Source organism: Hydrogenophaga sp. OTU3427, from assembly GCF_038440225.1.
In the GTDB taxonomy this organism is placed as follows: Bacteria; Pseudomonadota; Gammaproteobacteria; order Burkholderiales; family Burkholderiaceae_C; genus Hydrogenophaga.
In genome coordinates, this window is record NZ_JASATI010000011.1 from 1 (window position 1) to 111,147 (window position 111,147).

Annotated in this window: 110 protein-coding genes (1 of these 110 only partly in view); 60 read left to right on the forward strand and 50 right to left on the reverse strand. The window is 67.3% G+C overall.

All coding sequences use genetic code 11. The features are described from left to right. Positions 1-9 precede the first annotated feature (9 nt). Positions 10-1,083, reverse strand: a complete 1,074-nt coding sequence (locus AAHB17_RS08715; protein ID WP_342130147.1) for a LysR family transcriptional regulator — start codon at positions 1,081-1,083, stop codon at positions 10-12. Between the two features lie 101 nt (positions 1,084-1,184). On the opposite strand from AAHB17_RS08715, the gene AAHB17_RS08720 reads away from it, so the two are divergent. Then, a complete protein-coding gene (locus tag AAHB17_RS08720) occupies positions 1,185-1,829 on the forward strand; it encodes an NAD(P)-dependent oxidoreductase (RefSeq protein ID WP_342130148.1) in 645 nt (214 codons plus the stop codon). On the opposite strand, the gene AAHB17_RS08725 is transcribed toward AAHB17_RS08720, so the two are convergent. Beyond that, on the reverse strand, positions 1,830-3,842 hold the full coding sequence (locus AAHB17_RS08725) for an acetoacetate--CoA ligase (RefSeq protein WP_342130149.1): 2,013 nt from the start codon (positions 3,840-3,842) through the stop codon (positions 1,830-1,832). A 148-nt stretch (positions 3,843-3,990) separates the two neighbouring features. On the opposite strand from AAHB17_RS08725, the gene AAHB17_RS08730 reads away from it, so the two are divergent. From AAHB17_RS08730 to AAHB17_RS08750, 5 genes are all read left to right on the forward strand, one after another. Further along, a complete protein-coding gene (locus AAHB17_RS08730) occupies positions 3,991-4,593 on the forward strand; it encodes a TetR/AcrR family transcriptional regulator (RefSeq protein WP_342130150.1) in 603 nt (200 codons plus the stop codon). A 55-nt stretch (positions 4,594-4,648) separates the two neighbouring features. Then, a complete protein-coding gene (locus tag AAHB17_RS08735) occupies positions 4,649-5,533 on the forward strand; it encodes an alpha/beta hydrolase (RefSeq protein ID WP_342130151.1) in 885 nt (294 codons plus the stop codon). A gap of 48 nt (positions 5,534-5,581) precedes the next feature. After that, positions 5,582-6,868 (forward strand): solute carrier family 23 protein, encoded by a 1,287-nt coding sequence (locus AAHB17_RS08740; RefSeq protein ID WP_342130152.1) that lies wholly within the window; start codon positions 5,582-5,584, stop codon positions 6,866-6,868. A gap of 65 nt (positions 6,869-6,933) precedes the next feature. After that, positions 6,934-7,215: a type II toxin-antitoxin system RelE/ParE family toxin gene (locus tag AAHB17_RS08745; protein ID WP_342130153.1), complete on the forward strand. Its 282-nt coding sequence runs from the start codon at positions 6,934-6,936 to the stop codon at positions 7,213-7,215. Positions 7,216-7,221: 6 nt separating this feature from the next. Beyond that, positions 7,222-7,533 carry a HigA family addiction module antitoxin gene (locus tag AAHB17_RS08750; protein WP_342130154.1) on the forward strand — a complete coding sequence of 104 codons (312 nt, stop codon included), beginning with the start codon at positions 7,222-7,224 and terminating at the stop codon, positions 7,531-7,533. Positions 7,534-7,542: 9 nt separating this feature from the next. On the opposite strand, the gene AAHB17_RS08755 is transcribed toward AAHB17_RS08750, so the two are convergent. Next, a complete protein-coding gene (locus AAHB17_RS08755) occupies positions 7,543-8,553 on the reverse strand; it encodes an integron integrase (protein ID WP_342130155.1) in 1,011 nt (336 codons plus the stop codon). 157 nt (positions 8,554-8,710) lie between these two features. On the opposite strand from AAHB17_RS08755, the gene AAHB17_RS08760 reads away from it, so the two are divergent. Both AAHB17_RS08760 and AAHB17_RS08765 read left to right on the forward strand, forming a co-directional pair. After that, positions 8,711-9,097: a hypothetical protein gene (locus tag AAHB17_RS08760; protein ID WP_342130156.1), complete on the forward strand. Its 387-nt coding sequence runs from the start codon at positions 8,711-8,713 to the stop codon at positions 9,095-9,097. Between the two features lie 100 nt (positions 9,098-9,197). Next, on the forward strand, positions 9,198-9,491 hold the full coding sequence (locus tag AAHB17_RS08765; RefSeq protein ID WP_342130157.1) for a YciI family protein: 294 nt from the start codon (positions 9,198-9,200) through the stop codon (positions 9,489-9,491). A gap of 426 nt (positions 9,492-9,917) precedes the next feature. Here the strand turns inward: AAHB17_RS08765 and AAHB17_RS08770 are convergent, their stop codons facing one another. Continuing rightward, a complete protein-coding gene (locus tag AAHB17_RS08770; RefSeq protein WP_342130159.1) occupies positions 9,918-12,299 on the reverse strand; it encodes an EAL domain-containing protein in 2,382 nt (793 codons plus the stop codon). Between the two features lie 211 nt (positions 12,300-12,510). Here AAHB17_RS08770 and AAHB17_RS08775 point away from each other — a divergent pair, with 211 nt between their 5' ends. From AAHB17_RS08775 to AAHB17_RS08795, 5 genes are all read left to right on the forward strand, one after another. Next, on the forward strand, positions 12,511-13,434 hold the full coding sequence (locus AAHB17_RS08775; protein ID WP_342130160.1) for a LysR family transcriptional regulator: 924 nt from the start codon (positions 12,511-12,513) through the stop codon (positions 13,432-13,434). A gap of 10 nt (positions 13,435-13,444) precedes the next feature. Then, positions 13,445-14,443: an EAL and HDOD domain-containing protein gene (locus AAHB17_RS08780; protein ID WP_342130161.1), complete on the forward strand. Its 999-nt coding sequence runs from the start codon at positions 13,445-13,447 to the stop codon at positions 14,441-14,443. 4 nt (positions 14,444-14,447) lie between these two features. Then, positions 14,448-16,589, forward strand: coding sequence for a putative bifunctional diguanylate cyclase/phosphodiesterase (locus AAHB17_RS08785; protein WP_342130162.1), 2,142 nt, complete (start codon positions 14,448-14,450; stop codon positions 16,587-16,589). Positions 16,590-16,775: 186 nt separating this feature from the next. Further along, on the forward strand, positions 16,776-18,077 hold the full coding sequence (locus AAHB17_RS08790; protein WP_342130163.1) for a M12 family metallopeptidase: 1,302 nt from the start codon (positions 16,776-16,778) through the stop codon (positions 18,075-18,077). A 26-nt stretch (positions 18,078-18,103) separates the two neighbouring features. Further along, complete coding sequence (locus AAHB17_RS08795; RefSeq protein ID WP_342130164.1) at positions 18,104-18,943, forward strand: hypothetical protein; 840 nt, start codon at positions 18,104-18,106, stop codon at positions 18,941-18,943. Here the strand turns inward: AAHB17_RS08795 and AAHB17_RS08800 are convergent. The 3 genes from AAHB17_RS08800 to AAHB17_RS08810 are packed head-to-tail and all read right to left on the reverse strand — an operon-like array spanning position 18,907 to position 22,050. Beyond that, the gene (locus AAHB17_RS08800) at positions 18,907-19,737 is read right to left on the reverse strand and encodes a carbon-nitrogen hydrolase family protein (RefSeq protein ID WP_342130165.1); all 831 of its coding nucleotides are present in this window, start codon (positions 19,735-19,737) and stop codon (positions 18,907-18,909) included. The genes AAHB17_RS08795 and AAHB17_RS08800 overlap by 37 nt on opposite strands. Further along, on the reverse strand, positions 19,734-21,395 hold the full coding sequence (locus AAHB17_RS08805; RefSeq protein ID WP_342130166.1) for a flavin monoamine oxidase family protein: 1,662 nt from the start codon (positions 21,393-21,395) through the stop codon (positions 19,734-19,736). The genes AAHB17_RS08800 and AAHB17_RS08805 overlap by 4 nt, the downstream gene beginning before the upstream one ends. Positions 21,396-21,405: 10 nt before the next feature. Continuing rightward, positions 21,406-22,050 carry a LysE/ArgO family amino acid transporter gene (locus AAHB17_RS08810; protein ID WP_342130167.1) on the reverse strand — a complete coding sequence of 215 codons (645 nt, stop codon included), beginning with the start codon at positions 22,048-22,050 and terminating at the stop codon, positions 21,406-21,408. Between the two features lie 115 nt (positions 22,051-22,165). Here AAHB17_RS08810 and argP point away from each other — a divergent pair, with 115 nt between their 5' ends. The 4 genes from argP to AAHB17_RS08830 all read left to right on the forward strand — a co-directional run bounded on the left by argP (position 22,166) and on the right by AAHB17_RS08830 (position 24,427). Beyond that, positions 22,166-23,059: an HTH-type transcriptional regulator ArgP gene (argP, locus tag AAHB17_RS08815; RefSeq protein WP_342130168.1), complete on the forward strand. Its 894-nt coding sequence runs from the start codon at positions 22,166-22,168 to the stop codon at positions 23,057-23,059. Positions 23,060-23,127: 68 nt separating this feature from the next. After that, entirely contained in the window at positions 23,128-23,478 is a 351-nt protein-coding gene (locus AAHB17_RS08820) for a GFA family protein (RefSeq protein ID WP_342130169.1), read from the forward strand. 7 nt (positions 23,479-23,485) lie between these two features. Beyond that, a complete protein-coding gene (locus tag AAHB17_RS08825) occupies positions 23,486-23,761 on the forward strand; it encodes a DUF2164 domain-containing protein (protein WP_342130170.1) in 276 nt (91 codons plus the stop codon). A gap of 24 nt (positions 23,762-23,785) precedes the next feature. Beyond that, entirely contained in the window at positions 23,786-24,427 is a 642-nt protein-coding gene (locus AAHB17_RS08830; protein ID WP_342130171.1) for a glutathione S-transferase family protein, read from the forward strand. 7 nt (positions 24,428-24,434) lie between these two features. Here the strand turns inward: AAHB17_RS08830 and AAHB17_RS08835 are convergent, their stop codons facing one another. After that, positions 24,435-24,824, reverse strand: a complete 390-nt coding sequence (locus AAHB17_RS08835) for a PsiF family protein (RefSeq protein WP_342130172.1) — start codon at positions 24,822-24,824, stop codon at positions 24,435-24,437. Between the two features lie 145 nt (positions 24,825-24,969). Between AAHB17_RS08835 and argS the strand changes: the two genes are divergently transcribed. The 8 genes from argS to AAHB17_RS08875 all read left to right on the forward strand — a co-directional run bounded on the left by argS (position 24,970) and on the right by AAHB17_RS08875 (position 32,968). Next, the gene (gene argS, locus AAHB17_RS08840; RefSeq protein WP_342130173.1) at positions 24,970-26,643 is read left to right on the forward strand and encodes an arginine--tRNA ligase; all 1,674 of its coding nucleotides are present in this window, start codon (positions 24,970-24,972) and stop codon (positions 26,641-26,643) included. Positions 26,644-26,648: 5 nt separating this feature from the next. Then, the gene (locus AAHB17_RS08845; RefSeq protein WP_342130174.1) at positions 26,649-27,311 is read left to right on the forward strand and encodes an SPOR domain-containing protein; all 663 of its coding nucleotides are present in this window, start codon (positions 26,649-26,651) and stop codon (positions 27,309-27,311) included. Positions 27,312-27,409: 98 nt separating this feature from the next. Beyond that, positions 27,410-28,063 (forward strand): thiol:disulfide interchange protein DsbA/DsbL, encoded by a 654-nt coding sequence (locus tag AAHB17_RS08850; RefSeq protein WP_342130175.1) that lies wholly within the window; start codon positions 27,410-27,412, stop codon positions 28,061-28,063. A gap of 108 nt (positions 28,064-28,171) precedes the next feature. Then, entirely contained in the window at positions 28,172-28,822 is a 651-nt protein-coding gene (gene lptA / locus AAHB17_RS08855; protein ID WP_342130176.1) for a lipopolysaccharide transport periplasmic protein LptA, read from the forward strand. Then, positions 28,819-29,610 carry an LPS export ABC transporter ATP-binding protein gene (lptB, locus tag AAHB17_RS08860; RefSeq protein WP_446719575.1) on the forward strand — a complete coding sequence of 264 codons (792 nt, stop codon included), beginning with the start codon at positions 28,819-28,821 and terminating at the stop codon, positions 29,608-29,610. The genes lptA and lptB overlap by 4 nt, the downstream gene beginning before the upstream one ends. Before the next feature lie 5 nt (positions 29,611-29,615). Beyond that, a complete protein-coding gene (locus AAHB17_RS08865) occupies positions 29,616-31,154 on the forward strand; it encodes an RNA polymerase factor sigma-54 (protein ID WP_342130177.1) in 1,539 nt (512 codons plus the stop codon). Positions 31,155-31,209: 55 nt separating this feature from the next. After that, positions 31,210-32,514: a THUMP domain-containing class I SAM-dependent RNA methyltransferase gene (locus AAHB17_RS08870; protein WP_342130178.1), complete on the forward strand. Its 1,305-nt coding sequence runs from the start codon at positions 31,210-31,212 to the stop codon at positions 32,512-32,514. Next, positions 32,504-32,968 (forward strand): putative toxin-antitoxin system toxin component, PIN family, encoded by a 465-nt coding sequence (locus AAHB17_RS08875; RefSeq protein WP_342130179.1) that lies wholly within the window; start codon positions 32,504-32,506, stop codon positions 32,966-32,968. The genes AAHB17_RS08870 and AAHB17_RS08875 overlap by 11 nt, the downstream gene beginning before the upstream one ends. Before the next feature lie 143 nt (positions 32,969-33,111). On the opposite strand, the gene AAHB17_RS08880 is transcribed toward AAHB17_RS08875, so the two are convergent. The 7 genes from AAHB17_RS08880 to AAHB17_RS08910 all read right to left on the reverse strand — a co-directional run bounded on the left by AAHB17_RS08880 (position 33,112) and on the right by AAHB17_RS08910 (position 40,593). Further along, entirely contained in the window at positions 33,112-33,672 is a 561-nt protein-coding gene (locus AAHB17_RS08880; protein WP_342130180.1) for a cob(I)yrinic acid a,c-diamide adenosyltransferase, read from the reverse strand. 103 nt (positions 33,673-33,775) lie between these two features. Next, positions 33,776-34,930, reverse strand: coding sequence for a mandelate racemase family protein (locus AAHB17_RS08885; RefSeq protein WP_342130181.1), 1,155 nt, complete (start codon positions 34,928-34,930; stop codon positions 33,776-33,778). A gap of 34 nt (positions 34,931-34,964) precedes the next feature. Next, positions 34,965-36,293 (reverse strand): pectate lyase family protein, encoded by a 1,329-nt coding sequence (locus AAHB17_RS08890; protein ID WP_342130182.1) that lies wholly within the window; start codon positions 36,291-36,293, stop codon positions 34,965-34,967. A gap of 13 nt (positions 36,294-36,306) precedes the next feature. Then, on the reverse strand, positions 36,307-37,599 hold the full coding sequence (locus tag AAHB17_RS08895; RefSeq protein WP_342130183.1) for an ABC transporter substrate-binding protein: 1,293 nt from the start codon (positions 37,597-37,599) through the stop codon (positions 36,307-36,309). Between the two features lie 41 nt (positions 37,600-37,640). After that, positions 37,641-38,771, reverse strand: coding sequence for an ABC transporter ATP-binding protein (locus tag AAHB17_RS08900; protein WP_342130184.1), 1,131 nt, complete (start codon positions 38,769-38,771; stop codon positions 37,641-37,643). A gap of 32 nt (positions 38,772-38,803) precedes the next feature. Further along, a complete protein-coding gene (locus tag AAHB17_RS08905) occupies positions 38,804-39,709 on the reverse strand; it encodes a carbohydrate ABC transporter permease (RefSeq protein WP_342130185.1) in 906 nt (301 codons plus the stop codon). Further along, positions 39,706-40,593 carry a carbohydrate ABC transporter permease gene (locus tag AAHB17_RS08910; protein WP_342130186.1) on the reverse strand — a complete coding sequence of 296 codons (888 nt, stop codon included), beginning with the start codon at positions 40,591-40,593 and terminating at the stop codon, positions 39,706-39,708. The genes AAHB17_RS08905 and AAHB17_RS08910 overlap by 4 nt, the downstream gene beginning before the upstream one ends. 115 nt (positions 40,594-40,708) lie before the next feature. Between AAHB17_RS08910 and AAHB17_RS08915 the strand changes: the two genes are divergently transcribed. Continuing rightward, complete coding sequence (locus AAHB17_RS08915; RefSeq protein WP_342130187.1) at positions 40,709-41,476, forward strand: FadR/GntR family transcriptional regulator; 768 nt, start codon at positions 40,709-40,711, stop codon at positions 41,474-41,476. A 53-nt stretch (positions 41,477-41,529) separates the two neighbouring features. Here AAHB17_RS08915 and AAHB17_RS08920 read toward each other — a convergent pair whose 3' ends face one another. After that, positions 41,530-42,567, reverse strand: coding sequence for a porin (locus AAHB17_RS08920; RefSeq protein WP_342130188.1), 1,038 nt, complete (start codon positions 42,565-42,567; stop codon positions 41,530-41,532). Between the two features lie 429 nt (positions 42,568-42,996). Between AAHB17_RS08920 and AAHB17_RS08925 the strand changes: the two genes are divergently transcribed. Together AAHB17_RS08925 and AAHB17_RS08930 are read left to right on the forward strand one after the other, a co-directional pair. Further along, positions 42,997-44,421: an FAD-binding oxidoreductase gene (locus AAHB17_RS08925; protein ID WP_342130189.1), complete on the forward strand. Its 1,425-nt coding sequence runs from the start codon at positions 42,997-42,999 to the stop codon at positions 44,419-44,421. Positions 44,422-44,458: 37 nt separating this feature from the next. Then, positions 44,459-47,791 (forward strand): bifunctional diguanylate cyclase/phosphodiesterase, encoded by a 3,333-nt coding sequence (locus AAHB17_RS08930; protein ID WP_342130190.1) that lies wholly within the window; start codon positions 44,459-44,461, stop codon positions 47,789-47,791. Here the strand turns inward: AAHB17_RS08930 and AAHB17_RS08935 are convergent. From AAHB17_RS08935 to mnmG, 8 genes are all read right to left on the reverse strand, one after another. Further along, positions 47,782-48,546 carry a class I SAM-dependent methyltransferase gene (locus AAHB17_RS08935; protein WP_342130191.1) on the reverse strand — a complete coding sequence of 255 codons (765 nt, stop codon included), beginning with the start codon at positions 48,544-48,546 and terminating at the stop codon, positions 47,782-47,784. The two genes, AAHB17_RS08930 and AAHB17_RS08935, sit on opposite strands and share 10 nt — an antisense overlap. A 29-nt stretch (positions 48,547-48,575) precedes the next feature. Beyond that, complete coding sequence (locus AAHB17_RS08940) at positions 48,576-49,418, reverse strand: CsgG/HfaB family protein (RefSeq protein ID WP_342130192.1); 843 nt, start codon at positions 49,416-49,418, stop codon at positions 48,576-48,578. Between the two features lie 90 nt (positions 49,419-49,508). Continuing rightward, positions 49,509-50,492, reverse strand: coding sequence for a ParB/RepB/Spo0J family partition protein (locus AAHB17_RS08945; protein WP_342130193.1), 984 nt, complete (start codon positions 50,490-50,492; stop codon positions 49,509-49,511). A gap of 5 nt (positions 50,493-50,497) precedes the next feature. Further along, a complete protein-coding gene (locus tag AAHB17_RS08950) occupies positions 50,498-51,034 on the reverse strand; it encodes an RBBP9/YdeN family alpha/beta hydrolase (RefSeq protein ID WP_342130194.1) in 537 nt (178 codons plus the stop codon). Continuing rightward, positions 51,031-51,807: a ParA family protein gene (locus tag AAHB17_RS08955; protein ID WP_342130195.1), complete on the reverse strand. Its 777-nt coding sequence runs from the start codon at positions 51,805-51,807 to the stop codon at positions 51,031-51,033. The genes AAHB17_RS08950 and AAHB17_RS08955 overlap by 4 nt, the downstream gene beginning before the upstream one ends. A gap of 7 nt (positions 51,808-51,814) precedes the next feature. Then, the gene (locus AAHB17_RS08960) at positions 51,815-52,429 is read right to left on the reverse strand and encodes a LysE family transporter (RefSeq protein WP_342130196.1); all 615 of its coding nucleotides are present in this window, start codon (positions 52,427-52,429) and stop codon (positions 51,815-51,817) included. Between the two features lie 487 nt (positions 52,430-52,916). Further along, positions 52,917-53,567: a 16S rRNA (guanine(527)-N(7))-methyltransferase RsmG gene (gene rsmG, locus AAHB17_RS08965; RefSeq protein ID WP_342130197.1), complete on the reverse strand. Its 651-nt coding sequence runs from the start codon at positions 53,565-53,567 to the stop codon at positions 52,917-52,919. Further along, positions 53,564-55,546, reverse strand: a complete 1,983-nt coding sequence (gene mnmG / locus AAHB17_RS08970) for a tRNA uridine-5-carboxymethylaminomethyl(34) synthesis enzyme MnmG (protein WP_342130198.1) — start codon at positions 55,544-55,546, stop codon at positions 53,564-53,566. Before mnmG ends, rsmG begins: the two co-directional genes overlap by 4 nt. Before the next feature lie 105 nt (positions 55,547-55,651). Here mnmG and AAHB17_RS08975 point away from each other — a divergent pair, with 105 nt between their 5' ends. Both AAHB17_RS08975 and AAHB17_RS08980 read left to right on the forward strand, forming a co-directional pair. Then, on the forward strand, positions 55,652-55,927 hold the full coding sequence (locus AAHB17_RS08975; protein ID WP_342130199.1) for a YkgJ family cysteine cluster protein: 276 nt from the start codon (positions 55,652-55,654) through the stop codon (positions 55,925-55,927). Then, positions 55,924-56,502: an NADPH-dependent FMN reductase gene (locus tag AAHB17_RS08980; RefSeq protein ID WP_342130200.1), complete on the forward strand. Its 579-nt coding sequence runs from the start codon at positions 55,924-55,926 to the stop codon at positions 56,500-56,502. The genes AAHB17_RS08975 and AAHB17_RS08980 overlap by 4 nt, the downstream gene beginning before the upstream one ends. A 14-nt stretch (positions 56,503-56,516) precedes the next feature. Here AAHB17_RS08980 and AAHB17_RS08985 read toward each other — a convergent pair whose 3' ends face one another. From AAHB17_RS08985 to AAHB17_RS08995, 3 genes are read right to left on the reverse strand one after another with little or no spacing between them, the layout of a single operon-like run. Then, positions 56,517-57,098 carry a YceI family protein gene (locus tag AAHB17_RS08985; RefSeq protein ID WP_342130201.1) on the reverse strand — a complete coding sequence of 194 codons (582 nt, stop codon included), beginning with the start codon at positions 57,096-57,098 and terminating at the stop codon, positions 56,517-56,519. Between the two features lie 37 nt (positions 57,099-57,135). After that, positions 57,136-57,717, reverse strand: coding sequence for a YceI family protein (locus AAHB17_RS08990; protein WP_446719576.1), 582 nt, complete (start codon positions 57,715-57,717; stop codon positions 57,136-57,138). A 17-nt stretch (positions 57,718-57,734) separates the two neighbouring features. Further along, complete coding sequence (locus AAHB17_RS08995) at positions 57,735-58,295, reverse strand: cytochrome b (protein ID WP_342130203.1); 561 nt, start codon at positions 58,293-58,295, stop codon at positions 57,735-57,737. Between the two features lie 252 nt (positions 58,296-58,547). Here AAHB17_RS08995 and AAHB17_RS09000 point away from each other — a divergent pair, with 252 nt between their 5' ends. Both AAHB17_RS09000 and AAHB17_RS09005 read left to right on the forward strand, forming a co-directional pair. Further along, positions 58,548-58,745, forward strand: coding sequence for a YgaP family membrane protein (locus tag AAHB17_RS09000; protein WP_342130204.1), 198 nt, complete (start codon positions 58,548-58,550; stop codon positions 58,743-58,745). Positions 58,746-58,825: 80 nt separating this feature from the next. Beyond that, on the forward strand, positions 58,826-59,596 hold the full coding sequence (locus AAHB17_RS09005; protein WP_342130205.1) for a class II aldolase/adducin family protein: 771 nt from the start codon (positions 58,826-58,828) through the stop codon (positions 59,594-59,596). Positions 59,597-59,849: 253 nt separating this feature from the next. Here AAHB17_RS09005 and AAHB17_RS09010 read toward each other — a convergent pair whose 3' ends face one another. The 4 genes from AAHB17_RS09010 to trxA all read right to left on the reverse strand — a co-directional run bounded on the left by AAHB17_RS09010 (position 59,850) and on the right by trxA (position 65,026). Continuing rightward, positions 59,850-61,487: a tannase/feruloyl esterase family alpha/beta hydrolase gene (locus AAHB17_RS09010; protein ID WP_342130206.1), complete on the reverse strand. Its 1,638-nt coding sequence runs from the start codon at positions 61,485-61,487 to the stop codon at positions 59,850-59,852. A gap of 196 nt (positions 61,488-61,683) precedes the next feature. Then, on the reverse strand, positions 61,684-62,658 hold the full coding sequence (locus AAHB17_RS09015) for a helix-turn-helix transcriptional regulator (protein WP_342130207.1): 975 nt from the start codon (positions 62,656-62,658) through the stop codon (positions 61,684-61,686). 80 nt (positions 62,659-62,738) lie between these two features. Continuing rightward, entirely contained in the window at positions 62,739-63,875 is a 1,137-nt protein-coding gene (locus AAHB17_RS09020) for an MFS transporter (protein ID WP_342130208.1), read from the reverse strand. Between the two features lie 245 nt (positions 63,876-64,120). Further along, the gene (trxA, locus tag AAHB17_RS09025) at positions 64,121-65,026 is read right to left on the reverse strand and encodes a thioredoxin (RefSeq protein WP_342130209.1); all 906 of its coding nucleotides are present in this window, start codon (positions 65,024-65,026) and stop codon (positions 64,121-64,123) included. Between the two features lie 76 nt (positions 65,027-65,102). Here trxA and purE point away from each other — a divergent pair, with 76 nt between their 5' ends. The 4 genes from purE (at position 65,103) to AAHB17_RS09045 (ending at position 69,048) form a co-directional block, all read left to right on the forward strand. After that, entirely contained in the window at positions 65,103-65,597 is a 495-nt protein-coding gene (gene purE, locus AAHB17_RS09030; protein WP_342130210.1) for a 5-(carboxyamino)imidazole ribonucleotide mutase, read from the forward strand. 5 nt (positions 65,598-65,602) lie between these two features. Then, entirely contained in the window at positions 65,603-66,823 is a 1,221-nt protein-coding gene (locus AAHB17_RS09035) for a 5-(carboxyamino)imidazole ribonucleotide synthase (RefSeq protein ID WP_342130211.1), read from the forward strand. A gap of 2 nt (positions 66,824-66,825) precedes the next feature. Then, a complete protein-coding gene (locus AAHB17_RS09040) occupies positions 66,826-67,836 on the forward strand; it encodes an L-threonylcarbamoyladenylate synthase (RefSeq protein ID WP_342130269.1) in 1,011 nt (336 codons plus the stop codon). A gap of 78 nt (positions 67,837-67,914) precedes the next feature. Then, the gene (locus AAHB17_RS09045) at positions 67,915-69,048 is read left to right on the forward strand and encodes an MBL fold metallo-hydrolase (RefSeq protein ID WP_342130212.1); all 1,134 of its coding nucleotides are present in this window, start codon (positions 67,915-67,917) and stop codon (positions 69,046-69,048) included. A 45-nt stretch (positions 69,049-69,093) separates the two neighbouring features. On the opposite strand, the gene AAHB17_RS09050 is transcribed toward AAHB17_RS09045, so the two are convergent. From AAHB17_RS09050 to AAHB17_RS09085, 8 genes are all read right to left on the reverse strand, one after another. Further along, positions 69,094-69,924: an inositol monophosphatase family protein gene (locus tag AAHB17_RS09050; RefSeq protein ID WP_342130213.1), complete on the reverse strand. Its 831-nt coding sequence runs from the start codon at positions 69,922-69,924 to the stop codon at positions 69,094-69,096. Between the two features lie 38 nt (positions 69,925-69,962). Further along, positions 69,963-70,775: a class I SAM-dependent methyltransferase gene (locus AAHB17_RS09055; protein WP_342130214.1), complete on the reverse strand. Its 813-nt coding sequence runs from the start codon at positions 70,773-70,775 to the stop codon at positions 69,963-69,965. A 181-nt stretch (positions 70,776-70,956) separates the two neighbouring features. Further along, positions 70,957-71,217, reverse strand: a complete 261-nt coding sequence (minE, locus tag AAHB17_RS09060; RefSeq protein WP_342130215.1) for a cell division topological specificity factor MinE — start codon at positions 71,215-71,217, stop codon at positions 70,957-70,959. Positions 71,218-71,222: 5 nt separating this feature from the next. Further along, the gene (gene minD / locus AAHB17_RS09065; protein ID WP_342130216.1) at positions 71,223-72,038 is read right to left on the reverse strand and encodes a septum site-determining protein MinD; all 816 of its coding nucleotides are present in this window, start codon (positions 72,036-72,038) and stop codon (positions 71,223-71,225) included. Positions 72,039-72,067: 29 nt separating this feature from the next. Beyond that, positions 72,068-72,850 (reverse strand): septum site-determining protein MinC, encoded by a 783-nt coding sequence (minC, locus tag AAHB17_RS09070; protein WP_342130217.1) that lies wholly within the window; start codon positions 72,848-72,850, stop codon positions 72,068-72,070. 407 nt (positions 72,851-73,257) lie between these two features. Next, complete coding sequence (locus AAHB17_RS09075; RefSeq protein ID WP_342130218.1) at positions 73,258-73,758, reverse strand: Spy/CpxP family protein refolding chaperone; 501 nt, start codon at positions 73,756-73,758, stop codon at positions 73,258-73,260. A gap of 114 nt (positions 73,759-73,872) precedes the next feature. Continuing rightward, positions 73,873-74,301, reverse strand: a complete 429-nt coding sequence (gene cueR / locus AAHB17_RS09080) for a Cu(I)-responsive transcriptional regulator (RefSeq protein ID WP_342130219.1) — start codon at positions 74,299-74,301, stop codon at positions 73,873-73,875. Next, positions 74,298-74,495, reverse strand: coding sequence for a heavy-metal-associated domain-containing protein (locus AAHB17_RS09085; RefSeq protein ID WP_342130220.1), 198 nt, complete (start codon positions 74,493-74,495; stop codon positions 74,298-74,300). Before AAHB17_RS09085 ends, cueR begins: the two co-directional genes overlap by 4 nt. A 161-nt stretch (positions 74,496-74,656) precedes the next feature. On the opposite strand from AAHB17_RS09085, the gene AAHB17_RS09090 reads away from it, so the two are divergent. The 5 genes from AAHB17_RS09090 to AAHB17_RS09110 all read left to right on the forward strand — a co-directional run bounded on the left by AAHB17_RS09090 (position 74,657) and on the right by AAHB17_RS09110 (position 82,063). Then, entirely contained in the window at positions 74,657-76,951 is a 2,295-nt protein-coding gene (locus AAHB17_RS09090) for a heavy metal translocating P-type ATPase (RefSeq protein ID WP_342130221.1), read from the forward strand. Positions 76,952-77,031: 80 nt separating this feature from the next. Continuing rightward, the gene (locus AAHB17_RS09095) at positions 77,032-77,634 is read left to right on the forward strand and encodes a hemerythrin domain-containing protein (protein WP_342130222.1); all 603 of its coding nucleotides are present in this window, start codon (positions 77,032-77,034) and stop codon (positions 77,632-77,634) included. A gap of 251 nt (positions 77,635-77,885) precedes the next feature. Then, complete coding sequence (locus tag AAHB17_RS09100) at positions 77,886-78,215, forward strand: hypothetical protein (protein ID WP_342130223.1); 330 nt, start codon at positions 77,886-77,888, stop codon at positions 78,213-78,215. 361 nt (positions 78,216-78,576) lie between these two features. Beyond that, positions 78,577-80,994: a bifunctional diguanylate cyclase/phosphodiesterase gene (locus AAHB17_RS09105; RefSeq protein ID WP_342130224.1), complete on the forward strand. Its 2,418-nt coding sequence runs from the start codon at positions 78,577-78,579 to the stop codon at positions 80,992-80,994. 262 nt (positions 80,995-81,256) lie between these two features. Next, on the forward strand, positions 81,257-82,063 hold the full coding sequence (locus tag AAHB17_RS09110; RefSeq protein WP_342130225.1) for a substrate-binding periplasmic protein: 807 nt from the start codon (positions 81,257-81,259) through the stop codon (positions 82,061-82,063). A gap of 45 nt (positions 82,064-82,108) precedes the next feature. On the opposite strand, the gene AAHB17_RS09115 is transcribed toward AAHB17_RS09110, so the two are convergent. Both AAHB17_RS09115 and AAHB17_RS09120 read right to left on the reverse strand, forming a co-directional pair. Beyond that, the gene (locus AAHB17_RS09115) at positions 82,109-83,491 is read right to left on the reverse strand and encodes an aspartate aminotransferase family protein (protein ID WP_342130226.1); all 1,383 of its coding nucleotides are present in this window, start codon (positions 83,489-83,491) and stop codon (positions 82,109-82,111) included. Between the two features lie 67 nt (positions 83,492-83,558). After that, a complete protein-coding gene (locus AAHB17_RS09120) occupies positions 83,559-84,473 on the reverse strand; it encodes a LysR substrate-binding domain-containing protein (RefSeq protein ID WP_342130270.1) in 915 nt (304 codons plus the stop codon). Positions 84,474-84,610: 137 nt separating this feature from the next. Between AAHB17_RS09120 and AAHB17_RS09125 the strand changes: the two genes are divergently transcribed. The 7 genes from AAHB17_RS09125 to AAHB17_RS09155 all read left to right on the forward strand — a co-directional run bounded on the left by AAHB17_RS09125 (position 84,611) and on the right by AAHB17_RS09155 (position 91,456). Then, entirely contained in the window at positions 84,611-85,759 is a 1,149-nt protein-coding gene (locus AAHB17_RS09125; protein WP_342130227.1) for a CaiB/BaiF CoA transferase family protein, read from the forward strand. A gap of 28 nt (positions 85,760-85,787) precedes the next feature. Continuing rightward, complete coding sequence (locus AAHB17_RS09130; RefSeq protein WP_342130228.1) at positions 85,788-86,687, forward strand: dioxygenase family protein; 900 nt, start codon at positions 85,788-85,790, stop codon at positions 86,685-86,687. An 11-nt stretch (positions 86,688-86,698) separates the two neighbouring features. After that, positions 86,699-87,505: a citryl-CoA lyase gene (locus AAHB17_RS09135; RefSeq protein ID WP_342130229.1), complete on the forward strand. Its 807-nt coding sequence runs from the start codon at positions 86,699-86,701 to the stop codon at positions 87,503-87,505. Next, positions 87,502-88,449, forward strand: coding sequence for a Bug family tripartite tricarboxylate transporter substrate binding protein (locus AAHB17_RS09140; RefSeq protein ID WP_342130230.1), 948 nt, complete (start codon positions 87,502-87,504; stop codon positions 88,447-88,449). The genes AAHB17_RS09135 and AAHB17_RS09140 overlap by 4 nt, the downstream gene beginning before the upstream one ends. 7 nt (positions 88,450-88,456) lie before the next feature. Further along, the gene (locus AAHB17_RS09145; protein WP_342130231.1) at positions 88,457-89,080 is read left to right on the forward strand and encodes a malonic semialdehyde reductase; all 624 of its coding nucleotides are present in this window, start codon (positions 88,457-88,459) and stop codon (positions 89,078-89,080) included. Positions 89,081-89,139: 59 nt separating this feature from the next. Then, positions 89,140-90,105, forward strand: coding sequence for a Bug family tripartite tricarboxylate transporter substrate binding protein (locus tag AAHB17_RS09150; protein ID WP_342130232.1), 966 nt, complete (start codon positions 89,140-89,142; stop codon positions 90,103-90,105). Between the two features lie 142 nt (positions 90,106-90,247). Next, complete coding sequence (locus AAHB17_RS09155) at positions 90,248-91,456, forward strand: YbfB/YjiJ family MFS transporter (RefSeq protein WP_342130233.1); 1,209 nt, start codon at positions 90,248-90,250, stop codon at positions 91,454-91,456. Here AAHB17_RS09155 and AAHB17_RS09160 read toward each other — a convergent pair. The 4 genes from AAHB17_RS09160 to AAHB17_RS09175 form a co-directional block, all read right to left on the reverse strand. Beyond that, on the reverse strand, positions 91,450-91,605 hold the full coding sequence (locus tag AAHB17_RS09160; protein WP_342130234.1) for a hypothetical protein: 156 nt from the start codon (positions 91,603-91,605) through the stop codon (positions 91,450-91,452). The genes AAHB17_RS09155 and AAHB17_RS09160 overlap by 7 nt on opposite strands. A gap of 166 nt (positions 91,606-91,771) precedes the next feature. Next, complete coding sequence (locus AAHB17_RS09165) at positions 91,772-92,860, reverse strand: alpha/beta fold hydrolase (RefSeq protein WP_342130235.1); 1,089 nt, start codon at positions 92,858-92,860, stop codon at positions 91,772-91,774. A gap of 38 nt (positions 92,861-92,898) precedes the next feature. After that, positions 92,899-93,555: an FMN-binding negative transcriptional regulator gene (locus AAHB17_RS09170; protein ID WP_342130236.1), complete on the reverse strand. Its 657-nt coding sequence runs from the start codon at positions 93,553-93,555 to the stop codon at positions 92,899-92,901. 9 nt (positions 93,556-93,564) lie between these two features. Continuing rightward, positions 93,565-94,215, reverse strand: a complete 651-nt coding sequence (locus tag AAHB17_RS09175; RefSeq protein WP_342130237.1) for a LysE/ArgO family amino acid transporter — start codon at positions 94,213-94,215, stop codon at positions 93,565-93,567. 73 nt (positions 94,216-94,288) lie between these two features. On the opposite strand from AAHB17_RS09175, the gene AAHB17_RS09180 reads away from it, so the two are divergent. Beyond that, on the forward strand, positions 94,289-95,230 hold the full coding sequence (locus AAHB17_RS09180) for a LysR family transcriptional regulator ArgP (RefSeq protein ID WP_342130238.1): 942 nt from the start codon (positions 94,289-94,291) through the stop codon (positions 95,228-95,230). Here the strand turns inward: AAHB17_RS09180 and AAHB17_RS09185 are convergent. After that, the gene (locus AAHB17_RS09185; protein ID WP_342130239.1) at positions 95,203-96,099 is read right to left on the reverse strand and encodes an AraC family transcriptional regulator; all 897 of its coding nucleotides are present in this window, start codon (positions 96,097-96,099) and stop codon (positions 95,203-95,205) included. The genes AAHB17_RS09180 and AAHB17_RS09185 overlap by 28 nt on opposite strands. A 272-nt stretch (positions 96,100-96,371) precedes the next feature. Between AAHB17_RS09185 and AAHB17_RS09190 the strand changes: the two genes are divergently transcribed. From AAHB17_RS09190 to AAHB17_RS09210, 5 genes are all read left to right on the forward strand, one after another. Continuing rightward, on the forward strand, positions 96,372-96,845 hold the full coding sequence (locus tag AAHB17_RS09190; protein WP_342130240.1) for a (2Fe-2S)-binding protein: 474 nt from the start codon (positions 96,372-96,374) through the stop codon (positions 96,843-96,845). Positions 96,846-96,859: 14 nt separating this feature from the next. Further along, complete coding sequence (locus AAHB17_RS09195; RefSeq protein WP_342130241.1) at positions 96,860-99,094, forward strand: xanthine dehydrogenase family protein molybdopterin-binding subunit; 2,235 nt, start codon at positions 96,860-96,862, stop codon at positions 99,092-99,094. A 175-nt stretch (positions 99,095-99,269) separates the two neighbouring features. Beyond that, on the forward strand, positions 99,270-100,202 hold the full coding sequence (gene speB / locus AAHB17_RS09200; protein WP_342130242.1) for an agmatinase: 933 nt from the start codon (positions 99,270-99,272) through the stop codon (positions 100,200-100,202). A gap of 2 nt (positions 100,203-100,204) precedes the next feature. Next, positions 100,205-101,524, forward strand: coding sequence for an NAD(P)/FAD-dependent oxidoreductase (locus AAHB17_RS09205; RefSeq protein ID WP_342130243.1), 1,320 nt, complete (start codon positions 100,205-100,207; stop codon positions 101,522-101,524). Positions 101,525-101,670: 146 nt separating this feature from the next. After that, positions 101,671-103,062, forward strand: coding sequence for an NAD(P)-binding protein (locus AAHB17_RS09210; protein ID WP_342130244.1), 1,392 nt, complete (start codon positions 101,671-101,673; stop codon positions 103,060-103,062). A gap of 51 nt (positions 103,063-103,113) precedes the next feature. Here AAHB17_RS09210 and AAHB17_RS09215 read toward each other — a convergent pair whose 3' ends face one another. After that, entirely contained in the window at positions 103,114-103,467 is a 354-nt protein-coding gene (locus tag AAHB17_RS09215; RefSeq protein ID WP_342130245.1) for a bleomycin resistance protein, read from the reverse strand. Between the two features lie 84 nt (positions 103,468-103,551). Between AAHB17_RS09215 and AAHB17_RS09220 the strand changes: the two genes are divergently transcribed. Both AAHB17_RS09220 and AAHB17_RS09225 read left to right on the forward strand, forming a co-directional pair. Next, positions 103,552-104,079: a hypothetical protein gene (locus AAHB17_RS09220; protein WP_342130246.1), complete on the forward strand. Its 528-nt coding sequence runs from the start codon at positions 103,552-103,554 to the stop codon at positions 104,077-104,079. An 18-nt stretch (positions 104,080-104,097) separates the two neighbouring features. Further along, the gene (locus AAHB17_RS09225) at positions 104,098-104,493 is read left to right on the forward strand and encodes an excalibur calcium-binding domain-containing protein (RefSeq protein ID WP_342130247.1); all 396 of its coding nucleotides are present in this window, start codon (positions 104,098-104,100) and stop codon (positions 104,491-104,493) included. 30 nt (positions 104,494-104,523) lie between these two features. Here the strand turns inward: AAHB17_RS09225 and AAHB17_RS09230 are convergent, their stop codons facing one another. The 3 genes from AAHB17_RS09230 to pdxR form a co-directional block, all read right to left on the reverse strand. Beyond that, the gene (locus AAHB17_RS09230) at positions 104,524-104,937 is read right to left on the reverse strand and encodes a VOC family protein (protein WP_342130248.1); all 414 of its coding nucleotides are present in this window, start codon (positions 104,935-104,937) and stop codon (positions 104,524-104,526) included. Positions 104,938-104,939: 2 nt separating this feature from the next. Next, positions 104,940-105,227: a KTSC domain-containing protein gene (locus tag AAHB17_RS09235; protein WP_342130249.1), complete on the reverse strand. Its 288-nt coding sequence runs from the start codon at positions 105,225-105,227 to the stop codon at positions 104,940-104,942. Positions 105,228-105,295: 68 nt separating this feature from the next. Beyond that, a complete protein-coding gene (gene pdxR, locus AAHB17_RS09240; protein ID WP_342130250.1) occupies positions 105,296-106,771 on the reverse strand; it encodes a MocR-like pyridoxine biosynthesis transcription factor PdxR in 1,476 nt (491 codons plus the stop codon). Between the two features lie 134 nt (positions 106,772-106,905). Here pdxR and AAHB17_RS09245 point away from each other — a divergent pair, with 134 nt between their 5' ends. The 4 genes from AAHB17_RS09245 to AAHB17_RS09260 form a co-directional block, all read left to right on the forward strand. Then, a complete protein-coding gene (locus AAHB17_RS09245; RefSeq protein ID WP_342130251.1) occupies positions 106,906-107,691 on the forward strand; it encodes a gamma-glutamyl-gamma-aminobutyrate hydrolase family protein in 786 nt (261 codons plus the stop codon). Between the two features lie 27 nt (positions 107,692-107,718). Continuing rightward, entirely contained in the window at positions 107,719-109,089 is a 1,371-nt protein-coding gene (locus AAHB17_RS09250; protein ID WP_342130252.1) for a glutamine synthetase family protein, read from the forward strand. Between the two features lie 25 nt (positions 109,090-109,114). After that, a complete protein-coding gene (locus tag AAHB17_RS09255; RefSeq protein ID WP_342130253.1) occupies positions 109,115-110,527 on the forward strand; it encodes an aspartate aminotransferase family protein in 1,413 nt (470 codons plus the stop codon). A 123-nt stretch (positions 110,528-110,650) separates the two neighbouring features. Next, positions 110,651-111,147, forward strand: the 5' end (the start) of a protein-coding gene (locus tag AAHB17_RS09260) for a polyamine ABC transporter substrate-binding protein (protein WP_446719577.1). It continues 625 nt past the right edge of the window; 497 of the gene's 1,122 nt are visible here — the first part of the coding sequence; it begins with the start codon at positions 110,651-110,653; its stop codon lies beyond the right edge, outside the window.

The window sequence follows — 111,147 nt, forward strand, 5'->3', positions numbered from 1 at the left end:
GTCGTGATTTCACCCAAGCTGTGCTGATGGCCGGCACCGCCACCACGGGCCTGGGGGGGGCCCCCCCGCCCCCCGCCCCCCCCCCCCCCCCCGCCCCCCCGCCCCCCCCCCCCCCCCCCCCCCCCCCCCCCCCCCCCCGCCCCCCCCCCCCCCCCCCCCCCCCCCCCCCCCCCCCCCGGGCACCACCTGGAAATGCGCCTGCAGCGCGGCCAGCGCATGGCGGACCTTGGCGGGCAGCTCGTCACGCCGCGGCGTGATGGCCCACACCGGCACCGGTTCGAGCGACCAGCCGGGCAGCACCGGCACCAGCCGCCCGTCGGCCAGCGCGCGGCGGGCGTCGTCGGCCACGGCCACGAACAGGCCCCAGCCGGCCTCGGCCAGGGCCTGCAAGGCCGTGACCTGGGTGGACAGCACCCGCGCCTCCAGCCGCAGGCTTTCGCGCGTGCCCTGCGGACCGGCGAAATGCAGCACCTCGGCGCTGCCGCTGCGGGGTGGCAGGCCCAGCCAGTCGTGGGCGGCCAGATCGCGCGGGTGCGCGGGCCAGCCATGTTGGTCCAGGTAGGCCGGGGCGGCGCACAGGCGGCGCGGCAGCTCACCCAGCGGGCGCGCGATCAGGCTGGAGTCGGTCAGCGGCCCGGCGCGCAGCGCCAGATCGACCCGCGCGGCCAGCAGGTCGATCGGGGTGTCGTCCAGCAGCAGGTGCAGGCGCAAGCGGGGGTGGCGGCGCAACGGCTCCAAGGCCCGAGCCAGCAACGGGCCAAAGCCGATGGGCGCGGCCAGGCGCAGCTCGCCCTCGGGTTCGTCGCGCAGCCGCTCCAGCGCCTGATGCGCGTCGCGCGCCTGCGCCACCATGGCCGCGCAGGCGGGGTAGTAGCGTTCGCCCGCCTCGGTCAGGGTCAGCGCGCGGGTGGACCGGTGCAGCAGCGACAGCCCCAGCGCCTGCTCCAGCAGGCGCAGCTGCTGGCTCAGGGCCGAGGGCGTGCTGCCCAGCCGCCGCGCGGCGGCGCTGATGGAACCCGCCTCGACGATCTCGGCAAACCAGGCCATGCGCTTGAGCTGCTCACTCCAGTGGCTTTGATTCATTAGTTTTTCTACAAACAGAAGGCGTTTTCTGCCATCTACCGCGTTATTCATTAAAAAATCAAACTATCCCCCATCTTCAACCTTCACACAAGGAGCTTTTCATGAACGTGGCATTGATCGGGGGAACGGGTTTTGTGGGCAGCGCGCTGCTGGACGAACTGCTGGCGCGCGGCCACGCCGTGACCGCCCTGGCGCGGCAACCCGCCAAGTACCCGGCGCGGCCGGGGCTGCGCGTGGTGGCGGCCGACGTGTCGGACGCCGCCCAGGTGGCGAACGCCGTGGCCGGCCAGGACGTGGTGCTCAGCGCCTACAACCCGGGCTGGGGCGAGGCCGACATCTACCGCCTGTTCACCGCTGGCTACGAGGCCATCATCGCCGGCCTGCGCACGGCGGGCGCGCCGCGCCTGCTGGCCGTGGGCGGTGCCGGCAGCCTGGAGGTGGCGCCGGGCGTGCAACTGGTGGACAGCCCCGAATTTCCGGCCGAGTGGAAACAGGGCGCGCTGGCGGCGCGCGACCTGCTGACCCGGCTGCGCGGCGAACAGGGCCTGGACTGGACCCTGATCTCGCCGCCCATCGCCCTGGCGCCCGGCGAGCGCAGCGGCCAGTACCGCACGGGCGGCGACCAGCTGCTGCCCGGCCATGGCGAGGCCCCGGCCGGCATCTCGGTGGCCGACCTGGCGGTGGCCATCGTCGACGAGATCGAGCGCCCGGCCCACCGGAGCCGGCGCTTCACCGTCGCGAACTGATCAGGCCTGGCGCGTGGCGGCAAAGGCCACGTACCAGTCCAGGCAGGCCGCGTTGGCCATGGCGTCGCGGTTGACCACCTTGTCGATGGGCTGGCCCAGCAGGAGCTTCTTGATCGGCAGCTCCTGCTTCTTGCCCGAGAGGGTGCGCGGGATCTCGGGCACCTGGTGGATGCTGTTGGGCACGAAGCGCGGCGACAACGCGGTCTTGATGGCGTCGTTGATGCGCGCCTTCAACGTATCGTCCAGCGCCACACCCGGACGCAGCACCACGAACAGCGGCATGTCGCTGTCGCGGCCGAGGTACTCCAGGTCCACCACCATGCTGTCCAGCACCTCGGGCAGGGCCTCGACCGCGTTGTAGATTTCGCTCGTGCCCATGCGCAGGCCGTGGCGGTTGATGGTGGCGTCGCTGCGGCCGTAGATCACGCAGCCGCCGTCGGTGCCGATCCTGAGCCAGTCGCCGTGACGCCAGACGCCGGGGTACATGTCGAAGTAGCTCGACAGATAACGCTGGTTGCCCTCGTCGCCCCAGAAGTACAGCGGCATCGAAGGAATCGGCTGGGTGCAGACAAGTTCACCGACCTCGCCGACGACGGGCTGGCCTTGCTCGTTCCAGGCTTCGACGGCACAACCCAGCAGGCGGCACTGCATCTGGCCGGGGACCTGGGGCAGTTCACGGTTCCCACCGATGAAAGCGCCGCAAAAGTCGGTCCCGCCGGAGATGTTGCACCACCAGATGTCAGGCGTGTCGATGGCTTCAAATTGTCCGGTGCCCCAGCGCTGCACCTCCTCGGGCAGGGGCGAGCCGGTGCAGCCCAGCGCGCGGATGCGCGACAGGTCATGCCCCGCCGCGTGCAGGGCCGGCAGGTCCAGCCCGGCTTTCATGTTGTTGGTGAAAAAGGCGGCGCCGGCACCGAAAAAGGTGACCCGGTGGCGGGCGGCGAAGCGCCACAACGCGGTCCAGTCCGGCGCGTCCTTGGCGCCGCCGGGGCTGCCGTCGAACAGGCAGATGGTGGTGCCGCCGGCCAGGCCGCCGAGCTGGGCGTTCCACATCACCCAGCCGGTGGAGCTGTACCAGTGGAAGCGCTCGCCCCAGCTGTTGGGCATGTAGCTGGGACCGACATCGTTGTGCAGGCACTTGAGGGCCAGCAGCGTCATGAGGATGCCGCCGTGCCCGTGCACGATGGGCTTGGGCAGGCCGGTGGTGCCGCTGGAATAGACCACCCACAGCGGGTGGTCGAAGGGCAGCCACTCGGGCTCGAAGGCGGCCACCGCGGCGTTGTCGCGCGCGGTCAGGGTGTCGAAATCGTGCGCGCGCGGCACCCGCTCGGCTGCGTGTGGGCTGCGCAGCACCACCACCTGCTCCAGGCTGGTCAGGGCGGTGCGCAGCGCTTGCACCACGGCACCGCGGTCCATGGCCTTGCCAGCGTAGTACACGCCATCGGTGGCGATCAGGGCCTTGGGGGCGATCTGCTGGAAACGGTCGAGCACGGCGGCGGTGCCCATGTCGGGCGCGCAGACGCTCCAGATGGCCCCGATGCTGGCGCAGGCCAGGAAAGCCACCATGGTCTCCGGCACGTTGGGCAGGTAGGCGGCCACGCGGTCGCCGCGCCCAACGCCCAGTTCGCGCAGGCAAAGGGCCAGCGAGGCCACCTGGCGGCGCAGCTCGGGCCAGGCCAGCTCGCGCACGCGGCCCTGCTCGTCCTCGCTGATGATGGCCGGCATGCCGGCGGCGTGGGCGGCGTCCACGTGGCGCAGCACCTGGCGCGCGTAGTTCACCTGGGCGCCCGGGAACCATTGCACGTGGGGCATGGGCCCTCCGGTCAGCACGGCGCCGTGGGGTGTGGGCGAGTGCATCTCGAAGTAATCCCAGATGCTCTGCCAAAAACCCGGCAGGTCGGTGGTCGACCAGCGCCAGAGCGCATCAAAGCTGTCGAAGTGCTGGCCACGGTGTTCGGCCAGCCACTGCCGGTACAGCCGCAGGCGTGGAATGAAGGGGGGTGTCACGGACATGGGCGATAGCGTAGTGCCACCACAAGCGCTTGCGCGTCACCTGCGTCACAGGGTTTCCCCCAGGCGTCGCTGGCGCGTCCTCGGGCATCGAATCCCCATGAACCAGGGGTTCTGGACAATTTCGCACAATCGTGCTAAATTGCAAACCATGGACGCCCGTACCCAGAAAAGCGAACTCACCCGCGCCGCCATCGTCGGCGCGGCGCTGGACCTCGCCGCCGCCGAAGGCCTGGAGGCCATCACGCTGCAGGCGGTGGCCGACCGCATCGGCCTGTCCAAGAGCGGCGTGTTCTCGCGGGTGGGCTCGCGCGAGGCCTTGCAGAAGGCGGTGATCGAGGAATACGGCCGGCGCTTCATTGCCGAGGTGTTCGTGCCCGCCATGTTGGCGCCCAAGGGCCTGCCCCGGCTCAATGAGATCGTGCGGCGCTGGTTCGTCCGCATGCGCGAGGTGGAGGCACATACCGGCTGCCTGTACACCGCCGGCGCCTTCGAATTGGACGACCGCGAGGGCGAGTTGCGCGACCACCTGCTGGGCGAGGTCACGCGCTGGCGCGCGGCCTTGCGGCGCACCGTCCTGCAGGCCGTGGACGCCGGCCACCTCCAAGCCGACACCGACCCGGAACAACTGGTCGGGGAACTCAGCAGCCTGGCCATCGGGCTGATCCACGACACCCGCTTCCTGCGCGATGCCCGCGCGGCCGACCGGGCGCAAGCCAGCTGGGAGCGGCTGATCCGCAGCTACCAAGCCTGATCTCTTTTTTTGCCCTTGTTTCGCACGATTGTGCGAAATTAACCTGGAGAACACCATGACACCCATCGCCCTGGAAACCGCCGCCAGCTACTACAAGGCCAGCCCCGGCACACGCTGGTTCCGCTGGCTGCTCGGCACCACCGAACGCCTGTCGCCCGCCCTGGCCGCGCGCGCCGCCACCCGCCTGTTCCTCACCCCGCTGCCGCCCAAGTGGCTGCAGCGCCGCCACCCCTGGGCGGCGCAGTGGCAGGTGGAGACCTGGGGTTTCGAAGACGCCAGCCTCACGCTCTACAGCCGGCCGGCCGCACCCCACGGCCCGGTGGTGCTGCTGGTGCACGGCTGGGGCGGGCACGCCGGCCAGCTGCGCGAGCTGGCGGCGGCGGTGTCGGCCCGTGGCCTGCGCCCGGTGCTGCTGGAGCTGCCCGCGCACGGCCGCAGCCAGGGCGCCACCAGCAACCTGCCCCAGTTCGCCCGCGCCATCGACTACGTGGCGGCCCGCCTGCGCCAGCAGGGGCACGAATTGCGGGCGGTGGTGGCCCACTCGCTGGCCGCCAACGCGCTGGCCTACGCCGCCGGCCGCGGACTGGACGTGCCCCGCCTGGTGCTGCTGGCGCCGCCCGCCTCGCCCTACGAATACACCCAGCTGTTCGCCCATGTGTTCGGGCTGGGCGAATCCACCCGCGCGGCGCTGCAGCACCGGGTGGAGGCCCGCGAGGGCATCCTGATGCGCCAGTTTGAACCCGCGTCCAGCGGCGCGCGCGTGCGCGTGCCCACGCTGGTGGTGCACGACCGCGAGGACCGCATCAACCCCTTTGCCGACGGCCTGGCGTTTTCGCAGGCCATCCCGGGCGCGCGGCTGCTGGAAACCAGCGGCCTGGGCCATGTGCGGGTGCTCAGAGCGCCGCAGGTGCTGGACGCCGTGGTGGCACACGTCAAGTAACAATTTCAATTAGCATCCCGCCACCTTCAACAACCCGAGGATGGCGCGATGGGCATGTTCAGCTGGAAAGAAAAATCAGACGCCTCGCTGCAGGCTGGCGGGGTCATCGGCCCCGACGAACGCCTGCCCTGGCCACAGACCGCGGTGATGGGTGTTCAGCACCTGATCGCCATGTTCGGCGCCACCGTGCTGGCGCCCATCCTGATGGGCTTCGACCCCAACGTGGCGGTGCTCATGAGCGGCATCGGCACGCTGATCTTCTTTTTCATGACCGGCGGCAAAGTGCCCAGCTACCTGGGCTCGAGTTTTGCCTTCATTGGCGTGGTGATCGCGGCCAGCGGCTACGCCGGCCCCGGCCCCAACGCCAACCTGGGCGTGGCCCTGGGCGGCATCATCGCCTGTGGCGCGCTGTACTTCCTGATCGGCCTGGTCGTGCAGGCGGTGGGCACGGGCTGGATCGAACGCTTCATGCCGCCGGTCGTGACCGGTTCGGTGGTGGCGGTGATCGGCCTGAACCTGGCCGGCATCCCGATCAAGAACATGGCGCCGACCAACTTCGACGCCTGGATGCAGGCCGTGACCTTCGTCAGCGTGGCCCTGGTGGCCGTGTTCACCAAGGGCATGGTGCAGCGCCTGCTGATCCTCATGGGCCTGATCCTGGCCAGCGTGGCCTACGCCGTGCTCACCAACGGCCTGGGCCTGGGCAAGCCCATGGACCTGTCCGGCATCGCCAACGCCGCCTGGATCGGCCTGCCCCACTTCAGCGCGCCGGTGTTCCAGGGCAACGCCATGCTGCTGATCGCGCCGGTGGCCATCATCCTGGTGGCCGAGAACCTGGGCCACATCAAGGCCGTGACCGCCATGACCGGCAAGAACCTGGACCAGTACATGGGCCGCGCCTTCATGGGCGACGGCGTGGCCACCATGGTGGCCGGCAGCGCCGGTGGCACGGGCGTGACCACCTACGCCGAGAACATCGGCGTGATGGCCGCCACCAAGATCTACTCCACCGCCGTCTTCCTGGTGGCCGCGCTGATGGCCGTGCTGCTGGGCTTCAGCCCCAAGTTCGGCGCCGTCATCCAGGCCATCCCGCTGCCGGTCATGGGCGGCGTGTCCATCGTGGTGTTCGGCCTGATCGCGATCGCCGGCGCCAAGATCTGGGTCGAGAACAAGGTCGACTTTTCCGACAACAAGAACCTCATCGTCGCCGCCATCACCCTGGTCCTGGGCACCGGCGACTTCACGCTGAAATTCGGCGCCTTCGCGCTGGGCGGCATCGGGACGGCCACGTTTGGCGCGATCCTGTTGTATGCGCTGTTGAACCGCAAGGCGTGAGCCATTTCAACCAAAACTTCATGCTAGCGGTTGACAATACTAACGCTTTGCGTTAGTATCTTGGCGTGACGATCAAGACGTTCAAGTGCGCCGATACCGCGTCGATGTTCAAGGGCGAACGCGTCGCACGGTTCGTCAACATCGAATCCGTGGCCATGCGCAAGCTGGCCATGCTCAACCGGTCGAGCACATTGAACGATCTGCGGATCCCGCCAGCCAACCGGCTGGAAGCACTGTCAGGTGATCGCACAGGCCAACACAGCATCCGTATCAACGACCAGTTCCGCGTTTGCTTCCGATGGTCCGGCACGGACGCTGAGGACGTCGAGATCGTGGACTACCACTGAAGGAGCATGACCGTGCGCGAAGTCTCTTACCCACACCCTGGCGAAATTCTGTTGGAGGAATTTCTCAAGCCGATGGGCATCACCCAATACCGACTGGCCAAAGAAATTGGCGTGCCGCAGCGCCGCATTGGCGAAATTGTGGCCGGCACGCGAGGTGTATCGGTGGATACCGGGCTGCGCCTGGCACGGTTCTTCGGCGTGTCCGAAGATTTCTGGATCGGCCTGCAGTCGGACCACGACCGCGAGATGGCCAAACAAGCCTTGTCGTCCACCTTGGCCGCCATCACACCGTGGGCCACCGAGGCGGAGCACGCCTGAAGCGCCACACTACAAAGCATCCAGCGGGCTGAGCACCCCGCGTCCCCCCTTGTTCAACACATGGGTGTAGATCATGGTGGTGCTCACATCCGCATGGCCCAGCAGTTCCTGCACGGTGCGGATGTCGTAACCCGCCTGCAGCATGTGGGTGGCAAACGAATGGCGCAGCACGTGCGGCGTGACCGGCTTGGCGATGGTGGCCCGCCGCGCCGCCTCGCGCACCGCGCGCTGCACCGACTCCGGGAACACGTGGTGCCGCCGCTCCATGGGTTCCCCTGTGCGCGCATCGGGCCGAGGATCCAGCGCCCGCACGGGTGACGGAAACACCCACTGCCAGCCCCAGGTCCGGTCGGCCTGCGGGTACTTCACCGCCAGTGCGTACGGCAAATACACCCGGCCCAGGCCGGCCTGCACATCTTTCTCATGCAAGGCCCGCGCGTGGTCCAGTTGGGCCTGCAGTGGGCGAATCAGGTTTTCAGGCAACACCGTCACGCGGTCCTTGTTGCCTTTGCCTTCGCGCACAACAATCTCGCGCCGGGCAAACTCCACATCCTTCACGCGCAGCCGCAGCACCTCCATCACACGCATGCCCGTGCCGTAAAGCAATTGCGCAATCAGGCCCGTGGTGCCCTGCATGTGCAACAGCAACTCGCGCACCTCGTGGGGCGTGAGCACCACCGGCAAACGGCGCGGCGTCTTGGCCTGCACCACTTCGTCCAGCCAGGGCAAATCGATCTGCAGCACCGATTTGTACAAATACAAAATGGCGGACTTGGCCTGATTCTGCGTCGACGCCGACACCTGCCTATCCACCGCCAAATGCGTGAGAAATGCCGCCACCTCCGCCGCACCCATTTCCACCGGGTGGCGCTTGTGGTGGAACAACACAAAACGGCGCACCCAATCCACATACGCCTGCTCGGTGCGAATGCTGTAGTGCCGCGTGCGCAAATCGGCCCGCAACCGGTCCAGCAGCTTGGGCGCCGCTGGCGGTGGGCTCGGTGGACTGGCCTCAGCCATCGTCAGACCTGTCATCCGGAAAATTTTAGGTTTGCCTAAAAGGTGAGGTACAAGCCCAACCCCGTGTTTAACAATAAATGAGGGTTGATGTTGCCGTTTTATCCGACCATAAACACTAGGATGACTGGTCGTCTATTTCTAGTTAGGCCGCTCTGTCATGGCATCACCAGAATCAATCTATCGCCTTCTTCGAGTAGCTTCGAAGTTATTGGATCAAGCTGCCTCTGAAATACGAGATGGAAAGCTTGAGCCCGTTCGTGGAAACATCGAACACATCGGCCGTGCTCTCTCGGAAATCTTCGACATCAGACAAAAGATCTACGAGGTACGTCCAGACCTCAAGCGTGAGTACCTTAGCGAGCCATCGCCGAATCCCGAGGCAAATAGGTTGCTCACTCGGTTTATGTTTGAGGCCTCTGAGCTTGAAGATGGAGGCCGAACCGCTGAAGCTATCGAGAAGTACAAGGAATTCTTGGCCATCGAAACGTCGGAGCTTCATCGAGAAATAGCGGAGAGTGAAATCATGAGGCTATCGGGTGAGTAGCGGCCTAACATCTACTTCCAGCGGACTTGCTACGCAAGCCGCTGAAGTCAGGCGTTAGACGCCACAGTTGCAATCGTGCGAACTGCGTGAGGAAACATCAATGCGCTTTGTCGTCATCTTCGAGGAGGGGTCCGAAATGGTCCCCGTGCGCGAGGCACATGAGCCCGCTCACCTTGCGTATCTCGAGCAGCACCGCGCGGAAATCCGCATGGCCGGTGGTTTGCGCAATCACCACGGAGGCCCCTACGTTGGCGGTCTCTGGGTGTTCGAGGTGGAGTCACGCGAACGCGCCGTAACGCTAATCGAGCAAGACCCATACTACCGAGCAATACCTCGGAAATACCGACTCCTCGCCTGGGGTAAGGCGCTGCCACAGCACGATGTGCTCATGTAATCCTAGAGCGTGCATGGTTGCGCCTAACCCTTCGTATATGGACTCCCCCTCAACGGCAAGGGACTGATCGATTGGGGCCCAGTGGATAGAGCACCTGCAGCCGTATATCCGGCATCTGTGGTGGGATCGTCAATGTCCCGTGCCGACATGGAATCTGCGTCACCGCGTCGCCACACGCTGCAAGCGGCTGTGTTCAAGCCGGAAGAGTTATCGGCGTGGTGCGGTGTGGGAGGAACCCGATTGGCCATGAGGGTCGATCAAACCCGTCGCAAGGATGAGATGGTGGGGAGAGAAGTAGGCATGGCCTCGAGGCCTATGTTGTAAGGGCCCGGGCTGGGCGGCATCGGGACGGCCACGTTTGGCGCGATCCTGTTGTGTGCGTTGCTGAACCGCAAGGGTTGATGGCCCGCACCGTCCGCGGCCACATCAATCGCCGTGGCCAATGCGGCGCAGCTCAGGGGGCGGCTGCCAGTTCCTGACCCATGGGATCAAGTCCTGCAAGGGCATCGGCCTGGCGATGCCATAACCTTGCAGGGTGTCGCATCCCATGCCGCGCAGCGCTTCTGCGTGCGCCATGGTCTCCACACCTTCCGCGATCACCTGCCGCTCGAAGGCTCGGGCCAGGCTGACGATGCCGCGCACCAGGGTGCGGTCGCGCTCGTTGACCAGCATGTCCCGCACGAACGACTGATCGATCTTCACAATTTGTGCGGGCAGCCGCTGCAGATAGGTCAGCGAGGAGTAGCCGGTGCCGAAGTCGTCGATCGCGCATTGAATGCCCAGCGCATCCAGCCCCTGGATGACGTAGGCCACCGCCGACAGGTCATTGAAGGTTTCGGTCTCCAGCAGCTCGACCTCCAGGAACTGGGCCGGCAAGGCGGGGTGTTGCTCCAGCAGTTGGGCCACCTTGAGCTGGAAGCGGCTGTCGATCAGCGTGGAGACGGTCAGGTTGATGCTCAAGGACAAGGGCAGGCCCTGGGAAACCAAGGTCTGCCCGGCCTGGAATGCCGCACCCAACACCCAATAGTCCAGCAGGTTGGCCACGGGGGTACCCGCGATGTCCTCCAGAAACGCGCCCGGCGCCAGCAGTCCCCGTTCGGGGTGGCGCCACCGGATCAAGGACTCGGCACCGATGACCTGTCCGTCCGCGATCCTGATCTTGGGCTGGAAAAACAGCTCCATCTCACCGCGTTGCAGCGCTTCTTCCACCAGTTTGGCGGATTGTCTGCGCGCCTGTCGGCGTTGCCCTTGCTGGATGTCGAACACGACGGTGCGGTCTTTGCCCTGTTCCTTGGCGGCGTAGAGTGCCAGGTCGGCGTGCCTGAGCAGGCCGTCCGCGTCGGCGGGGTCGTCGGGGTAGAAAGTGACCCCCGCACTGCATGTCAGGCGCACTTCATTGGCGTCCAGGGTCACGGTCTGGGCCAGCGCCTGACGCATGTTCTCCAGCCGTTGCAAGGCAGTGTCGGCGTTGGGGCAATGGGGGAGCACGACGGCAAATTCATCGCCGCCAATGCGACCGATGAGGTGGTCGGCGCCGGTCTCTTTTTTGAGACGTTGGGCAAAAACCCGGAGAAACCTGTCCGCGATGAGCGGACCCCACCTGTCGTTGAGGCCTTTGAACTGGTCGATGTCCAGGACACACAGGGCCAGCATGGTGTTGGCCTCCCCACTGTCCCGCAAGGTGGCGTTGAGTTCTTTGGTGAACAGGCGCCGGCTTGGCAACCCCGTCAAGGCGTCGTAATTGCCGAACTGCTGCAGGGCCAGCTCCAGGCGCCGTTGTTCCGTCACATCTTTGCCGACCGAAACCCAGCTGCGCACCGTGCCATCGGGGTCCAGGACCCCTTCTATGGTGACTTCGGACACAAACGCCTCGCCATTCTTGCGGCGCCGAACCAGTTCGCCATGCCACCGCCCATCGCGTTCGAGGGCTTGTGCCACCCGCCGCAGAAAGGTCGTCTCTCCCCCCTCGTCGACGCGCAACACGGCCGACGACTTTCCAATCAGCTCTTCCCGGGTGTAGCCGAGAACGGCGCAGTACGTCGGGTTGACATCCAGCACAGTGCCGTCTGGTTGCAGGATGGCAATGGTGTCTTTGCTGTTGAAAAACACGCTGGCGGCTTGCCGGGCTTCGGCGAGCAGGGTCTTGAGCTGCTCGGCCGTGCGCTCCAGCGATTCCTCCCGCTGGCGCAGCTGGTGCACGTTGTCCAGCAGGTAGCCGAGCAGGATGGCCCCGACGGGGTAGATCAGTGACACCGCCAGCCAGGTCCGCTCGGTCACCATGCGGGCAATCCCCGACGGCAGGGTTTGTATCGCCAGCATGCCCCCTGCGGCCAGGCTGAGACCCAGCCCCGCCAGCCACAACCCGTCGCCCAGGGCCTTGTTGTGGTGGGCGGCAAACAGCGGCCGGTATCGCTGCCACAGCCAGCCGATCCCCGTGCTCAGCACAATGCCCACCATGGCGGGGCCACTGCCGATACCACCCAGGCCCAGCCGGTAGCCCGCCAACACCATCGCACAAAGCAAAGCGCCGAGGGGGGTGAGGTAGGCCCCGGCCAGACCGGCCACCACCAGCCGGGCATCAACGATCACGCCCTCGCTGAGGCGCAGCGGTGCAAGCATGGTGAGGATGCCCGTGACACCGAACATCAATCCCGCCACCCAGGGCAGCAGGGCTTGCCGTCTCTGTGTAACGGAGCGGTCCGGGTGGCGTGTGCTGCTGTGGGCAATACCGTAGAGCGCTGCCAGGAAGGACAGCAGTCCGGCATTCATTCCCATGTCCCGAACCAACGACGTGGCGTCGATATTCATGGTGTATTTTGGGGATATCGTTGAACATCATACGAACACAGGCTCGTGGCGCAATGCGGCTGGTGGATGCCGCACTTCACCTTGACGGTGCTTCGCGCATCGCGCATGGTTCGGGCGCAAAAAGCACCCGCTGTGGGTCAAATGCATCGAAAGAGGCGCCGAAACGGCGGCCTTGGCGCCTGTTTTTTTACATTCATCCACATAATGGCGGATGGACAAGCTCAAGCAGCTCGAAACCCTGGTGTCGGTGGCCACGCGGGGCAGCCTGACCGCTGCGGCCCGGGCCGAGGGTGTGGCGCCGGCCATCATCGGGCGCCGGCTGGATGCGCTGGAAGAGCGCCTGGGCGTCAAGCTGCTGGTGCGCACCACGCGCCGCATCAGCCTCACGCACGAAGGCAGCGCGTTCCTGGAAGACTGCCAGCGCCTGCTGGCGGACCTGGCCAGCGCCGAGGCCAGCGTGAGCGCGGGCGGCGTCAAGGCCAGTGGGCACCTGCGCATCACGGCACCGGCCGGCTTCGGGCGGCGGCACGTGGCGGCGCTGGTGCCACGTTTTCGCGCCCAGCACCCCGAAGTGACGCTGTCCCTGAACCTCAGCGACCGCGTGGTGGACATCGCCGCCGAGGGCTACGACTGCGCGGTGCGCGTGGGCGACCTGCCGGATTCGGCCCTGGTCAGCGTGCGCCTGGCCGACAACCGCCGCCTGTGTGTGGCCACGCCCGCCTACCTGTTGCGCCACGGCGTGCCACAGCACCCGTCGGAGCTGGTGCGCTTCGATTGCCTGACCTTGTCGTCCGACGCCTCGCAGACGCGCGGCTGGGCCTTTTCCGTGCCCCGCGAGGGCAACGGCCAGGAACTGGTGCACCTGCGCCCCGGCGGCCCGCTGGACTGCTCCGACGGCCAGGTGCTGCACGAGTGGTGCCTGGCGGGCCACGGCATCGCCTGGCGCAGCACCTGGGAGGTGGAGGCCGACATCGCTGCCGGCCGGCTGCAAGCGGTGCTGGAGGATTTCGCCGCGCCGCCCAACGGCATCTACGCCGTGTTTCCCCAGCGCAAACACCTGGCGCTGCGGGTGCGGCTGTGGATCGACTTTCTCAAGCACCATTACGGTCAGCCCGATTTCTGGCGCTCCGCCTGAGGCCCACACCATGCACGCCACGCCCACCCCTCCCCCCCTCCAGCTGGAATGGCTGGCCAACGCGTCGGCCCGGCCAGCCGGCCTGCGGCTGCACGCCACGGGCAGCGTCGACCCCGCCACCTGGGCCGCCCTGGCCGCCGTGCCAGAACTCGCTTCCCTGAGCGGGCAGCCCGGCCTGTGGCTGGACGCCAGCACCGCCGTGGCGCTGGCGCCCGAGACCCTGACCGCGTTCACCGCAGCCGGCGTGGCGGTGTTGCCCGAAGGCCAGCCGCAGCAGGCCGACACCCGCTGGCCCACCGGCGTGGCCCCGGGCGCCCTGGTGACGGGCACCTGGTACCAGCAGCCGCCGGCCAGCGCGGGCGCCTCGCAGGCCGCATCGCGGGCGCGGGCACTCAAGCTGATGCAGCTGGTCAACGCCGACGCCGACACGCGCGACATCGAGGCCGAGCTGCGCCTGGACGCCACCCTGTCCTACCACCTGCTGCGCCTGGTCAATGGCGTGGCGCTGCGCGGGCAACGTGAGATCGGCAGCTTCGCGCAGGCCATCCTGCTGCTGGGGCGCCAGCAGTTGCGCCGCTGGTTGCACCTGATGCTGTTTTCGGCGCGAGACGACGATCCTCGCGCCGCGATGCTGACCGCGCGCGTGATGCTGCGCGCCCGCACGCTGGAGCTGGCCTCGGAAGCGCTGGGACACGACAAGGCCGCCCAGGAGCGCGCCTTCATGGCCGGGCTGTTTTCGCTGCTGGGCGTGCTGTTTGGCCAGCCTCTGCCCGACGTGCTGCGCCCGCTGGGCCTGAGCGACGAACTGCTCGCGGCCCTGCTTCGCGGTGAAGGCGCGCTGGGCGCGCTGCTGGCGCGGGTGTCGCAAGCCGAGGCCCCGCTGGCCGCCGCCCTGCCCCTGCCCGTCCACGACACCCACACCACCGACCTGGACCCGACGCAGCTGACGCGCCTGCAGCTGCAGGCCGTGTTGTGGATGGGTGAAACCCAGGGATCGGGAGGGCACTGAGGCCATGCCCCGACACGCCGACCTCGAACACTGGCGGGCCCTGGTGCGTCAGGCCCGCAACGACCCGGGCGCGCTCGATCTGCTGGAATCCGCGCTCGACCAGGCCCAGGCCACGCCCGAGCCCGCCACGCCCGAGGTGGCGCTGGACAGCGCGGGCTACATCACCGGTTGGAACCCGGCGGCCGAAACCCTGTTCGGCTACCGCGCCGACGAGGCGGTGGGCCAGCACATGCTGTTCCTGTACGCCGACGACGACCTGAGCGCCGAGGCCTCGCTGGCCGAGCAGGCGCTGCTGGGCGAACACGCGCTGATGGAGGTGCGCCGGCGCAAGAAATCGGGTGAGGTCTTCCGCGCCACCCTGCAGCTGAGCCTGCGCCAGGATGGCGAGGGCCGGACCGTGGGCATGCTGGCCCGCTTCGAACCCCTGGGCGAATCGCTCAGCAACGACGAGAAGCTGCGCCTGTACCTGCGCATCATCGAAGACAGCAACCACGGCGTGCTCATCACCGACGCCAACGAGCGCATCGTGGTGGTCAACACCGCCTTCACCCGCATCACCGGTTACAGCGCGTCCGAGGCCATCGGCCGCACGCCCGACCTGCTGCGCTCGGGCAAACACGACGTCGCCTTCCGCGAACAGGTGCAGCGCGCCATGCGCGGCGAACACCCGTGGAACGGCGAGATCCTGGGCCGGCGCAAGAACGGCGAGGTGTTCCCGCAATCGGTCTCGATCAGCGCGGTGCACGACGGGCAAGGCCACATCACCCACGCCTTCTCCATCTTCTCGGACATCAGCGCCCACAAGGAAACCGAGGCCCGCCTGCACCGCCTGGCCAACTTCGACAGCGTCACCGGCCTGCCCAACCGCTCGCTGCTGCAACAGCTGGTGGGCCAGGCCCTGACCGGCGTGCAGCGCAACCGCAACCACGGCGCGCTGCTGGTGGTGCAGCTGCAGCGCATCGAGTTCCTCTACGACACACTCGGTCACGACGCCTGCGATGCGCTGCTGGTGGAGGTGAGCCAGGGTTTTCGCCATGTGTTGCGCGACCAGGACGTGCTGGCGCGCGGAGGCAACGACAAGTTCGTGGTCGGCCTGCTCAGCATCCAGAAACGCGAGCACGCGGCCATCGTGGCGCAAAAGCTGCTGGAGACGCTGGACCACAATTTCCATGTCGACGGCAACCAGCTGCGGCTGAACGCCACCATCGGCATCGCGGTGTTCCCCGAGGACGGGCTGGAGACCGCCGCCCTGCTGCGTTGCGCCGAGCTGGCCGCCGCGCGCGCGCGCAGCCAGGACGGCGAAGGAACGCCCAGCCTGTTCTACAGCACCGAAATGAACCAGCGCGCCAGCGAGCACTTCCGCATCGAAAGCGAGCTGCGCCAGGCCATCGCCGAGAACCAGCTGCGCCTGTACTACCAGCCCAAGGTCAGCCTGCGCAACGGCCGCATCGCCGGCGCCGAGGCGCTGATCCGCTGGCAGCACCCGCAGCACGGGCTGATGCCGCCGGGCCAGTTCGTGCCGGTGGCAGAGGAGACGCGCCTGATCCAGGAACTGGGCGACTGGGTGCTGGAGGAAGCCTGCCGCCAGCTGCGCGCCTGGGCCGACGCCGGCGTGGCGGTGCCGCCGATCGCGGTCAACCTGTCGGCGCGGCAGGTCGATGCGAAGCTGCCCGAGCGCATCGAACACGTGCTCAACCGCCACCGCGTCCACCCCTCGCAGCTCAAGCTGGAAATCACCGAAAGCCTGGTCATGCGCGGCGCCGACCAGGTGCTGCCCATCCTCAATGCGCTGGTGGCCATGGGCCTGGCCATCGCCCTCGACGACTTCGGCACCGGCTACTCCAGCCTGGCCTACCTCAAGCGTTTTCCCATCAGCACCCTCAAGATCGACCGCTCCTTCGTCGTCGGCGTGCCCACCGAGCCCAACGACTGCGCCATCGCCCAGGCCATCGTCACCATGGGCAAGCAATTGCGCCAGGAGATCGTGGCCGAAGGTGTCGAAACCCGCGAACAGATGGCCTTCCTGCGCGACCTCGGCTGCGACCAGCTGCAGGGCTACCTGTTCAGCCAACCGCTGTCGGCCGAGGATTTCGTGCGCCTGGTGCTGCAGGACGCGCGGCTGGATGTGGGAGCTGCCACGAACTGACGCATTTATGCAGATGCCCGTTCGTCAAATCCGATTCACTCTTGCTGCATTAATACCAACGCCCTGACGAGCAGGTTATCACTTTAAACACATAACTTTTGTTAACCTGACAGATGTTAACCGTTGAGAGCTTGCATAACAATTCAGACGCACAATAAGATGCCTCTTTTTCAAAGGGGGCATCGAATGAAATCAAGACTAATATCCCTGTTGTTGACTGTCTTAGCAACCGTCTTCAGCCCAGCATTTGCTAACAACTCTGCTCATGGCTCTCACCATGACAAACTGGATGTAGATCTAGAAAATCTCTATGTCGAGCCCGGCATGGGAAGTGAGATATCGCCTTTTGCATACATCAGCAGTAACGCTATCTGGCCCACACTCACTATCAATGTCTGCTGGATAAATCCCGGCAGCACCAACATCAACGAGCGCAGTTGGGTTAAAGAAAGTGTGGAGCGGACGTGGGGTCGGAACTCAAGACTCATATTTGCAGGATGGGGCCAATGCCCAACGCAAAATCAAGGTAACGCAGTACGCATTCAAATTGAAGACGTCAGGTCGAATGCATATGTCGGAAAATATGCTGCAACTCAGCCCATCAGCATGCGACTAAACTTCTCATACACGGCATATGGCGGAACTTCCGTGTGCAAAACTGGAGGGTCAACGGCATATAGACAATGTGTGGAGGGAACAGCTGTTCATGAGTTTGGACATACACTTGGTTTTATTCATGAGCAGAACCGACCTGACAACCCAGATCCAAACAATTCTTACTGCCCCAGGGTTGCAGGTGAAATTCCAAGTGACGCAATAGCGATAGGAGGTCTTGATATAAACTCCATCATGCATTATTGCAATCCAGAGTATCTCAACTATGGGGAACTGAGCGACGGCGATATATATGCGGTACAAACCTACTATAAGAAGCCTCTCTCAGACAGCAATGGCACTTTCAATGCAGACGTATATCTTGATCTCAATCCAGATTTAAAAGCCATTTATGGCAGAAATCACGACGCCCTCTATAACCACTGGATTCAATGGGGCATTCAAGCCGGACTTAGGGCATCCTTTGAGTTTGATGCGAAATACTACTTAAGTGCCAATCCTGACTTAGTCGCAGCTTATGGTCAAAACTACGTTGCCGCCTACAACCACTGGATTCAATGGGGAATTAACGAAGGGCGAAGCGCATCTCGCGAATTCAACACCAAAGAATATTTGAATAAAAACCCGGACTTGAAGAGCTACTATGGTGCAACCGCTTACCGGTCCGCGCTGAACCATTGGTTACAATGGGGATACAAAGAAAAGCGCCAAAGCTCGGCTTCATTTTATGCAAAAAACTACTGGGGTCGCTACCCAGACATATACGACATCGCCAAATATACCAGCAGCATGAGCACTTACACATTTGATGCGCACAAGGTATTCTTGCACTGGATTAATATTGGTCGGCTTGCTGGTCGCATAGGCTACTGAATAAGTTTAAGTAGAAAGAGACTTGCATGAAAACATTTCAGGCCGGCGCGATCATCACTTCTATGGCCCTTTTGCTACTCCAGGCTTGTGGCGGAGGAAAGCAGCCAGTCACTGCTGCACCGTCCATCCCTGTTTGGAATGGCGGTTCCGCCAGCCTGCAGCTTCAGGTGTTTGCCTCACATGCCGCCGGCGTGCTGAGCGACCCACCGTTGGCCTATTTCAGTTACCACGTCGTACCCACCCCAAATGTGGCCATTGAAAACTGGCTGCCCATGCTGACGGCCTTGCCGTCGGAACGTGCCCGCTGTGTGCCGGAAGGGCCGGTGCATGTGCTGACCGTCGATCAAGGCAACGAACGCCGGCACTATGTGGATGAAGACCACGCCGCCTGCGTACTGACCGATGTGCCTGCTGGCGCACAAGCGATTGCCACCCAGGACATGCAGACGCTGCAGGGTTTGCTCTTGTCCTACGAACAGGATCAAGCCCAACGGGTGGCCGACGCCCAGGCCAGAATCCAAGCTTGTCACGCCACCGTGCCCACGTTCAACCAAGGTGTCCATGGGTGTCTGTTTACCGCGACCGATGTGGTCATGCCCTACCTTGTCAACGAGGACGTGCGGCCCCAGGTCAGCGTGGCGGTTTTTGCGGCGTCCGCGCCACTGGACAGCCCAGCCCAGCCATGGGCACGCACCACGTCCGATGCGGTGGGCCACTACGAGCTGGCGCTGGCCGCCGGCCACTACCTGTTGTGCACTGGAGAGATGCAGCCAAGCACTGGCTCTTGCGAGAGCATCGCCATTGACACTGGTCAGGTGCTGCGCCGGAACTACAAGCCGGGTGACCCACCGTCGACATTACCGTAAAGGTCGGTACGTCGGTGCGGCAGCGGCGAGCTGAGACGCGCCTGGGCCAGATCCACCGCCCGCAGCGTCACGGTGGTGAGCGCCGCATCGCGCCCCGCGCGCGCCAGCACCTCGCCCAGCGGCCCGGCCACGGTACTCCAGCCGCCGTAGGTGGTGTCGCCCTCTCGCCCGCAGGCGTTGGCGTAGGCCACGTACATGCGGTTCTCGCAGGCGCGGGCCGGCGCCAGCAGGGTGGGCACCTCGTCGTATTCGATCATGTTGGCGGTGGGCACCAGCACGGCGTCGGCGCCTTGCAGGGCCAGGTGGCGCACGGGTTCGGGGAATTCCACATCAAAGCAGATCAGCAGGCCCAGGCGCCAGCCTCGGTAGGCAAACACCGAGGGCAACACGGGGCCGGGCGTGAACTGGGCGCGGTCGGCGTCGCCGAACAAATGCGTTTTGGCGTAGGTGTGCAGCAGCGTGCCGTCGGCGCCGATGAAGGCGACGGCGTTGTGTGGCTGGGTGGCCGTGGCCAGCGGCCAGCCGACGGCGATGGCGATGCCGTGGCGGCGGGCGATGGCGGCCACCGCGCGCAGCAGCGGCCCATCCACCGGTTCGGCCAGGGCGGCGATGCGCTGGCTGCCCAGCAGGTAGCCGGTGAGCGACATCTCGGGGCACACCAGCACGTCGGCGCCCCGGGCCACCGCCTGCGCGGCCGTGGCGTCGAGGGCGGCCAGGGCGGTGGCCGTGTCGGGCGCGTAAGGCGTCTGCCACAGCGCGAGCGTGAGATCCTGCGTGGGCGCGGCGGTGTTCATTCGGGCAGGGCCACGGGGCCGATGAGCGGGTAGGCCTCGCCGGGCCCGGGGTTGGCGGCGTGGCTGGCGCCGCCCAGGTGGTGCACGATGCCCCAGACCGCGTTGAGGGCGGTCTGCACCGCGCCTTCGACCCAGGCCGGCGTCCACGAGACGTCATCGCCCGCGAGGAAAATGCCGCGCTCGGCGGCGGGCAGCGTGTCTTGCATGAAGTGGCCGTACATGCGGTGGTTGTAACGGTAATGGCCGGGCAAGGCGCCCTTGAACGCACCGAGAAAATGGGGATCGGCCTCCCACGAGACGCTGATCGGGTCACCGATGATGTGGCTGCGGATGTCCACGTCGGGGTAGATTTTCTGCAGGGCCGACAGCGCCAGTTCCACGCGTTTTTCGGTGCCGTGGGGCAACATCTTGAGCGCGTCGCCCATCCACGCGTAGGACAGGCAGATGGCGGCCGGCCGGTCGGGCCCGTTGTCGAACAAATAGGTGCCGCGCGTGAGGCGGTCGGTCAGGGTCATGCCCATCTGGGGCCAGCCTTGCTGCGGGCCACTGTCCCGCAGGTCCTTCCAGAAGGGCCGGTCCACCATCACGAAGGTCTTGGACGATTGCATGTAGCGCGTGCGGTCCAGCGCCATCCACAGGGGCTGCGAGAACAGCGTTTCCTCGCAGGCGATCTGGGTGGTGAGCAGCCAGCTCTGGCAGGTGACGAGCACGGCCGCGTATTCGCGCGTGTCGCCCCAGGTGTCGGTGACGGCGAGGTGGCCGCTGGCGGCACGCCTCAGGGCCTTGACGCCGGCACGCGGCGCGCCACCGTGCAGGCTGGCAAGCGACGTGCCCGCCGGCCAGTGCGCCAGCTGCGCGGGCGCGTGTTGCCACAGGCCCTGCGGCACCTGCTGCACGCCACCGACGATCAGGTGCTGGTCCTCGTCGCATCCGGTCAGCACCACCCGCAGGATCTCCAGCATGGAGTTGGGAAAGTCCGAATCCCAGCCGCCGGTGCCAAAGCCCACCTGGCCGAACACCTCGCGGTGGCGGAAGCTCAAGCGCGCAAACGCGGGCGACTGCGCCACGAAGTCGTAAAAGGTGCGGTCGTCCCACAGGGGCACGAGCCGGTCCCACAAGGCCTTGAGGCGCGGCACGTCGCGCTCGCGCAAGGCCTGCTGCAGGCCGCTGAAACCGGCGCCGGCCTCCAGCGCCTGGTCCCAGGCGACGGCCACCTCGCGGAACAGCGGCGGCAGCTCGTCCAGCGTGTGCGCCCAGTGGGTCTGGCCGCCCAGGTCGACCACGGTGCAGCCGGCGGCCGGGGTCAAGGGGTTGGGAAACGGCTGTGTGCGCAGGCCCAGCAGGTCCACGTAGTGCCAGAAGGCACGCGACGAGGCCGGAAAGCGCATGCCGCCCAGTTCGGCGACCACGCCCTGCCCGCCCTCGAAGGCCTGTGAGCGCAGGCGCCCGCCCAGGCGCGAGGCCTCGTACACCACGGGCTTCAAGCCCAGCTTCATCAGTTCGTAGGCGGCCGTCAGGCCGGCCATGCCGGCGCCCACGATGGCGACCTCGGTGCCCAGGCGCTCGGTGGGCAGCGCGCCCAGCCCGGCGGGGTGGACCAGCCAGTCGTCAAAGGCGAACGGGAAGTCGGGGCCAAAAACGGTGACGGACGGGTTCATGGTCGGCCCTTCAGAACAGGCTGGCGAGCAGCCAGCCGCCGGTGCCCCACATCATCAGGGCCACCAGGCCGTCGAGCGCGCGCCAGACCGCCACCGAGTTGAGCCGGCGGCCCAGCCAGAACATGGCCAGGCCCAGCCCGGCGAACCACAGCAGCGAGCCGGTGGCGGCGCCCAGGCCAAACACGGTGCTGCCCTGCCCGTAGGCCAGCGAGGCGGTGCCGATCAGCACGGCGGTGTCGAGCCAGGCATGCGGGTTGAGCCACGAGAAGGCCAGCGCTTGCACCGCGGCCTGGCGGCGCGTCATGGCCACCGGGGCCGCGCCGGCCGCCACACCGGCCGATGCGGCAGGGTGGCGAAACCGCACGAAGGCCTGCCAGCCGTAGACAGCGAGGAACAAGACGCCCGCGCCGACCAGCGCGCCCTGCAGCTTGTCGCTCAGGCCCCCGATCTGCGCCAGGCCCAGCACGCCCAGCGCGATCAGCGCCACGTCGGTGACGACACAGATGGCGATGGTCAGCCACACGTGCTGGCGTTGCAGGCCCATGCGCAGCACGTGGGCATTCTGGGGGCCGATGGCCATGATGAGGGACAGGCTCAAGACCATGCCGGCCGTGAAGGCGGGCGAGACGGACAGGATGGGCAGCGCGATGGCCATGGCAACACCTACAGACAACAGAAGTTTCAACACAGCCTGCAGTGTGCGCTGTTTGTCTCTTGAATTAAACTGAGTTGATTCGTTTTCCATTTACTCAATTTTTTCTTGAATCAGCATGCTGGACGCCAAACAGCTGGACGCCCTCGCCGCCGTCATCGAACACGGCGGTTTCGGCCCGGCCGCACAGGCCCTGCACCTGACACTGGCCGCGGTGTCGCTGCGCATACGCGGGCTGGAGGAACACCTGGGCCAGCGCCTGCTGGTGCGCGGCAAGGTGGTGCGCGCCACCGCCGCCGGCCAGGCGCTGCTGGCGCACGTGAAACAGGTGCGCTCCATGGAGGCCGATCTGCTGGCCGGGCTGCAGGGCCAGCAGGCCGGCGCCAAACGCGCGTGGCAGACCCTGGGTGTGGCCATCAACGCCGACTCGGTGGCGGGCTGGTTCCTGCCCGGCGTCGCGCCGCTGCTGCAGCGCCACCGCTTGCTGCTGGACATCCTGATCGATGACCAGGACCACACCCACGACGCGCTGAAGAGTGGCGATGTGATGGGCTGCGTGACCACCCTGGCCGAAGCCATGCGCGGCTGCGTTGCCGAGCCGCTGGGCGTAATGCGCTACCGCTGCGTGGCGGCGCCCGAGCTCGCGGCGCGCTGCCGCACGGCCACGGGCGCGGTGTCGGTGCACAAGCTGCTGGCACAGCCGGCCATCATCTTCAACCGCAAGGACGCGCTGCAGGACGCCTTCCTGGCCCAGCATTTCGAGCTGCACCAGCCCGAGTACCCACGGCACTTCGCGCCGGCGGTGGATGCCTTCGAGGTCGCGCTGGCCCTGGGCCTGGGCTGGGGCATGGTGCCCGAGCAGCACCTGCGGCAACACCCGGCGCTGGAAGAGGTGTTGCCCGGCGCCACGGTGGACGTGACGCTGTACTGGCAGCACTGGGCGCGCGAGTCACCCTCGGCCCAGCGGCTCACGGCGGCGGTGAAAGCGGCGGCGCGCAAGCACCTGGCTTGATCGCCGGCGAAAGCGCCCACTTTGGTTCATCATCGCGTCATGTCCTCAACCCACCCAGGGGCCCCACCATGACCACGTACACCGGCAGCTGCCATTGCGGCAACATCCGCTTCGAAGTGAGCGGCGACATCGACAGCGCGCTCGCCTGCAATTGCTCCATCTGCTCGCGCAAGGGCTCGTTGCTGTGGTTTGTGCCCCGCGCCAGCCTCCAGCTCGCCCCGCCCGCGACGGCGATGGGCACCTACATGTTCAACAAGCACGTCATCCAGCACCACTTTTGCACCGTCTGCGGCATCCATCCCTTTGGCGAGGGCAAGGACCCCCAGGGCAACGCCGTGGCGGCCGTCAACCTCCGGTGCGTCGAGAACCTCGACCTGGCGACCATTCCCGTGCACCACTTCGACGGCAAGGCCTTGTGACGCGGCCATGGGCATAGCACTCACCCAAGCGGATCGGGCCCAGGCCGTGGCCTCGATCGAGCGCTACTTCCGCGAACACATGGACGAAAAGATCGGCAACATCGCGGCGAGCGGCTTGTTGGGCTTTTTCCTCGAAGAGATCGGCCCCAGCATCTACAACCAGGCCGTGGCCGACGCCCAGGAACGGCTGCTGGCCCGGGTCTCCGAACTGGACTTCGAGGTCCACGAAGAAGCCTTCGGATATTGGCGCAAGTTCGACAAGCCACGCAAGAACAAGCCCTGAACCCCCATCACCTGAGACACCACCATGTACCAACTCCACGGTTTCAGCCAATCGGGCAACACCTACAAGGTCGCCCTGCTCCTGCGCGCCCTGCAACAGCCCTGGGAGGCCCGCTTCGTCGACTTCATGAACGGCGTCACCCGCACCGGCGAGTGGCGCGAGAGCACCAACGAAATGGGCGAGGTGCCGGTGCTGGACGATGGCAAGCGACGGCTCACGCAGTCGGGCGCCATCCTCACCCACCTGGCGCAGCGGCATGGCGCCTTCGGCGGAGCGTCCGAGGACGAACGCCTCGAGGTCCTGCGCTGGCTGCTGTTCGACAACCACAAGTTCACCAGCTACTTCGCCACCTACCGCTTCATGAAGGCCTTTGGCCCCACGGCGCCCGACCCCGCGGTCATGGCCTGGCTGCGAGGCCGGCTGGACAACGCCTTCGGCATCGTGGACAAGCATCTGGCCGGGCGGGCGTACATGGTGGGCGACACGCCCACCATTGCCGACATCTCGCTCTGCGGCTACCTGTTCTATCCGGTGGAGGAAAGCGGCTACGAGATCGAGGGCCGCTACCCGGCCATCAGCGCCTGGCTGACCCGGCTGCGCCAGCTGCCGGGCTGGGCGGCCCCCTACGACGTCCTTCCGGGCGCGGTCATCGCGCCCAAATGGTGACGGCCGATCAGCCCTTGAGACAGGTCTTCATGAAGGCCTGACGCTCCTTGCCTTCCTTGCCGGTGGCCTTGAACTCGGTGCTGCACTGGCTCATCTTCTCGTTCTGCGCCTTGCGGCCATCGGCGGCCTTGGCGCTCAGGCAGGTCTTCATGAAGGCCTGGCGTTCCTTGCCGTCCTTGCCGGTGGCCTTGAAGTCGGCGCTGCATTCGGACATTCGGTTGTTCTGTGCGGTGGGGGCCCTGGCGGGTTTGGCGTCCTTGGCGGCCGGCGCGGCAGCGGGGGCTGCGGCAGGTGCGGGGGCCGTGGCCGCAGGCGCGGCAGCGGCGGGTGCGGCGGTCTGGGCCTGTGCCACAAAGGCAAAACCGGCCAGGGACAGGGCAACAAGAGACAGTTTCATCGAAGGTTCCTCACCTGATTGGGGTTGGCGCCGGGATTGGCACCGCCGCGCATCACACCCAAAAATCCGCCGGGTGGCAAGAAACTTGAAGCACATGTAACAGCGCTGTGGTGCCCTTGAAACAGCCGGCTCGTAAAATCCGCCGATGCTCCAAGCCAAAAACGAACTGCTCGCCGCCCTCGCGGGTGAGCTGGAAAAACTCTCGCCCGGCGCCGGCGCCAAGGCGGCCTTCGAGTCGCCCAAGGTGGCCGCCCACGGTGATTTCGCCTGCACGGCCGCCATGCAGCTGGCCAAGCCACTCAAACTCAACCCACGCCAGCTGGGCGAACAGCTGCGCGACGCGCTGCTGGCCACGCCGGCCTTTGGGCAGTGGGTGGAGGCGATCGACATCGCCGGCCCCGGCTTCATCAACATCCGCCTCAAAGCCGCCGCCAAGCAGCAGGTGGTGCGCGAGGTGCTGGGCGCGGGCGCAAGCTTTGGCCAGCAGCCGGCGCGCGGCGAACGTGTGCTGGTGGAGTTCGTCTCGGCCAACCCGACCGGTCCGCTGCACGTGGGCCACGGCCGCCAGGCCGCCCTGGGCGACGCGATCTGCAACCTGTTCGAGACCCAGGGCTGGGACGTGCACCGCGAGTTCTATTACAACGACGCCGGTGTGCAGATCAACACCCTGGCCACGTCCACCCAGCTGCGCGCCAAGGGCTTCAAGCCGGGCGACGCCGAATGGCCCGAGGTGGCCTACAACGGCGACTACATCGGTGATATCGCGGCCGACTACCTTGCCAAAAAGACCGTGCATTCGGACGACCGCGCCTTCACCGCCAGCGGCGACGTGGACGCGCTGGACGACATCCGCCTGTTCGCCGTGGCCTACCTGCGCCACGAGCAAGACCTGGACCTGCAGGCCTTCTCGGTCAAGTTTGACCAGTACTACCTGGAATCCAGCCTCTACACCAGCGGCAAGGTGGACGCCACCGTGCAGAAGCTGCGCGAGGCCGGCAAGACCTACGAGTTGGACGGCGCGTTGTGGCTGAAGTCAACCGACTACGGCGACGACAAGGACCGCGTCATGCGCAAGGGCGACGGCTCCTACACCTACTTCGTGCCCGACGTGGCCTACCACATCGCCAAATGGGAACGTGGCTTCACCAAGGTCATCAACATCCAGGGCACGGACCACCACGGCACCATCGCCCGCGTGCGCGCCGGCCTGCAGGCCGCGGGCGTGGGCATCCCCCAAGGCTACCCCGACTACGTGCTGCACACCATGGTGCGCGTGATGCGCGGCGGCGAGGAGGTCAAGATCTCCAAGCGCGCCGGCAGCTACGTGACGCTGCGCGACCTGATCGAGTGGACCTCCAAGGACGCGGTGCGCTTCTTCCTGCTCAGCCGCAAGCCCGACACCGAATACACCTTCGACGTCGACCTGGCGGTCCAGAAGAACAACGACAACCCGGTGTACTACGTGCAGTACGCGCATGCGCGCATCTGCTCGGTGCTGGCGTCGTGGGGCGGTGATGTGGCCACGCTGCGGGACACCGACCTCTCGGCCCTCACCGGCCCGCAAGCCCAGGCCCTGCTGCTGCAACTGGCCAAGTACCCCGAGATGCTGAGCGCCGCCGCCACCGACTTCGCGCCCCACGACGTGACCTTCTACCTGCGCGAGCTGGCGGCCAGCTACCACAGCTACTACGACGCCGAGCGCATCCTGGTGGTGGAGGAGGCCGTCAAACGCGCGCGCCTGGCGCTGGTCGCGGCCACCGCGCAGGTGCTGCACAATGGCTTGGCCGTGCTCGGCGTGAGCGCGCCGCAAAAGATGTGACAAGCATGAACAAGCAACTGGGTGGAACACTGATCGGCTTTGTGGTCGGCCTGCTGGTGGGTCTGGGCCTGGCCCTGGCCGTGGCGGTCTACGTGACCAAGGTGCCGGTGCCTTTTGTCGACCGCGGCGTGTCGCGCAAGCCCACGCAGGACGCCATCGAGGCCGAGAAAAACCGCAATTGGAACCCCAACGCCGGCCTGGCGGGCAGCAAGCCCGCCGCCGCGCCCAAGCCAGAGGCCGAGCCGACCGAGGGCGCGGTGAAGTCCGAAGGCAAACCCGCCCCCGTGGCGCCCACACCGGCCGTCAAGCCGGAAGCGGTCAAACAGCCTGCCGCCTCGGCCGATCCGCTGGGCGATCTGGCGCGCAGCCGCACCCAGACAGCGGCGGCCCCGGCGACGGCCGCGCCGGCCACCGCCGGGACCGAAGCCGATCCGTTTGTCTACTTCGTACAGGCCGGGGCCTTCCGCACCGCGGCCGACGCCGAGGCCCAGCGCGCCAAACTGGCCATGCTGGGTTTCGATGCCAAGATCAGCGAACGCGAACAGGCCGGCCAGACCGTCTACCGGGTGCGCACCGGCCCCCACCGCGCCAAGGCCGACGCCGATGCGACCCAGGCCAAGCTGGCCGGCAACAACATCGACGCGGCCCTGGTGCGTGTGCAGCGCTGAAGCGCCGACCCGCCGCCGTTCACGCTTTTTTGAACTTTTGCTGCGGTGCGGCGCTCCATGGGAGGCAACCGCCGTTATGGCAAGGAGATTGTTGAAAAATGCAACGTCGTGATTTCACCCAAGCTGTGCTGATGGCCGGCACCGCCACCACGGGCCTGCTGGGCACCGCCCAGACCCAGGCACAGACCGCCTTCAAGGAAGGCACCGACTACCTCAAGCTCAGCCGCCCGGCCCCGGTCGACGCCCCGGCCGACAAGGTCGAGGTGATCGAGTTCTTCTGGTACAGCTGCCCCCACTGCAACGCCTTCGAGCCCACGTTTGACGCCTGGGCCAAGAAGCAGCCGGCCCACGTGGTGGTCAAGCGCGCGCCGGTGGCCTTCCGCGACGACTTCGTGCCCCAGCAGCGCCTGTACTACGCGCTGGAAGCCCTGGGCAAGGTCGAGGAACTGCACCGCAAGGTGTTCCACGCCATCCACACCGAAAAGCAGCGCCTGACGACCCAGGAGCAGATCGCCGACTGGATCGCCAAGCAGGGCGTGGACCGGGCCAAGTTCCTGGAGGTCTACAACGCCTTCGGCGTCGCGGGCAAGGCCCGCCGCGCCAGCCAGCTGCAGGACGCCTACCAGGTGGACGGCGTGCCCTCGCTGGGCATCGCCGGCAAATACTTCACCTCGGGTTCGCTGGCGCAGAACATGCCGCGCACGCTGCAAGTGGCCGAGCACCTGATTGCCCAGTCGCGAAGCGCGAAATAAGCGCCCTTGGCGCCGTCCCCCAAAGCCCGCTGCGATCCAGCGGGCTTTTTTGTGCCCGGCCCGGAGCGCACACGGCAAAGTGCACGCTTACAATGCCATGCAATTTCCATGCCCTACACGCCGATGACCCGCACCACGTTTACCCGCACCTGCCAGGCCGGCCTGCTGGCCATGGGCTTGCTGTCCGGTGCCGCGGCCCTGGCCGCCAAGGCAGACCGCAACCAGCCCATGAATGTGGAGGCCGACAGCCTGCGCCATGAGGATGGCCGCCAGACCAGCGTCTTCACCGGCAACGTGGTGGTCAACAAGGGCAGCATCGTGATCCGTGGCCAGCAGATCGAGGTGCGCCAGGGACCGCAGGGCCAGCAGTTCGGCACCGTGCTGGGCAACACCAGCACCCAGGCCTTCTTCCGGCAGAAGCGCGACGTGGTGGACGAATACATCGAAGGCGTGGCCGACCGCATCGAATACGACAGCCAGGCCGACACGGTGCGCTTCATCGGCCGCGCCGTGCTGCGCCGCTACCGGGGCGCGAGCCTCAACGACGAGACCGCGGGCAACACCATCGTGTACGACAACAACGCCGACGTGTTCACGGTCGACGGCGGCGCGGCCGCGCGCACCCCCGCCAACCCGAGCGGGCGCGTGCGCGCCATGCTCACCCCCGTGCCCAAGGGCGACACCAGCGGCCCGGCCCCGGTGACCGCGCCCGCCCCCGACCTCAAAGCCACACCGGCCCTGGGCGAGGGCAAGCGGTGAGCGCCGCCGTCCCGCTCGCCACCCACCCCGCCACGCCGGCCATCAAACGCCGGCTGGAAGCGCGTGGCCTGCAAAAAGCCTATGGCAGCCGCAAGGTGGTCAAGGACGTGTCGCTGGCGGTGGACGAAGGCGAGGTGGTGGGCCTGCTGGGGCCCAACGGCGCCGGCAAGACCACCTCCTTCTACATGATCGTGGGCCTGGTGCGGGCCGACGCCGGGCAGATTTCCCTCGACGGCCAGGCCGTGGAGCGCCTGCCCATCCATCGCCGCGCGCGCCTGGGCCTGGGCTACCTGCCGCAGGAAGCGTCCATCTTCCGCAAGCTCAGCGTGGAAGACAACGTGCGTGCCGTGCTGGAGCTGCAGACCGACCCGGCCACGGGCAAGCCCTACACCCACGCGGCGCTGGAGCAGCGCCTCACGGAACTGCTCGAGGACCTGCACGTCTCGCACCTGCGCTCCTCGCCGGCACCGGCCCTGTCGGGCGGTGAACGCCGCCGGGTGGAGATCGCCCGAGCCCTGGCCAGCAACCCGCGTTTCATCCTGCTGGACGAGCCTTTCGCCGGCATCGACCCGATCGCCGTGATCGAGATCCAGCGCATCATCGGCTTCCTCAAATCGCGTGGCATCGGCGTGCTGATCACCGACCACAACGTGCGCGAAACCCTGGGCATCTGCGACCACGCCTACATCATCAACGAGGGCCGCGTGCTGGCCCGGGGCACGCCGGGGGAAATTGTCGAGAATGCCGACGTCAGAAGGGTTTACCTCGGCGAACACTTCCGAATGTGAGCGGCATGAAACAAAGCCTCTCGCTTCGTGTCTCCCAACACCTGTCGCTGACCCCGCAGCTGCAGCAGTCCATCCGGCTGCTGCAGCTCTCCACGCTGGAGATGGCGCAGGAGGTCGAGCAGATGCTCGACGAGAACCCCTTTCTGGAACGCAGCGAGGAAGTGGCCGAGCGCGAGGCCTTTGGCGTCGACGCGGTGGACGCGCCGGTGAGCACCGGCGATCTGGTCAGCGAATGGAGCGCGGACAACGCCAGCAGCAGCAACAGTTCCAGCAGCGAAGGCGATGACTTCAGCGAAGAAGTCGGCGGCAGCGAACCCGACTGGGAAGGCGACGGCACCGTCTCCTTCACGCCCGACGACGGCGAGTGGGGCGGCGAGGCCGCGCCCCGCAACCGCAACGACCCGCACGACGAGGAAACCGCCAGCGCCGCCGAGCTCGCCAGCGAACACATCAGCCTTCAGGCCCACCTGCACCAGCAGGCGCTGGGCCTGCGGCTCAACGAGGAAGAGCGCGCGGCGCTGTACTTCCTGATCGAGTCGCTCAACGACGACGGCTACCTGGACGAGCCCATCGCCGACCTGGCCGCCGCGCTGGCCGGCGACGACCTGGAGGCCCGCGAAGCCACCGAACAGGCGCTCAACCTGGCGCTGCACTGGCTGCAGCACATGGACCCGGCCGGCGTGGGCGCGCGCGATCTGGCCGAATGCCTGCGCCTGCAGATCGAGGAGCTGCGCAACAGCCCGGCCGCCCAGGCCGCGCTGGCCATGTGCGCCCAGCCGCTGGACCTGCTGGCCCGCCGCGACACCAAACGCCTGGCCGCCGCCTGCCGGCTCGACGAGGCCGTGGTGCGCGAGGGCCTGGCACTGATCGGCCACCTGGAGCCCAAGCCGGGCCGGCGTTTCGTCAACGTGGAGCGCAACGCCATCTTGCCCGACGTCATCGTCACCAAGGCCGGGCGCGGCTTCAAGGTCCAGCTCAACCCCGACGTGATGCCGCGCCTGCGGGTGCACGACATCTACGCCAACGCCCTGCGCCAGGGCCGCGGCGAAAAAGGCGAAGGCGCGGCCGGCATGCAGCAGCGGCTGCAGGAGGCGCGCTGGTTCATCAAGAACATCCAGCAGCGCTTCGACACCATCCTGCGCGTGTCCAGCGCCATCGTCGAGCGCCAGCGCAACTTCTTCATGCACGGCGAACTCGCCATGCGCCCGCTGGTGCTGCGCGAGATCGCCGACGAGCTGGGCCTGCACGAGTCCACCATCAGCCGCGTGACCACCGCCAAGTACATGGCCACGCCCTTCGGCACCTACGAGCTCAAGTACTTCTTCGGCTCCAGCCTGGGCACCGAGACCGGCGGCAACGCCTCCAGCACCGCCGTGCGCGCGCTGATCAAGCAGTTCGTGGCCTCGGAAGACCTGGCCAAGCCGCTGTCGGACAACCAGCTGTCCGAGATGCTCAAGGAGCAAGGCATCGAATGCGCCCGCCGCACGGTGGCCAAATACCGCGAGGCGCTGCGCATTGCGCCGGCCAATCTGAGAAAACGATGACCCCCGGGGGCCCGATCCGCCCAGAGGCGGTCCGGCGGCGGATCGAAAGGTACACATGAACCAACTGACGCTTTTTCTGCCCTGCGCCGCCGGCGTGGAGGACTTCCTCGCCGCCGAGGTGAAACGCATCGTCGGTGTGGCAGATGCCGACATGTCGCGCTCGCGCGGCGGCGTGTTGATCAAGGCCAGCTGGCGCGACGCCATGCTGCTCAACCTGCACAGCCGCCTGGCCCAGCGGGTGCTGGTGGAACTGGCCTACCAGCCCTACCGCAGCGAAGACGACATCTACGCCACCGCCTGCGACGTGGCCTGGGAAATCTGGATGACGCCGCGGCACACGCTCAAGGTCGAGATCACGGCCCAGCACAGCCCGCTCAAGAGCCTGAACTTCGCCGCCCTGCGGGTGAAGGACGCCGTCTGCGACCGCCTGCGCCACAAGACCGGCGAGCGCCCCAACATCGACACCACCTGGCCCGACGTGCGGGTCTTCGCCCACCTGACCGAGAGCCACTGCTCGATCTACATCGACACCTCGGGCGAGCCGCTGTTCAAGCGCGGCTGGCGCGAGGACAAGGGCGACGCGCCCTTGAAGGAAACCCTGGCCGCGGCCATGATCGCCGCCACCGGCTGGGACGGCAGCCAGGGCGCGGCCCAACCGCTGTACGACCCCTGCTGCGGCAGTGGCACGGTGCTGATCGAGGCGGCGCAAATGGCGCTGAACATCGCGCCCGGCAGCACGCGCCGGTTTGCCTTCGAGAAGCTGCTGCCCTTCCAGTCGCACGTGTGGCAGGGCATCAAGGCCCAGGCCCAGGCGGCGCAAAAGCCCTGGCCGCAGGGGCAGAAACCCTTCATCTTCGGCAGCGACGTGGCCTTTCGCATGGTCGACTTCGCGCAGCGCAACGCCCAGCGTGCCGGCGTGGCCCAGGCCATCGAGCTGCGCGGCGGTGACGCCCTGCAACGCATGCCGCCCACCGACACCCCCGGCGTGATGCTGCTCAACCCGCCGTATGGCGAGCGCATCGCCGCGGCTGGTGTGGCCGGCACCCGCGCGGCCGACCGCGCGCAAGGGCGTGAGCAGCGCCGCGACGGCGGTCACACCGGCGGACGCGAAAGCGCCCAGCTGGCCGATGGCGGCGAGTCGGGCGACTTCTTCGCCCAGCTCGCCAGCCACTGGAAAAAGCACTACAGCGGCTGGAGCGCCTGGATGCTCACGCCCGACCTCAAGCTGCCGGGCAAGATGCGCTTCAAGGAAAGCCGACGCGTGCCGCTGTGGAACGGCCCCATCGAATGCCGGCTGTTCCGCTTCGACCTGGTGGCCGGGCGCAACACCAAACACCCCACGCCCCCTGATGCCCACTGAAACGGCACCGGCGGCCGTCGTGATCGACACCAACGTGGCGCTGGACCTGTTGGTGTTCAAGGACCCGGCCACCGCCCAGTTGCGGGCAGCGCTGGAGGGTGGCCAGATGCACTGGGTGGCCACCCGGGCCATGCGCGATGAGCTGGAACGCGTGCTCGGCTACCCCAAGCTGGCGGCGCGCGTGGCCTATCACCAATGTGACACGCCCGGGGTGCTGGCGGCCATGGACAGCCGCTGCCACTGGGTGGACGCGGCGCCCAAGGCGCCCGTGACCTGCAGCGACGCAGACGACCAGAAGTTCATCGACCTGGCCCTGGCGCACCGTGCCCTGCTCCTGAGCAAGGACCACCACATCACCCGCATGCGCAAGCGTTTGCTGGTCCTGGGCGTGCCTGTTGTGGCCCGTTGGCCAGTCTTGGAGCGGGGTTTGAACGGCACTGGCCAATCGTCGTAGTTATTGTCAAAAACGTTCAAAATTTGATTTAGAATTGCCGCGGGCCATCCTTGATGGCTCCCCGCTTTTCCTCCCTGAGCGGGCGCCTTGATGTGTGACAGCAAAAAGGCTTCCCAATCCTGGTCTCTGACCAGGATTTTTTTTTACCCCTGCGTTTTCATCCGTTCGCTTTTCCAATACACGTCGTCGCCGCCATTCATGCGGTTCAGCACGCGGGCAAAGACGAACATCAGGTCGCTCAGGCGGTTGAGGTACTGGCGCGGGGTGTCCTTGAGGGCCTCTTCGCTGCCCAGCGCCACCACGGCGCGTTCGGCCCGGCGGGCCACCGTGCGGCACACATGCGACAGCGCCGCGGCGCGGCTGCCGGCGGGCAGGATGAATTCCTGCAGGCGGGGCAAGCGTTCGTTGTGGGTGGCCAGGGCCTCGTCCAGCGCCAGCACGGCCTCGGGCTTGAGCAGCTCGAAGCCGGGGATGGACAACTCGCCGCCGAGGTTGAACAGCTGGTGCTGGATCTCGACCAGGGTCTCGCGCACATCGGCCGGCAGGTCCTCGCACAACAACACGCCGATCTGCGAATTGAGTTCATCCACCTCGCCCATGGCGTGCACGCGCAGGCTGTCCTTGGAAACCCGCGTGTTGTCGCCCAGGCCGGTGGTGCCGTTGTCGCCGGTGCGGGTGGCGATTTGTGTGAGTCGGTTGCCCATGTGCGTTCTTCGGTCGGTGATGTGGACACCGATTTTGACGCATGCGCCCAGCTGTTCGGGCCGACATCGTCCCCTGGGGGTGACGCCGCAGAGACGCGGGGGATTAAAAACGCGCCACGGTGTGGGCCTCGATGTGCTCGAAGTGGATGTCCTCGCCCAGTCCAGGCGCTTGCGAGAGCTGCACGTAGCCTTGCGTGTCCATCGGGTCGGGCAGGCGGCGCAGGTAGGCCGGCACTTCGTCGTAGTCCAAGAACGGGTGCAGCAGCCCGCGCTCATACCAGCGGCAATTCGCCACGGCGGCGCACACGGCGAGGTTGGCGGCGCCGTTGCCGTGCACTTCGCAGTGCATGCCAAAGCCTTCGGCCATGTGGGCCACCTTCATCGCCGGCGAGATGCCGCCGACACCCGTGACACCGGCTCGCAAGATGTCGGACGCACCGGCCTGTATCCAGTCGGCGCGGCTGTGATGTTTGCCCGACAGGCTTTCCGGGCCGAGGATGGGGATGTCGAGCTGGGAGGCCAGCCACACATAGGAGGCCATGCTCTGCTCGTTCATCATTTCCTCGAACCAAGTGAAATCCAGGCGCTGCAGGGCGCGGCCGATGCGCAAGGCATCGGTGCGGCTGTAGCTGTGGTAGCCGTCAAGCATCAGCGGCACGTCGGGGCCCACGGCCTCGCGCACGGCAGCACAGGCTCGGATGTCCATGTCCACGTCGGGCGCGAAGGACACCGGTGGCATCCAGGTGTGCAGCTTGATGGCACGGTAGCCTCGTTCCACCAGCTGGAGCGCGAAGCGCGCGTAGTCGTCGGGCGTGGCCAATCCACCGGGGGTCTCGTCACCACACATGGTGCTGCCGTAGGCGGGCACCTTGTCGCGGTAGCCACCCAGCAGCTTGTAGACCGGCTGGCCCAGCGCACGGCCGGCCAGATCCCACAGCGCGGTGTCCACTGCCGCCAGCGCGCGGTCGGTGAGTTGGCCGGCGCTGCCGCGCTGCCAATGCTCCAGTTCGTGCCACAGCGCCTCCCGGTGCAACGGGTCGCGTCCGATCAGCACCTTGCGCACGAAGCCGTCCAGCACGTGTGGGCGTATCACCTCGCATGGGGCGAAACTGTGGCCTGCGCTGCCGTCGTCGCAGGTGATCGTAAGCAGCACCAGCTTGGCCTGCACGATCTCGCCCGGGTGCGAATGGCCGGCGCTGTCCACATTGCGGCGGCTGGGGTAGGTGAACACCTGCCCGCTGATTCGATCGATCTTCATGGTCAAACTCCCTGTTCTTTTTGGATGGTGGGTGTCATGTGCGGCCCGCGCCCGCCTGGGCTCGCACCCGGTGCGCCACCTCGGCCACCGGATCGATGGGGCCATGCCAGCTGGGCATCCAGCCAACATCGGCGTTCAGTGCAACGCCCGGATGGGCCCGCTGCAACGCGGCCAGCAGGTCAACCGGGCGCCCGTTGTGCCAGTTGTCTTGCGCCGCCAGGACCTGGCCCCGCCAGAGCCGCACCAGCCGCGTGGCAGGCACATGGGCGGGCGTTTCCCACACGTTGTTCTGCACCACCAGGCGCGACTGGACACCCACGCCGATGGAATACCCCAACGGATAGGGGGGCTGGTCGCTGCCGGTGTAGAGGTTGTTGTAGACGTGGACCTGTCCAAAACGCACGCGCGGCGCACGCTCGCCGCAGTGCTCCCACCAGTTGTGGTGGAAGCTGACCTTGAGGCGGTCGCTGTCATTGGACTGGTCGCTGTTGCCCACCAGGTTGGTCTTGTCGTGGCCGCGGAAGTGGCAGTACGAGACCGTCACCCAGTTCGAGCGGGCGGTGATGTCCAGCAGGCCATCGTGGTGCTGCATCGGACGGCCCAGCGCGGTGCGGGCCGTGTGGTCGGGGCGGGTGCCGTCGTCGAAGGTGCAGTGGTCCACCCACACGTGGGTGGCGTTGCTCAAGGACAGGTTGTCGTACTCCGAGTTCCATTCGCCATTGGCGTTGTCCTTGGGATCCCAGGCGGGGAAGTGGTCGTAGGCGTCGCTGAAGTGCAGGTTGCGCACGATCACGTTGTCCACGTCCTGCAGCAGCAGTGTGCCGTTTTTGAAGCCAGCGTCGCGGCCCACGCCGATGACGGTGGTGTTCGACGGAACCGGCACCACCACCGTGGCCTGCTGGCGGTCGGCCGAGCGCTGGCGTGCTGCTTCGAGTGGCCCGGTCGGGGGCTGTTTGCCCCATACGGCTGGCGCATACGCGCGCAGGTAGGCCTCGAAGTCAAAGGCAGGGTCGCGGAAGGCCTCGGCGTCCACGGGCCGGTTGCGCGAGTCCACACAGAGGTCGATGCGTCCCAACACGCGCACGATGCGGGGCGTGCCGGGGGTGCCGACGGCAAGCGCCGCCACCAGTTCGGCACGGTTGCGTACCTCGAACACAAAGCCCGGCTGGGCATGCGCACCACCGCTGGTGCCACCTTCGGCGGCAGCCCAGCCGTCGTTGGCGGCCAACACCTGGCGCTCCCACGGGTGGGTGGTCCTGGTCATCTGGCTGCTGCTGCAGCCCGGCAACAGCATCAGACCGACGCCGGCGACCGACAAACCGATGAACAGGCGGCGGCGCGCCCGGTTGTGAAACGTGTCCATACACACCCCCCCTTCACTTGATGCGCTTGAGCAAGGTGTTGCCTTCTTCGTACAGGCGGCGTGCGGCCTCCTGCTCGGTGACCTTGCCATAGGCCACGGTCTCGAAGACCTCACGCATGAACTTGCTGAAGCGCTGGTTTTCGAACAGGGGCGAAGGCAGATCGATGCCTCCGGCCTCCTTCTGCTGCTTGATCTGCTGGTAGGCGGCCTGCTCCAGTTCGCCGATGCGCTTGTCCCTGAGCAGCACATGCAGCGGGCCACTGGCGGCGGGCACGCCACGGCTCAGCCCCAGGAGCTGCGCCGCCTGCGGATCGGTCAGCAGAAAGTTCAGGAACTGCACCGCCACCGCTGGGTGCTTGCTGCGTTTGCTCACCGCGTACATCAGCGACGGGCGCCCAAACATGCCGCTGTGTTTGGCCTGGGGCAGGGTCAGAAAGGGGCCGATGGTCAGCTTCTGGTCCTTGTCCAGCGTGCTCTCGCGCAGGCGCAACACCGAGTCCCAGGTGTAGTTGCCGGCCCAGGTGCCGTTGGTCCAGTCCTGCTGCTGCTCGGTGGGTTTGTCGGCACCCCCCAGGCTGGCGCGGTAGGGCAGCGGTGTCACCACCTTGCTGTCGACCAACTTCTTGTAGGTCGACACCCACTCCAGCACCGCCGCCGGGCTCATGGCCACCCGTGGTTCGCTGGGGTCGACGTAGGGTTTGCCGTGTTTCTGCTGAGCGTAAGCGTGCGACAGCAGGATCACGTCATAGGGCTCGCCATCGAGCAGGTAGGCCTTGTCGCCGTTCTTGGCCTGGAAGGCCTTGCCAGTGGCAAACAGCTCGTCCCAGGTGGTGGGCACCTGCAGCCCGGCGCGCTGGATGGCGGCCTTGTTCCACACAAACACACGTGCGGTGTAGGCTGCGGGCAGGGCGTTGAGCTTGCCGCCCAGCGTGCCCATCCGGAGGTCGGCCGGCGAAAACTGGTCGAGCGCCAACAGACCGCGTTGCTTGTTGAGATCCAGGAAGCCTTCACCGGTCTTGGAGTAGCTCGACAGCCAGGCCCAGTTGAGCTGCACGATGTCGGCTTCGGAACCACCGGCGACCTGCGTCGACAAGCGTTCCTGGTAGCCGTTGAAGCCCATGTACTCGCCCTTGATCTTGACGCCCGGGTGCTTGGCCTCGAAGGCGGCGATGGCCTTGAGCGTGCTCTCGTGGCGTTCGCCGCCGCCCCACCAGGAGAATCGCAAGATGGCGTCCTGGGCCTGGACGGGTGGGGTGCTGGCCACGGCGGCAAGCGCGGCGGCGGTGACAAGGGTGCGACGTTGCATGTGAATCTCCCTGCGTGTTGTGGTGCGGTGGTGGGTCAGGATCAGAGAAAAAGGTTGTAACCATCGCCGCCGTGGGCGAAGGCATGACACTGATGCATGTGGATGCCGAACAGGTGGTGGTCGCCACGCTGTTTGCGTGCCAGGTCATCAAACTGTTCACGCGGCACGCGGCAGGTGAACGGCACATCGCCCAGGTCGAAGTGCACGAAGACCTCGCTGCCCATGTGCTCCATGAAGCGCAACCTGCCTTCGATCCGGTGCGTGCCGTCCTGCGCGGCGCCGGCCGTGACGTGTTCAGGGCGGATGCCGAAGCGGATGGGCTGGCCCACCAGCGCGCGCAGCTTTTCCTCTCGGCCACCCGGCACCGGCAGGCGGGCACCACCCACCTCGATGCACAGGCCGGCGCCCATGGGCTGCACCGTGGCCGGGCGGATGTTCATTTCGGGCGAGCCGATGAAGCTGGCCACGAAGGCGTTGGCCGGGCGTTCGTACAACACGGTGGGCCGGTCCACCTGCTGGATGGTGCCTTCCTTGAGCACGCAGATGCGCTCGCCCATGGTCATGGCCTCGGTCTGGTCGTGGGTGACGTAGATCACCGTGGACGGGCGACCGGCCTCGCGCAGCGTGCGGTGCAGCTCGGTCAGGCGCACCCGCATGGAGGCGCGCAGCTTGGCGTCGAGGTTGGACAGCGGCTCGTCGAACAGAAACACCTCGGGCTTCTTGACGATGGCGCGGCCCACGGCCACGCGCTGCGCCTGCCCGCCCGACAGTTGCTTGGGGTAGCGGTCCAGCAGGTGATCCATCTCCAGCAGCCTGGCGGCATCGCGCACGCGGCCATCGACCTCGGCCTTGGGCGTGCCGGCGAGCTTGAGGCCGAAGGCCAGGTTGTCGTAGACCTTCATGTGCGGATAGAGCGCGTAGTTCTGGAACACCATGGCGATGCCGCGCTGCTTGGGCGCGAGGTTGTTGACCACCTTGCCGCCGATGCGCAACTCGCCGCCGCTGATGGTCTCCAGCCCCGCGACCATGCGCAGCAGCGTGCTCTTGGCGCAGCCCGAAGGGCCGACGAAAACCATGAATTCGCCGTCGTGGATGTCGAGATCGACACCGTGCACGGCGGCAAAACCGTTGGCGTAGGTTTTCTGGATTTTCTTGAGATGGACTTGTGCCATGGCTTGTCTCCCTGGGATGCGTTGGGTGGGCTTCAGCCCTTGATGCCGCTGCTCGATGCGCCTTCGATGAAGTGGCGCTGGGCGGCGAAGAACACGAGGATGGAGGGCAGCAAGGCCACCACCGAGATGGCCAGCACACTGGCCCACTCGACCTCTTCGGTGGCGCCTATGCTCATCTTCAGGGCCAGCGACACCGGGTACTTCTCAACCGTGGAGAGGTAGATCAGCGGGCCCATGAAGTCGTTCATGGTCCAGATGAACTGGAACACGATGACGCTGATGATGGCCGGCTTGAGCAGGGGCACGATGATGTGCCACAGCAGCTGCAGCGGGTTGCAGCCGTCGATCTGTGCGGCCTCCTCCATGTCGCGCGGAATGCCGCGCAGGAACTGCACCAGCATGAAGACGAAGAACGTGTCGGTGGCGAAGGCCGAAGGCACGATCAGCGGCAGGTAGCTGTCGAGCCAGCCAAATTCCTTGAACATCAGGTACTGCGGCAGGCGCAGGATGATGAGCGGCAGCATCATGGTGCCGACCATGATGGCGAACAGCGTCTTCTTGCCCCAGAACTCGAAGCGCGCAAAGGCGTAGGCCACCAGCACACACGAGATCACCGTGACGATGATGCGTGGCACGGTGATGATGAAAGAGTTCAGGAAGTAGGTCGCGAAGGTGTATTCGGTGCTGGTCTTCCAGCCCTTGGCGTAGGCGGTGAAGTCAAACCGCGAAGGCCAGAAGCCCATCTCGGTGAAGATCTCGGTGTTGGTCTTGAAGGACGCCCCCACCAGCCAGATCATGGGGTAGAGCATGACCAGGCCGACCAGGCCCAGCACCACATAACGCATGAGGGCATTGAGGCGTTTGCGGCGCTGCGACACGGCCGCTTCAACGTCGGGCACGCAGCGTTCGGCGAAGGTGTTTGAGGTGCGCGTGTTCATCGCTGGCTGTCCTTCTCGCCGGAATAAAAGACCCAGTACTTGGAGGTGACAAAAGAAATCGCACTGAGACTGCCCACCAGTGCGAACAACACCCACGACAGCGCGCTGCCGTAGCCCAGGTTGAAAAACTTGAAGCTCTGGTCGTAGATGTAGAGCGAGAGCACGTAGGTCGAGTGCAGCGGGCCGCCCTCGGTGATCATGTAGGGGCCGTTGAACTCCTGGAAGGCGTGCACCATCTGCATGATCAGGTTGAAGAAGATCACCGGCGTGATCAGCGGCACGGTGATGCGCCAGAACTGCTGCGTCTTGCTGGCACCGTCGATCTCGGCCGCCTCGTACAGCGAGGTCGGCACGTTCTGCAGCGCCGCCAAGAAGATCACCATGGCCGAACCGAACTGCCAGGTGAACAACAGGATCACGGTCCAGATCGAGTAATGCTCGTCGGCCAGCCAAGCAATGGGCTCCAGGCCGAACTTGGCCAGCACGATGTTGACCAGCCCGTTTTGCGAAAAGATGAAACGCCACATCACCGCCGCCGCGATCGAACCACCCAGGATGGACGGCAGGTAGAAGGCCGAGCGGAAGAAGTTGATGCCGCGCAGCTTGAAGTTCAGCACGTGCGCAATGAACAGGGCAAAGCCCACCCGCAGCGGCACCGAGATGACCACGAACAGCAGCGTGACACCGAGCGACTTGTTGAACAGGGGATCGGAGGTGAACAGTTCCCGGTAGTTCTCTAGGCCAATGAATTCGGGCGGGTTGATGACGTCGTATTGCGTGAAGCTCAGCGCAAAACTCATCACGAAGGGAAACAGTTTGAAGCCAAGCACCCCCAACACAAAGGGCAGCGCGAACAGAAAGCCGATGCGTTTGTTCTCGTACATGATTTGACCTTTCTCAAACCGTGCCCGGTGGGCTTCGGTGTTGTAATAAGCGCATGGCAGGGAGACTCCAAACCACCACCGGTGCCCGGGTGCGCCTGCTGCCTGCGCCCACCCCATGTCCTCGCCCCATTCGACTCCCCACCGCGCCCTGTCCCACCGACTGGTGACCGAGCTCAGCGCCGACATCCGCAACGGGGTGTTGTGTCCGGGCGACCGCCTGCCCATCGAGCCCGAACTGGCTCGCCGCTTTGGTGTCAGCCGCACCGTGGTGCGCGAATCCATACAACGCTTGCAGGTCATGGGCGTGGTGCAGACCCGCCACGGCATCGGCACCTTTGTGTTGCCCCCACCTCCCGCGGCAGGGCTGCTGATCGGCGCGGGGGCCGACGTGGGCCTGCAGCAGGTGCTGTTCATGCTGGAATTGCGCATCAGTGTCGAGGCCGAGGCTGCGGCGCTGGCCGCGGCGCGGCGCACGGACACCCAGCTGGAGGCCATGCGTGCGGCGTTGAACAGCTTTGACACCGCCTTGCACGCCGGCCACAGCACCTTGGCGGCAGACTTTCAGTTCCACTGTCTCGTCGCACAGGCCACCCACAACCCCTACTTCGAAGAGGTTCTCAGCAGCCTGGGCCGTGTCACGATCTCGGGCGTCGACCACCTGCGCCGTGACGGATCGCCAGACCCCAAGGCGTCCATGCCCGTGGCGCAGTTCGGTGTCGGCCCGTCGGGACTGGTGGCCGGCAAGACGCTCACGGCCCACGAGCACGAGGGCCTGCTCGACAACATCCAGCGCGGTGATGCCATGGGCGCCCGCGCGGCCATGCTGGTGCACCTGAGCAACAGCCGGGAACGGCTGCGTCGGGCCGCCGTGATTCCAGACTGACCCAGCCCCGGTGTCACGGCGGTGTGTGGCGGCAACACAGGCCATGCTCGGCCTCAGAAGTTGTGGCGCAGGGCCACTTCCCAACCCGGACCGGTATACGAGGTCTTGAGCGAACCATCGGCCTGGAAGGTCTTGACCTGCTCACGCACCAGCGAGACGTTCAAGGACGTGCGCTTGCTCATGGGGTGGTGGTAGCCCAGCCCCACGCGGCTGCCTTCGCGGTCGGCGGCGCGGCTGCTGCCGTTGGCCAGTTCGTCCTTGAGGCGGCGCCAGGACAGGCGCAGCTCGCCGGGGCCGGCGGGGATGCGCGCGCCCACCGTCCACACCACCTGATGGCCTTGATCGTTGGCGGCCAAGCCAGTGGAGCGGGCGTAGGTGAACATGGGCTTGATGACACCGAAGTCGTAGAACCCGCCCAAGGTCGTGGTCTTGATGCCGTCGCCCGCAGTGGCGCCGGCGGTCGGGTCTTGTTCGGACTGGTGCGTGAAGGTCAGCGACACCGGCCCCTGGGCATAGCCTAGGTGCAGGCCACGGCCGTCCTTGCGGTTGCGCGGCGCGGCCGAAGCGGCGAGACCCAGGTTGAAGCCAACGACGGTCGGTGACTCGTAGTAAGCGGTCTGATCCCATTTCGCCGCCGACCGCGCGCCACGCGACCCGTTGGAGGCATAAGAATCGCCAAAAAAGGCCTCGTAGCGACCGGCCACGCCCACCCAATCCTGGGGTGAACTCATGCGCCCCAGCCGCAACGTGCCAATGGCCTGGTTGGCCAGACCAACCCAGGCCTTGTCTTTCCAGAACACATCGCCGTCCTGGTTGCCTGCGGCGCCATTGAAACGGTGCTCCAGCTGGAAAAAGGCGGTGTTGCCGCCCCCCAGGTCTTCGCTGCCCAAGTAGCCCAGGCGGCCACGGGAGCTGTCGTCCAGCAGGGCCTCCTTGCCCTCACCTGCCGCCAGGTTGATCGGTCCGTGCCGGACACCCAGATCGATGCGTCCATAGATCCGGACATCGGATTGCTGCGCCTGCGCGCCACCCACGTGGAGGCACGCAGCCACCCACACCCAAGGCGCACCGCGCCAGTGGCAAATACCCATTCGTCTCTCCCTGAAGCGCTGTTGCGCGCCTTGTCTGCCCCACACAACCAGCACCCTCGCGGACACCGGCGCCTCCCTTGTGCCAACCCCCACCAGCACAGGTGCAGGGGCCGGCCAACGTTTTAGTTGTTAGACATCATATGAAACAAAAGCCACAGGGCCCCAAAACCTCACCCACAATTCACCAGGGTTTTCCCTTGCAATTAACTATTTTTTGGAATTTCTCCGTTTTTACAAGGTTTTTTGTCACAAATGTTTTTTGTGGTTTTAACAATGAACGCGTTGAATGGACTCAATAGTCGAAAGTCATGTGATGACTTGCGCAAGTGCACATCCCGCCCTTGCCAGTGGTCTGCCGCGCCCACAATGTGTCGATAATGCAAAGCTGGCCGCCAAGGCGGCCTGGACTGCCGACCAGGAGACCGTGCCATGAACACCCCCCTTCCCGCCCACCTGCTGCCCGAGATCCACCAGCGCGAGGTGCCACAGGCGCTGATCGACGCCCTGAAGGCGCGTTTTGCCGAACGCTGCTCCACCGCGCTGGCGGTGCGCGAGCAGCATGGCCGGGATGAGTCGGCATTCACCACCGTGCCGCCGCCCTCGGCCGTGGTGTTCGCCGAGTCCACCGCCGACGTGGCCGACGCGGTCAAGCTGGCGGCGCAACACCGGGTGCCGGTGATTCCCTTCGGTGTCGGCTCCTCGCTCGAAGGCCACCTGCTGGCCGTGCAGGGCGGCATCAGCATCGACGTCAGCCGCATGGCCCGGGTTCTGTCCATCAACGCCGAGGACCTGACCGTGACGGTACAGCCTGGCGTGACGCGCAAGGCGGTGAACGAGGCGGTCAAGAGCGAAGGCCTGTTCTTCCCCATTGACCCCGGTGCCGACGCCTCCATCGGCGGCATGAGCGCCACCCGCGCCAGCGGCACCAACGCCGTGCGCTACGGCACCATGCGCGAAAACGTGCTGGCGCTGGAAGTGGTCACGGCCCAGGGCGAGGTGATCCGCACCGGCACCCGCGCCAAGAAAAGCAGCGCCGGCTACGACCTCACCCGCCTGATGGTGGGCAGCGAGGGCACGCTGGGCGTGATGACCGAAATCACACTCAAACTCTACCCGCTGCCCGAGGCGATCTCGGCCGCCACCTGCTCCTTCCCGAGCATCGAGGCAGCGGTGCGCGCCACCATACAGATCATCCAGATGGGCATCCCCATCGCGCGCTGCGAACTGATCGACGCCGGCACGGTGCGCATGGTCAACGCCTACGCCAAGCTGGGCCTGCGCGAAGAAGCCATGCTGCTGATGGAATTCCACGGCTCGCCCGCCGGCGTGCAGGAGCAGGCGGAGACGGTACAGGAGATCGCGGCCGAGTTCGGTGGCCAGGCCTTCGAATGGGCCACCACGCCCGAGGACCGCACCCGCCTGTGGACGGCGCGGCACAACGCCTACTTCGCGGCCATCCAGAGCAAGCCGGGCTGCCGCGCCATCAGCACCGACACCTGCGTGCCCATCAGCCGCCTGGCCGACTGCCTGCTCGACTCGGTGGCCGAGGCCGACGCCTCGGGCCTGCCCTACTTCCTGGTCGGCCACGTGGGCGACGGCAACTTCCACTTCGGCTACCTGATCGATCCCGACAACGCCGAAGAGCGCCGTGTGGCCGAGGACCTGAACCACCAGCTGGTGAGCCGCGCGCTGGCCCTGGAAGGCACCTGCACCGGCGAACACGGCGTGGGCCTGCACAAGATGGACTTCCTGCGCAGCGAGGCCGGCGACGGCGCGGTGCAGATGATGCGCACCATCAAACGCGCGCTCGACCCGGACAACATCATGAACCCGGGCAAGATCTTCGCCCTGTGAGCAACGCCGTCTGCCGACCCCGCACGAAGGCACACCCATGACACGGCCCTCGCAAGCGCAGGGCCTCTACCAGCCCCTGACCGTCGCTGCCGCGTACGGCGTGCTGGCCTCGCTCTGGATCACGCTGTCGGACCGCCTCGTGGGCTGGCTGTTCGACGATCCCGCCATGCTGCTGCTGGCCAGCACCGCCAAGGGCTGGCTGTTCGTCGCCGTGACCACCCTCCTGGTGTTTGGCCTGCTGGTGCGGCGTGGGCCGGGCCAGGCCATGAACCAGGACGGCGCCCCTGCGCGCGCTCGGCCAGGCTGGGTGCTGGGCGTGTTGATCGTGGCCGTGCTGGGTGTCACGGCCCTGGCCATCACCGCGGTCTGGCGCAGCGAACGCCAGCAGGCCGGTGAACAGCTGCTGGCGGTGTCGGACAGCAAGGCCCGCGAGATCACGGCCTGGCATGCCGAACGCCTGCGCGACGCCAGCTGGCTGCAGAAGGACAAGGACATCGAGTCCAACTGGCTGGTGTGGCAGTTCTCCCATGCCCCCGGCGCCATGGACGCACTGGCCAAACAGCTCACGGGTTACCTGGACGGCACCCACTTTCAGCGCGTGGCGCTGTTCAACGGACAAGGGCGGCTGGTCTGGCGCTCGGCCGGCCCCGACCACAACCACGATCCCGAGTTGCTGGCGGGGCTGCGCCAGGCCATTGCCCAGGGTGGACCGGTGCGCGTGGGGCCGTGGCGCGACCAGGCCGGCCAACTGCGCCTGGCCTTCCTGGCGCCAGTGGCATTGGACAGCCGGCAACCCGCCGTGGTCGTGCTGCACCTGGATCCCAAGCCCCACCTGCACCCGGCCCTGGCCAACTGGCCCCTGCCCCAGCGCACCGCCGAGGCCTTTCTGTTCCGGCGCGACGGCAACGAGGTGCGTTTCCTCTCCGCCCGGCGGCACGTCGCCCCTGGCTCCGCCAACCAGACCGCACCGCTGTCCACGCCACTGCTGTTCACTGCCCGCGTGCTGCGCGGCGAGGCCCAGGCGAACGAGGTGCTCGACGGTGTCGACTACCGCGGCGTGGAAGCGCTGGGCGTGGTGCGGCCCATCGCCGGCACCGACTGGTGGCTGCTGGCCAAACAGGACCAGGTCGAGCTGATGGGCGACGCCGTCGTGCGTTCGCTGTGGCTGATGCTGGTGGGGTTGCTGGGCCTGGTGAGCGCCGCGGCGCTGGTCTACCTGCTGACGCAGCGAGGCCACCTGCAGGCCATGGCGCGGCACATGGGTGCGCTCCAGCAAGCCCAGGCCAAGCTGGGCGACAGCGAGGCCCGCTACCGGCTGCTGGCCGAAAACGGCAGCGATGTGGTGTGGCTCTACGACCTGCAACACCAGCGCTTCGTCTACCTCAGCCCGGCGGTGCGCAAGCTGCTGGGTTACACGCCCGACGAGCTGATCGGCCAAAGCTTCGGACGCCTGGTGACCCCCGCCACCCAAGCCGACATCGAGACCCGCCTGCGGGAACGCCTGGCGGCCCACGCCCGCGGCGACACCAGCGTGCTGACCAGCGCCGACGAGATGGTGCAGCGGCACCGGGATGGCCACCTCGTGACGGTGGAAATGGCCACCACGCTGGTCGCCGACGCACGTGGCGAGGTGACCCAGGTGCAGGGCGTGAGCCGCGACATCAGCGCCCGCAAGGCCGCCGAGGCACAGATCATGCAGCTGTCGCAGGCCACCGAACAGAGCCCCGCCGGCGTGATCATCACCAACCTGAAAGGCGACATCGAGTACGTGAACGCCGCCTTCGAACGCAACAGCGGCTACACGCGCGCCGAGGTGATCGGCCTCAACCCGCGCCTGCTGCAGTCCGGGCAGACGCCGGCCAGCACCTACGAAGGCATGTGGAAAGCCCTGCAGGCCGGTGAGCGCTGGGACGGCGAGGTGATCAACCGCTGCAAGGATGGCCGGCTGTGTGTGCAGTCGGTGACCATCGCCCCGGTGCACGACGAGAGCGGACGCGTGAGCCGCTACCTGTCGGTGCAGCTCGACGTGACCGCCCAGCGCGAGGCCGAGGAAACCGCCCACCGGCTGGCCTGGTTCAACCCGCTGACCGGCCTGCCCAACCGGCACCGACTGATGGAGGAGATCGCCGACAGCCTGGGCGCGGACCGCCGCAGCGAAAGCCACAGCGCCTTCCTGCTGATCAACGTCGACCGGTTCAAGACCGTCAACGAAGCCCTGGGCCACGGCATGGGCGACGACCTGCTGCGCCAACTCGCGCAGCGGCTGGGTGAGCTGCGCCACACCGGCGACGTGCTCGCCCACCTCAGCGCCGACGAATTCGGCCTGTTGCTGCATGCGCCCGAGCCCCTGCCCGCCGCCGCCTCCGCCACCGCGCTGCGGGTGGCGCAAGCCCTGCACGACGCCCTGCTCTCGCCCTTCGCGCTGGGCAGCGGCGAACAAGTCAACATCTCGGTCAGCGTCGGCGTGGCCCTGCTGCCCCGCGACGACAGCGACACCCCCAGCGACGTGCTGCGCCGCGCCGACACCGCGCTGCACCGGGCCAAGGCTGCGGGAGGCCAGCAGGCGGCCTTTTTCGACGCCGCCATGGGCCAGGTGGTCAGCGAGCGTTTTGCGGTGGAGCAAGACCTGCGGCGTGGCCTGGCGGCCGGCGAACTGCGTCTGTTCCTGCAGCCTCAGGTCGATCCGCAAGGCCACATGGTGAGCGCCGAGGCACTGGTGCGCTGGGAGCACCCCGACAAGGGCCTGGTGCCACCCGGCACCTTCATCAGCGTGGCCGAGGAAAGCGACCTCATCGCCGAGCTCGGCGACTGGGTGCTGGAGGAGGTCTGCGCCCGGCTGGGTGGCCTGCGCAGCAAGGGACAGCAGTTGCCCATGGCCGTCAACGTCAGTCCACGGCAGTTCCACAAGGCCGGCTTTGTGCCGGGTGTGCTGCAGGCCTTGCAGCGGCACGGCGCCCACCCGGGCGACCTCACGCTGGAGATCACCGAGGGCGTGGTCATCGAGCAGGTGGACGCCGTGGTGCGCAAGATGTGCCAGCTCACCCAGGAGGGTGTGCGGTTTTCCATCGACGACTTTGGCACCGGCTACTCGTCGCTGGCCTACCTCAAGCGCCTGCCCATCCACGAACTCAAGATCGACAAGAGCTTTGTTCAGGATGCCCCACACGACCCCAGCGACGGCGCGCTGGTCGAGGCCATCCTGGCGGTGGCCAGCCACCTGCGCCTCCAGGTGGTGGCCGAAGGGGTGGAGACACGTGAGCAGGCGGATTTCCTGAACCGCCGTGCTGCGGTCATCCACCAGGGCTACCTGTTCGGTCGCCCGGAACCGGCCGACACCCTGCTGGCGCGCTGGTTGTCGGCTCAGGGCTGATCGGCCTTGACGGTGTCCTTGCGCACGAGCGGCGCCTGGTAGAGCCACAGCGGACGGTCGTCCGGACAGGTCCAGACCATCGTCGCGACCCACTCGGTGGCCTCGAACTCGAGGCTGGCGAGCCAGGCGCCCTCCTGGAGTTCGCGCGCCGCCTTCTCCAGGGCACGCGGCATGGTTTCCGGACGCTGGAACAGGTAGACCATGTCGTAGCCCGACCAGTCGTCGGCCCACAGGTCACCGCCGCGCACCTGCGCCCAGCGGCAACGCAAGGCGCACAGCCAACGCAGCGGCGTGCTGCGTTCCACACCGTGCAGGTGCACGTCCGGGTAGGCGCGCTCCAGCGCGATCAGGCCATCGCCCAGGCCGCAGCCAGCGTCCAGCACCCGGCCCGCCAAGGGCAGCGGCACGTGTTCGCGCAGGCCTTCGAAGGCATCGTGTGGCGTGGGATACAGGGGCGCGTCACGCCAGCTGGCGGGCGGATACAGCCACAGGAACAGGCCCAAGGGCAGCAGCCACCATGAGATGTTGGCGCTCACTGCGCCGCCATGCGCCAGCAGCCATGACACGGGAAAACCCAGTGCCATCATGAGTTTGCGCCAGACACTGCCCCCCAGCAGGCTGAACACCACCCCGGTGACGGTGGCCAGGACCAGGGCCAGGGTGTCGGACATGCCCACCGTGCGCCCCGCCAGCCAGGTGCCCCAGGCGGCACCCCAGGCCAGCAACGCAGGAAGAGGCCAAAGCGTGGTCCACATGGGCGCCCATTATGGCGACCATGGAGAGGTCATTTCTTGCGGATCGCGGGTGTGGCGGCAGCCGGTGTGCCGCCGCCCTGGACGCCCAGTCGGCCGCCGGTACCCAAGCCACCCTTGACCTCTTGCGCCTTGTAGTTGCGCACCGCACGCACCAGCTGGTTGTAGCTGTCGACAAAAGCGGCTGTCAGCACCTTGCCTTCCGGTGTGTCGGAGAACCCGCTGCCGCTGGCGCTGCCACTGCCACCGAACAGGCCGCCGAACAGATTGAAGTCGGTGTTGCGCGAACTGCCTTCGGCGGCCGCCAACTGCACGCCGGAGCGGTTGTCTATCAGGGTGAGGGTGGTGGAGGCGTCGTTGAACTTGAGCCCGCCACCGAGCATGGCGCCCAGCGCGCCGCCATAACCCCGCAACGCGGCGCCGACGCCGCCCGTGCCTTTTTCACTGAAGGTGATGGACGGGTTCATGGTGTAGTCGGCCGACACCATCTGGCCTTTGCCAAAGTTGCTGCCGGCACGCATCTCGCCACTTTGCTCCAGCGAGCGCTCCTGCATGAGGTTGCGCATGGCCATGCCGCGTTCGACCACCACGAAGCAGTTGGACTGCTGGATCAGCATGCGCAGCAGCGGCACGGTGGAGCGCAGCTTGTAACTTTGCATGGTGCTGTACCACGAGGCCTGCTGGTCTTCCACCACCGCCAGCGTGCCCAGGGTGGCGTCGCAGCGTTCCAGCTGGCTGTTCGCGTTCTGGGCCGTGGCACCGCCGGCCGAGCCGGTGGCGGCGGTCTGTGCCGCCGGACTGCCGATGGTGGGTGCGGTTGCGATGCAACCGGACAGGCACAGCGTTGCTGCGGCGAGGGGCAAAACCCGTTTCATGTGTCCTCCACTGAAGTGCTTTTAGTGATATCCGGCAATGGTGGCACGGACACCCCAGCACTTTGGGGAGGAAAAAGCTCAATTTTTGTGTCAGCCGACCGCGCGCAGTTTGTCGATCAAGCCGTTGAGTTCGTCCAGCGAACCGAACTGAATGGCCAGCTCACCCATCTCCTCGACACGGCCGTGGCGCTTCACGCGCTTCTTCACGCGCACCTCCACCCCGGCGGTCAGCAGGTCGGCCAGTTCTTCCTCGACGCGGCGGATATCGCGCGACTTTTCTTTTTTCGGTTTTTGGGGTGTGAGTTCGAACTCCGCCGCCAGCTTCTTGGCCAGGCTTTCGGCTTCGCGCACCGACATCTTCCTGGCCGAGATCTGGTTGGCCGCGGTGATCTGCGAGGCCCGGTCCAGGGCCAGCAGCGCACGCGCGTGGCCCATGTCGATGTCGCCGGCCATCAGCATGGTCTGCACCGGGTCGGCCAGGTTGAGCAGGCGCAGCAGGTTGCTGGCGGCGCTGCGCGAACGCCCCACCGCCTGCGCGGCCTGTTCGTGGGTGAGGCCGAATTCCTTGATCAGGCGCTGCAGGCCCTGGGCCTCCTCCAGCGGGTTGAGGTCCTCGCGCTGGATGTTCTCGATCAGCGCCATGGCGGCGGCGGCCTCGTGGGGCACCTCGCGCACCAGCACCGGCACGGTGTCCAGCCCGGCCAGGCGGGCGGCACGGAAGCGCCGTTCACCGGCGATGATTTCATAGACCGGCCGGGCGCCCCGCTCTTCCACCGGCTGACCGGTGCGCCCACGTTCGGCGGCCAGGCGGGCGACACCATCGGCATCCTCCAGCCGGCGCACCAGGATGGGCTGCATGATGCCCTGCACCTTGATGGATTCGGCCAGCTCGTAGAGCGCGCCTTCGTCCATGTGGGTGCGCGGCTGGTAAATGCCGGGCACCAGGTCGCCCAGCGCCAGCGTGTGCGGCAGGTCGGCGGCGGCGAGCGCCTCGGGCGTGTCGTCGGCGTCGAGCTTGGGGCCCAGCAGGGCTTCGAGTCCCCGGCCAAGGCCCTTGGGTTTTTTGGTGACCATGGGGTTCAGCCTTTATTCAATGAGTTCAGCAGAGTGCGGCCTTCAGGCCAGTCGCCCAGGCCGGATTCGGCGTTGATGTGCCCGCGTTCGCCCAGGTCCACGAAGCGGCTGCCCCAGGCGGCGGCGAGCGCCTGCGCCTTGTCGAAGGCGCAGTAAGGGTCGTTGCGGCTGCCCACCAGGATGCTGGGAAAAGGCAGCGGCTGGCGCACGATGGGCGCCCAGCTGGGCAAGGCGGGACCCAGATCGGGGTTCTCGGTGTCGCCGGGCGCCACCAGCAGGGCCCCCAGCACACCGGCGGTGTTCCGGGAATGCGCCGCCCAGGCGGCGGTGAGGATGCAGCCCAGGCTGTGCGCCACCAGCAGCGCCGGGCGCGGATCCTGCAGCAGCACCTCTTCGAGCCGGGCCATCCAGTCGCCCCGGCGCGGTGTGTCCCAGTCGTGCTGTTCCACCCGCTGGTCACCATACAGCGCTTGCCAGCGGCTTTGCCAGTGGTCGGGGCCGCTGTTCAGCCAACCCGGGAGGATGAGCACGCGCGGCGTCATCGTTTCATGCTGCCGATGCGGTCCACCATCTCTTGCGCGAAGGCCACAAAGGCCTGGCTGCCCTTGGCGGCGGGGTCGAACACCACGCCCGGCAGGCCATAGCTGGGCGCTTCGGCCAGGCGCACGTTGCGCGGGATCAGGGTATCGAATACCTTGTCGCCGAAATGGCCCTTGAGCTGGTCGCTCACCTGCTGCTGCAAGGTGATGCGCGGGTCGAACATGACGCGCAGCAGGCCGATGATTTCCAGTTCGCGATTGAGGTTGGCGTGCACCTGCTTGATGGTGTTGACCAGATCGCTCAGGCCTTCGAGCGCGAAGTATTCGCACTGCATGGGCACGACCACGCCATGGGCACAGCACAGGCCGTTGAGCGTGAGCATGGACAAGCTGGGCGGGCAGTCGATCAGCACAAAATCGTAATCGGCGTCGACCGCGGCCAGGGCGGTCTTCAGGCGTTTTTCGCGACGCTCCAGATCGACGAGTTCGACCTCGGCGCCGGCCAGCTCGCGGTTGGCGCCGAGCACGTGGTAGCCACACTTCTCCGAATACACCGCCGCCTCGGCCACGCCGGCCGATTCAAGCAGCACGTCGTAGACGGTCAGGGCCAGCTCCCGCTTGTTCACGCCCGAGCCCATGGTGGCATTGCCTTGGGGGTCCAGGTCGACCATCAGCACCCGCTGGCCCACCTTGGCCAGGCCGGCGGCGAGATTGACCGTGGTGGTGGTCTTGCCCACCCCGCCCTTTTGGTTGGCGATGCAGAAAATCTTGGCCATGCTGGTGTTATTTGCTCAGCGCGAGCTTGACGCCGAAACCGATGAGGAAGACGCCAGCGAGTTTTTCCAGGGTGCGCGCAATGGCGGGGTTGGCCCGCATGCGCTCGGCCAGGAAGTGGGTCAACAGGATGGCGGTCAGACCGTAGAGAAAGGTCAACACGGCCACGGTGGCGGCCATGGCGCCAAAGGTGAGCAGCCCCTGGTGCTTGGCCGGGTCGACGAACAGCGGGAAGAAGGCCATGTAGAACACGATGGCCTTGGGATTGAGCAAGGTGATGGTGAAGGCCTGCTGGAAGTATTGCCGCGGGCGAATATTGAGCACCGGGGCATCGCCCGGCTTGGCGGTGAGCATCTTCCAGCCCAGCCAGGCCAGGTAGGCCGCGCCCAGCCACTGCACGGCGGCAAAGGCGGCCGGATAAGCCGCCAGCAGCGCTGCCACGCCGGCCACCGCCATCCACATCAGCACCTGATCGCCCGCCATCACGCCCAGCGTGGCCGCCAGACCACCACGCAAGCCACCCTTGCCGGTGGAGGTGATCAGCGCGAGATTCCCCGGACCGGGAATGGCAAGGAACAAAACGATGGCGGCGACAAAGGCGCCGTAGTCAGCGATGCCGAACATGGGGAGCTTTCTTGAGCGGGAATGCGGGTGAGTTTACGTGAGTCTGCGGGTGGGCTTGGTTGACGTTTCACGTGGAACAACGGTTGTGTTGCTCGTTTCACTCTGAGGGGTGGGCACGGCGGACGGGGCCGGTGTCCGGGCTCTGGTCCACTCGCGGGCGGATGCTTGGGTGAGCCACCGCTATCGCGTCAACGCTCCAACGGTGTGCAGCATCTGTGGCAACCGCAAATCGTCCCGCCGCCCGGACACCCACCCCATCACCGCAAAGATGCTGTTGGCCCACCACCGGCTGCGAGCATGCATCGCCCTCTCGGGCCTGTGGCGGTGTGCGCGGGCGCAGGCCCTATTTGCGGTTGCCACAGAGGGTGCGTACCAACGCGGCGTTAACGAAATAACGGTGGCTCACCAGGACATACGCCCGCGAGTGGGCCGGAGAACGCGCGCACCGCCGCAGGCACAGCGCGAGGTCCACGCAACAAACAGGACTTCAGACGACAGAGACACGCATCCAGACGATGCACCGCTCCGCCTCCAGCCCCGGCACCACCAGCTGTTCCACGTGAAACACCTCGACGCCCGCCGGCAACACCGCCAGTTCGTCCGCCGGGTGTTTGCCTTTCATGGCCATCCACACGCCACCCTCGGCCAGCGCCTGGCGCGACCAGTTGGTGAAATCCACCAGCGACGCAAAGGCACGTGAGCTGACGACATCGTAGGTGTCGGTCAGATTTTCCACCCGGGCGTGCACACCCTTGAGGTTCTTGAGCTGCAGCGCCGCCGCCACCTGCTGGATGAAGGCCGCCTTCTTGGCCACCGTGTCCACGCAATGCACCACCACGTCGGGGCAACAGATGGCAATCACCACACCCGGCAGGCCGGCGCCCGAGCCCACGTCCAGCAAGCGGATGCCCCGCCCAGCCCGCTGGCGATTCAGCGGCGCGATCACCGCCAGACTGTCCAGCAGGTGGTGGGTCAGCATTTCGGCCGGCTCGCGCACGGCGGTCAGGTTGTAGACCCGGTTCCACTTGGCGATCCAGTCGAGGTAGGCCAGCAGCTGTGCGACCTGTTGCTCGTCCAGCGCCAAGCCAAGCGCCACCAGGCCCGCCTGCAGCGCGACCTCTTGGGGATGTGCGCTCATGCAGCTTCTGCCTGGGTCTCGTTGCTGAAGCCCTTGAACTTGCCTCGCTTGAGGTGGATGAGCAGCAAAGAGATGGCGGCCGGCGTCACGCCCGACACCCGCGAGGCCTGGCCCAGGGTTTCGGGCCGGTGTTTGTGGAGCTTTTGCCGCACCTCAATGGACAGGGCCGGCACGGCCAGGTAGTCCAGCTCGGCCGGCAGCTTGAGGTTTTCGTAGTGGGCGGCGCGCTCCACTTCGTCGCGCTGGCGGTCGATGTAGCCCGAATACTTGGCTGCGATCTCGATCTGCTCCACCACCGCCTCGCGCAGTTCGTCGAACTGATCGCCCAGTGTTTCACGTGAAACCAGACTGCCAGCGCCGTACTTGCCGCCATCCATGTCCATCAGCCCGGCATAGCTCACGTCGGGCCGCCGCAGCAGATCGCCCAGGTTGTATTCGTGCTCGATCGCCTTGCCCAGCACGCGGGCCGACTCTTCGGCCGGGAGGTTGCGCGGGTTGACCCAGGTTGCCTTCAGGCGCTCTGTTTCACGTGAAACAGCGTCGCGCTTGCGATTGAAGGCGTCCCAACGGACATCGTCCACCAGGCCCATGCTGCGCCCCACTTCGGTCAGACGCATGTCCGCGTTGTCCTCGCGCAGCTGCAGGCGGAACTCGGCCCGGCTGGTGAACATGCGGTAGGGCTCGGTCACGCCCTTGGTGATCAAGTCGTCCACCAGCACGCCCAGGTAGGCTTGGTCGCGGCCCGGCAGCCAGGGCGCGTCTCCCCGACATTGCAGCGCGGCATTGATGCCGGCGAACAGGCCCTGGGCCGCCGCTTCCTCGTAGCCGGTCGTGCCGTTGATCTGGCCGGCGAAAAACAGACCCTCGATCTGCTTGGTCTCGAAGCTGCTCTTGAGCTCGCGCGGGTCGAAGTAGTCGTATTCGATGGCGTAGCCCGGGCGCAGGATGTGGGCGTTTTCCAGCCCCGGCATGCTGCGCACCAGCGCGTACTGGATGTCGAAGGGCAGGCTGGTGGAGATGCCGTTGGGGTAGACCTCGTGGGTCGTCAGGCCCTCGGGTTCCAGAAAGATCTGGTGGCTGTCCTTGTCGGCAAAGCGGTTGATCTTGTCTTCCACGCTGGGGCAGTAACGCGGTCCCACGCCTTCGATCTTGCCGGTGAACATGGGGCTGCGGTCAAAGCCGCTGCGGATGATCTCGTGCGTGCGCTCGTTGGTGTGGGTGATCCAGCACGGCAGCTGGCGCGGGTGCATGGCGGTCTTGCCCATGAAGCTGAACACCGGCACCGGCCGGTCCGCGGTGTCCGAACCTGGCATGCCGTCGCCCGGCTGCTCGGTGCACTTGCTGTAGTCGATGGTCTTGCCGTCCAGGCGCGGCGGCGTGCCGGTCTTGAGGCGGCCCTGCGGCAGCTGGAGCTCCTTCAGGCGTGCCGACAGGGTCACCGCCGGCGGGTCGCCCGCGCGGCCACCGCTGTGGTTTTGCAGGCCCACATGGATCTTGCCGTCCAGGAAGGTGCCGGCCGTCAGCACCACGGTGCGGGCGCGGAAGCGGATGCCGACCTGCGTCACCGCGCCCACCACCCGGCCGCCCTCCACCATCAGGTCGTCCACCGCCTGCTGGAACAACATCAGGTTCGGCTGGTTCTCCAGCATGCGGCGAATCGCCGCCTTGTAGAGGATGCGGTCGGCCTGGGCGCGCGTGGCGCGCACGGCCGGACCCTTGCTGCTGTTGAGGATGCGGAACTGGATGCCGCCCTCGTCGGTCGCCAGCGCCATGGCGCCGCCCAGCGCGTCGACTTCCTTGACCAGGTGGCCCTTGCCGATGCCGCCAATCGACGGATTGCAGCTCATCTGTCCCAGCGTCTCGATGTTGTGGCTCAGCAAAAGCGTGGCGCAGCCCATGCGGGCCGCGGCCAGCGCGGCCTCGGTGCCGGCATGGCCACCGCCAACAACGATGACATCAAATTCCTGGGGATACAACATGGTGGGGCCGCGGATGCTGGAAAACCCTCGATTTTACGGCGCTGCCTATTTTTCGACCAGCCCCACAGGCCACCCGCCCTCGGCACATCAAGGACAATCGCTCCCATGAGTCTTGCCTGCCGTTCCGGCTGCGCCGCCTGCTGTATCGCGCCGTCGATCAGCAGCCCCCTGCCGGGCCTGCCCCTGGGCAAACCGGCGGGTGTGCCCTGCCCGCATCTGAATGAAGCCCTGCGCTGCCGGCTGTTTGGCCACCCCGAGCGGCCAGCGGTCTGTGCGTCCCTGCCACCCGAGCCCACCATGTGTGGCCCGGACCGCTGGCACGCGCTGCGCTACCTGCAGGCCCTCGAAACCGATACCCAACCTGGACCCTCGACCCCATGAAAGCCCTCGTCTTCGCTGGCAGCACGCGCCAACACTCCTTCAACCGACGCCTGGCCGCCGTCGCCGCACAAGCCGCCCGCGACCAGGGCGCCGAGGTCACCCTGCTGGAGCTGGCCGACTTCGAGCTGCCGCTCTACAACGGCGACCTGGAAGCCCAGGGCACCCCCGACAACGTGCGCCGGCTCAAAGCCATCTTCCACGCCCACCCGGCCTGGATCATCTGCTCGCCCGAGTACAACGGCAGCTACACCGGCCTGCTCAAGAACACGCTGGACTGGCTGTCACGCCCCATCGCCGGCGACGCCGACTGGGCCGTGGGGGGCAAACCCTTCAACAACAAGGTGGTGGGCCTTCTGGCGGCCTCCAACGGCGCCCTGGGCGGCCTGCGCAGCCTCTCCAATCTGGCACCGCTGATGCGCCAGCTGCAGTGCTGGGTGGCCCCCAAACAGTTCGCCCTGGCCCGCGCGGCGGAGGCCTTTGACGACAAAGGCCTGCTGCGCGACACCACACAACAGGCCAGTGTGGCGGGCGTGGTGGAGCAGACGCTCCACGCGGCCCGCAAGCTCGGCGCCTGAGCCGTAAATCGCGCTTATTGCTGCTTGACCGCCTCGATCTGCACCACCAGGCGCACGTTCTTGGCGAAACCCCAGTCGATGCCGTAGTTCAGGCCGTAAGCGGTTCGGTCGATGGTGGCCTCGAAATCGCCACCACAGGTTTCGCGCTTGTTCAGCATGGGGTTGGGGTAGCAGTTGAACTTGTTGGCCTTCAGGGTCACCGGCTGGGTCTTGCCCAGCAGGGTGAACTGGCCCACCACTTCGGCCACCTTGTCGCCGTTGAAGACGAACTGCTCGGAAACGAAACGGGCCTTGGGAAACTTGGCCGCGTCCAGCAACTCGGCGCTTTGCAGGTGCTTGCTGAAGGCGTCGGTGCCGGTGTTGATCGAGGCCACGTCGATGCTGATGTCGACCTTGCCGGTCTTGGCCGCACGGTCGAACTGCACCGTGCCCTCTTTCTTGTCGAAACGGCCACGGTTGGTGGTGGTGCCGAAGTGGTCGATCTCGAAGGTCACGAAGGTGTGGGTCGGGTCGATCGCGTAGTCGGCGGCCTGGGCCGTGGTGGCCACGGAAGCGAGGGTGGCGACGGCGGCCAGGGCGAGGAAGGCTTTGCGCATGGAGAACTCCAGAAGGTTGGGAAGAAGGAAAAGGGAATCAGAGCTTGCCGACGCCTTGGAGCGCCAGCTTGAACTTGACCTGCACGTCGTCGGCCACCATGGACGTGTCGGCCCATTCGTTTTCGCCGATCTTGAACGCCAGGCGCTTGAGCGGCAGGGTGCCGGTGGCGGTGGTCACCGCCCCGCTCTGCGTCAGCGTCACGGGCACCAGCACCTCGCGGGCCGTGCCCTTGATGGTGAGCTGACCGGCGACCTCGAACTTGCCGCCGCCCAGCGCCTTGACGCTGCTCGACTGGAAACTGGCCTGCGGGAACTTGGGCACGTTGAACCAGGGCGCCTTGGGCAGCTCGGCATCGGTCTCGCGCGAACCCAGCGTGGCGCTGCCCACGTCCACGGTGAAGGCGATCTTGCTGGTCTGCGGCTTGGCCACGTCGAAACTGATCTGGGCGTCGAACTTGCGGAACTTGCCATCCAGCGGCACGCCCATCTGGCGGGCCACGAAGGCAATCTCGCTCTGTTCGGGCAGCAGCTTCTGCTGCGCCAGGGCGGACACCGACAAGCCCAGCGCGGCTGCGCCCAGGACAAAACGGCGGACAAGGGTGGTCACGGACATGGACATCTCCAGGAAAAAAACACTCAGACGCGGCCTGGCAGCATGCGGGCCAGCAGGCCGTCGCGGTCCACCCACTGGTGCTTGAGGGCTGCCGCCACGTGCACCACCACCAGCGCGGCCAGGGCGAAGGCGCTGAACTTGTGCAGCGGCTTGAGCAGATCGGCCAGGCCCTCGCTCACAGGCACGAAGTCGGGCAAGGGCATGCTGCCGAAAAGCACGATGGGGAAACCGGCCGCCGAGCTGTAGGCCCAGCCCAGCAGCGGCACCACGAAAAACAGCAGGTAGAAGGCGTGGTGGGTGGCATGGTGCGCGACCCGCTGCCACGCCGGCATGGCAGCGGCCACCGAAGCCGGCAGCGCCGGCGGGCGGTGGGTCAGGCGCCAGGCCAGCCGCACGGCCGACAGCACCAGCAGCGTCACGCCGGCCCACTTGTGCCAGTTGTAGAGCTTGAGCCGCTGCGGCGAAAACGGCAGGTCGGCCATGTAGAGTCCCACGCCAAACAAGAGAATCAGCGACAGGCCCAGCACCCAGTGCAGCAGGATGGCAAAGCGGTGGTATGGCGGTGGGGTGTCCTGGTCGGGCATGAAATCGGCTCCCTGAAGTGCTGCAAGGCAGCAGAAACTGGCGAGAGTTTAGGGAGCCGTCATGTCAATCGGTTTCAATGGTCTTGTATCTTTTCTTCAAATGATTTGAATGAACTGTTTTGTCCAAAACCGATCGCAAACCCGGGTTTCCGCCACCACGCCCCGTGCGCGGGCTTGACTTGCGGCCGGGTGTGGCCTACACCCCGGAAAGGGCAACACCGCCCCGGTCACACCTTTGAAGGAGCAACAGCCATGACCCACAACGTCGGCGGCATCGACCGCGTCCTGCGCATCGTCATTGGCCTGGGCCTGGTCGGCGCCGCCGCCACCGGCTACCTGAGTCCCTGGGCCTACCTCGGCCTGCTGCCCCTGGCCACCGGCCTGATCGGCTGGTGCCCACCCTACGGGCTGATCGGCTTCAGCACCTGCCCGGTGAAAAAGGCCGACTGATCCGCCTGTCGTCGCGGCGACAGATTCGGCGGCCCGGTGCCGCCACCATGGTGGATCCACCCAGCCACCCGGGCTCCGCCATGCACATTCCCTCCCTGAAAGACCAGGTCAGCGCCGAAGAATGGGCGTTGCGTTGTGACCTCGCCGCGTGTTACCGCCTGGTGGCCGCCTACGGCTGGAGCGATCTGGTCTTCACCCACATCAGCGCCAAGCTGCCCGACAGCGTCACGGGCGGCGAACACCAGTTCCTGATCAACCCCTACGGGCTGATGTTCGACGAGATCACGGCCAGCAGCCTGGTCAAGGTCGACATGGCCTGCCAGAAGCTCCACGACACGCCGTTTCCGGTCAACCCGGCCGGCTTCGTCATCCACAGCGCGGTGCACGAGGCGCGGCCCGAAGCCGTCTGTGTGCTGCACACCCACACGCGCGCCGGCGTGGGCGTGAGCGCCCAGCGACACGGCATCCTGCCCATCAGCCAGCAGTCCACCTTTGTGCTGGCCTCGCTGGCCTACCACGACTACGAGGGCGTGGCCTTCCGCCCCGACGAGAAGCCGCGCCTGCAGGCCGACCTGGGGCAGGCCAACCACCTCGTTCTGCGCAACCACGGCCTGCTGACCGTGGGCCGCAGCATCCCCGACGCCTTCCTGGCCATGTACATCCTGGAGAACACCTGCCGCATCCAGATCGACGCCCTGGCTGGCGGCACGGCACTCACGACGGTGAACCCCGCCATCCTGGACAACATGGGCCAGGTCATGAAGACCGCCACGGCCGGTCAGGGCGCGAACCTGGCCTGGCCAGCGCTGCTGCGCAAGGTGGAGAAGCTGGACCCGGGCTACATGACCTGACGCCCGCTTTCATGCCACATTCGTCCCGAAAGAAGTGGTGCGAAACGAGGAACACCGCCGGGCCGGTTCTGCCGGACGGCTGGTGTCACCCCCTTGAAGGGGGATGCGGCCACGCGCAGCGGGCAAGGACCGTGACCGGCGCTGCTGCACGTGGACCAGCGAGGTTCAGTCCGTGACTGCGTCAGGTTTCAATGGAACGCAACAGGATGGAATGCAACGGTACGCCCCGGCGACCGCCGCATTCTGGTGCGCATCAGGTGGCTGAGCAGGTGAAGCTCTCAGCCTTGCTTGGATCGCCGGCTCCGTTGTAGCGAGGAAACTTCGGGTACTCGCACACGGGCCGCTGCAGGACGGGCGTGCTGCTGCCGGGCGCGAACTGGGTGTCCACCAGTTTGTCGGGAGCCGTGCCCCTTTCGACCCACGCGTCCATGGCCGCCAGGAGGTCGATCGCCCGCGGTTCGGTCGCGCCGTCCAGGTTGTGGCCCACCGACGGTGATGTGAGCAGGCGCGCAAAACCTTGCACCTTGGTCACACCCAGCAGTTGCCTGACCGACTCAAGGTACGCGGCCGTGCGATACATCGAAACACAAGTGTCGGCCGCGCCGTACCAGATCAGCAACTTGCCGCCGTTGTCGGCAAAGGCCGAGATCTCGGGATCGGTGGCGTCAATCATCTCCGCAAGGCGCAGGTATTCGGCCGAGAACCTGGTCGGGTCGTGGTCGAGGAGGCTGAGGTTGGCGTTCCTTTCCACCAGCCGTGCGGCTTCTTGTGCAGCCATGAAGTTGAAGGAGTCGCGTGCGGCGAAGCTGGTGCCGAACATGTATGCCTGCCAATCCGAGGTCGCCGCACCCCCACGGCCATAGCGCGGATAGCCGCGGGCACCGCGCGCCAGGGTCACCGGCGTGTCATGCGAGGAGTAGATCAATCGGATGGATTCGATCTGGCCCGCGGTGAGACACGATGCGTTCTCTTCCCCGGTGCACAGCAGATCGGTTGGCACGTAGTCGCAGGCCTGCACATTTCCGATGATGCCGTCCTTGAGGCCATCGAGTGCGTCACACGCGGCTGTTTCGGCCCGGGCGTAGAGCGTGATCTTCTCGGCGCTCAGCCAGTTCTCGGGTTTGGAGAAGATGTGCCTGAGCACCGTCGGTCCGAGGTTGACCTGATGCGCTTGTTGGCTGATGGCGGGTTCCATGGCGATCACGCCGTCATAGTCCTTGGGATACTTCTGCGTGGACGCCAGGGCCGAGCGGCCGCCATTGGATTGGCCCATGTGATAGCGCCGGGTCGGGCGCTTGCCGTAGAACTCCGTGGCGATGGCGGTGCCGACTTCCAGCACGTAGTGGTTGGCATCGAAGGCATGGTTGCGCAACGCGACGTCGCTGTTGCCCCAGGCAAATGACTGGACCTGGTGCCCCGAGTCCGAGCTGATCTTGACATAAGGGTTGGCCGATGGGCCGACGAGCATCTGGTACCAGGGATCGTCCGTGGGAATGAATCCGTCGAAGGCCCCGCCGCCGATGGTGAGCGTCTTCCCATTCCACTGCCTTCCCTGCGGCAACTCCACGGCCCAGCGGATGGTGGACTCGGGCGACGAAACGATTTCGCCGCGCACGACACAAACTTCGGGCAGATCGCTTTGCGCCTGGCGGATCTCTGTGCTGGTGACTCTGGCGTTGTGCGGCAAGGCGCTGGCGCGGTACGAGGGGCAGGCTTCGGCCAATGACCGGGCCGTCAGGTCGGCGCTGCCGTCGTTCCCGCCGCAGGCTGCCAAGCCCAGGGCTGTCAGTGCACTCCAAAAGGCCACTCGCGGCCAGGGGCCGGGCTGGTCGGCGGGATGGGGGTTTGGCCGCCACTGCGGCGCGCTGGCGTTCGATTTCCTGGGGAACATGCGTGAGGTCTCCTGCGTTCTTGAGTTGGGGTGACAGGAGCACGGCGTGGTCTCGCGGGCTCCTGCCCGAAAGATAGGAGCGGCGCCCGCGAGAAAGCCCTCTGCAAATGCAGACGGCTGGGGAAACCACCCATATGGCCGTGATGGCTGGAAACCGCCCGGCCTCCCAAGCCCCAGCCCCCGAACCGCATGTCCCTCACTTCCGGCGAAGCGCGGCCACCAATTCCACCTTGTTTCGCACGCCCAGCAACGCATAGACGTTGCGCAAATAAGTGCGCACGGTGGCCGGGGCAAGGCCGAGCGTGGCCGCAATGTCCTTGTACGACTGCCCCTGCGCGTAGAGCATGGCCGCGCCCAGTTCCCGGGGGGCCAAGGGGGAGTTGTGTTGGCGTGAGGGAATGGTGAGCGCCACCAAGGAGCCGCAGGGTTCCAGTCGCAGGCGGGAGGCCGTGCCGATCGCCACCGTGCGAGGCAGCTTCTTGCGGATCGAGTCCACCAAATCGGGCGGCAGGGCCGTGTCGGACCACTGAGGAAAGGCTTCATTCAGCGCCATGCCCACACGCAGGCCCATGAACAGCAACCTGCCATCTTGGTCCGCCAGGGCATAACTGTTCCAGGGCCGGCTTGCGTGGGGCTGTTGCAGCCCATCGATGGCATGGCTCCAGTGGAGGCGCAAATGCGCGACGAACTCGCCGAAAAGCGCCGACTCCTGCGCGGAAAACGGCGCCGACGACGGCCTGCGGTAAACCGAGACAAAGAACATCAGCCCGCTGTCCGGAAGGTCGACCGTGATCGCCACGCAATGAAACAGCCCATGCTTCCTGCAGAAGGCCTCGATTTCAGGCGGGACTGTGCCGGGCTGCAGAGGTCCGTTTTCGACGAAGACCCTGCCCAACCGGCGCATGGATTGCTGCGCGAAATCGTCGGCTGCGGAGAGTTGGTTCCACTCCTGCGCAAACCCCTTGCTGAGACCGATGCTGCCGTGCATCCAGTTGCGTGGCGCCGCTTTCGAGCTGCCCCCTGACACCTCGCCCCACCAGGCAGAGTCGAATGGCACCAAGTTGCGCAGGATCAGCAGCGCATCGTGCAGCAGGGTCTGGGGTTGCGCCCTCTGTGCCAGGCCTGTCAGTTGCAGCAGGCTGGCGCTGAGCGCACGCAGGGGCGCGTCCACCAAGCCTTCCGCGCCCGCCAACTGACCGTTCCCTCCGACGTCGCTCGATGTGCCATTCGGTCCACCCATGTGTGCACCGCTCATCGGTGTTGATGGACGTTGGGGACCTGTGGACTTGACCGGGTCATGCGCAGCGTCAGCGCCACGCCGACGGCCACACCCGCCAGCACGGCCGGGAAAAGCGCCTCCAACCCCAGCGAGTCAAGCAACATGCCCGCCAGGAGCGGCCCCAGCGCGAGGCCGGCGGCGAAGGCCAGGCTGGCGACGCCCATGAGTCCGCCCGTGTTGTCACGACCGGCAACCGCCGCGAAGACGTAGGGGACGCTGAAGTTCCAGGCAAGGGACAGCATGCAGCACCCGGCCGCAAACCCCATGGGGTGGCGCGCACCATGCAGCAACCCGGCCCCCAGCAGGATGCCCAGGTAACCCGTGACCAGCAGCGGCCGGTGCGGCAACCGGTTGCCGACGAGAAAGGCCAACGCCGCACCGGCCAGCCCGGCGACGGTGGCGCCGGCAAGGATCTGCGCCAGACGGACTGGGGCCGTGTCGGCCGCATAGGCGACGGCGAACGGCCACACGGCACCCACCACCAAGTTGAACACCAGCGCGAAAGCCAGCGGAAGGGCGATTCCATTTCGCCTGGTCGCAGTGCCCCCCGCAGCCGCGGGCGCTGCCGCCCGCATCGGCGCAGGCGCGATGCGGGAGAACAGGCCCGCTGTCGATATGCCCAGAACCCCGAGCCCCGTGCTCACAAGGAAAACATGGCGCAGGCCGTGTTCGGCATCGGTCAGTGCGGCCAGACCGGCGAGCAGCGCGGCGCCGCTGGCCAGTTGAACAAGGGTGACCAAGGCATACAGCCGATCCGGATTGCGCGCCCTCGCCGCGAGGCTCATGCCCAGCACCATCAGCGTTCCGGCAGCGGTGCCAGCGATAACGCGCGCGACGACATACGGAGCGAAGGACGCCTGCGCCACCATCGACAGCAGGCTTGCGGCGATGAACAGCGCGTAGGCCGAGCGGGCCACACGCTCGGCACCTGCGCGGCCCATCCAGGCGGCCGCCGGGAGCGCAGCGAGGCCCATGGCGGCCAGTTCAACGCTGAAAGCAGCGCCGGCCTCGGTTGCGGACCAGTGGGCATCGCGCTGCAGGGACGGCTCGACCAGCGGCGCGACGTTGAGCATCATGACCGCCACCGAGGTGGCCAGCATGATGGCCATGATCTGCCCGCTGCCCAGCTCAGTGGGGCATCCTGACTCCAGGTGGCAGGCGGTGAGAGGCATCGGCGTCGCGGCAGTGGCTGGCCAGTATAGCTTTCGACCCCTTTTGCCTTTTGCAATATGGCCCCAAGACAGCCATGTCCCCTGAGCACCAAGCGGGACTGCCGCTGGATCACACGGCACGCGCCTCATCCCTGCTCCGGAAAGACCGGATGGCCGGACACCTTGTACTGCCGGGTGATCGCTCAGCTCAGCACCACGCTGCTCAGGCGGCGGCGGTAGGTGGCCACGGTCGGGTCTTCTGGCGGGATCTGGCCTTCGGCCACCTTGGGCTTGGGCACGTCGATGATCTCCAGGATGGCCACATAGGTCTTGCGCGCCAAGTCGCTGTTCCAGGCCTTGTCGCGCATCAGGATCTCCAGCAGCTCGTCCATGGCCGCCGTCCAGCGCTGGGCCGCCATGTGGTGTTGGGCCAGCTCGTAGCGGGCGTCGAAGTCGCGCTTGTTGGTGGCGATGCGCGCCGCCAGCGCCGCGTCGGCCGGCTCGTAGGCGTTGTCCGCCACGTCCAGCGCGTTCATCCAGTGCTGCAGTGCTTCCAGCTTGCGCACCGCTGCAGCCTTGGCGATCACCGGGGCGAAGGCCACCTTGGCGTCGTCGGTGCGGCCGGCCAGCAGCAAGGCCTTGATGAAGTCGAAACGGACGTTGTCGTCGTCGGGCTTGTCGGCCACGGCCTGGGCCAAAGCGGCCAGGGCGTCGGCACTGCCGGGTTCGGCCACCGGTTCGGGCACGGGTGCTTCTTCCAGCACCTCGGGCGGCAGCTCGTCGGCCGGTGGCAGATGCTTGTCCAGGAAGGCCTTGACCTGGCCTTCGGGCAGGGCGCCCATGAAGCCGTCGACCGGCTGACCGTTCATCAGCAACACGCAGGTGGGGATGCTGCGGATGCCGAAGGCACCGGCCAGCTGCTGCTCGTCATCGGAATTGATCTTGACCAGCTTGAAACGGCCGGCATAGGCTTCTTCCACCTTTTCCAGGACGGGGCCGAGCGACTTGCAGGGCCCGCACCAGGGTGCCCAGAAGTCGACCAGCACCGGTGTGGTCATGGAGGCTTCAATGACCTCGGTTTCAAAGTTGGCGATGGTGACGTCGATCATGGAATGGCCTGAGAAGCGGTGGGAATCCAGCCCATCTGGGGCCGAAACGTAAAATCCCAACTTTAACGGAGCAAGCATGGCGGACGTTCAAGTCGGGGTGGTGATGGGTTCCAGCAGCGACTGGGACACCATGCAGCACGCGGTTCAGATTCTGGAGCAGTTTGGCGTGGCCCACGAGGCCCGCGTGGTCTCGGCCCACCGCATGCCCGACGACATGTTCGCCTACGCCGAGGCCGCCACCGCGCGCGGCCTCACGGCCATCATCGCCGGGGCCGGCGGCGCCGCCCACCTGCCCGGCATGCTGGCCGCCAAGACCCCCGTGCCGGTGCTCGGCGTGCCCGTGGCCAGCAAACACCTGCAAGGCGTCGACTCGCTGCACAGCATCGTGCAGATGCCCAAGGGCGTGCCGGTGGCCACCTTCGCCATCGGCGCCGCCGGTGCGGCCAACGCGGCCCTGTTTGCAGTGGCCATGCTGGCCAACGGCAACCCCGCCCTGCGCGAACGGCTCAACGCCTTCCGCGCCGCCCAGACAGAAGCCGCGCGCGGCATGACCCTGCCGCCCACGGCCTGAACACGATGACCCTCAAGACCCTGCTCCCCGGCACCACGGGTGCCACCGGCCAACAACTCACGCTGGGCGTGATGGGCGGCGGCCAGCTGGGCCGCATGTTCGTGCACGCGGCGCAGGCCATGGGCTATTTCACCGCGGTGCTGGACCCCGATCCCGCCAGCCCGGCCGGCCGCGTGGCGCACTACCACGTCCAGACCGCCTACGACGACGAGCAAGGCCTGGCGCAGCTCATGCAGCGCTGCGACGCCATCACCACCGAATTCGAGAACGTGCCGGCGCCCGCCCTGCTGACGCTGGGCGCGCACCGCCCGGTGGCGCCCGGCGCCCACGCCGTGGCCGTGGCGCAGGACCGCCTCAAGGAAAAAGCCCACTTCGTCGCCAGCCTGCCCACCAGCGGCATCGCCCCGGCGCCCTACGCCGCCATCGAGTCCGATGCCCTGCTGGCCGCCGTGCCGGCCGACCTGCTGCCCGGCATCCTCAAGACCGCCCGCCTGGGCTACGACGGCAAGGGCCAGGTCCGCGTGAAGGACCGCGCCGAACTGGCCACCGCCTGGGACCGGCTGGGACGCGTGCCCTGTGTGCTCGAAAAGATGCTGCCCCTGAAGGCCGAGTGTTCGGTCATCGTGGCGCGGGGTGCCGACGGCCAGGCCGTGAGCTACCCCGTGCAGCGCAACACCCACGTCGACGGCATCCTGGCCGTGACCGAGGTGTTTGATGGCGCCCTGCCCGCCGTCCTGTGCGAAAAGGCCCGCGCCGCCACCATCGCCATCGCCCACCAGCTGCAGTACGTGGGCGTGTTGTGCGTGGAGTACTTCGTCATCGACGATGGCAGCGCCGACGGCGCCCTGGTGGTCAACGAGATGGCGCCGCGCCCGCACAACAGCGGCCACTACACCCAGAACGCCTGCGACGTCTCGCAGTTCGAGCAGCAGGTGCGGGCCATGGCCGGCTTGCCGCTGCGCGCCGTGCGCCAGCACAGCCCGGCCATCATGCTCAACGTCCTGGGCGACCTGTGGTTCCCGGATGGCGCCCACAGCAAGCCCCGCTCGCCGGTCTGGGACCAGGTGCTGGCCCTGCCCGGCACCCACCTGCACCTCTACGGCAAGCTCGACGCGCGCCCGGGACGCAAGATGGGCCACCTCAACATCACCGGTGGCAGCGTGGCCGAGGTGAAGGCCACGGCACAGTCCGCCGCCCGGCTGCTGGGCCTGCCCGCGCTCGCATGAGCATGCTGCTGGACGGCCGCCAGCCCGATGCCATCGCCCAGGCCGCGCAAGCCCTGGCCGACGGCCGCCTGCTGGGCCTGCCGACCGAAACCGTCTATGGGCTCGGCGCAGACGCCGACAACGCCACGGCGGTGGCGCGCATCTTCAGTGCCAAGGGCCGCCCCAACAACCACCCGCTGATCGTGCACGTGGCAGGCAGCACCGAGGCCGACTGGTGGCCCGCGGTGCAACACTACGCCACCGACGTGCCCGACTTCGCGCTGCGCCTGATGCGCGCCTTCTGGCCCGGCACGCTCACCCTCATCCTGCCGCGGCGCCACACCGTGGGCGCGGTGGCCGCCGGTGGGCAAAACTCCATCGGCCTGCGCTGCCCTTCACACCCCATGGCCCAGGCGGTGTTGCACGCCGCGCGTGGCCACGGCGTGTGGGGCGTGGCCGCACCCAGCGCCAACCGCTTCGGCCGCGTCAGCCCCACCACGGCCGCCCATGTGCTGTCTGAATTTGAAGGTGTGCTGAACGACACCGAACTGTGTGTGCTCGACGGCGGCCCCTGCGACGTGGGCATCGAATCCACCATCGTCGACGCCAGCCGGGGCCGCCCGGTGTTGTTGCGCCCCGGCATGCTCACACCGGCGCAGATCGAGGCCGTCTGCGGCCAGCCACTGCAACAGCGCGACGAACAGGCGCCGCGCGCCTCGGGCACGCTCGAATCGCACTACGCGCCCCAGGCCAAGGTGCGGCTGATGGACGCGGCGCAGATCCAGAGCGCGCTCGACCTGCTGGGCGCCGACGCCCGCCACATCGCCATCTACAGCCGCGGCCGGGTCCGCAGCCCCAGCCAACACCTGCGGCTGCGCGCCATGCCGGCCGACGCCGCCACCTGCGCGCAGGAGCTGTTCGCGGTGCTGCGCGCTTTCGACGATGCCGGCGTCAAACTGATCTGGATCGAAACCCCGCCACCCGCGCCCGAATGGGATGGCGTGCGCGACCGCCTGCAGCGCGCGGCGGCATGAGCTGACACCCCGGGCGCCTGTACAAGGCCACCACGCCGGCATCAGAATCGGGCCTGCACCACCCCAGGAACCCCCCACATGATGTCCTTTGGCGACCGCGCACGCGGTGCACGGCTCGAACGCATGGCCGCGTCGCCCCGCTGGGCGGGCGACGGTTTTCGCAACCTCCACCCCATTCCAGCCGGCCTGCGCGACACCGAAGCCGCGCGCCCCACGCTGCGCGATTTCCTCTTCAGCGACAACCACCGCGTGCCGCCTGGCCCCCTGCCCACCGTCGACCCGCGCGCCGGCTGGCAGCGTACGCCCGACAGCGGCCTGCGCGCCACCTGGCTGGGCCACTCCACGGTGCTGATCGAGATCGACGGCTTCCGGGTCCTGACCGACCCCGTCTGGGGCACCCGCGCCTCGCCCTTTCGCCTCATGGGGCCCAAGCGCTTCCAGCCCATGCCGCTGCGCCTGCGCCAGATGCCCGAGGTCGACGTGGTCGTCATCTCGCACGACCACTACGACCACCTTGACTACCCCACCATCCGCGCGCTGGCCCGCCACACCCAGGTGCCCTTCGTCACCTCGCTGGGCGTGGGCGCCCACCTGCAGGCCTGGGGCGTGGCGCCCGAACGCATCACCGAACTCGACTGGTGGGAATCCCACGCCGTGCCCGGCACCGGCCTGCGCATCACAGCCGCGCCCTCGCAGCATTTCTCGGGCCGTGGCCTGAAAGACCGCAACGCCACCCTGTGGTCGTCCCTGGTCATCAGCGGTGAACGCCACCAGGTCTTCTTCAGCGGCGACACCGGCCTCACCAGCGAATACCAGCTCATCCGCGAACGCCTTGGCCCCTTCGACCTAGTGATGCTGGAGGTGGGCGCCTACCACCCCTCATGGGGCGACATCCACCTGGGGCCGGTGAACGCGGTGCAAGCCAACGCCTGGCTGGGCAACGCCACCCTGCTGCCGGTGCACTGGGGCACCTTCAGCCTGGCCATGCATGCCTGGGACGAACCGGCCGAGACCCTGCTGGCCCTGGCGACCGAACGCGCCCTGCCCTTGCTGATGCCACGCGCCGGCGAGCCGGTGGAGCCGGCACGGGCGACCGATCAGCTCACGCCGTGGTGGCGGGGCATTGCGCGCGCCACCTGCGGCGTCTCCAGCCCGGCCACCGAGCCCGCGCCCGTGACCATCAAACCCGGTTTCCCCTGGCCACTGGATTGATGCCGCTGTTTCGGCCCAGCCGCGCGATCCGCGTGGTGGTGCCGGTCAACCGAACAGGGCCGCGTGCACCTCGTTCCAGCTGGCCTGCGAGGGCGCGCACAACAGCCCGCCCGTGGTGTGGGTGGGCAGGTAGGCCGAACCATCGAAATGGGCGCTGTGCCCCCCCGCCTCGCGGTGCAGCAGCCAGCCGGCCGCGTGGTCCCAGGGCATGAGCTTGTTGTAGAACAGCACCTGGCAATGCCCGGCCGCCGCCAGCCGGTACTCGTGCGCCGCGCAGCGAAACCAGTTGGTGCTGGCAAAACACGACAGCCGGCCATTCACCTGCGAACGTTGGGGTTCGGGCAGGAAGTTGGTGCTCACAATGCCATGCATCTGCGCGACCGGTAGCGGCCGCGCCACGTGCAGCTCGGTGCGCGTGCCACCCACCGCGTCCAGCCACGCGCCCTGATCGCGCAGCGCATACGCCGTGGTCTGCCCCACCGGGTCGTGGATCACGCCACCCACCACCTGCCCCCGCGCCACCACCGCCGCCATCACCCCGAACAGCGGCAGGCCCGACGCGAAATTCTTGGTGCCATCCAGCGGGTCCACCACAAACGCCAGGTCCGCCGTGCCCAGCAGGTCCAGCATCCCGGGATCGCGGCCCGCGGCTTCCTCGCCCACCACCGCCGCGCCCGGGAACGCCGCCCGGATGCCCGCCGCGATGGCCCGTTCCGCCGCCTCGTCGGCTTCCGTCACGACATCAAAGGCCGACGTCTTTTCGCGGATCTGGTGCTGCTGCAATTTGCCGAAACGGGGCAGGATGTCCTCGGCGCCAGCGGCGCACAGGATGGCACCGAGCTGGATGAGGTCGGCGGTGGAAAAAGGGATGGGCATGGTCGGTGTTCGGTTGGAGCCGACCATGATAGGGGGCGCTACCCCACCGCCACGATCACATGTGCCTGGATTTTGCCCACCACCGGTCCTTCACCGTGGTGGCGGGCAATGGCCTCGGCCGCGCGGTCCGTGGCGAGTTGAAGCAGGCGGGCATCGCGCGTTTCGATTTCGTTGCGCAATGGTGTGCCTTGGCAATAAGCGGTGGCTGCCTCACGCGCCGAAGCCGCGCGACTCTGCTTCTCTCGCGTCTCGATCGTGATGCCGCCGAATCCAGCGCGCTGCAACTCGTCGCGGATCAGCGCGGTGTTGTGGTAGCCGTGTGGCGTGCGGGCCAGAAATCGCGGCGGATCGTGCGGAAACACCGTGGCGACGGCCTGGGTGACGGCGTCGGCAAAGGCGTTCTCTTCGATGCGGTCCCAGACGCTGAAAACAAACCGCCCGCCCGGTTTCAAGACCCGGCGCGCCTCGGCGTAGCCGGTGACCCGGTCGGGAAAAAACATCGCGCCGAACTGGCAGCACACCACGTCGAACGAGGCGTCCTCGAACGGCAAGGCCAGCGCATCGGCCTGCAGCCATGTGATGCGGTCATCCTCCCCTTGCCGGGTGGCCGCGTAGTCGAGCATGGGCTGGTTGAGGTCGGTCACCACGTAGCGCGCGCCGACACCGAGTCTGCGCGCCAGGGCTCGCGTGACCACACCGCTGCCGGCCGCCGTTTCCAGCACCGCGCCGGGCGAACCGGCCGCGACCAGCTCCGCCATGTCGGTGGCATAGGCGCCGAAGATCAAGGGCACCATCAGCGTGTCGTAGAACTTGGGGATCGAACCCGCGAACACCTTGTCGCTCTCAGCCATGGGGTTCTCCTTGAAAACCTGGAACATGCCAGGGCAAGAGCACACCATGGTGGACTTGCAGGGCTGCGGCGTCAACGCCACCCCACGAGCTTCGCCACCGAAGACAGCGGGGCCAGCACCCCAAAAAGAAACCCGCCCCTGGCGACGTCGCCACGGCGGGTTCCTGTTCGACCTGGGCCGCTCAGCGCGGTTCGGGCAGTTCGATCTTGACTTCCAGCACCTCGAGGTTGTCCTGGCGTTCCAGCTGGACCTTGATGTCGTCGGGGTTGATCTTGATGTATTTGCTGATCACGGCCACCAGGTCGCGCTGCAGCTGCGGCAGGTAGTCGGGTTCGGCGGCGTTGCGGCCGCTGCGCTCGTGCGCCAGGATGATCTGCAGGCGTTCCTTGGCGACGCTGGCGGTCTTTTTCTTTTCGCCCAGCAGGAAGGACAGAAAGGACATCGCGCTCACCTTCCACCAAACAGGCGCTTGAGCAGGCCCACCTTTTGTGCGTCGATGAAACGCATGGGTTTGTCCTCGCCCAGGAAACGGGCGATCACGTCCTTGTAGGCCTCGGACACGTCGGTGCCCTTGAGGTGGATGGCGGGCACCCCCTGGTTGGAGGCCTGCAGCACGGTTTCGCTTTCGGGCACCACACCGATGAGCTGGATGCGCAGGATGTCCTGGATGTCTTCCAGCGACAGCATCTGCCCGTCCTGCACGCGGTTGGGGTTGTAACGCGTGATCAGCAGGTGTTCCTTGATCGGCTCCTTGCCTTCGATGGCGCGTCGGGTCTTGCTGCCCAGCATGCCCAGGATGCGGTCGGAGTCGCGCACCGAGGACACCTCGGGGTTGGTCACGACCAGGGCTTCGTCGGCGAAGTGCATGGCCAGCAGGGCACCGGTTTCGATGCCGGCCGGCGAGTCGCAGACGATGTAGTCGAAACCCATGCCGGCGAGGTCGTTCAAGACTTTTTCGACGCCTTCCTTGGTCAGCGCTTCCTTGTCGCGTGTCTGGCTGGCGGCCAGCACGAACAGGTTGTCGCACTGCTTGTCCTTGATCAGGGCCTGGTGCAGGTTGGCTTCGCCCTGGATGACGTTGATCAGGTCGTACACCACGCGGCGTTCGCAGCCCATGATCAGGTCGAGGTTGCGCAGGCCGACGTCGAAGTCGATCACCGCTGTCTTGTGGCCGGCCAATGCCAGGCCCGAGGCAAAGCTGGCGCTGGTGGTGGTCTTGCCCACCCCGCCCTTGCCGGAAGTCACCACCACTATCTTGGCCATGGTCTTGTCGTTGCTTTCAGAATTGGGTTTCAGGGTTTGATCGGGTCCAGCAGCAGCTTGTCGCCGTCGGGCCCGCTGGACAGACGCACCTGGGTGGGCTTGCCCCGCACCTCGTCGGGCCAGGGCACTTCGCTGGTGCGGTAGATGCCGGCGATGGAGACCAGCTCGGGTTCCATCGCCAGGGCAAAGATGCGCGCGTCCGTGTTGCCGCGGGCGCCGGCGATGGCCTTGCCACGCAGCGGTGCGTAGACGTGGATGTGGCCATCGGCAATGACCTCGGCACCCGGGTTGACCATGGCCAGCACGACCAGGTCGCGGCCCCGGGCATAGACCTGCTGGCCTGAGCGCAGCGGCTTGTCGATCACCAGGGCCGAAGGCGCGCCGTCGCCCAGCGCGGCGGGCGTGGGTACCGGTTTTTCGGTGGTGTTGACGGTGTTGTTTGGCTTGGGGGCCACGGGCACCACCACGTCTTCCGCCACCACCAGCCCGGCCTTCTGCGCCAGTGCCAAGTGTTGTGTGTTGCCACCACGCACCGCCACTGGCTTGAGGCGCTGGGCCAACAAGGCCGCCAGCAGCGCTTCGAATTCCAACGGCGTGGGTTCCACCTCGGCGCTACCGCCGGCCTGCAAGGCCGAAAAATCGATCAACAAGGCGTCGTTGTCGAAGAAATCAGGCACATCGGCGTAGTGCCGGGCCAGTTCCTCGCCCACCTGGTCGAGCCGGGGCGACTTGACGCGCAAAGCCACCAGCGGGAGCTGGGCGCTCTTGATTTCAAAGCTGGCGGGGGCTTGTGCGGCGAGGGCAACGGTCATTGGCGGGGGTGAAAAACATGCCACCGAGGGCAGCAGGCCGATGTTACCAGCCGGGGCCTGTGTGGCGTGGTGCGCGGCGGCTGGACAGGATGAAAGGGTTGTTCTGACTTCTTCCCTAAAGGCTTTATTTCAAATTAGTGGTGGTAGTAGAAGGCCTTCCTGGCGGTGGATAAGTCACATTTCATGAATAAAATCAATCACTTGACTTGCGCACAAGGGTGTGTGTGTGGCCCCGCTGCCGTTGTCCCCGGATTGGGGACAAACATTGAACTTATCAAGTGCCTGTGAATAACTTGCTTGTTGTCATGAAGTTATGCACAGTGTTGGCGGGCAAAAAAAACCGCCCGGTGGGCTTTTGTTTTGACACAAAAGCCACACCGGGCGGTGGTTGGGACGACAGGCGGTGCTCAGCTGCCGGGTTTCATGCCTTCGTGGGGCTTGTGGCTGCCATGGTGGCCGGCGCGGTGCATGCCCATGCCACCCAAGGGCGCCTGGGCATCGAACACCTTTTGTTGTTCAGGGCTCAGGCTGGCATAGAAGGTGCGCGTGGCATCCATGGCACGGGCCATGTGCGCATCACGTTCGGTCTTCATGGCCTGCAGTTTGTCCAGTCGCTGGGGTGTGGTCAGCTTGTCCCATTCGGCGCGGTCGGGCCGGGCGGGTGGGTTGGCCGGCGGCTGGTGGGCGCTGGTGTAGGCGGTCCAGGCGGCTTCCTGGCTGGCGGTCAGCTTCAGGGCGGCCTTGAGCTTGGCCTGGCGTTCCGCCATGTGCTCGCCGCGGTGCTGCGCCATGTGTTCGTGGCGTGGGCCGTCCTTCGGGGGCGGCGTCTGCGCCCAGGCGGGCAGGCTGCCCAGCAGAGCGACGGCCGTGGCGGCCAGCAGGAAACGTTGTGTGGTGGTCTGTTTCATCGTGACACTCCTTGGTTGGGATGCCTGCAGTCTGCGGCCCCCCCGTAAGGCCTTGGTGGAGGCGGAACAGCGCTTGTGTAAAGAAGCATCACGCTGTGTGAAGCCTGGGTGGTTTCAGGCCCGCCCGGCCAGGTCGTCGAGGATGGGGCAGTCCGGGCGTTCGTCGCCGTGGCAGCAGGCCGTCAGGTGCTGCAGCGTGCGTTCCATGGCCTGCAGCTGGGCGATGCGCTCGTGCAGGGCCAGCAGGTGGCGCTGGGCCACCTGCTTGACCTTGGCGCTGCTGCGTTGCCGGTCCAGCCACAGGCCCACGAGGTCGGCGATGTCGGCCATGGCGAAACCCAGGTCGCGCGCCCGCTTGATGAACTGCAGGGTGTGGACGTCGCTTTGCGAATAGAGGCGGTAGCCGCTGTCGGTGCGCGACACCGTGCCCAGCAGGCCCAGGCCCTCGTAGTGGCGCAGCATCTTGGCCGACACGCCGGACCGACGGGCGGCCTCGCCGATGTTGACCGGCCAGGCCTTGACCGGTGCAGGGCGGTGGCTCATGGCGCGACGGCGTAGCCTTCCTCGGCGATGGCCTCGGCGATCTTCTCGCGCGCCTGTTCGCTCTGGACCTCGACACGGTTCTGGCTGCGGTCGATCACCACCTGGGCCTGCGGGTCCAGGGTCTTGATGGCCTGGGTCACACTTTTCTCGCAATGGCCACAGGTCATGCCGGTGACGGTGAAGGTCTGTTTCATGGAATTGCTCCGTGTATTGACAAGGGAAGGCCAGTCTGAAGCCTGACACCGTGGGAAGGTCAAGCGCATTGTCGGCCGCCGCACAGCCACGCGGTTTGATCGCCGTCAAACGGTGTGAAAGTGCTTGACCTTGCCATCATGGAAAGGTTCACACTGCGACCATGAACACCGATCTGACCCTTCCCACCGGCGCCGATGGCGAGTTGTGCGAACTGGACCTGGGCATTGGAGGCATGACATGTGCCTCCTGTGTGTCCCGGGTGGAACGCGCGCTCAAGAAGCTGCCCGGCGTGGCCAGTGCCACCGTCAACCTGGCGACCGAAACCGCGCGGGTGCAGTGGCAGGCGCCCACGCAAGCCGGGGCGACCGACACCGACACCGCCACCATGACCGCTCGCATACAGCGCGCCGTGCGCGACGCTGGCTACGAGCCTCGCGCGATCGAACAACCCGACGGGGACACGACCCCACGCCTGTGGGGCGTGCCCCACGACGCCTGGCCGGTGCTGTTGGGCATGCTCCTGTCGCTGCCGTTGGCCCTGCCCATGGTGGGCGACCTGTTCAACAAACACTGGATGCTGCCGGCCTGGGCGCAGTTCGTGCTGGCCACGCCGGTGCAGTTTGTCCTGGGGGCGCGTTTCTACAAGGCCGGCTGGCACGCGCTCAAGGCCCTGACGGGCAACATGGAGCTGCTGGTCGCCATCGGCACCACGGCCGGCTGGGCACTGAGCACCTGGCTCTGGTGGCGCGCCGAACCCGGCGAAATGGTGCACCTCTATTACGAAGGCTCGGCCATCGTCATCACCCTGGTGCTGCTGGGCAAATGGCTGGAGGCGCGCGCCAAGCGCCAGACCACCGAAGCCATACGCGCCCTGCAGGCGCTGCGCCCCGATGTGGCCCACCTGCTGCCCGACGGCATCAAGCGCACCGAGATCACCGACGTGCCCGTGGCAGAGCTGCTGCCCGGCGACCTGCTGCAGGTGCGGCCCGGCGAGCGGTTTCCGGCCGATGCCCTGGTGAGCGAGGGCGAGACCCAGGCCAACGAATCCATGCTGACCGGCGAACCCATGCCGGTGCACAAGCGCCCGGGCGACAGCGTGACCGGCGGCAGCCTCAATGGCGAAGGCGCGGTGGTGATCGAGGTGCGCGCCGTGGGCGCACAGAGCGTGCTCAACCGCATCATCGCGCTGGTGCAGGACGCCCAGGCCACCAAGGCACCGGTGCAGCGTCTGGTCGACCAGGTGGCCGCGGTGTTCGTGCCGGTGGTGCTCGTGATCGCCCTCGTCACCCTGCTGGCCTGGCTGTGGTTGGGCGCCCCGCCCGAGGAAGCGCTGATCCACGCCGTGGCGGTGCTGGTCATTGCCTGCCCCTGCGCGCTGGGTCTGGCCACGCCGGCCGCCATCATGGCCGGCACCGGTGTGGCGGCCCAACACGGCATCCTCATCAAGGACGCGGTCGCGCTGGAAATCGCCCACAAGGTGTCGGTGGTGGCCTTCGACAAGACCGGCACCCTCACCCGGGGCCAGCCGCGTCTGCTGCAGTTGCTGCCCGCGCCGGGCGTGGACGCCGACCAGGCCCTGGCCCTGGCCGCCGGCCTGCAGGCCCAGAGTGAACACCCGCTGGCGCATGCCGTGGTGGAAGCGCTGAAGGACAAGCCAGCCCTGGTGGCTCTGCCCAGCAGCGCCGTGCGCGCCGTGCCCGGGCGCGGCACCGAAGGCCAGGTCGAGGGCCAGCCGGTGCGGGTGGGCAGTCTGCGCTGGATGGACGAACTGGGTTTGGCGCTGGGCGACCTCGCGCCAGACGCCACCCGGCTGCAAGCAGAGGGCGCCACCGTCTCGGCCCTGGCCTGGGGCGGGCGCGTCCATGCCCTGCTGGCCTTTGGCGACGAACCCAAGGCCGGCGCGGCCGAAGCCATCGCCACGTTGCACGCGCGTGGCCTGCGCACGGTGATGATCTCGGGCGACAACCGGGGCGCCGCCGAGGCCATGGCCCGGCGCCTGGGGCTGCGGCCCGAACAGGGCGAGGTGATGGCCGAGGTGCTGCCGGGCGACAAGGCGGCGCGGGTGATGGCGCTCAAGGCTGGCGATGTCACTGTAGCGATGGTGGGCGATGGCGTGAACGACGCCCCCGCGCTGGCCGCGGCCGACGTCGGCATGGCCATGGGTGGCCAGGGCGAAGGTGGCCAAGGGGGGTCGGACGTGGCCATGCACGCGGCCGGCATCACCCTGATGCGCGGCGACCCGCGCCTGGTGGCGGCCGCGCTCGACATCTCGCGCCGCACGGTCAGCAAGATCCGGCAGAACCTGTTCTGGGCCTTCGCCTACAACGTGGCCGGCATCCCGCTGGCCGCCTTGGGCTACCTGAGCCCGGTGGTGGCCGGTGCCGCCATGGCCCTGAGTTCGGTCAGCGTGTTGACCAACGCCTTGCTGCTCAAGCGCTGGAAACCGGGGGCGTGAAGCAAGGCGGCTTGACCTGGGTCAACGACAGGACCGCCCAAAGCGGGGATGCTCAACCCATCACACTCTGGAGACCCGCCATGCGATTCGAAACCCTGCGCATCATCCGCGACGAACACACGGCGTTGTCGGCCATGCTGCAATCCCTGCTGAGCCTCATGCGCCAGGGCCCGGGTGATGCGCCCGAGCGCTTCTTCGATGTGTTGCGCGCGATGCTGTTCTACATCGACGAGTTTCCCGAAAAGCAGCACCACCCCAAGGAATCGGACCTGCTGTTCCCGCGCGTGGCCCGCGTGGCGCCGCACACGATGGAGATCATCGCCCGACTGGAGCGTGAACACATGCAGGGCGAGGGCACGGTGCGCGAACTGCAGCACCGCCTGCAGGCCTGGGAACTGCTGGGCGAAGGCCGCCGCAAGGCCTTTGTGGACGAAGCCGAGCGCTACGTGAGCTTTTACCTGGAGCACATGCGTTTGGAGGAAACGGTCATCCTGCCCGAGGCCGAAGCCCACCTGGACGAGGCCGACCGACGCGAACTGGACGCTGCCTTCAGTGGTCACGTGGACCCGCTGGTGGCCCTGCACCAGGGCCAGAGCGGGCAGGCGCCCGCGCACGACCCGGCCTTCGACCGTCTGTTCACCCGCATCGTGATGCGGGCGCCCGCGCCCATCGGTCTGGGCTGACGCTCCCTTTCCCCGCCTGTTGCTTCTCCTCACACCACGTGTGGGTGTCGGGTGACCATAGCGTTCAGCACGGGCACGACCTTCGCTGGCGCATCCGTTCGCTGGCTCATCAGCGATGACATCGACGATCACACACGTCCGCGACAAGACTGGAACCAGCACCAGCACTGCGACCAGCTCGACAGCGGTCGCTTCAAGGGCAGCTTTGTCGACATCCGTTGTGAAACGGCCCAGTTGTTGATAGAAAAACCGTGCCCACCGTGCGGCAGCGCGGCGGCTCTTCCGGGCAGACCATCGCGTTCGGTGTGCCGCTCGCAGAAGGGGTGCTGCGGTTGGATGGAATGCAGCCCCACAAACACAAGCACCTGGTTGCTTCGGAAAGCGCCGAGATCGACCAGATCCAGTCCATTTGCCAGGGCCCTGAACTGCTGCTTTTGGAACAGGCCCGGCACCAGTTGCGCGATGAATGGCTGGCCCAGATGGTGAACCCGATCGTATCTGCCGTGCCGGCCGGCCGGCTCAGCCCAGCAAGGGCGACTTGCGGCGGATGTGGCCGCTGGCCTGTTTCAGTCTCGATGTGACCGATGAGGCGCGGTGGCCGGACATGATCCGCCATGCGGTGGCGCATTGGCGGCCGGCTCGACATCCAGGTCAATACCGTCGGCACGAGGCAAAGCGTCAAAAGAGCCGCATGACCGTTGGGCCAAGAACGGCACGGAACAGGGGCAAGCTCACTTCGATTTTCCAGTTGAACCCGTGCTGGTGCAGCCTAATGTGTTGTTGAACCACAAGGGCCATCGCGTGCGCTACCATGGCGACACTAGAGGTGCTCATGCGCGCGCGCACGGTTGGTCTCAATCACGACAAGGCGTTGGCCGAGCTTCGTGAAACCGAAGCCTACCGAGCAAAGGTTCGCAAGTCCCTTGGCGAACACTGACCACGATGAACACCCGCTGGTGGCCCACCCGCCAACAATGGCAGCGCGCTTTCAAACCGGGGGTGGGCAGGCATTTTGTGCTGGCGGTGCTGGCCTTCAGCTCGCTGCTCACGCTGGCTTCCACTGGGTTCACGCTGTTTCTTGAATACAGACGCGAGGTGGAGTTGCTGCAGCGGCAGCTCCAACAGCTTGAACACAGTTTCAAGGACAGCCTGGCCCTGAGCTTGTGGAACCTCGACCGACCGACCGCAGAACGCCAACTGGCGGGCATCGCTCAATTCCCAGACATGGCGCTGGCCAGGGTGGTCACGCCGGGCGGCCAAACTTTTGCAGAATCGGCTCGTGTGATGGGCGGCCAGAAGCTGGAGCTGCGCGCCGAGCTTCACCATCAGGCTGGGGATCGCCAGGCATTGGTGGGCGAGCTGCTGCTGCAAGCCGACCAGGGCCCCATCGTCGATCGCATGAGCGTGCGAATGTGGACCGTGTTCTGGACCCAGGGTGTCCAGACCTTCCTGGTGTCGGCCTTTCTGTTGCTGATTTTCCAGCACCTGGTCGGTCGCCATCTGAACCGACTGGTGCGCTGGACCGCGCAGGTCGGTGCAGGCGACTGGTCCACCCCTTTGCAGCTGGAACGCAAGGCGCACAACGGCAGCGATGAATTCGATGTGCTGCAGCGGGCCTTCCAGGCCATGCAAAAACATCTGGGCGCCTCGCGCGCCCGGCTGGAGGCGTCGGAGCGGCGCGCCAACACCATCGTGGAGCAGCTCGTCGATGGCGTGATACAGATCGACATCGCCGGGAAAATGCAACGGGTGAACGAGGCGGCCTGCCGCATCTTTGGCTATTCCGCAGAGGAAATGGTGGGCCACAACGTGCGCATGCTGATGGACGAGCCCCACCACAGCACTCACGACGGTCACCTGCAGGCCTACGCCAATGGCGGGCCACCGCGCATCATCGGCATCGGACGGCAGGTGGAGGGGCTGCGAAAGAACCGCGAAAAATTCCCCATGGACCTGACAGTCACCGCTATTGAACTGGACGATCAGCAGGTGTACATCGGCTTGGTGCGCGATCTCTCGGAACGTCTGGCCACGGAGCAGCAGTTGTGGCGCCAGACCAACCTGGACCTGCTCACCGGCCTGCCCAACCGCGCGCGCTTGCTGGACCAACTGGAGAAGGAGCGTGAACGCTCCCAGCACACCAGCCTGCGTCTGGCCTTGCTGATCGTGGACATCGACCGATTCAAGCTGGTCAATGACTCGCTGGGCCACGCCGCCGGCGACGCTGTGTTGCGCATCACCGCTGAGCGGCTGCAGGCCAGCATCCGACCAGGCGACATCCTGGCACGGCTGAGCGGTGATGAATTTGCCATCGTGCTGTCCGACCTCGTCAACCTCAAACGGGTGGAACAGGTGGCCACCGCCATCAACCAGGCGCTGATGCTGCCGTTTGACCTGTCGGGGCAGGTGGCCCAGCTCTCGGCCAGCATAGGCATCGCGGTCTTCCCCATCGACACCGCTTCGGAGGTCGGCGCGCTGCTGCGCTGTGCCGACCAGGCCATGTGCGCCGCACGCGCACTGGGCGGCAACCGCTACCAGTTTTTTCGCCCGGCCATGCAGCAGGCCGCCCAGGCCCGCCTGGCCATGGTCAACGACCTGGCCGCCGCCCTGGCCCAGCGGCAGTTCCACCTGCACTATCAGCCCATCGTCGACTTGCAAAGCGGCCAGGTGCTCAAGGCCGAGGCCCTCGTGCGCTGGGCCCATCACGAAAAAGGCCTGGTCAGCCCGGCGCAGTTCATTCCGGTGGCCGAGGAAATTGGCCTGATCCACGCACTGGGCGACTGGATTTTTTGCGAAGCCGTGGGCCACCTGCAGTTGCTGCGGAAAAAGCGGTCCGCCTTTCAGATCAGCATCAACACCTCTCCCGTGCAGTACAGCGGCGACACGCCGCTCATGCAGCAGTGGCTGGCCTACCTGGAAATGCTGGGCCTGCCCGGTGACAGCCTGACGATCGAGATCACCGAAGGCCTGTTGATGGCCGAACACGAAGCGGCGCAGGCCCAGTTGCTGCGGTTTCGTGCCGCTGGGCTGCAGGTGTCCATCGATGACTTCGGCACCGGGTACTCCTCGCTGTCCTACCTCAAGAAGTTCGACATCGATTACCTCAAGATCGACCAGAGTTTTGTGCGCAACCTGGCGCGCGGCAACAGCGATCACGCGCTGTGCGAGGCCATCATTGTCATGGCGCACCGCCTGGGCCTGCGTGTGGTGGCCGAGGGCATCGAGACACAGGCGCAATTCGAGTTGCTGCGCGAGGCCCGCTGCGATTTTGGCCAGGGCTACCACATCGCCCGTCCCATGCCCTTGGACGCGCTGATCGCATGGTTGGAGGCGCGCGAGTCTGGTGGCGAACGTGTTTAGGCGGTCGCGCCAAACCGCTGCCGGTGGGCTGACTTGCCCCCATGTCCCGCCGGCGGCAGGTGGGCTTGGATAGCCACGTCCGGGCTGGGGATCATCACGTCCCGAATCGGTTTTTGCAACAAAGCCGAACTAAACTCAATCAGTTCACTGCGGCCGGAATTTGGGATGAGGTGGACACATCTCTTTGTCCATGTATGGGTATGCAATCATGCGCGTATATGTGAAAACTGAACTCCAGGCTTGGACCCGTTGGACCCGGGTGGTGGTCACCATCCTGCGTTCTTGCGCCAGTGTTCTTTTTGTTATTGCAGCACTGTTCTGGAGCGCGTCAGGGCATGCCCAAGGCAGCCCTCAAATTGTGCGTATTGCACTCTCGGAAGCCAGTCCGCCGACCAGTTATTTGGAAAATGGTGAAATAAAAGGCATGTTCAAGGAGGTGATGGCGTTGCTTTTCACTCATCTCCCCGGCTACAAACCGGTTTTCCAGACCTTTCCATGGCCTCGGGCGCAGTTGTATGTGATGGGAGGGGAGATGGACATGTTCTGTACCTTTCCATCGGACAGCCGCATCGCCTATGCCGACTTTGTGACCGACGCCACGTTTGTCTGGGACTATGGATACCTGGTCTATGACCTGGCCAACCCCAAGCGTCAGCAGATAGAAAATGCCAGAAGTTTTGAGGACCTGCGCGGCCTGCTGTTTGTCAGCCAGGAGAAAGTGGAATGGGAACAAGAGAATGTTCCCGCATTCATTGCGCGATATTTTGTAAACGCGCCGCACGCCTTGCTGCACATGACGTTTCTGCGCAAGAGCGGAGATTTTTTTATCATGAGCCCGGAGCAGGCCGTTTACTACGCCAGGCAACTGGGTTACGAGCGTCAATTGGGCATGCGCAAGGCGGCTTTTATTCCGAACAGCCAAGTGCGGTTCCACATCGGTATCCGCAAGACCTATCCCGCCAAGGCAGCACTGTTGGCCGCACTGGAGGCCGCTGCGCAAAGCCCGGAATATCTGGCTCGAAAAAGGCTCATCGAAAAAAGATACATGAGCGTGTTGAGCACCCAGTAGCTGAAGGCCATCGTCGCCGCGCGGGGCCGATGCGCTTTGTCCCGATCAAGCGCGTCCGTGCACCGCACACAACTCGTCGAACACCGCCAGCAGCCGGTCCACGTCGGCGCCCTGGGTGGCCGGCGACACCAGCATCATGCTGTGAAAGGGCGTGAGGAGCACGCCGCGGTTGAGCATGAACAGGTGGGTGAACTGCTCCAGTGCGGGTTGGGCGTGGTCGCGCACGTCCTGCGCGTCGCGCGGGGTATGGGGCATGAACTGCAGCTCCAGGCGCGCGCCCAGGCGGGTCACCGTCCAGGGCTGCTGCCAGCGGGCGATGCGGGCCTTCAGGCCGGTCTCCAGCTGGATGGCCAGCGCCAGCATGGGGTCGTAGCTGGCGCTGGTGTGCAGGTGCTGCAGCGCGCCGTGCAGCGCGGCCAGCGTCAGCGCGTTGCCCGCCAGCGTGGTGCCGATGCCGCTGTGGCCTTCGGGCGCAGCCAGCTTGGCGTCCACCATGCGCCGCGCCACCTCGGCCGTGAAGCCATAGACCGCGCAGGGCAGGCCGCCGGCCACGGCCTTGCCGGCGACAAATACATCGGGCGCCAGGCCATGGGCCATGGCGTAGCCGCCTCGGTCGGTGGACAGGGTGTGGGTCTCGTCCAGCACCAGCAGCGTGCCGTATCGCCGGCACAGGACCTGCGCCGCGTCCCAGAAGCCCGGCGTGGGCGGCACCAGGCCACAGTTGGTCAATGCCGGTTCGGCCAGCAGGCAGGCCACCTGGCCATCGGCCAGCGCGGCCTCGAGCGCGGACAGGTCGTTGAAGGGCACGACGCGGGTGAAAGCGGCGTGGTTGTGCACCTGGCCCAGCACCGAGGGGCGCTGCAGCGTGGCGCCGCTGGCCGGGTCTCGGTCGACCAGGGTGTCTTCCACCGCGCCGTGGTAGCAGCCGTCGAACACCAGCAGTTGCGGCCGCCGCGTGATGGCGCGCGCCCAGCGCAGCACGAAGCGGTTGGCGTCGCTGGCGCTCAGCGCCAACTGCCACAGGGGCAGGCCAAAGGTCTGCGCCAGCAGCGAGCCCACCTCGGCCGTGTGTTCGGCCGGCAGCATGCAGGTCAGGCCACGCGCGGCCTGGGCGGCCAGGGCCTGGGCCACCGGCGCCGGGCTGTGGCCGAACATGGCGCCGGTGTCGCCCAGGCAGAAGTCGGCGTAGCGCAGGCCATCGGCGCAGGTCAGCGTGGCGCCCTGCGCCTCGCGCACGAACAGGGTGGCAGGGGTGGGCCAGTCGCGCATCCAGTGCAGCGGCACGCCGAACAGGAAATGCCGCTGTGCGCCGTCGGCCAGGGCCAGCGAGCGCGGGTGCCGGTCCAGGAAACACTTGCGCTCGGCCGCTTGCAAGGCCGGCAGGCGCTGCGCCAGCGTGGTCGGGGTGGTCGTGTGTGCGGACTTCATGGCACCAGAATGTACGAGCGCATCAGGTGATGGAGGGTGCCAATTTCCGACGACCGCTTGGGTGCGTTCAGGGGCGCTGTCGCTGTGCCACCTCCAGCAGGCTGCTGCGAAAGGCGAGCTTGCGCACGATGGCCGAAAAGGCGCGGGTGGGGGCGGCCTCGCTCGCCTGGGGCGACAGCAGCATGCCCGGCGTGCGCACGGGGGTGGGGCTGTCCAGGCGCACGATCACCAGGCTGGCGTGTGCCGGCACCACGTTGGCCGCCACGATGGAGGCCAGCTGCGTCTTGGCCACCAGTTCCATCATGGGCGCCAGGGTGTTGATTTCGGCCACCACCTGGGGCTCGGCGCCACAGGCGCGGAAACACTCGTCCAGCATCTGCCGGGTGGCAAAACTGGCGGGCAGCAGCACCATGGGCAGGCGGTGCAGCTCCACCATGCGCACCCGCTTGCGGCGGGCCAGCGCGTGGCCGCTGGCGACGATCAGCACCATCTCCTCGTTGTAGAGCGGCTCGAACAGCAGTGGCCCCGGGGCGGCGGGGCGGTAGGCGATGCCCAGGTCCAGCGAGCCCTGCTGCAGGCGCGCGGCCACCTGGTCGGCCGACAGCTCCTCGACCACCACCTTCACCAGCGGGTGTTTCTGCTGGAAGCTGGCGATGCAGTCGGGGATGAAGCCCAGGTTGAAGGTGTGGGTGGCGCCGATGCGCAGCTCGCCGGTCATCTCCGAGCTGTCCTGGCGCAGGGCGCCCAGGCCGAGGTCGATCTCGCGCAGCGCGCGCGTGGCGTGGTGCAGGAAACCGTCGCCGGCCTCGGTCAGCGCGACGCGCTTGCCGACGCGGTCGAACAGCGGCGTGCCCACCTCTTCCTCCAGCTGCTTGATCTGGTGCGACAGGGTGGACTGCGTCACGTGCAGGCGCTCGGCCGCGCGGGTGAAGTTCAGCGAGCCCGCCAGGGCGATGAAGTAGCGCAGGTGCCGCAGTTCCATGGTGGCCGTGTTCCCAATGATCGATGTCATCGATGGTAGCGATGAAAAACCATCATTGTTAAATATCGTCCGCACTCGCTACAGTCCGCTGCCAACGCCACCCGACAGGGGGCGGCGACCCCACAGGAGACAACGCGGTGCACAAACCCCTCAGCGGCATCAAGGTGCTGGAACAAGGCACGTTCATCACCGGCCCGGCGGCCGGCATGTTCCTGGCCGACCTCGGTGCCGAGGTGATCAAGATCGAACAGCCCGGCACCGGCGACCCCTTCCGTGCTTTTCGCGGCGGTCTCTACAGCACCCATTTCCAGACCTACAACCGCAACAAGCGCAGCGTCACGCTCAACCCCAAGCTGCCCGAGGACGCGGCGGTGTTCGACGAGTTGGTCAAGGACGCCGACGTCTACATCCAGAACTTCCGCCCCGGCGCCGCCGAGCGCCTGGGCGCTGGCGAAGCCAAGCTGCGTGGGCTCAACCCGCGCCTGGTCTACTGCGCCATCAGCGGCTTTGGCCAGACCGGCCCGGCCGCCGCCCGCCCGGCCTATGACACGGTGGCCCAGGCCGCCAGCGGCTTTCTGAAGCTGCTGGTCAACCCGGCCAACCCCCGCGTGGTGGGCCCGGCCGTGGCCGACGCCATGACCGGTTTCTACGCCGCCTACGGCGTGCTCGGCGCGCTGGTGGAGCGCGGCCGCACCGGTGTCGGCCGAAAGGTCGAGGTGTCCATGCTGGAGGCCATGTGCCACTTCAACCTCGACGCCTTCACCCACTACTTCTCGCAGAGCGAGATCATGGGTCCCTTTAGCCGCCCCAGCGTCTCGCAGTCCTACGTGCTGGAGTGCGCCGACGGCAAGTGGATCGCGCTGCACATGTCCTCGCCCGAGAAGTTCTGGCAGGGCCTGGCCAACGCCATCGAGCGGCCGCAGCTGTTCGAGGACCCGCGCTTCGCCAACCGCGAGGGGCGCATCGCCCACCAGGAAGACCTGATCGCCCTGCTCGGCGGCCTGTTCCGCCAGCACGACCGCGCCACCTGGTGCGCCCGCCTGGAGGCCCAGGACGTGCCCCACGCGCCCATGTACGACACCCAGGAAGCCATGGCCGACCCGCAGGCCCGGCACCTGCAGCTGGAGGTGAGCGCGCCGCACCCCGAAGGCGGCACCTGGCGCACCGTGCGCTCGCCCGTGAGCTTCGACGGCGAACGTGCGCTGGAGGTCACGGCGCCGCCGGTGCTGGGCGCCGACAACGCCGCCATCCTGGATCCGATCCGCCAGCGCCTGCGCGGCGCCTGAACCCCACGAACACGAGGAGACAAACCCGATGAACCCGATGACCGAAGACGATCTGACCCAGGCCGTGCTGGAGCGCCTGACCACCGCGCAGGACCCGCGTTTTGCACAGGTGATGGCCTCGCTGATCAAGCACCTGCACGCCTTCATCCGCGACGTCGACCTCCAGCCCGACGAGTGGATGGCCGGCATCCAGTTCCTCACCGCGGTCGGCCAGGCCTGTGACGACAAGCGCCAGGAGTTCATCCTGCTGTCCGACACCCTGGGTGCCTCCATGATGGTGGTGATGCTCGACCAGCTGCGCGCCGCCGCACAGGCCAAGCGCCAGGGCGCGCTCAGCGCCACGCCCGCCACCGAAGCCACGGTGCAAGGCCCCTACTACTGGGAAGGCGCGCCCGTGCTGCCCTGCGGCGCGGACATCGCGCCCGGCGTCAAGGGCGAGCCCACCTTCTACAGCGGCCGCGTCACCGACACCCTCGGCCAGCCCATCGCCGGCGCCACGCTGGACATCTGGTCGGGCGACGGCGAGGGCAACTACGACATGCAGCTGCCCGGCGCCGAGATGGCCGCCCGCGCGCGCATCCAGACCGACGCCGAGGGCCGCTACTGGTTCTGGTCCATCAAGCCCACCTACTACCCGGTGCCGGTGGACGGCCCGGTGGGCCGCATGCTCGACGGCATGGGCCGCCACCCCAACCGCCCCGGCCACATCCACATGATGGTCTACGCGCCCGGCCACGTGAAGCTGACCACCCACCTGTTCGTGGCCAACAGCCCCTACATCGAGTCCGATGCCGTCTTCGGCGTGCGACCCAGCCTGATCGTCGACTTCGAGCAGCACGCCGCCGGCCAGGCGCCCGACGGCAGCCAGCAGGCCCAGCCCTACTGGTCGGCCCACTACGACTTCCGCCTCGAAACCCAGGCCGCCTGAAAGCACACCCCATGAAAATCGGCAAATCCACCGTCCCGCACACCGCCATCTGCACCTCGGACGAACACACCATCGTCGTGCGCGGGCACAACCTGTGCGAGGACCTGATCGGTCACCTGTCCTTTGCGGACTACTTCTTCCTGCTGCTGACCGGCAAGCAGCCCGACGCCGCCTGCAGCGCGGTGCTCAACGCCACCCTGGTGGCCATCGCCGAACACGGTCTTGTGCCCAGCGTGCAGGCCAGCCGCATGACCTACGCCGCCGCGCCCGACGCGCTGCAGGGCGCGGTGGCGGCCGGCATCCTGGGCTGTGGCTCGGTCATCCTGGGCGCCTCCGAAACCGCAGGCAAGCTGTTTGCCGACGTGGCCGCCCGTGTCGACGCCGGTGCCAGCCTGGACGACGCGGCCACCGCCGTCATCACCGAACTCAAGGCCGCGCGCCAGCCCTACCCCGGCTACGGCCACCCGCTGCACAAGGCGCGCGACCCGCGGGTGGACCGCCTGATCGCCGTGGCGACCGAAGCCGGGGCCGACCTGCGTTATGTCGAGATCGCCCAAGCCATCGAGCGCGCCATCCCCGCCGTCACCGGCAAGGATCTGCGCATGAACGTGTCGTCCGCCATTCCGGCCGTGCTCATGGGCGTGGGATTCCCCGTGCGTTCGTTGCGCGGCGTGCCCATCCTGGCGCGCACCGCCGGCCTCATCGCCCACCTGGCCGAAGAGGCCGAGACGCCAGCGGGTTTTGCGCTGTCCTACCAGGCCACGCGCGAACTGCAGTACGACGGCGACGTGCCGGACGGCTTCGGGGCCCACGCATGAAGCGTCGCCTGCTGCTGGGTGCGGCGCTGGCCGCCGGCGCCGCGCTGGCCCAGAGCCCCGCCACCCGGCCCTACAAGCTGGTGGTGCCTTTCGCGGCCGGCACCTCCACCGACATCGTCGGCCGCGTGCTGGCCGATGCCCTGGGCAAACAGCTCGCGCAGCCGGTCATCGTCGACAACAGGCCCGGCGCCGGCGGCAGCATCGGCAGCGAGCTGGTGGCCCGCTCGGTCGCCGACGGCCAGACCCTGCTGCTGGGCACCGTGGGCACCCACGCCATCAACCCCTCGCTCTACAAGCGCCTGCCCTACCAGCCGCTGCGCGACTTCGCGCCGCTGGGTTTTGTGGGGGCCACGCCCACCCTGCTGGTGGTGCCCGCCGCCTCGCCCTGGAAAAGCCTGGCCGATCTGGGCCGCGCCTCCGGCAAGGAGGTCAACTTCGCCTCGGCCGGCAACGGCACCTCTGGCCACCTGGCCGGCGAGACCCTGAACCTGCGCCTGGGCAAGGACTTCGTGCACGTGCCCTACCGCGACGGCGCGCAGGCCCTGACCGAGGTCATGGCCGGCAACGTGCAGTTCATGTTCTACCACCCGGCCGCCGTGCTGCCCCACATCCGCGCCGGCAAGCTGCGCGCGCTGGGCGTGTCCAGCGCCCGGCGCAGCACCGCCGCCCCCGAGGTGCCGACGCTGATCGAACAGGGCGTGGCCGGTTTTGACCTGGTGGCCTGGTTCATGTTGTACGCGCCGACCGACATGCCCGCCGCGCAGCGCGACCGCCTGCGCGAGGCCACGCGCCAGGTGCTGGCCCAGCCCGATGTGCGCGAGAAACTCGCCGCCCAGGGCGTGGAGCTGGCCGACATGAGCGCCAGCGAGATGGCCAGCTTCGGCGCCACCGAAATCGCCAAGTGGGGCGAGGCGGTCAGGCGCTCGGGCGCGCAGGTGGACTGATATCGCCATGCACGCCAACCTGACCACCCCGTCCGACACCGTGGACGGCACCTTGGACGACGCGGCCATCGCCCGCCTGTTCACCGAGGCGCGCACCCACGCGGCCTTCGACCCCCGCCCCCTGCCCGTCGAGCTGCTGCGGCGCCTGTACGCGCTGGCCAGCCTGGGGCCCACGTCCATGAACTGCCAGCCGGCGCGCTTCGTGTTCGTGGCCAGCGAGGCCGGGCGCGAGCGCCTGTTGCCGCATGTGGCGGCCGGCAACCAGCCCAAGGTGCGCAGCGCGCCGGTGACCGTGATCGTGGCGCGCGACACGCGCTTCTACGAACACATGCCCACGCTCTGGCACGTGCCGGATGCGGGCGCGAACTTCGAGCGCCAGCCCGCCCACGCGCAGGCCACCGCGCAGCGCAACGCCACCCTCACCGGCGCCTACCTGCTGATGGCCGCGCGTGCCCTGGGCCTGGCCTGCGGCCCCATGAGCGGCTTCGACGCCGAGGGCGTGAACCGCAGCTTCTTCCCCGACGGCCGCTGGGAAGCGGACTTCCTCATCAACCTCGGTTACCCGGCCGGGCCGGCCCAGCGGCCGCGTGCGCCGCGGTTGGGATTTCAACAGGCATGTGTGCTGGCCTGAACAAGCAGCGCTTTTTTCATCAACACAGCGGACCCCGGTCCGCCACAAGGAGACATCTCATGCGCATCCGACTCAAACTGTTGGCGGGCCTGGTCCTCGCCACGCTGGCCGGCGTCTCGAACGCCCAGGGCAGCGACTGGCCCAACCGCCCGATCAAGATCGTGGTGGGTTTCGCCGCCGGCACGCCGCCCGACATCTTTGCCCGCCTGTATGGCGACTACGCGTCCCGCAAGCTGGGCGTGCCGGTGGTCATCGACAACAAGCCGGGTGCGGCCGGCAACCTGGCCACCGACGCGGTGGCCAAGGCCCCCGCCGACGGCTACACCTTCCTCTACAACCTGTCGACCGCTTTCACGATCAACCCCTTCATCTACAGCAAGCTGCCCTTCGATCCGCAAAAGGACCTGGTGCCCGTGGCCACCACCATGCGCCAGGGCCTGGTGCTGATCGGCAAGCCGGCGCTGGAGGCCAAGTCGGCGCGCGATCTGGTGACCGCGGCCAAGGCCAAGCCCGGCACCATCTCCCACGCCTCCTACGGAGCGGGCAGCCCCTCGCACCTGATCATGGAATGGATGAAGGAAGAGACCGGCACCGACATGGTCCACGTGCCCTACCGCAGCAGCCCGGTGCCCGACGTGATGGGCGGCCAGGTCGACACCGTGATGGAGCCCATCGCCACCGCCTTCCCGCTCATCAAGGACGGCAAGGTGCAGGCCCTGGCCTATTCGGGCCCGGCCCGTTTTGCCGCGCTGCCCAACGTGCCCACGCTGGCCGAAACGGTGCCCGGCCTGACCATGATGTCCTGGCACGGCATCTGGGCCGCCTCGGCCACGCCGGGCGCCATCGTCGACCGCTTCAACGCCGTCTTCGTCGAGGCCAGCAAGGACGCCGACGTGTCCAAGCGCATCCGCGACCTGAACAGCGAACCGCTGGGCGCCAGCCGCACCGAGATGGCCGCCATGGTGCGCCGCGACGCCGACATCTACGGCCGCATCGTCAAGGCCAAGAACATCCGGATCGACTGAGCCCACCCCCGTTTCCCGCTCACTGCGTGTAGCGCGAATCCCCCCTCAAGGGGGCGCACCCAGCGGGCCGGCGTAGCCGGACCCGCGGGTGCCCTGGGTGGGGGCACTTCATGCGGGGCGGGCTGGCCCACAATGCCAGTCCATGACCTCGCCCTCATCCAGCCCCACCCTGCCCCACTTGCGCCTGGCGCTGGCCTTGTCGCTGGGGGCGGCGGTGTCGCTGGGCATCACGCGTTTTGCCTACGGCCTGTTGCTGCCGCCCATGCGCGATGACCTGGGTTGGAGCTACACCCTGGCCGGCGCCATGAACACCTTCAACGCCGTCGGCTACCTGCTGGGCGCGCTGGCCACGCCGGGGCTGCTGCGCCGGCTGGGCACGGCGCCGCTGCTGGTGGGTGGCTCGGCCCTGGCCAGCCTGTTCATGGGGCTCAGCGGCTTTTTCACCGGCGCCGCGCCGCTGCTGGCCCAGCGCCTGCTGGCCGGCGTGGCCAGCGCCTTCGTGTTCATCGCCGGTGGTCTGCTGGCGGCGCGCCTGGGGGCGATGTCGCCGCGGCGCAGCGGCCTGCTGCTGGGCCTGTACTACGGCGGCACCGGCCTGGGCATCGTCGCCTCGGCCCTGGGTGTGCCCTGGACGCTGGCGCTGGCGGCCGACGTGCCCCACGGCTGGACCTGGGCCTGGTGGGGCCTGGCCGGTCTGTGCCTGCTGGCCACGTTGCTGTTGCGCTGGCCGGCGCGGGTGCTGGGCGAGGCGCCGTCTCCCACGGCCGGCGCCGGGGCGGTGGCCCAGGCCAGCCGGCGCTTCCGCGCGCGCGACTTCGCGCCCGGCCTCGCGGGCTACACCCTGTTTGGCGTGGGCTACATCGGCTACATGACCTTCGTGGTGGCCCTGCTGCGCCAGCAGGGCGTGGGCCCGGCGGCCATCACCGCCTTCTACGCGCTGCTGGGCGTGGCGGTGCTGGCCTCGTCGCGCATCTGGGCCGGCCTGCTGGACCGCCACCACGGCGGTGGCGCGCTGGCGCGGCTCAACGCCCTGCTGGGCGTCGCCACGGTGGTGCCGGCGCTCACCGCCTCGTGGCCGCTGGTGCTGGGCTCGGGCCTGCTGTTCGGTGCGGTGTTCCTGTCGGTGGTGGCGTCCACCACCGCCCTGGTGCGCCACAACCTGCCACCCGCCCAATGGGCCACCGGCATCAGCGCCTTCACCATCGTCTTTGCCTTGGGCCAGATCGTTGGCCCCACGGTCGTGGGCCTGATCGCGGACGGCCCCGGCGGCCTGGCGCGTGGGCTGCTGTTCTCGGCCGGTGCGCTGTGGCTGGGCGCGTTGCTGGCGTGGCGGCAGCGGGCACTTCAGTAGTAGGGCACGAAGCGGCCGGGCCGCTCGGCTTGTTCACATGCCCGCTGCCACATCGCTTGCAGGGCGCGCACCAGGCGCGACGGGGTGACCTGGGGACGTGCCGCCGTGGGGCGTGGCGCCGAGGTGATGGGGTAGGACAACTGAGCCATGGGGACCTCCTGGGCGGCACGGGTGTGTGCCGTGGGCCCATTGCATCAGCGGGTGCCGTCGCGGTCGCGAGGCGTTTGTCCCTGAAACCGGTGGCTTGGGCGGCGCGGCTGCTCCGTCATCCGGGACCGCCGTCCCGACCGGGTGGAGGTGGGCCAGGTGGTGGGCTCAGCGTGGCAGTTCGGCCTGGCCGAAGCCGGCGTCGCGGGCGCGCACGATGGCCTGGGCCCGGGTGCTGACGTCCAGCTTGGTGTAGACGGCCGACACCTTGTTGCGCACGGTTTTTTCGCTCAGCCCCAGGTGCGCCGCGATCTGCAGGTTGTCCAGGCCGTGGGCCAGCAGCTCCAGCAGCTCGCGTTCGCCTGGTGTCAGGCTGGGGAACTGGCCGGGGGATGCCGCCACATGCGGGTGGGCCTGGAGGAAGGCGTCGATCTCCGCCAGGCCGTGCGCGAAGGCGGGCTCCTCCTGCAGCAGCACGTGGTTGCGGCTGTCCAGCGGCACGAAACGGGCACCGGGGATGAGGCTGGCCAGGTGCCGCCCTTCCTCGAAGGGCACCCGGGCGTCGCCGCGCGCGTGCATCACCAGCGTGGGGCAGGCGACCTGGGCCGCCAGCGCGCAGACATCGAGCTGGCCAAAGGCCGCCACCGTGCGGGCCGCGTGGGCCGGCGGGCAGGACAGCCGCTCCAGCTCGTTGAACCAGTTCACCTGTTCCGGGCTGCCACCGGGAATGAACAGCGAGGTGAACACCTGGCGAAACGCCGGGTTGTCCTGGCCCCAGCCGATCTCGATCAGGTCTGGCATGAGCCGGGCCTGCTTCAGCTGCTCGGGCGTCGGGTGGCGCCGCAACGGGCCCCGGGCATAGCCGCCCAACATCACCAGGGCGTTCACGCGCTCCGGGTGGCGTGCCGCGTAGGCCAGCGAGATGGCGGCCCCCTGCGAGCAGCCCAGCAGGGCAAAACGCGCCAGACCCGCCGCGTCCACCACGGCCTCCAGGTCCGACACCCAGGCGTCGAGCGTGAGCGGCGTGTCCGTCGCGTCGGACAAGCCGCAGCCGCGCCCGTCGTAGCGCACCAGCGTGTGGGCGCGGCTCAGCCCGGCGATCCACGGTCCCCAGACGGGGCTGTTGAGGTCGAAGTCCAGGTGGGTGAGGAAGTGGGCCGCGCGCACCAGGGCCGGTCCCTGGCCGGTGGTGCCGAACGCGATCCGCGTCCCGTCCCCGGTGGTGCAGAAGCGGATGGATTGGGACAGCCTGGCCATGGGCCATGGTAACTGCGCCGCCGCCGCCGGGCACCGTTTCAGCGTGGCCGGCGCGGGTCGGTCCGCAGGGCGTCCATCACCAGCGCGGCCATCGCCCGCGCCTCGTCGCCGGGCTCGGCCTGCAGGCCGGCGACCGTGCCCAGCCGGTCGGGCATGGCCTCGTCCTGGCTGGCCTTGAGCCGGCCTTCCAGGCGGTCGATGGGGATCTCGATGCCGACGACGGCGCGCAGCATCTGGTCGATGTAGGCGGCCGGCGCATCGCCCACGCGCCAGGGCGTGGCGCGGCCGGCCTCCTGCGCGTCGGTGAGCCGGTTCAGCATGTCCAGCGTCCACGTCCGGTCCTCGACCACGCGCGCCCTGCCGTGGACATGCACCGCCACGTAGTTCCAGGTCGGCACCACCTGGCCATGCGCCGCCTTGCCCGGGTACCAGCCCGGCGTGATGTAGGCCTGGGGCCCCTGGAACAGCACCACGGACGGGGTGTCGGCGCCGAGCTGGCGCCAGACGCCGTTGGCGCGCGCGACGTGGCCCATCAGGGTGCCGTGGGGGCCACGGTCGCGGTCCAGCACAAAAGGCAGGTGGTTGGCCACCAGGCCGCCGCCGCCGCCCACCACCCAGGCCCCCAGCGGGTGGGCCTCGATGTGCGAGAGCAGGGCCCCGTGGTCGCTCAGCCGGTGACAGGGAGGAAGGTACATCGTTCGCTTTCAAAAACCCGCCCAAGTGTGGCGCAGCAGCAGGGCCGCCAGGACCCACATGGTCAGGCCGATCAGGCCATCGAGCAGCTGCCACGCCCGGGGCCGGGCAAACCAGGGCGCCAGCCAGCGCGCGCCCCAGCCCAGCAGCCCGAACCAGCACAGGCTGGCGGTGCTGGCCCCGGCCACAAACCAGCCGCGCAGCGCGGCCGGTTGCTGGGCGCCTATGCTGCCCACCAGCAGCACGGTGTCCAGGTAGACATGGGGGTTGAGCAGCGTGAACGCCGCCGCCTGCGCGATGACCGCGCCGCGACCGAGGCGGTCACCTCCCTGCGCCGCCCGCAGCTGGCCGGGCTGGCGCGCGCGGCGCAGGGCGCGCCACCCGTACGCGGCCAGGAAGGCCGCGCCGCCCAGGGCCAGGGCACGCGCCAGCCCCGGGCGTTCGCCCAGCGCCTGCGCCATGCCCAGCACACCGGCGGCGATCAGCACCGCGTCGGCCAGCGCGCAGAACAGCACCACGCTGCCCACGTGTTCGCGCCGCAGGCCCTGGCGCAGCACAAAGGCGTTCTGGGCGCCGATGGCGACGATCAGCCCCAGGCTCAGGGCCAGGCCCTGCATGAACACGGGCAGGGCGGCGGAAAAGGCGTCGGGCAGCGAACTCATGGGTGCAGCTTGTCCGTCTTCATGCATGAAGACAAACTATGCCTGCTTCATTCAATTAAGAATTTTTTATCTGATGCTCGATTACGCCCTGCTCTCAGCTCTGGCCGCGGTGGTGCGCGAGGGCAGCTTCGAGCGCGCGGCGCGCGCCCTGCACGTGACGCCCTCGGCCGTGTCGCAGCGCATCCGCCTGCTGGAGGAGCGGGTCGGCTGCGCCCTGGTGGTGCGGGCCCAGCCTTGTGTTGCCACCGAAACCGGGCGCCGCTTGTGCCAGCACGCCGACCGCGTGCGCCTGCTCGAACACGAGTTGCAGGCGGAACTGCCCACCCTCGATCCGCAGGCCCTGCTGCGGGTGCCGCTGCCGATCGCGGTCAACGCCGACAGCCTGGCCACCTGGCTGGCCGCGCCGGTGGCGCGTTTTGCCGCCGACGCGCCGGTGCTGATGTCGGTGGCGGTGGACGACCAGGACCACACCGCCGAGTGGCTGCGCAGCGGCCAGGTGCTGGCCGCGGTCACGGCGACCGCGCGCCCGGCCACCGGCTGCAACAGCCAGCCCCTGGGCGCCATGCGTTACGTCGCGGTGGCCAGCCCGGCCTTGCTGGCGCGGCATTTCGCCGACGGCGTGGGCGCGGCCAGTCTGGCGCAGGCGCCCAGCCTGGTCTTCAACACCAAGGACGAGCTGCAGGCGCGCTGGGTGCGGCGGTTGTGCCACCGCCAGGTGGAGCTGCCGCGCCACACCCTGCCGTCGCCGCAGGCGTTTGTGGTGGCGGCGCTGGCCGGCATGGGCTGGGCCCTGCATCCGCTGGCCCTGGTCGCCGACCACCTGGCCGACGGCTCGCTGGTGGAACTGGTGCCCGACACGCCGCTGGATGTGCCGCTGCACTGGCAGCAGGCGCGCGCGGCGTCCCGCCTGCTCGAAGGCCTGACCCGGGCGGTGCTGGCCGCGGCCCGCAGCGCCTTGATCCAGCCGCCGGCGGGTGGCGCGCCGCGTCAGGCGCGGGCGACCGCGGGCAGCTGACGCATCCGTTTGATGTCGCGCTGCGGCGCGTCGCCGAACAGGCGGCTGTAGTCGCGGCTGAACTGGGACGGGCTTTCGTAGCCCACCCGGGCCGCGGTGGCACTGGCGTCCAGGTTGTCGTTGAGCATCAGCTGGCGCGCGGCCTGCAGCCGCAGCTGCTTCTGGTAGCGCAGCGGACCCATGCCGGTGAGCTTGCGGAAGTGCAGGCGGAAGGTGGACGGGCTCATGTGCGCGCGCGCCGCCAGGTCGTCCATGGGCACGTCGCTGGCAAAGTTCTGCTTGAGCCAGGCCATGGCCTGGGCCACCTGGTGGCTGGGTGAGCCGGTGGCCACCAGCTGCCGCAGGTAGGGCCCGTGGGGGCCACAGAGCAGGCGCACCGCGATCTCCTGCTGGATCAGCGGCGCCAGGCTGGGGATCAGCGCCGGCTCCTGCAGCAGCTTGACCAGGCGGGTCGCGGCATCGAGCAGGGGGGCGTCCAGCGGCTTGAGCGACAGCGCAAACGCCGGGGGATCACGCGGCAGCGGCGGCAGGTCCAGGTCCGAGGCCAGCTGCACCAGCACCCGCGCATCCAGCGTGAGCATCATGCCCAGGTAGGGCCGGGCGGCGTCGGCCTGCGTCACCTGGGCCGCCACCGGCATGTCCACCGTGGACACCAGGGACTGGCCGGCGCCGTAGTGGGTGACCTGGTCGTTGTGCGCCACCTGCTTGCCGCCCTGGGCCACCACGGCCACGCCCAGCCCATAGACACAGTGCACCGGCGCCGTGCGCAGGCTGCGCCGGTGCAGCGACAGCTGGGGGATGGCGGTGGTGTGGTCGCCGTCGATTCGGGCAATGTCGGCGATGGCCTGGGCGAGCGCTTCGATGGGCATGGTGGGCGGGGATGACGCTGTCAGAAATTGACATTTGCTGGGCAATTCGCGGCAGAAGCCCGCCGCGGATGCACGGCCGCACTGTAGCCCGGCCGCTGGGCTGGGCCGCCGTCTTGCGCACCAAGTCATCAAAAATGGCAAGACATGCGTCAAAACAGGCAAGCGTCCGACGGGTCTGGGCCAGACACTCGCTGCATCCCCGCGTGTGCGCCATGGCGCTTGAATCGGTCCACGGCACACGCGTCCCTCGGACACCAGGAGAACGCCCCACCATGAGCACACTGAACGTCAACGGCCGCCGTCACACGGTCGACATCGACCCCGGCACCCCCATCCTCTGGGCCCTGCGCGATACCCTGGGCCTGAGCGGCACCAAGTTCGGTTGCGGCGCGGCCCTGTGTGGCGCCTGCACCGTGCACCTCGATGGCCAGGCCATCCGCGCCTGCGTCACGCCGGTGTCGGCCGCCGAAGGCAAGCGCCTGGCCACCATCGAAGCCGTCACCGACGGCCGCGACCGCGTGGGCGCGGCGGTGCACGCGGCCTGGGTCCAGCACGACGTCGCCCAGTGTGGCTACTGCCAGAGCGGCCAGATCATGAGCGCCACCGCTTTCCTCAAGTCCCTGCCCAAGGGCACGCAGCCCAGCGCGGCCGACATCGACGCCGCCATGGCCGGCAACATCTGCCGCTGTGGCACCTACGCCCGCATCCGCGCCGCCGTGGCCGATGCCGCCAAGGCCCTGGCCTGAAGGACGACCCCACCATGCTGCACCACATCGAACCCGCCGACCTGCCGCGCGCCCTGGCCCACCTGATGGACCGGGACCACAGCGACACCCCCACCGCGCTGCCACGCCGCAGCTTCCTCAAGCTGGCCGGCGCCAGCGGTCTGGCGCTGGGTCTGTATCCCGCGCTGGCCCAGGCGCAGGACAAAATCCCTGAGGGCCTCAAGCCCAGCCAGCAGCCGGCCGCCTTTGTGCGCATCGCGCCCAACGGCGAAGTGACCGTCACCGTCAACCGGCTGGAGTTTGGCCAGGGCGTAATGACCGGCCTGGCCATGGTGCTGGCCGAAGAACTGGACGCCGACTGGAACAAGGTGCGCGCGCAGCACGGCACCGGCGACGCCGCCTACGCCGACCCGCAGTTCGGCATCCACCTCACCGGCGGCTCCAACTCCATCAAGAACAGCTACACCCAGTACCGCGAGCTGGGCGCGCGCGCCCGCGCCATGCTGCTGAGCGCCGCCGCCACGCGCTGGAACGTGGACGTGGCCGCCCTGCGCACCCAGGCCGGCCAGGTGCTGGGCCCGGGCGGGCGCAAGGCCGGCTATGGTGAGCTGGCCGAGGCCGCCATGCGCCTGCCGGTGCCGGCCACCGTGGCGCTCAAGAACCCCAAAGACTTTCGCCTCATCGGGCAGGCCACCACCCGGCTGGACGCGCGTGACAAGAGCCGCGGCCGGCAGGACTTCGGCATCGACGTGCGCCTGCCCGGGCAGCTCACCGCCGTGGTGGCGCGACCGCCGGTGTTCGGCGCCCGGCTGGCGTCGGTGGACGACAGCGCGGCCCGCGCCATCAAAGGCGTGAAGGCCGTGCTGCGTGTGCCGCTGGACCGCGGCGCCGAAGGCGTGGCCGTGGTGGCCGACGGCTACTGGCCCGCCAAGCAGGCGCGTGACGCGCTCAAGCTGCGGTGGGACACGGCCCAGGTGGAGAAGCCCGACAGCGAACGCCTGCTGGCGCAGTACCGCGCGCTGGCGGGCCAGCCCGGCCCCAAGGCCCTGGACGCCGACATGGCGCCGCTGGCCACCGCGCCCCACACCATCGAGGCTGAGTTCGTGTTCCCCTTCCTGGCCCATGCGCCCATGGAACCCCTGAACTGCACCGTGCGCCTGGGCGCGGCGGGCGCCGAGCTGTGGGTGGGCTCACAAAGCCCGGGGCTGGACGCTGCGGCCGCAGCCGGCGCGCTGGGCCTCAAGCCCGAGCAGGTGAAGATGCACGTGCAGATGGCGGGTGGCGGTTTTGGCCGGCGCTTTGTCAGCACCAGCGAATACGTGATCGAGGCCTGCCAGGTGGCCAAGGCCGCCCGCACGGCCGGCCTGGACGCGCCGGTGCGCACGCTCTGGAGCCGCGAGGACGACATCAAGGGCGGCTACTACCGGCCCATGCACCTGCACCGCGCCCGCATCGGCTTTGACCAGCGCGGCAACGTGCTGGCCTGGGACCACGTGCTGGTGGGCCAGTCCATCCTTACCGGTTCGGTGTTCGAGTCCTTCCAGGTGAAAAACGGCATCGACGCCACTGCCACCGAAGGCATGCGCGAGCCCTACCCGCTGCCCATGCGCCTGACCGTGCACCACCCCAAGGTCAACGTGCCGGTGCTGTGGTGGCGCAGCGTGGGCTCCACCCACACCGCCTTCGTGATGGAGACCCTGCTCGACGAGATCGCCCGCACCACCCAGCAGGACCCGGTGGCCTACCGCATGCGCCTGTGGGGCGACAAACACCCGCGCCACAGCGCCGCCCTGCAGCTGGCGGTGGACAAGAGCGGCTACGGCAAGACACCGCTGCCCGCCGGCCGCGCCTGGGGCGTGGCGGTGCACGAGTCCTTCAGCTCGGTGGTGGCCTACGTGGTCGAGGCCTCGGTGAAAGACGGCAACCCGGTGCTGCACCGCGTGACCGCCGGCGTGCACTGCAACCTGGTCGTCAACCCGCGCAGCGTCGAGGCCCAGGTGCAGGGCGCGGCGGTCATGGGCCTGTCCATGTGCCTGCCCGGCTCGGCCATCACCTTCAAGGACGGCGAGGTGCAGCAGAGCAACTTCGGCGACTACACCGTTGCCCGCATGACCGACGCCCCCGTCTTTGCGGTGCACACCGTGCCCAGCGCCGACGCGCCCACCGGCATGGGCGAGCCCGGCCTGCCGCCGCTGGCCCCGGCCTTCGCCAACGCCATCGCCCGGCTCACCGGCAAGCCGCTGCGCGAGCTGCCGTTCAAGCTGGCCTGACGGACCGAGCAAGGCGCGCGGGCGGTACTCAGCGCACCGCGTCCAGCCCCTGGCGGTCCCGCAGAGGGACACCACCTTCCAGACCAGTGGTTGCCTGCGCTTGTCGGCAATTGGCACCGGAGGTGCGCGTGAAAATGCGCTACCTTCTGGCTCCAATTCACACAAGGACGCCACCATGGCCATGGGCCAATTCGCCTACGCAAACAACAGCAACCGCTTCATGGCCTGCGAGCCGCTGGCGGACCAGCCCTTCGCCGTGGCCGGCGTGCCCTTCGACGGCGTGGTGACCAACCGCCCCGGCGCGCGCTTCGGCCCGCAGGCCATACGCGCGGCCAGCCTGATGTTGTGCGATGGCACGCACCCGCACTTCGATGTGTCGCCGCTGGACCAGTTGGGCGACGCGCTGGACATGCGCCTGCCCAACGCCTCGCCCCTGCCCGAGGTGCGCCGCCACATCGAGCAGCAGGCGGCGGCGCTGATGGCGCGCCACCACTGCGTCTTCATCGGCGGCGACCACTCCATCACCCTGCCCCTGCTGCGCGCCGCGCAGGCGCAATACAGCCAGGGCGAGCCACTGGCCTTGGTGCATTTCGACGCCCACTGCGACACCTGGGAAGACCACTTCGGCGAACCCTCGGGCCACGGCACCTGGACCTACGAGGCGCTGCGCGATGGCCTGGCCAGCCCGGCGCACACGGTGCAGATCGGCATACGCTCCAGCGGCGTGCGCGCCGCGCGCGAGTACGTGGCCGACCAGGGCGGCCAGATCTTCACCGCCCGCCAGCTGCGCGGCAAGGACGGCGACGGCCTGGCCGGCATGGTGGCCGCCATCCGCGAACGCATCGGCCAGCGCCCGTGTTACCTCACGCTGGACATCGACTGCCTGGACCCGGCCTTCGCCCCCGGCACCGGCACGCCCGAGCCCGGCGGCATGAGCAGCTCGCAGGTGCTGACCTTCATCGAGGAGCTGGCCGACCTCAACTGGGTGGGCATGGACTGCGTGGAGGTGGCCCCGGCCTACGACCACGCCGAACTCACCAGCAACGCCGCCGCCACCTTCGTGTGGACCTACCTCTGCGGCCAGGTGGCCAAGCGCCAGCGGGGCTGAACGTGTTCAAGCCCTCCCTGCTGCGCTCCGACACCCAGCTCAACCAGTCCAGCTACTACGAGGCCAGCGTCACCCGGCCCGCTGCCCTGCCCCCGCTGCGGGGCAGCGTGACGGCCGACGTGCTGGTGGTGGGCGGCGGCTTTGCCGGCCTGTCGGCCGCGCTGGAGCTGGCGCAGCGCGGCCAGCGCGTGGTGCTGCTGGAGGCCGACCGCGTGGGCAGCGGCGCCAGCGGGCGCAACGGCGGCCAGTTCATCGTCGGCTACGCCAGCGGCCAGGGCCCGTTCGAGCAGCAGCTGGGCCGCGCCGACGCCCGGCGCGCCTGGGACATGTCCATCGAGGCCATCCAGCTCATCGACCGGCGCATCGCCACCCACGGCATAGCCTGCGACCAGGTCAAGGGCTACCTCTACGTGGCCGACGCGCCGCGCAAGGCGCGCGCGCTGCTGTCCGACCTCGACGCCCAGCGGCGCGACTACGGCCTGGTCTGTGACGTGGCCACCGGCCCGGACGTGCGGCGCCTCATCGACAGCCCGCTCTACCACGCGGCCGGCTTCGAGACCGTGTCGGGCCACCTGCACCCGCTCAAGTACGCGCTGGGCCTGGCGCGCGCCGCGCAGGCCGCCGGCGTGGTGGTGCATGAAACATCACCCGTGACCGCGCTGGAGCACACCACCAGCGGTGTGACGGCGCGCACCGCGCAGGGCAAGGTGCAAGCCAGGTTCGCCGTGCTGGCCGGCAACTGCATGCTGCCCGAACACGGCCCCGACGTGGCGCCGCAGATCCACCCGCGCATCATGCCGGTGGGCACCTACATCGTCGGCACCGCGCCGCTGGACGAGGCGCTGTGCCGCCAGCTCATCCCCAGCAACAGCGCGGTGTGCGACAACAACTTCGTGCTCGACTACTTCCGCTTCAGCGCCGACCGCCGCATGCTGTTCGGTGGCCGCGTCAGCTACACCACCACCACCCCGGCCGGCCTCCAGGCCGTGATGCAGCGGCGCATGGCCCAGGTCTTCCCCGCCCTGCGCGACGTGCCCATCGACTTCGTCTGGGGCGGCTTCGTCGACATCAGCATGAACCGCGCGCCTGACTTCGGCCGCATCGGCCCCAACGTCTACTACCTGCAAGGCTTCAGCGGCCACGGCGTGGCCCTCACCGGCCTGGGCGGCCAGCTCGTGGCCGAAGCCATCGCCGGCCAGGCCGAACGCTTCGACGTTTTCGCCCGGCTCAAACACCGCGACTTCCCCGGCGGCCCGCTGCTGCGCACGCCCAGCCTGGCGCTGGGGATGCTGTGGCATCGGTTGAGGGACGTGGTGGGGTGATGGCGGGCGGCCGCCTTGTGTCCCAGGCCAGACCCCTGTAACCTGCGCAGCGCGTTCATGCGCCACTTCCTGCCGCGTTGAAAACGTCGGACCCTGGCAACGCGCCGTGGCGCGTCCGGTGCCGTGCCCACCACCAAGGACGTCCCATGACCGAAGTACTCGAGACGGATTACCTGATCGTTGGCGCGGGGGCGGCCGGCATGGCCTTCGCCGATGCGCTGCTGGCGCATTCCGACGCATCGATCACCGTGGTGGACCGCCGCCACGCGCCGGGCGGGCACTGGATAGACGCCTACCCCTATGTGCGCCTGCACCAGCCCTCGGCCTTTTACGGCGTCAGCTCCATGCCCCTGGGGCAGGACTGCATCGACGGCCAGGGCACCAACGCCGGTTTCTACGAACTGGCCAGCGCGGACGAGATACGCGCCTACTACACCCGCGTGATGGAGCGGCACCTGCTGCCCAGCGGCCGGGTGCGCTACCTGCCCAGCTGCGACCACCTGGGCGCGGGCCAGGTCCGGTCACGGCTGGCCGACCGGTCGTGGGATGTCCGTGTGCGCCGCAAGACCATCGACACCAGCTACCTCGAAGGCGAGGTGCCGGCCACCAGCCCGCCGCCCTTCGAGGTGGACAGCGGCGTGCGCTGCGTGTCGGCGGGCGAGCTGACACGCATCACCGAACGGCCCGAGCGGTATGTGGTGGTGGGGGCTGGCAAAACGGCGGTGGACGCCTGCCTGTGGCTGCTCGACCAGGGCGTGCCACCGGCGTCCATCCGCTGGATCAAGCCGCGTGAAAGCTGGTGGCTGAACCGGCGCTACCACCAGCCCCACAGCCTGCTGCCGGATTTCCTGAATGGCACCGCCATGCAGCTGGAAGCCATCGCCCAGGCCAGCTCGATCCCGGACCTGTTCGCCCGCCTCGAAGCCCAGGGGTTTTTCCTTCGTGTCGATCCCGGTGTGCCCGCGACCATGTGCCGCGGTGCCATCGTCACCGAGGCCGAGCTGACGCGGCTGCGCGAGATCCAGGACGTGGTGCGGCTGGGGCGTGTGCGCCGCATCACCGCCAACGACATCGTGCTCGACGGCGGCCGCCTGCCCACCACCACCGCGACCCTGCACATCCACTGCGCCGCGCGCGGCCTGGCACGCCCGCCGTTGCGGCCCATCTTCGAGGCCGATCGCGTCACCGTCCAGCCCTTCATGTGGAGTTTTGCCTGCTACCAGTTCGCCATGCTGGGCGTGGCCGAAGCGCTGCTGGCCAGCGACGAGGAGAAGAACAAGCTGTTCCCGCCCATCGCCTATTGGGACGCCAACACCGACTACCTGAGCGCCTTCCTGGCTTCCCTGGCCAACGAACGGGCCCGCAGCGCCGTCCCGGCGCTGGCCCAGTGGGCCAAGGCAACACGCCTCAACCCGCTGGGCGAGATTGGGCGCTACCGTCAACATCCGCTCACCATGGACGCGATGGAGCGCATCAAGCGGTTTGGTGCTGACGCGGTGAAGAACGCTGTGCAGTTGCTTCGATCGGGCGGCTTGTAGGCGGCCGTCCTTGATCAGGGGCAGGACGGCGCGTGACAAGACCAGACGGTTTCAAACCACTTCCGGGTGGCCGAACTTGAGCAGGTTGCCGTGTGGGTCGCTCACATACAGCTCGCGCATGCCCCAGGGCCGGGACACCGGCGGGTCGATCCGGGCGCCGCGCGCGCGGAATTCTTCGTACAGCGCCTGCAGGTCGGTTGCACGCACGTAGCACGAGGTGTTCTCGGCGATATGGCGTTCGGCGCACAACCAGAAATGGATTTCGGCGCCGTCGCGCGCGACGATGGCGTAATCATTCCAACGACCCAATGGGGCGAACCCGAGCACGCGGGTGTAGAAGTCCAGCGTCTGGTCCAAGTCCAGCGAAGCCAGCACGGGAACGGTGGATTGGATGGTAGGCTTCATGGGCGCGATGATAGTTGTCGTTGCGGCCAGACCAGTGGGCTATGTCAAGACTGGCTGGATGCATTGATTTAGGTGTTGAACTCAATGAATCCACAGTCCACTTTCGTTCCTATCGCAGCCATCGTTTACGGCCTCATGCTTGCAACCATTTTTCTGATAACACGAACTGCTTCATTCAAGAAGCAGCCGCTGGAGGACCAGGAGCGAGCCCGAAAGCAATTTAGGATCGTGCAGATTGGTCTGCCCATCAGCCTGGTTGCCGCTTGGCTGTTGATTGGGGCACCCAGTGGCGTTATACAGAATCTTCCATTGTTTCTGTATTTGGCGTTGTGGCTTTTGGTTTTTTGGATTGGCTGGCGAAGCTATCGCTTGGGAATCAAGCGTGATCTTCGCCTTGTGAAGAGCAGGCTTGGAAAGCCACTCAAAAATCCGGAGGCTCTGGTCGGCACATTTGCATGCATCAACCTCGCTCTGGCAGCCTCTGTTGCCGCTTTCCTTGTTCTTGTGCCCGTGGTACGAATTCCATTTGCTATGTGGGCACCCATCGTTGCAGCCATTGCGGGGATATTCAATTTTATTGTCACTCGTGTAGAGCAAAAGAATAAGGCGTAAGTTCACATGCGAAATTTAATGCTGCGGCTTCACATCCAGGCCTCGTTGATTGCAGGCCTTCTACTTGCCCTCCCTGGTGCCGCAGCTCCGCCAGCAAACAAGTGCGTGGTTAACGGCACGGTCACGTATCAGCAGGGGGCATGTCCGTCTGACGAAGTTCGGAAACCACCCAACCTTCAAGAGCTGAACGCCGAGGAGAAGAGGCGGCGTGCGGCGGGCACGGCAACGTCTCCCGAAAAGCTTGCTCCAGTGGTTCCTGCCGTATCCGACGCATTCCGTTGCGACGGACGAAAGTACTGCTCTCAGATGAAGTCATGTGCTGAGGCAAAGTATTTTCTTGCCCACTGCCCAGGTGTGAAAATGGACGGCGACAAAAATGGCCTCCCTTGCGAGCAGCAGTGGTGTGCCCGTTAGAGCCCATGCAAGCTCGAGTGAAGGCGCGGCTTATCCCAACCCCTCCAAACACACCACCTCCCACAGGTGCCCATCCGGGTCCTGGAAGTAGCCGGCGTAGCCGCCGTAGAAGGTTGTGCCGGCGGGCTTGACGATGGTGGCGCCGGCTTGCCGGGCCTGGGCCATGACGGCGTCGACTTCCGCGTGGGTGGCCACGTTGTGGCCGATGGACAGGTTGGTGGCGCTGGGGGGGCCCAGCGGCAGGCCGGTGTCGGCGGCGAGGCTGGCGCGAGGCCAGAGCGCGAGCTTGAGGCCCGAGGCGAGTTGGAAGAAGGCGACGGCGCCGTGCTCGAACTCGGTGCCGATGATGCCCTGGGTGGGGAAGCCGAGGCCGTCGCGGTAGAAGGCGACGGCGCGCTCCAGGTTGTCCACACCCAGGGTGAGGACGGTGATGTGGGGCGTCATCCTCAGCTCTCCTTGGGCGTGTCGTCGCCGCCAAACAGGTCGCTCCACTGCTTGGCGCCGCCCGCGTCGGCGGGGCGGGCCAGGGGCACGCCCTTGGGGTATTCCTCGGCGATGCGGTCTTCCCAGTAGGTGCCGGGGTTGGGCGCGCTGCACAGGCGGCGGTACACCTCTTGCGGCACGTGTTTGTAGGCCAGCACCGTCCTGTTGTCGAAATGCAGGTCGAGTTGCTGGCCCGCCGGGTGGTAGTCGGCCTGTCGGATGCGGCCGTGGGAGAAGCGTTGGCTGGGCATGGCGTGGCCTCGCTGAAAACCGGTTGGAAGAAACGCAGGGTAAATCCAAATCGCCGCCGGCGCCCAGCTCAGCCGCCGCCCACGGCGGCCTGCACCGCCCGCGCCACCATGGGGCCAAAACGTTCGATGCTGGCCAGCGGCGCGTAGCCGTAGCCGATGACCAGGCCACGCAGGTCCTCGCGGTGCAGGCAGTAGGCGGACAGGGGCCGCACGGTCAGGCCCTGCTGGGCGATGCGCTGGGCCAGGGCGATGTCGTCGATGTGTTCGGGCAGGCGCAGGCACAGGTGCAGGCCTTGTTCGGCGCCGCCCACGTAGACGCCCCGGGCGGGGTCTTGCAGGCAGGGCGCCAGGGCCGTCACCAGCGCGGCGCGGCGCTCGGCGTAGGTCTGGCGGGCGCGGCGCAGGGCGCTGCTGAAATGGCCCATCTCGATGAACTCGGCCAGTGCGGCCTGCAGCGGCATCTGGCCGGGGCGGTTGAGGTCGTAGTGGGCCTGCTTGAAGGCCGCCACCAGGGGCTTGGGCACCACCAGGTAGCCCAGCTTGAGGCCGGGGTAGAGCACCTTGGAAAAGGTGCCCATGTAGAGCACGCGGCCGTCCTTGTCCAGGCCTTCGAGCGATGAGATGGGCGGGCCGCTGAAGCGGAATTCGCTGTCGTAGTCGTCCTCCAGGATCCAGGCCTTGTGCTGCGCGGCGCAGGCCAGCAGCTGGTGGCGCCGGCTCAGCGACATGACCGCGCCGGTGGGGTACTGGTGCGAGGGCGTGACGTAGATCAGCCGGGGCGCGTGCTGCCCGTCCACCGTGCCGGGCGCGATGCCCTGCTGGTCCACCGGCACCGCGTGCATGTTCAGGCCGGTGGCCATGAAGGCCTTGACGGCGCCCCAGTAGGCCGGGTCTTCCACCCACACGGTGTCGCCGTGGTCGGCCAGCAGCTGGGCGCACAGCTCGAGCGACTGCTGCGTGCCGCTGGTGATGACGACCTGGTCGGCGTCGAGCTGCACGCTGCGGAACACGCGCAGGTAGTCGGCCACCGCGCGGCGCAGCGGCGCGTAGCCGCCCGAGTCGTTGTAGTCCAGCATCTCCGGGTAGGTCATGCGCCAGTGCTTGTTCTGCAGGCGCTGCCACAGGGCCACGGGGAAGGCGCTGAAGTCGGCGATGCCGGGCGTGAAAGGCTGCACCTCCAGCTGCGTGGCGCAGAACGTGCTTGCCAGGGCCTCGCCCCGGCGCGACAGTTGGCCCGACTGCTGCAGCGACACCGAGGCCGGGCGCGGCGAGGCCTTGGGCACGCTGTCGTTGACGTAGGTGCCGCTGCCCACCTGGCTGACGAGGTAGCCCTCGACCGTGAGCTGGTTGATGGCGGCCACCACCGTGTTGCGCGAGAGCTGCAGGTCTTGCGCGAGGTCGCGGCTGGAGGGCAGGCGTTCGCCGGCGGCGAGCTTGCCGTCGAGCAGCGCGCGGCGCAGCGACTCGTAGAGCTGGCGGTGCAGGGGCAGCGCGTCCTGCTGGGCCAGGCGCGTCATTTCGGACAGGAGGAATTCGGACAACATGGCGGTGAACAACCCGGTGATGGCGCTGGGGGCCCCGGGTTTACCCCGAGGATTGGCACCATGGCCTTGCCCCAACTGGCTCCCATTGTGATCCAATTTCGAAACACAATGTCTTAACGAAACGGAGTTTTCAGATGACAGCAATCCCCGGCATGGTCTGGCTGCCCGCCGACCACCGCTTGTTGGGCGACCACGGCCACCAGATGCCTTACCTGCTGCTCGGCGACAAGTACGCCCGGGCCGTCAAGGTGGGCGCGCAGGCCCAACCCGTCATGTTCCCGCTGGCCGACGCCGCCCAGGTGGACGAGCTGCTGGCGCTGGTGGACGGTGTCATGCTGACCGGCTCGCCCTCCAACGTCCACCCCTCGCACTTCGACGAGCCGGTGGCCGATCCCTCGCTGCCGCTGGACCCCGAGCGCGACTCGCTCACGCTGACCCTGGTGCGGGCCTGCGTGGCCCAGGGCGTGCCGCTGCTGGGCGTGTGCCGGGGCTTCCAGGAAATCAACGTCGCCATGGGCGGCAGCCTCTACCAGCAGGTGCAGAACGTGCCCGGCCGCATGGACCACCGCGAGCCCGGCGGCGCGCCCGCCGACGAGCAGTACGCGCCCCGGCACGCCATCCACCTCGAGCCCGGCAGCGTGTTCGCCCGCTGGGCCGGGGCCGACTCCGTCCAGGTCAACTCGCTGCACGGCCAGGGGGTCAACCGCCTGGCCGACGGCCTGCGCGCCCTGGCCCGCGCGCCCGACGGCCAGATCGAGGCCTTCGAGGTGGTGGGCGCGCGCCGCTTTGCCTACGCGGTGCAGTTCCACCCCGAATGGCGCTGCTGGGAGAACCCTTTTTACGGCGCCATCTTCCGCGCCTTTGGCGATGCCGTGCGCGAACGCCGCGCCGACCGGCTGGGCCTGCCCAGCGCCGCCTGATTGCCCAACGACCCCGAGAACCAGAACATGAACGCAGCGACCTCCCTCAACTCCTTCAACGACCTGGAGCATTGGCTCAACGACCGCCGTGTCACCGAAGTCGAGTGCCTGGTGCCCGACTTGACCGGCGTGGCCCGCGGCAAGATCCTGCCGCGCGAGAAGTTCACCGAGGACCGTGGCATGCGCCTGCCGCAGGCCATCGTGGCCATGGGCGTGACCGGCGAATTCCCCGAGAGCGGCCCCTACTACGACGTGATCGACCCGACCGACCGCGACATGCAGCTGCGGCCCGACCCCAGCACCGTGCGCATCGTGCCCTGGGCCACCGACCCGACCGCGCAGGTCATCCACGACTGCTTCGACAACAACGGCAAGCTCGTGCCCTTCGCGCCGCGCAGCGTGCTGCGCCACGTGTGCGAGCTCTACGACGAGATGGGTCTGTCGCCGGTGGTGGCGCCCGAGCTCGAGTTCTACCTGACCGCGCGCAACACCGACCCCAACACGCTGCTCAAGCCGCCCATCGGCCGCAGCGGCCGCGCCGAGACCTCGCGCCAGGCCTACAGCATCGACGCGGTGAACGAGTTCGATCCGCTGTTCGAGGAGATCTACGACTACTGCGAAAAGATGGAGCTCAACGTGGACACGCTGATCCACGAGGTGGGCGCCGGGCAGATGGAGATCAACTTCTTCCACGCCCACCCGCTGGGTCTGGCCGACGAGGTCTTCTTCTTCAAGCGCACCGTGCGCGAGGCCGCGCTGCGCCACGACATGTACGCCACCTTCATGGCCAAGCCCATCGCCGGCGAGCCGGGCAGCGCTATGCACGTGCACCAGAGCATCGTCAACAAGAAGACCGGCAAGAACATCTTCAGCAACCCCGACGGCAGCGCTTCGGAAGCCTTCTTCCACTACATCGGCGGCCTGCAGCGCTACATCCCGGCGGCCATGGTGCTGGTTGCGCCCTACGTCAACAGCTACCGCCGCCTGAGCCGCCACACGGCCGCGCCCATCAACATCGAGTGGGGCCACGACAACCGCACCGTGGGCATCCGCTCGCCCATCTCGTCGCCCGAGGCGCGCCGGGTCGAGAACCGCGTGATCGGCGCCGACGCCAACCCCTACGTGGCCATGGCCATGACCCTGGCCTGCGGTTACCTGGGGCTGAAGAACAAGATCGCGCCCAAGTCCGAGATGAAGGGCGACGCCTACCTGGCGCCCTACTCGCTGCCGCGCAGCCTGGGCGAGGCGCTGGACTGGCTGCGCCGCGAGACCGACCTGCACGACGTGCTGGGCAAGGAGTTCGTGACCATCTACACCGAGATCAAGGAACTCGAATTCGAGGAGTTCATGAAGGTGATCTCGCCCTGGGAGCGCGAGCACCTGCTCCTGCACGTCTGAAGCCACCGCCGATCAAGAGAACGCCATGAACGCACCGATCAAGCCCGAACACCTGAGCACCCGCGAGATCCAGTCGCTGGACAGCGCGCACTTCATCCACCCCTTCACCGACCACGGCGACCTGGCCACGCGCGGTGCGCGGGTCATCACCAAGGCGGACAACATCTACGTCTGGGATTCGGAGGGGAACAAGATCCTGGACGCCATGAGCGGGCTGTGGTGTGTCAACGCCGGCTACGGCCGCCAGGAACTGGCCGACGCCGCGCACCGGCAGATGATGACGCTGCCCTTCTACAACAGCTTCTTCCAGACCACCAACGTGCCGGCGGTGCAGCTCGCCACCAAGCTGGCGTCGTTGGCGCCCACGGTGGGCGGGCGCAGCTTCCAGCACGTGTTCTATTCGAGCAGCGGCAGCGAGAGCAACGATTCCAACGTGCGCATGGTGCGCCGCTACTGGGACCTGATGGGCCAGCCGCAGCGCAAGGTCATCATCAGCCGCCACAACGCCTACCACGGCTCCACCATGGCCGGCGCCTCGCTGGGCGGCATGAGCGGCATGCACGCGCAGGGCGACCTGCCCATCCCCAACATCACCCACATCGAGCAGCCCTACTTCTTCGAGAACGCGCTGCCCGGTGAAAGCCAGGCCGATTTCGGCGTGCGCGCGGCCGGCTGGTTGGAGGCCAAGATCCTGGAGATCGGCGCCGACAAGGTGGCCGCCTTCATCGCCGAGCCGGTGCAGGGTGCCGGCGGCGTGATCATCCCGCCCGACACCTACTGGCCCGAGATCCAGCGCATCGTTGACAAGCACGGCATCCTGCTGATCTCCGACGAGGTGATCTGCGCCTTCGGCCGCCTGGGCCACTGGTTCGCCTACGAGAAGTTCGGCTACCGCCCCGACCTGGTGACCTTCGCCAAGGCCGTCACCAGCGGCTACGTGCCGCTGGGCGGCGTCATGGTGGGCGACCGCGTGGCCAAGGTGCTGATCGAGCAGGGCGGCGAGTTCAACCACGGCTACACCTACAGCGGCCACCCGGTGGCCTGCGCGGTGGCGCTGGCCAACATCGAGCTGATGGAACGCGAGAACCTGGTCGGCCGCGTCAAGGACGACATCGGCCCTTACCTGGCCAAGCGTTTCGCCGAACTGGCCGATCACCCGCTGGTGGGCGTGGCCGAGACCTGCGGTTTTGTCGCCGGCCTGGTGCTGGTCAAGGACAAGGCCACCCAGCAGATGTTCGACCCGGCGCTGTCGGTGGGCATGGTCTGCCGCAAGCACTGCTTCGGCAACGGCCTGATCATGCGCGCCGTGGGCGACCGCATGATCATCGCCCCGCCGCTGGTCATGACCCATGCCCAGATCGATGAAATGATGGATTTGATCAAGCGTTGCCTGGACGCGACGCTGGTGGAAGTGCGGGCCAAGGGCTGGCTGGCATAAGCCTTGCGATTCCAGGGCAGGCAAATAAAGTCAATTAGGATGCCTGTTTCTCTGTCATTTCCCCGTACAGGCGCCGACGGGCGGTGTCGACTGCGGGGGTTTTCAACTTTCTGGAGCATCAAGATGCGCAAAGTGTCCAAGTCTTGGGGTGTGGTCAAAGCCTTGACCATCGGTCTGTTGGCGGCCGGTCTGGCCGGTGGGGCGGTGGCCCAGGATTCGAAGGTGCTCAACGTCTACAACTGGTCCGACTACATCGGCCCGGATGTGTTGAAGAACTTCGAGAAGGAAACGGGCATCAAGGTCCGCTACGACAACTTCGACAGCAACGAAATCCTGCACGCCAAGCTGGTGGCGGGCAAGACCGGCTACGACATCGTCGTGCCCTCGTCCAACTGGGCCGCGCTGCAGATCGCCGGTGGCCTGTTCCAGAAGCTGGACAAGTCCAAGCTGCCCAACCTCAAGAATCTGGACCCCGACATCCAGGCCCAGCTGGCCAAGGTCGACCCCGGCAACGACCACCTGGTGAACTGGCTGTGGGGCTACACCACGGTGGGCATCAACACCGACAAGGTCAAGGCCGCGCTGGGCAGCGAGCCCATGCCCGACAACGTGTGGGAACT

Coding starts and splice junctions, on each gene's coding strand:
- AAHB17_RS08715 (WP_342130147.1), bottom strand. CDS start 1,083: ATGAATCAAAGCCACTGGAGTGAGCAGCTCAAGCGCATGGCCTGGTTT.
- AAHB17_RS08720 (WP_342130148.1), top strand. CDS start 1,185: ATGAACGTGGCATTGATCGGGGGAACGGGTTTTGTGGGCAGCGCGCTG.
- AAHB17_RS08725 (WP_342130149.1), bottom strand. CDS start 3,842: ATGTCCGTGACACCCCCCTTCATTCCACGCCTGCGGCTGTACCGGCAG.
- AAHB17_RS08730 (WP_342130150.1), top strand. CDS start 3,991: ATGGACGCCCGTACCCAGAAAAGCGAACTCACCCGCGCCGCCATCGTC.
- AAHB17_RS08735 (WP_342130151.1), top strand. CDS start 4,649: ATGACACCCATCGCCCTGGAAACCGCCGCCAGCTACTACAAGGCCAGC.
- AAHB17_RS08740 (WP_342130152.1), top strand. CDS start 5,582: ATGGGCATGTTCAGCTGGAAAGAAAAATCAGACGCCTCGCTGCAGGCT.
- AAHB17_RS08750 (WP_342130154.1), top strand. CDS start 7,222: ATGACCGTGCGCGAAGTCTCTTACCCACACCCTGGCGAAATTCTGTTG.
- AAHB17_RS08755 (WP_342130155.1), bottom strand. CDS start 8,553: ATGGCTGAGGCCAGTCCACCGAGCCCACCGCCAGCGGCGCCCAAGCTG.
- AAHB17_RS08760 (WP_342130156.1), top strand. CDS start 8,711: ATGGCATCACCAGAATCAATCTATCGCCTTCTTCGAGTAGCTTCGAAG.
- AAHB17_RS08765 (WP_342130157.1), top strand. CDS start 9,198: ATGCGCTTTGTCGTCATCTTCGAGGAGGGGTCCGAAATGGTCCCCGTG.
- AAHB17_RS08770 (WP_342130159.1), bottom strand. CDS start 12,299: ATGAATATCGACGCCACGTCGTTGGTTCGGGACATGGGAATGAATGCC.
- AAHB17_RS08775 (WP_342130160.1), top strand. CDS start 12,511: ATGGACAAGCTCAAGCAGCTCGAAACCCTGGTGTCGGTGGCCACGCGG.
- AAHB17_RS08780 (WP_342130161.1), top strand. CDS start 13,445: ATGCACGCCACGCCCACCCCTCCCCCCCTCCAGCTGGAATGGCTGGCC.
- AAHB17_RS08785 (WP_342130162.1), top strand. CDS start 14,448: ATGCCCCGACACGCCGACCTCGAACACTGGCGGGCCCTGGTGCGTCAG.
- AAHB17_RS08790 (WP_342130163.1), top strand. CDS start 16,776: ATGAAATCAAGACTAATATCCCTGTTGTTGACTGTCTTAGCAACCGTC.
- AAHB17_RS08795 (WP_342130164.1), top strand. CDS start 18,104: ATGAAAACATTTCAGGCCGGCGCGATCATCACTTCTATGGCCCTTTTG.
- AAHB17_RS08800 (WP_342130165.1), bottom strand. CDS start 19,737: ATGAACACCGCCGCGCCCACGCAGGATCTCACGCTCGCGCTGTGGCAG.
- AAHB17_RS08805 (WP_342130166.1), bottom strand. CDS start 21,395: ATGAACCCGTCCGTCACCGTTTTTGGCCCCGACTTCCCGTTCGCCTTT.
- AAHB17_RS08810 (WP_342130167.1), bottom strand. CDS start 22,050: ATGGCCATCGCGCTGCCCATCCTGTCCGTCTCGCCCGCCTTCACGGCC.
- argP (WP_342130168.1), top strand. CDS start 22,166: ATGCTGGACGCCAAACAGCTGGACGCCCTCGCCGCCGTCATCGAACAC.
- AAHB17_RS08820 (WP_342130169.1), top strand. CDS start 23,128: ATGACCACGTACACCGGCAGCTGCCATTGCGGCAACATCCGCTTCGAA.
- AAHB17_RS08825 (WP_342130170.1), top strand. CDS start 23,486: ATGGGCATAGCACTCACCCAAGCGGATCGGGCCCAGGCCGTGGCCTCG.
- AAHB17_RS08830 (WP_342130171.1), top strand. CDS start 23,786: ATGTACCAACTCCACGGTTTCAGCCAATCGGGCAACACCTACAAGGTC.
- AAHB17_RS08835 (WP_342130172.1), bottom strand. CDS start 24,824: ATGAAACTGTCTCTTGTTGCCCTGTCCCTGGCCGGTTTTGCCTTTGTG.
- argS (WP_342130173.1), top strand. CDS start 24,970: ATGCTCCAAGCCAAAAACGAACTGCTCGCCGCCCTCGCGGGTGAGCTG.
- AAHB17_RS08845 (WP_342130174.1), top strand. CDS start 26,649: ATGAACAAGCAACTGGGTGGAACACTGATCGGCTTTGTGGTCGGCCTG.
- AAHB17_RS08850 (WP_342130175.1), top strand. CDS start 27,410: ATGCAACGTCGTGATTTCACCCAAGCTGTGCTGATGGCCGGCACCGCC.
- lptA (WP_342130176.1), top strand. CDS start 28,172: ATGCCCTACACGCCGATGACCCGCACCACGTTTACCCGCACCTGCCAG.
- AAHB17_RS08865 (WP_342130177.1), top strand. CDS start 29,616: ATGAAACAAAGCCTCTCGCTTCGTGTCTCCCAACACCTGTCGCTGACC.
- AAHB17_RS08870 (WP_342130178.1), top strand. CDS start 31,210: ATGAACCAACTGACGCTTTTTCTGCCCTGCGCCGCCGGCGTGGAGGAC.
- AAHB17_RS08875 (WP_342130179.1), top strand. CDS start 32,504: ATGCCCACTGAAACGGCACCGGCGGCCGTCGTGATCGACACCAACGTG.
- AAHB17_RS08880 (WP_342130180.1), bottom strand. CDS start 33,672: ATGGGCAACCGACTCACACAAATCGCCACCCGCACCGGCGACAACGGC.
- AAHB17_RS08885 (WP_342130181.1), bottom strand. CDS start 34,930: ATGAAGATCGATCGAATCAGCGGGCAGGTGTTCACCTACCCCAGCCGC.
- AAHB17_RS08890 (WP_342130182.1), bottom strand. CDS start 36,293: ATGGACACGTTTCACAACCGGGCGCGCCGCCGCCTGTTCATCGGTTTG.
- AAHB17_RS08895 (WP_342130183.1), bottom strand. CDS start 37,599: ATGCAACGTCGCACCCTTGTCACCGCCGCCGCGCTTGCCGCCGTGGCC.
- AAHB17_RS08900 (WP_342130184.1), bottom strand. CDS start 38,771: ATGGCACAAGTCCATCTCAAGAAAATCCAGAAAACCTACGCCAACGGT.
- AAHB17_RS08905 (WP_342130185.1), bottom strand. CDS start 39,709: ATGAACACGCGCACCTCAAACACCTTCGCCGAACGCTGCGTGCCCGAC.
- AAHB17_RS08910 (WP_342130186.1), bottom strand. CDS start 40,593: ATGTACGAGAACAAACGCATCGGCTTTCTGTTCGCGCTGCCCTTTGTG.
- AAHB17_RS08915 (WP_342130187.1), top strand. CDS start 40,709: ATGTCCTCGCCCCATTCGACTCCCCACCGCGCCCTGTCCCACCGACTG.
- AAHB17_RS08920 (WP_342130188.1), bottom strand. CDS start 42,567: ATGGGTATTTGCCACTGGCGCGGTGCGCCTTGGGTGTGGGTGGCTGCG.
- AAHB17_RS08925 (WP_342130189.1), top strand. CDS start 42,997: ATGAACACCCCCCTTCCCGCCCACCTGCTGCCCGAGATCCACCAGCGC.
- AAHB17_RS08930 (WP_342130190.1), top strand. CDS start 44,459: ATGACACGGCCCTCGCAAGCGCAGGGCCTCTACCAGCCCCTGACCGTC.
- AAHB17_RS08935 (WP_342130191.1), bottom strand. CDS start 48,546: ATGTGGACCACGCTTTGGCCTCTTCCTGCGTTGCTGGCCTGGGGTGCC.
- AAHB17_RS08940 (WP_342130192.1), bottom strand. CDS start 49,418: ATGAAACGGGTTTTGCCCCTCGCCGCAGCAACGCTGTGCCTGTCCGGT.
- AAHB17_RS08945 (WP_342130193.1), bottom strand. CDS start 50,492: ATGGTCACCAAAAAACCCAAGGGCCTTGGCCGGGGACTCGAAGCCCTG.
- AAHB17_RS08950 (WP_342130194.1), bottom strand. CDS start 51,034: ATGACGCCGCGCGTGCTCATCCTCCCGGGTTGGCTGAACAGCGGCCCC.
- AAHB17_RS08955 (WP_342130195.1), bottom strand. CDS start 51,807: ATGGCCAAGATTTTCTGCATCGCCAACCAAAAGGGCGGGGTGGGCAAG.
- AAHB17_RS08960 (WP_342130196.1), bottom strand. CDS start 52,429: ATGTTCGGCATCGCTGACTACGGCGCCTTTGTCGCCGCCATCGTTTTG.
- rsmG (WP_342130197.1), bottom strand. CDS start 53,567: ATGAGCGCACATCCCCAAGAGGTCGCGCTGCAGGCGGGCCTGGTGGCG.
- mnmG (WP_342130198.1), bottom strand. CDS start 55,546: ATGTTGTATCCCCAGGAATTTGATGTCATCGTTGTTGGCGGTGGCCAT.
- AAHB17_RS08975 (WP_342130199.1), top strand. CDS start 55,652: ATGAGTCTTGCCTGCCGTTCCGGCTGCGCCGCCTGCTGTATCGCGCCG.
- AAHB17_RS08980 (WP_342130200.1), top strand. CDS start 55,924: ATGAAAGCCCTCGTCTTCGCTGGCAGCACGCGCCAACACTCCTTCAAC.
- AAHB17_RS08985 (WP_342130201.1), bottom strand. CDS start 57,098: ATGCGCAAAGCCTTCCTCGCCCTGGCCGCCGTCGCCACCCTCGCTTCC.
- AAHB17_RS08990 (WP_446719576.1), bottom strand. CDS start 57,717: ATGTCCATGTCCGTGACCACCCTTGTCCGCCGTTTTGTCCTGGGCGCA.
- AAHB17_RS08995 (WP_342130203.1), bottom strand. CDS start 58,295: ATGCCCGACCAGGACACCCCACCGCCATACCACCGCTTTGCCATCCTG.
- AAHB17_RS09000 (WP_342130204.1), top strand. CDS start 58,548: ATGACCCACAACGTCGGCGGCATCGACCGCGTCCTGCGCATCGTCATT.
- AAHB17_RS09005 (WP_342130205.1), top strand. CDS start 58,826: ATGCACATTCCCTCCCTGAAAGACCAGGTCAGCGCCGAAGAATGGGCG.
- AAHB17_RS09010 (WP_342130206.1), bottom strand. CDS start 61,487: ATGTTCCCCAGGAAATCGAACGCCAGCGCGCCGCAGTGGCGGCCAAAC.
- AAHB17_RS09020 (WP_342130208.1), bottom strand. CDS start 63,875: ATGGCCATCATGCTGGCCACCTCGGTGGCGGTCATGATGCTCAACGTC.
- trxA (WP_342130209.1), bottom strand. CDS start 65,026: ATGATCGACGTCACCATCGCCAACTTTGAAACCGAGGTCATTGAAGCC.
- purE (WP_342130210.1), top strand. CDS start 65,103: ATGGCGGACGTTCAAGTCGGGGTGGTGATGGGTTCCAGCAGCGACTGG.
- AAHB17_RS09035 (WP_342130211.1), top strand. CDS start 65,603: ATGACCCTCAAGACCCTGCTCCCCGGCACCACGGGTGCCACCGGCCAA.
- AAHB17_RS09040 (WP_342130269.1), top strand. CDS start 66,826: ATGCTGCTGGACGGCCGCCAGCCCGATGCCATCGCCCAGGCCGCGCAA.
- AAHB17_RS09045 (WP_342130212.1), top strand. CDS start 67,915: ATGATGTCCTTTGGCGACCGCGCACGCGGTGCACGGCTCGAACGCATG.
- AAHB17_RS09050 (WP_342130213.1), bottom strand. CDS start 69,924: ATGCCCATCCCTTTTTCCACCGCCGACCTCATCCAGCTCGGTGCCATC.
- AAHB17_RS09055 (WP_342130214.1), bottom strand. CDS start 70,775: ATGGCTGAGAGCGACAAGGTGTTCGCGGGTTCGATCCCCAAGTTCTAC.
- minE (WP_342130215.1), bottom strand. CDS start 71,217: ATGTCCTTTCTGTCCTTCCTGCTGGGCGAAAAGAAAAAGACCGCCAGC.
- minD (WP_342130216.1), bottom strand. CDS start 72,038: ATGGCCAAGATAGTGGTGGTGACTTCCGGCAAGGGCGGGGTGGGCAAG.
- minC (WP_342130217.1), bottom strand. CDS start 72,850: ATGACCGTTGCCCTCGCCGCACAAGCCCCCGCCAGCTTTGAAATCAAG.
- AAHB17_RS09075 (WP_342130218.1), bottom strand. CDS start 73,758: ATGAAACAGACCACCACACAACGTTTCCTGCTGGCCGCCACGGCCGTC.
- cueR (WP_342130219.1), bottom strand. CDS start 74,301: ATGAGCCACCGCCCTGCACCGGTCAAGGCCTGGCCGGTCAACATCGGC.
- AAHB17_RS09085 (WP_342130220.1), bottom strand. CDS start 74,495: ATGAAACAGACCTTCACCGTCACCGGCATGACCTGTGGCCATTGCGAG.
- AAHB17_RS09090 (WP_342130221.1), top strand. CDS start 74,657: ATGAACACCGATCTGACCCTTCCCACCGGCGCCGATGGCGAGTTGTGC.
- AAHB17_RS09095 (WP_342130222.1), top strand. CDS start 77,032: ATGCGATTCGAAACCCTGCGCATCATCCGCGACGAACACACGGCGTTG.
- AAHB17_RS09105 (WP_342130224.1), top strand. CDS start 78,577: ATGAACACCCGCTGGTGGCCCACCCGCCAACAATGGCAGCGCGCTTTC.
- AAHB17_RS09115 (WP_342130226.1), bottom strand. CDS start 83,491: ATGAAGTCCGCACACACGACCACCCCGACCACGCTGGCGCAGCGCCTG.
- AAHB17_RS09120 (WP_342130270.1), bottom strand. CDS start 84,473: ATGGAACTGCGGCACCTGCGCTACTTCATCGCCCTGGCGGGCTCGCTG.
- AAHB17_RS09130 (WP_342130228.1), top strand. CDS start 85,788: ATGAACCCGATGACCGAAGACGATCTGACCCAGGCCGTGCTGGAGCGC.
- AAHB17_RS09135 (WP_342130229.1), top strand. CDS start 86,699: ATGAAAATCGGCAAATCCACCGTCCCGCACACCGCCATCTGCACCTCG.
- AAHB17_RS09140 (WP_342130230.1), top strand. CDS start 87,502: ATGAAGCGTCGCCTGCTGCTGGGTGCGGCGCTGGCCGCCGGCGCCGCG.
- AAHB17_RS09145 (WP_342130231.1), top strand. CDS start 88,457: ATGCACGCCAACCTGACCACCCCGTCCGACACCGTGGACGGCACCTTG.
- AAHB17_RS09150 (WP_342130232.1), top strand. CDS start 89,140: ATGCGCATCCGACTCAAACTGTTGGCGGGCCTGGTCCTCGCCACGCTG.
- AAHB17_RS09155 (WP_342130233.1), top strand. CDS start 90,248: ATGACCTCGCCCTCATCCAGCCCCACCCTGCCCCACTTGCGCCTGGCG.
- AAHB17_RS09160 (WP_342130234.1), bottom strand. CDS start 91,605: ATGGCTCAGTTGTCCTACCCCATCACCTCGGCGCCACGCCCCACGGCG.
- AAHB17_RS09165 (WP_342130235.1), bottom strand. CDS start 92,860: ATGGCCAGGCTGTCCCAATCCATCCGCTTCTGCACCACCGGGGACGGG.
- AAHB17_RS09170 (WP_342130236.1), bottom strand. CDS start 93,555: ATGTACCTTCCTCCCTGTCACCGGCTGAGCGACCACGGGGCCCTGCTC.
- AAHB17_RS09175 (WP_342130237.1), bottom strand. CDS start 94,215: ATGAGTTCGCTGCCCGACGCCTTTTCCGCCGCCCTGCCCGTGTTCATG.
- AAHB17_RS09180 (WP_342130238.1), top strand. CDS start 94,289: ATGCTCGATTACGCCCTGCTCTCAGCTCTGGCCGCGGTGGTGCGCGAG.
- AAHB17_RS09185 (WP_342130239.1), bottom strand. CDS start 96,099: ATGCCCATCGAAGCGCTCGCCCAGGCCATCGCCGACATTGCCCGAATC.
- AAHB17_RS09190 (WP_342130240.1), top strand. CDS start 96,372: ATGAGCACACTGAACGTCAACGGCCGCCGTCACACGGTCGACATCGAC.
- AAHB17_RS09195 (WP_342130241.1), top strand. CDS start 96,860: ATGCTGCACCACATCGAACCCGCCGACCTGCCGCGCGCCCTGGCCCAC.
- speB (WP_342130242.1), top strand. CDS start 99,270: ATGGCCATGGGCCAATTCGCCTACGCAAACAACAGCAACCGCTTCATG.
- AAHB17_RS09210 (WP_342130244.1), top strand. CDS start 101,671: ATGACCGAAGTACTCGAGACGGATTACCTGATCGTTGGCGCGGGGGCG.
- AAHB17_RS09215 (WP_342130245.1), bottom strand. CDS start 103,467: ATGAAGCCTACCATCCAATCCACCGTTCCCGTGCTGGCTTCGCTGGAC.
- AAHB17_RS09220 (WP_342130246.1), top strand. CDS start 103,552: ATGAATCCACAGTCCACTTTCGTTCCTATCGCAGCCATCGTTTACGGC.
- AAHB17_RS09225 (WP_342130247.1), top strand. CDS start 104,098: ATGCTGCGGCTTCACATCCAGGCCTCGTTGATTGCAGGCCTTCTACTT.
- AAHB17_RS09230 (WP_342130248.1), bottom strand. CDS start 104,937: ATGACGCCCCACATCACCGTCCTCACCCTGGGTGTGGACAACCTGGAG.
- AAHB17_RS09235 (WP_342130249.1), bottom strand. CDS start 105,227: ATGCCCAGCCAACGCTTCTCCCACGGCCGCATCCGACAGGCCGACTAC.
- pdxR (WP_342130250.1), bottom strand. CDS start 106,771: ATGTTGTCCGAATTCCTCCTGTCCGAAATGACGCGCCTGGCCCAGCAG.
- AAHB17_RS09245 (WP_342130251.1), top strand. CDS start 106,906: ATGACAGCAATCCCCGGCATGGTCTGGCTGCCCGCCGACCACCGCTTG.
- AAHB17_RS09250 (WP_342130252.1), top strand. CDS start 107,719: ATGAACGCAGCGACCTCCCTCAACTCCTTCAACGACCTGGAGCATTGG.
- AAHB17_RS09255 (WP_342130253.1), top strand. CDS start 109,115: ATGAACGCACCGATCAAGCCCGAACACCTGAGCACCCGCGAGATCCAG.